Genomic DNA, 115,343 nt, shown 5'->3' with positions numbered 1-115,343 from the left:
TATCGGGCTTACACTCAGCGTCGTCCTGCTCATCAGCCTACTCTCGAAGGCTTTCGCGGCCGGGGGCGCTTATGCAGTCGACGACGGCGCGATCAATGCGCCGGGCGAATGCAACGTCGACGCCTGGCACAGCGCCCACCGACACGACGGCGGCACGCACAATGAGACACTGTCGCCTGCCTGCACCTTCGAGGCCCTGCCCGCCGTGCAATGGGGCGCGGCATTGTCACGGGCCAACCGCGAGACGCAAGTGAGCCCGCAAGTGAAGGCGCAAGTAATGTCACGTCAGGACCTGCGCCTGGAGATAGCCGTGTCCGCCAGCGCCCACGTTGCCCTGGACCGGCGACATGCGTTTGATGGCGCGGACTTCAACGTGCCGTTGACGTGGCAACCGCTGGAGCCCCTGCGACTGAACCTGAATGCCGGCTGGACCCACGCGTATGACGACGGCGAACAAAACCAGCGTCTCACATGGGGCGCCGGCGCCGAATATCGGGTAGCGCACTCGTTGACGCTGATTGTCGAACGCTACGGCCAAAAAGGTGCTGAGCAGGCCTGGCAAGCGGGGCCGCGGTTCCACCTTGGGCCGTTGATCGACATCGATGTGGTGGTTGGGCGCAGCCTGGTCGCTGAACGCGCGCAATGGTTGACCACCGGCGCCACGTTGCGTTTCTAGGCGTCACGCCTTCGCAGGGGTGGCGTCCTCTGGCGGAACCCGATGACCGCGGGGTGGGCACGCCTTATGATGGCGCCATCGCGCCGCCCAGACAGAGAGAAAGCCCGTGAACCGTATCGAACAGATCGCCCTGATGGCGACCTACAACCAGTGGATGAACCGTAAAGTCTACGACGCGGCCGCGAAGCTGACGGACGCCGAACTACGGATGGACCGCCGCGCATTTTTCGGCTCGATCCTCGGCACGCTGAACCACCTGACACTGGGCGACACCGTGTGGCTCAAACGCTTTGCCCAGCACCCCGCCAGCCATGCGGCGCTGGCACCGTTAAGCGGCATTGCCGCGCCCACCGATCTCAAGCAACTGGCCTTCGCCGACCTGCACGAACTGGCCACCCACCGCGCCTGGCTGGATCGACTGATCATCGACTGGGCGCAAAGCCTGCGCGAGCCTGACCTCGACCTGCGCCTGCATTACCACAACATGCGCGGGGTCGCGGCAGACAAGCCGTTCTTTGGCCTGCTGGTGCATTTTTTCAATCATCAGACCCACCACCGGGGCCAGCTGACGACACTGCTGACCCAGGCCGGACACGATGTGGGCGATACCGACCTGCTCGCGCTGATCGACTGAACTCAGCGGGCGCTGAACTCGGCGTAAGCCTGCAACAATCGTGGAAAATCCTCCGGCCCGGGCAATTGTGCAAAGTGCTCGACCGCCGGCGTCGTGGCCCAGGGCAATTTCTCGCCGGTCCAGGTTTCCATGAACGGCGGATAATCCTCGGCATTCTCCAGCATCGTCGCACGCACATTGACGAACTCATCGATGCCATGGGGCCGTGTAAACAGCCAGCTCATGCAGTGGGGGCAAAAGTAATGGCGGTCCACGCCATGCATGCCGCCGATCACCGGGCAACCCTGGGTCACGGTGAACGCGCTGGCGGGAATCAGCGCACTGAGGGAGAACGCGCTGGCGGTCATCTTCTGACAACCGGTGCAATGGCAGGCCATGGTGATCACGGGGGGCTGGCTCACACTGAAGCGCACGCGGTTACAACGGCAACTGCCTTCACGAGGCAGGTTCTCGACGCTCATCACTCACTCCTTTTTATGATTGGACTTGAGGCAGGGTAACGTCGAGCCTTGCTGTTGAGAAGGGCCAGGCCCGTAAACCGAACGCTGCGACCAGCACGGGGTCGTAATTGTAGGTGTCGGGATCAATCGCAGCCCGCCCTCCCCGCGTGCATTGTGGATCTGCAGATGCGCGTATACCCAAGAAGGAGACGCTTACATGGTCATTCACTTCAAGGTCGCCGGGCACTTAGCCTGCGGCCATCACGGCGGCAGCCTCCCCTCCAGCACCGAGCTGAACCGCGTCAAATGCCGAACCTGCCGCAACACCGAGGCCTACAAGGAAGCGCGCCGCACCCAGCGCAACGCCGCCCGCCGAGCTTCGCGCGCAGCCAAGACCCACACCTCCAGCGACTGGCGCAGCGCCTGGGCGCAACACTTGACCGACCTGCCAGGGTTGCAGCGCCTGCCACGCGGCTTCAGTGGTCAGCCCTTCGTGTAGTCCCAAACAGCAGAAGCCCCGGTTGCGCCGGGGCTTGGTTCTGCTGAATCAGTCACTCAGTCATCATTGGACCCCGGCCTGCCACGCGCCTTGCGCACCGACAGCGTGGCCGCATAGGCCAGCGCCTGCTCGCGGGAATCGAAGGACGCCAACCGGTCCTGAGCCGTACACACCCGCCACGGCCCGAAATTGACCTGCACGATGTCATACCCATTCAGATGCAGCTTCTTGAGTGTTGGAGCGCTCATAGTCACCTCGCTTTTCCTGAGATTTCCAAGCGTTGCACGGCCTACCTTACACCCGCATCCAGCGCCGTTGCGGACCGCATGTCGCAGCGGCTTATGCCCAAGGCCGCCACTGCTGAGTCGTCCACTCTGAAGCAGCGTGACGGCGTATTGCCGCACCTGTCATTTATGAGGCGTATTCGCCGGCCCTGGGAATCTTCGGCTTTTGCTCAACAGCCGATGTAGATCACTGATCTATCGAGCTTTTTCATCCCGATGTTTGTGCAAGAAAGGCAACCTCCGACCTTGCGCCCTGGCGCCCGGATCTATATATTCCCAACCCTGCTGCACCGCGCTGCCGCCCGAATGGCGAAACTGGTAGACGCATGGGACTTAAAATCCCCCGCTCGTAAGGGCGTGCCGGTTCGATTCCGGCTTCGGGCACCATAGATATCAAGGGCTTGCATGATGAACTTCATGCGAGCCCTTATCTTTTTTATTCCGCAATTTTCAGACCTGTTCCGCAACTCTCCATTCCCCGGCGTCCTGCCGACCGAACACCAACGCCTATTTTGAAACACTCCTCACATACGCCTGGCACGCCCACAGCGCGATCAATCCTTGATCGCCGTCACCGGTGATGGCGAGAATTCGTTGAGCACTCGGTGACGGATGGTCCGGGCCACGGCGATCCGTCCGTCCAGACCTGCACCACGGACCTCACGCCAAAGGGGGGCGCGCCAAGATATCCCGGTCTTTTCCGGTTGCAGTCATACTTTTCTCCCTACGAAAAAACCCCGCACAACGGCGGAGATTAGAGGTGAACAGCAGCTTGGTTTACGTGGGCGCGCGGTGCAGTACCAAGATGAATATTGGCAATACAGCTATTGCGACAACGAGTTCCCGCACCGTTATTATTTGACAGCCTCTAGATGGGGCACATCGCTATCATCTGCGCCAAATTACGCATAGCAGAAGGAGCGTGTTAATCGTGTTGAGACCCGCCAAAACTACCAATCGCCACGGATGGGTTTGGGTCTACAGAAAAATCAGACACCTTGGATTCTCTCGTTTTACTGCTTTTTACAGGGTCAGCCTCTACGTTCTACGAGGAGATACCGGAACGTTCAGGTTCAAATATGGCTGGCAAAAATTCCGCTTCCGCCGTTAATTACGGATGGCGCCGGGCTTAAAGGTTTACGCCCGACGCATGCCCTCATGCGAACTTAAAATCCCCCGCTCGTAAGGGCGTGACGGTTCGATTCCGGCTTCGGGTACTATGGATATCAAGGGCGTGCATGATGAACTTCGTGCAGCCCCTTTTTTTTTGAGCCGCAATCATCTGTCCGGCTCCGCAATTCCCCATTCCTAAGCGTCTGGCCAACCGAACACTAGGTCTTTCGCCATGCCCTCACTTTGTAGCGCAAGGTTCTGAACTTGCCGCCCAATACATCTATTACAAACAAATACCCCACGACAATCACATTATTCTTCCGTGCATTTTTCTTGCGCCTGACCGCTTCGGCTCGAGAGATAAAACCCACCCCGCCGCACCGGCCCACCTGTTCTTTAGTGAAGTTGAGAGTCATCCTTATTTGACTCACAAACCCTGCGGCCAGGTGGAAAACTTAGTTACGCGAAGTATTAGCATTTACATCATTACGATCAGACCTAAATACCGATAAATAGGCACTTTTATAACTCATCGCACCTTGCTTTAATTGAGGCAGACGCCTTACCCTCCAACCCCGATAAAAAGCGCAACCAGTACTAAGTTATGGCGCGTCTTACCGCGCGAGACGAGTATCAATTTCAATTAGAGAAATACACATGAATCATCAACAGATCTCTGAACAATCTGAAGACGAGGAATATAGTCAAGTCGCCCGCGCAGCGGCAGCCTCGCGATGCACTTGGATGAGCGTCATCGTCAATATCGCGCTGTCGTGCACACAGATTGTCGTAGGCGTGATGTCAAAATCCCAGGGGCTTGTAGCCGATGGTATTCACTCGCTATCAGACTTGATCGCCGATTTCGTAGTGCTGTTCGCCAGCCACAAAAGCAAGGAGGATGCCGACGAAGGTCACCCCTATGGGCATCTGCGTTTCGAGACCGCCGCATCCATGGTATTGGGCATACTGTTGTTGATCGTGGGCGTGGGCATGATCGGTTCTGCAGTGTTCAAGCTTGAAACCCCTGAATCGATTCCAACGGTACACATTGCAGCCTTATGGGTTGCCATCGCAGCGCTGGTGGCCAAGGAGCTGCTGTTTCGCTTTATGCTGCGGGTGGCCAAAAAAGTTAAGTCTAGTCTGTTGGTTGCCAATGCCTGGCACGCAAGGTCCGACGCCGCCTCCTCCTTGGTTGTCGGCATAGGTATTGTGGGCAATCTGGCGGGCTACCCGATTCTTGACCCGATTGCTGCGCTGGTTGTTGGAGGCATGATCGCCAAGATGGGTTGGAGTTTCACTTGGGATTCATTGCACGACCTGATGGACCGATCGGCTGATGAGCAGGAAGTCGAAACTATCCGCAATACGCTTAAAAATACCCCCGGCATTAAAGGTGTACATGATCTACGCACTCGAAAAATGGGGGACATGATCATTGTCGACGCTCATATCGAAGTGGATGCCTCAATTACCGTTGAGGAAGGTCATGCCATTGCAGTTTGCGCAAGGGAAAATGTGATGCAGATTCATCGTGTTTTGAATCTTATGACGCATGTAGATCCCTGGCACCGCCCCGACCTTGATCATTAACCTGGCGCGACGCCGGCAACACGATCCGCCGACAGGGATAGGGCAAAAGCAACTCGCCAAGCATCACAGACATATCACGAATTTTTCACACAACACTTGATTGTCCAAGTACCGAAACAAACTTAAGCCTGCGAAATACTCTCAATTATTTTTATTCATGAGCGCTTTAACCAGAACGCTTAAATATTGAAATAACAGGCCAATAGTATTAATTCAAACCACCATCACTTAATGCTGAGACGCTCGGTTTTGAGATTCGTACTACCCCCAACCCCATGCTTTCTCACGGCACTAAACAAGCGCAAGTTCGCGTCATCGACAGGAGCAGAAACCGAGTGTATCGGCTGGGGTGGCTACCAGGCGCCGGAGTGAATTATTACTTTTTCAACAACAATGCTTTCCAGTCTTTGGGATTTATCAAAATCGCCATAGGCATAAACTAAACACAGCTTCCAAACAAAGCGACGAAGCGCGAATCCATAGGGTCCAAGCAAACCACCCTCCCGCGCCTCGTAGAGCCTTCGGCCATAGCCAATCCGACTGAAGACGTAAATCGTTTGCATCGTTGGGACACTGAAAAAATGAAACTGTTTAAAATGTTGATTGCTGCTTCTTTTGTAATGCTGGGTAGCCAGATGGCGTTTGCCGATGAGCCTGCCGTTGAGCAATACAGCTACAGCTCGCACCTCGACATTGCCAAAGTGATTCACATGGACTCCATCCCTGACAATGTCTGTGCCGTAGTCCCTGTCCAGATGACCTACCTGGACCACCAAGGTCACGTACATGTCATGCAATACAGTGTCATGGCTAACGGTTGCTCCAACAGCTAACAGAGTCCCGACAAAGCCTGCCTGATGACAGGCTTGTTAAAACGCCCCACAGGGGCAAGCTGGGGGAAGTTCCCAGCACTATTTCCCGCCCTCTGCATCGGTGATGCAGACTAACCCCGCCCAGTGCGGGGTTTTTTATGCGCCGACAAAACCAAGCCAAGCCCAAGGAGCGCCAACTGCTGAAGCGGCGCTGCTCGATGAAAAGGCCTGGAACACGTCCAGGCCTTTTTCGAGTCGAACAACACTCGATTGCGTTCTATCAGCCAGATTGATCGGGTGTCACGTCATCCCGAGGTTGAGCCCACTCTAAGTTACGGTCGCCGGCATCCTCCAACGCCATCCGCCTATTCGATACGACGGTATCCAAGTTGTTGACATGGATCGCCTTGTTTCACCTGACTGAACTTACATCGTATTTAGCGGCAAGTGCTTTGACCTGTGCCAAACAAACTAACGGCGAAGTCTCTTCACGGCTGCCGCCTTCGGCAATAATTGCGAATTTCCACGCATCAAGATCCATCATGTGTTGGGCTCTGACGCGTCGGACCTTCTTGTGATCGCTCTTTATATAATGTATCTCGTAATCTGCCTGCATAAGTACCTGGCATTGTCTTTGATTATCACTCTTGCGTTGAATGTGCCGCGACGGAGCCCCTCAGCTTTTGAAGTGACAATCAAGCCAGTGGTCCAGCTCAGAGGCGGAATGGCGTTCGCGCGCGGGCACGTGGGCCAGGCTTTCCGCGACCCGGAGTCTGTTTTCCGGGCTCGTGTCATAGCCTCTGGTTATTAAGAAGATCTCAATATACTCGGAGGGACTAATGACTTTACTGTCGCCCACGAGAACCGCTTTTACATTGGCTTTTTCGTGAAACTGGTTTTTATACGTATATTCCAATTGGCTCACCTTTTTAAGAGGGAATTTATTTCCCTACTTCAAATATGATCCTGTTTTTGCGGATCGACTCCAAAGTCAGCTATTTTATTTTTTAATGGAGAGTGATTTAACAGTCAAAAATGTAACGTTCTTTATATGGCTCTTCAGCGCACAAAAACAGGAGGCCCGCGTGGCGCTGTCGTCGATAGCCGGGGAGTTCGATATACCCAATCAACAACGACCTATTGAGGCACTCTCCAGTATCCGGCACACTCCCGCGACTCTTGGAAAAAGGAATTCACCGATGCCATTCTCATTGGAAGAAAGAACAGCGTTGCTCGCACTCAAGGGGGTAGGCCCCACGGTGATTACCCGGCTTGAACAGATGGGCATTGAATCGCTGGACACACTCAGCCAATCCAACGTGGGGGACATCCTCGCCCAAGCCTCTGCGGCATTGGGCTCGACGTGCTGGAAGAACAGCCCACAAGCGCGCGCGGCCATCACTGCGGCCGTGGCGCTTGCGAGACGCAACCCGCAGCGGTAAACGCGTTCAAGCGCCTCCCCCAGGGGTTGCTTGCTGACTACCTGCGCGGTCTAGCGTGGCTTCATCGCAGACAGCACGATTGATTCAACGAGACGCCGAGCAGCGACAAACTTGTGTTCGCTTGGCGTACTCCACTCGTTGTAGAGCACCGGGCCTTTGTCACTCACCCAGACATCGCCATCTTTCAGAATGCGGAACGCCCAGATTTCTGGCCACGCTTCTCTCCCCTGCTCGTCCAGCGTGTGCTTGCGAAGCACCACGCGACCAAAGGTGCCGCTGCCCTCATTGGCATAGAGCAGATTCGCTCTGATCAGGCCGAAATGACCTTCAAGCTGGAAGTAACCCTCTGGCGGAACGGTAAAGCTCACGCCAAAACGGCTGTGCGTAGATGTGAAGAGTTCAGAAAGACGCGTTCGCAGGCCTTCAGTGTACTTGGCGACTTGCTCGATATCCTGGACGACATGTCCGATACCATTCAGCGACTCTTCAGCATATGCATCAAACAACATGGTCGGGTTTCCTTTATGGCTGGATGAGCGTCGTGTCGGGTTGCCCTCAACCCGTGTGCCAACCTGCACCCAACCAGTTTGGCGGCTCGGTGCCGGTCATCACTTGATCTGCGCTAAAGCATCGGCGAACTGCTGACCACTCGCAACGCCAACCCTTCATACGCGTCCAGGGTAATGGTGAACGCCCCTTCGGCCGTCAGATCGCCCTCGACCCGCTCATTGATGATGTCCACCACCGGCCCCGGCGCGATATTGGGCAGGTGCAGGGTTTCGGTGATCGGCGTGCTGCCGAAGTTCAACGCGGTGATTTGCGTGCCTTTACCGGCCGGCAGTTCGTGGACCATGACCAACAAGCCAGGATGTTCGACGTCCGGCACCAGGATCTGGCGACTGGCCGCGATGTCATAGGCACGGCGCACAGCGAGGATTTTCTGCAACTGGGAGGCGAACGAGTCCGGGTCCTGCAATTGGCGGTTGAGGCTGCCGTACAGGGTTTTCGAACGCGGCATCTGCCCCGCCGAAAGCTCGGCCTGCGGGTTCAGGTCCACCAGGTCGTAGGCGCCGCGGTGTATCCAGCGGGTATCGCCATCAGTCATCAGGTGCGCGACGTCATCCGCCGCCAACGGTAATGCCCCGACCAGGTCCCAGCCGGACAAGGCGAACACGCCGGGCTGCATGGCGTTGTACATCACCAGGAGCAAATGGATCTGGCGAATCTGCTCGATATCGGCCGGCGTGATCGCCGCAAGGTCACGAATGCCGAGGGCCGCCGTGATGATGCTGGCGGTGGTGCAGGACACGCCATTGGTGACGAACTTGAGGTTGTACGGCGCATGTTCGCCGGCCAGGCGCTCGTACATCTGCTCGCGGATATGCTCGCGCAGGATGTTGCCGGGAAATGTCTGACCCTGGTAGAGGAAACTGTCATGGGCATGCAGGGTCCAGAAATGCACGAGTTCCAGGGTCAGTTCGTCATGGTTTTGCAAGGCATGGATCAGCGAGCCGGGGTCGATGCCGAGGTTGTGCATCTGGCGCAGCATCAGGCGCAGGAACTCCGTGTCGCCCATCAGCAACGCATGCTGATAGGCCGGACGCGTGATGAAGTCGTAGGAGAGATCAGCACCGCCGTGGGACATCGACGCGATGTCGTCCAGCGTCAGGTTCAGTTCCTGGAAGCTGAAACCGCCAGCCTTGCGAATCGCGCCGCCGAGCAATTGATTACCGGTGATCGACAGCGGATGGCTTTCCGACCAGGCCGTGCCGTCGAGCTTGCGCTCCACACCGAGGAAACCGTTGGCGTCCAGGCGCAGGATCTTGGCGCCCATCACATCGATCGCGTGCAGCGCATCGCCAATGATCATCTGCTGCGCGGCGAAGGATGGATCGAGCCAGTTAAGCGACGGTTGGCCCTCCTTGAAGTAATGCAGGTAGACCCAGCGCCGCGGCTTGCCATCGACGCCGATGACCACCGGCGTGGTGCTCCAGTCGGTTTCCTTCACGCCAGGCTCGAAGAAAATCACCCGCTGCAACTGGCCGACGATGTAGTGTTTATCGCGCAGCGCGTCCACCTGCAGCGGGATGAGGTTCTGGGCATCGCGCCCGTCGGCGACCTCCGGCAGCAACGGCCAGTCTTCCTCGCGGATTTCCACCATGTGGTAGAGCCCCGGGTAGTCCTCGTAGGCCATCTCGGCCAGGCGGAAATCCGCGCCCTTGCCGGTGTGCGAGGGGATCACATCGTCGATGATCACCGCATTGTGGGCCGCCGCCATGCGTGTCAGCGCCTGCAACTGCGCCTCGGTGCCCAACTGCGGGTCGATGTCGAAGCTGATGCGGTCGAAATTGCCATCGATGGTCGGCGTGTGTTCCGCCCCGGCCAAGCCGCCGGACTTTTTCAGCGGACCATTGTGAATACCCTGGATACCGATCTTCGACAAGGCATGCCACAGCGCCTCATCGCCCAGCGCTTCGAGCACCGTGCCGTTTTCACGGGTGACAATCGACGCCGGGTACGCGGTGAACCACACCGACGACAAGGCCGAAGCGTCACGCGGCCGGGTATGTGCATACGGCTGTTGCCACAGGCGCCCTTGCCCCGAATAGAGCTTGGCGCGCTGGCGCGCCGCGTGCAGCATCGACTGTTGCACCAGCCAGTTCACATGATCGTTGTCAGCCGCCGTCATAAGCCCATTACCTGTCGTCGTGAAAAGGTTACTCGTAAGCATAGGAGCGGCGAGCGGGGCTATTCGTTGCATCGCAATGCCGGCGGTTAGCCCAACTGACGGTACTGCCTCGGGGTAAATCCCGTCGACGCCTTGAACTGGCGGCTGAACGCACTGTGGTCGGTGTAACCGCACTGCAGCGCGACGTCGGTGATCGGCAGGTCGCTGTGCAGCAAGCGATGGGCGTGCTCCAGGCGCACTTTCTGGATCATCTGCCGCGGCGTCAGGTGGAACACGCGCTTGCAGTAGCGCTCCAGCTGCGCCACCGAGATCCCGGCGATACGCGTCAGTTCGCCCAAGGTCACGCGCCGATTGAAGTGCGTGCGAATGTGCGCGTCCACGGCGGCCAGGCGTTGGTAGGCGGGGTGGGTTTCGCTGGCCGATTGCAGGTCGACGGAAATGCCGGCCAGGCCGATGATCTGCCCGACGTGGTTGTACAGCGGCCACTTGTGGGTCAGGCACCAGCCCGGTTCGCGGCTGCCATAGAGATGCAACTCGAGCTGATCCGCCAATACAAACCCCTGCTCCAGCACGCGCCGGTCCTGCTCGGTATAACCCGGCCCCAATTGCGCGGGGAACACCTCGGCGCTGGTTTTGCCGAGCAACGGTTGCAGTTGCTTGAGCCCGCAACGCTGCACCAGGGTGCGGTTGGCGAGCACATAGCGGGCGTCGAGATCCTTGATGAAAATCGCGGCATTGGGGATCACGTCGAGCATCGGCAGCAGTTGCATGACGCCGGCCAATAACTGCTCGATACTCTGCGGGCGATTCGCCTCGCGCCCTTGGCACAGGGCTGCAAACGCACTCTGCAACATCACTCCGCCCCCCTCTTTGCGCCTCGACGTCCAACAGATTGCCCCATGCACGGGATGCTGTCGAGCGTAGAAAACTGTGCTGAATTCGTCATCCAACCCGGCGCAAAACATCAATCGTCGCAGCGCTGACGCGTTCACGATATGGCCACTGCATGCCTATCCCATCGGCCAGGCTCACCCCTGAACGGAGCGTGTCATGAAACGACTGCACGTCATCGACTCTCACACCGGCGGCGAACCGACGCGCCTGGTGATGGACGGATTCCCCGCACTGGCCGGCAACAGCATCGCCGCACAACTCGACAACCTGCGCACCCACCACGACGCATGGCGCCGCGCCTGCCTGCTGGAACCGCGGGGCAACGATGTGCTGGTGGGCGCCTTGTATTGCGCGCCGGTCACACCGGGCGCCACCTGCGGCGTGATCTTCTTCAACAACGCCGGCTACCTCGGCATGTGCGGCCACGGCACGATCGGCCTGGTTGCCTCGCTGCACTATCTGGGGCGCATCGAGCCGGGCGTACACACCGTCGACACGCCCGTCGGGCCGGTGGCGGCCACACTGCATGCAGACGGCGCCGTGACCCTGCGCAACGTGCCCGCCTACCGTTTTCGCCAACGGGTAGCGGTGGAGGTGCCGGGGCATGGCGTGGTCCATGGCGATATCGCCTGGGGCGGCAACTGGTTCTTCCTGGTGTCGGAGCACGGCCAGGCGCTGCAGATGGATAACGTCGACGCCCTGACCGACTACACCTGGGCGATGCTCAAGGCCCTCGAACGCCAAGGCATCTATGGCGAAGACGGCGCACTGATCGACCATATCGAGTTGTTCGCCGATGACGCCCACGCCGACAGCCGCAACTTTGTCATGTGCCCGGGCAAAGCCTACGACCGCTCGCCCTGCGGCACCGGCACCAGCGCCAAGCTCGCCTGCCTGGCCGCCGATGACAAACTCGCGCCGGGTGAAACCTGGGTACAAGCCAGCATCACCGGCAGCCAGTTCGAAGGCCGCTATGAATGGGACGGCGAACGCGTGCGCCCGTACATCACCGGTCGCGCCTACATGACCGCCGACAGCACCCTGCTGATCGATGCGCAGGACCCTTTCGCCTGGGGCATCTGAGCCCTGCATGGTTTGACTGAATATTCCAAGGAGTTAGCCCAATGAGCGACACCATCTTCACCGGCTGCATTCCCGCACTGATGACCCCGTGTACCGCCGCGCGCAAGCCGGATTTCGACGCCCTCGTCGCCAAGGGCCGCGAATTGATCGATATCGGCATGAGCGCCGTGGTCTATTGCGGCTCCATGGGCGATTGGCCGTTGCTCACCGAAGCCCAGCGCCAGGAGGGCGTGGCACGCCTGGCCGCCGCCGGCGTGCCGACCATCGTCGGCACCGGCGCGGTCAACAGCCGTGAAGCGGTGTCCCACGCGGCGCATGCGGCCAAGGTCGGCGCCCAGGGGTTGATGGTGATTCCCCGCGTGCTGTCCCGTGGCGCTTCGGCCACCGCGCAAAAGGCCCACTTCGCCGCGATCCTCGACGCTGCGCCCCACCTGCCGGCGGTGATCTACAACAGCCCCTACTACGGCTTCGCCACCCGCGCCGAGCTGTTCTTCGAGCTGCGCCGCGAGCACCCGAACCTGATCGGCTTCAAGGAGTTCGGCGGCGCCGCCGACCTGCGCTACGCCGCCGAACACATCACCTCCCAGGACGATAACGTGAGTTTGATGGTCGGCGTCGATACCCAGGTGGTACACGGCTTCGTCAACTGCAACGCGACCGGCGCTATCACCGGCGTCGGCAACGCCCTACCTCGGGAAGTGCTGCAACTGGTGGCGCTGAGCAAGCAAGCCGCCAAGGGCGACGCCAAGGCACGTCGCCAGGCCCTTGAGCTGGAGGCCGCGCTGGCGGTGCTGTCATCGTTCGACGAAGGCTGCGATCTGGTGCTGTATTACAAGCACCTGATGGTGCTCAACGGCGACCATGGCTACGCCCTGCACTTCAACGAAAGCGACCAGCTCAGCGCTGCCCAGCGTCGTTATGCCGAAAGCCAGTACGCGCTGTTCCGCCAGTGGTACGCGAACTGGTCGGCGGAACAGAATGTCGCTTGAAACCCCTAGCGCCGACATCGCCGTAGTCGGCGCGGGCATCATCGGCGTCGCCTGCGCCTTGCAGTTGGCACGTCAAGGGCGCCAGGTCGTCGTCATCGACGCGCAGCCCCCCGGCATGGGCGCCTCCTATGGCAACGCCGGCCACCTGGCGAGCGAACAAGTGTTCCCCATCGCCGACCTGTCGATCCTCAAGCGCTTGCCCACGATGCTGATGGACCCCATGGGCCCGCTGCGCCTGGACTGGAAATACCTGCCCCGCGCCCTGCCCTGGTTTGCGCGTTTGCTGCTCAACCTGCGCCCGGCCAGCTACCGGCGCACGGTCGCCGGCATTCGCGCACTGAACGAAGGCAGCCTGGGCGCATGGCAGCGCCTGCTGCAAGGCATCGACCGGCCGGAGCTGCTGCGCGAAGACGGCTCGTTGCTGGTGTTCGAGCGTGCGGATTCGCGAGGGGCCATCGACGCGCTGCAGCAACGGATGGCGCAGCAAGGCGTGCCGGTGGCGTTCTGGTCGGCTGACACCATTCGCAAGGCCGCGCCGCAGTTGAGCGAGCACATCCAGGGCGGGCTGTTCTTTGCGGGCACCGGGCACTTTCTCGATCCCTATCAGGTGGTGTGCGAACTGGTGAACGCCGCCACAGCCAACGGCGTGCAATTCCTCACCCGCCAGGTGCTGGGCGGGCAAGTCGACGCCCAGGGCGTCACGCTGACCACCGATCAAGGCCCATTGGCCGCACGCCAGGTGCTGATCGCGTGCGGAGCCCACTCGGCGAAACTCACCGCCGCCTTGACCGGCAAGCACGTCCCCCTCGACACCGAACGCGGCTACCACCTGATGCTGCCCCACGAACATGAACGCCTGCCCTTCGCCGTCACCTCCCTGGAGCGCAAGTTCATCATGACGCCCATGCGCGGCGGCCTGCGCCTGGCCGGCACCGTGGAATTCGCCGGCCTGGAGCGCCCGGCGAATATGCAACGCGCCTGGCAGCTGCATCGCCTGAGCAAAGGGTTGTTCCGGCAAGACCTCAATGCGCAGGACGCGACACCATGGATGGGCTTCCGGCCCTCCCTGCCGGACTCGCTGCCGATCATCGATCGGGTCGCCGACGGCAAGGTGTTGCTTGCGTTCGGGCATCAGCATCTGGGGTTGACGCAGGCGGCGGTGACCGCGGAGCTCATCGCGCAACTGGCTTCGACGCGGCCGCGACTGTCGGGTTTGCCGGAGTTGGAGGGGTATCGGTTGGCGCGGTTCTGAAACGTATGATGAGAATCAGCACTCCGTGATCATGACTCGTCACACGAAAAATCCAACAACCTCCACGCTACTTGACCAACCTCTTTTCCTTCGACGGCCTGTAGCCGAAATACGAGCTATAACACTTGCTGAAATGACTCGGCGAAACAAACCCGCACGCCACCAGCACCTCCACCTGCGACAACTCAGTGTGTTGCAACAGCCGGCGCGCCTCGGTCACCCGCAGTTCCATGTAATAGCGCTGCGGCGTGGTGCCCAGTTGTTCCTTGAACAGCCGTTCGAGCTGGCGGCGGGAGCGGCCGGCGTAGACGGCGAGTTGGTCGAGCTCCAAGGGTTCTTCGAGGTTGGCGTCCATCAGTTTCACCACCTCGCGTAACGGCGCGCTGACGCAGATGTTTTCCGTCGGTTTGATGCGCCGGTAGCGGGACTCCTCGAAGGCCAGGATATCTTCGATACCTTCGACCAAGGCCTTGTCGTGCAGGCCCTTGATCCAATCCAGCGCCATGTGGAAAGCGCCGGACGGACTCGAGGCGGTCAGGCGGTCGCGGTCGATGACATACGGTTCGCTGGTGACGTGGGCCGCCTTGGACACTTCCGCCAGTGCCGGGCGATGTTCGGGGTGGATGGCGCAGCGGTAGCCCTGCAACAGGCCGGCGCGGCCGAGGAACCAGGCGCCGTTCCATAAGCCGGCCAGGCTGACGCCCTGCTCGGCGGCATTGCGCAGCAGGTGGATGAAGTCGTCGCTGGCCTTGAGTTCGGTGCGAAAGCCGCCGCAGATCACCAACAACTCCAGCGTTTGCAGGGCCGCCACGTCGAGGCGTGCATCCGGGCGGATCACCAGGCCCAGATCGCTGATGACTTCGCCGTCGCCCCAGCCGAACGTGCGCGATGCGAACAACTCGGGGCGCAACAGGTTGGCGGTGACGAAGGTGTCGAGGGTCTGGGTGAAGGCCGGCAGGGAGAAGTGTTCGAGCAGCAGGAAGCCAACGCGGGTGGCCGACGCTGGCTGGCCGGGTGTTTCATTGAGGTAGCGCAGGTTCTTGCCTTTCATGCCACCGCTGAATTGACGTCTTTCCATCGAGGGTCGGCCCTCTCTTATTGTTGAGGCTGTGGGCGCCATCTTAGGGGGAAATGCTGCGGCTGTCTCAGGTGGCGCGCCGTACCCTCAAGACATGGCTCACCTGCTGATCTTGATAAACCCAGCCCTCTCCAACCCCCCGGGCCAAAGCGTTGCGCGCGCATCTGATACGGTTTTTTCTTTACTATCTGCGCCTGTATCGAAATGTCATCGAGGCGGACAATAGGGCCACTCCCGACACCCTTGTCGAGCGCGACAGGAATGTTCCTGCCGCCCCCTTCCCTTCGGAGGCCTTATGACCAAGATGGCAATTTTCCTGTTTGGCTTTTTGGTGCTGACCATTGGCATCGGTCTGCTGGCGACCATCTCGCCCGTTTGACGTCAGCGCAACCCCGACCCTCAACTCAAAAACAGCCTCGGGTACAGCGACAGCACCAGCAAACTGGCCATCGACACATTGGCTCAAGCCTTTCACAAAGCTTTCACAGGTGAACGCCTAGTGTTGTTTCAGCTCCTAGAGAAACACCTTTTAGCCCGCTCTCCCCATCGCGGGCTTTTCTTTGCCCGTGATTTAAGCCGGGCAAAAAAAAGGCAAGCCACGCCTCATCAAGATGAATAGCGTGGCTTGCCCCAATAAGCCGTTACTTAACGCAGGCCGGGACCGCCCGGACCGCCATGGCCACCGCCATGGCCACCGCCCTGACCGTGGCCACCACCACCACCACCACCACCACCCGGCGGCATGAATATCCAGCAGCCCGACAGGGACGATAACAACGCGACAATCAGTGCCGCCTTAGTTAGATTGTTCAACTTCATCACAACACTCTCTAGTCACAGGCTTTAATGCTCGATGAATAAGACCGTTCAAAATGAAGTGCGTCACGCCTATCGTGTAACTTGATGGTATTGAATGTATTGGAAAGGTTACACGTAGTTATCTACCAGATTGCGCAGCGTTGTGCCTTGGAAGGCATAGTTGGAAACATGAAAGTGAGAATCCGCGAGTGGCTCAGCAGGTCTGGTGGAATTAGCGCTACGCTCTGGCGGTGACGAACACCCCGATGCTACTGCCATAAAAGCAACTAAAGCTGTCCGTTTCATTTGAGTTGCAACATCAATCATTTATCCACCCCATCTAAAAAATCACAACCTTCAACAGCGAATAATTCAGTCGTCTTGAGCCGAGCCCTGGGCGAGCGAGTCGACTCTCATCAACTCACAATTTTTGCGATTGCAATGCCTGCGGCGACGGTCGAGCCCACGGACACCGTTAGGGTGATGCGTCCTGCGCGGTGTGCCGTGACTTGCATTTCCATCTTCATCGCCTCCATGGATGCGAGGGTGTCACCCACAGCCACGTTGTCGCCGTCGGCGACGTTCCAGGACTGCAGGGTGCCCGAGATCGGGGCTACAACGGCGGCGGCATCCGTCGAAATGGAAGACACATCAGCCCCCTCGCGCTCAGCAGACGGCGCAGTGGAATGTAGCCCTCGCAGCAGTTCAGCCGGCAACCCGAGCGCAATCCTTCGGCCATCGATCTCCACGGCCGTGCGTACCAGTGCGATATCGGCCAGCGGTTCAGGCCGTACAGCGGCCGCCAGCGTGTCGGCAAAATCTGTCTCGATCCAGCGCGTATGCACGCTGAAAGCATCGGCTGATGTGAAATCGGCGTGCGCCATCACCGCTCGGTGAAACGGGAGCACCGATGGCACCCCTTCGATTCGGAACTCCTTCAGCGCCCGACGCGCGCGGGCTATAGCCTGGGCACGGGTGGCGCCAGTAATGATCAACTTGGCCATCAGCGAATCGAATGTACCTGGGACGGTAGAACCCGACTGCACGCCGGTATCGACGCGCACGCCGGGCCCCGACGGTGCCTCGAACAGATGCACCAACCCCGGCGCGGGTAGAAAGCCGCGCCCCACATCCTCGGCGTTGATGCGAAACTCGAAAGAATGACCGCGCGGCTTCGGCGTCTCGGTGACCGACAGCGGCAAGCCATCGGCGATGCGCAGTTGCTCGACGACGAGGTCGATTCCCGTCGTCTCTTCGGTCACTGGATGCTCGACCTGCAGGCGCGTGTTGACCTCCAGAAACGAGATTGTTCCGGAAGGACTCAACAGAAACTCGACAGTCCCCGCACCGACGTAGCCTGCCTTCGCGCACACATCGCGCGCCGATTGATGGATGCGCTCACGCTGTTCATCACTGAGGAAGGGCGCGGGGGCTTCTTCCACCAGCTTCTGGTTGCGCCGCTGCAACGAGCAATCGCGCGTGCCGAGCACGACGACATGGCCGTGCGTATCGGCGATCACCTGCGCCTCGACATGACGAGGCCGATCGAGGAACTGTTCAACGAAACACTCGCCACGGCCGAAAGCAGTGACCGCTTCACGCACCGCCGACTCGTACAATTCGGCTACTTCGTCGAGCCGCCATGCGACCTTCATGCCGCGGCCGCCACCGCCAAAGGCCGCCTTGATGGCGATCGGCAGGCCGTTCTTCTCGGCAAAGGCCACGACCTCCTGCGCATCGCGCGCGGGCTCCGACGTGCCAGCCACCAACGGCGCACCGACAGCCAGGGCGATCTTGCGCGCCTGCACCTTGTCACCCAGTGCCTCGATGGCTGCCGGCGAAGGGCCGATCCACTTCAGGCCCGCGCCAATCACGGCCCTGGCAAAAGTTGCGCTTTCCGAAAGGAAGCCGTATCCGGGGTGTACCGCGTCGGCGCCACAGCGGTCGGCCACGGCGAGCAGCTTTTCGATGTTCAAGTAGGTGTCGGCCGGGCGCTGGCCGTCAAGGCCGTAGGCCTCATCGGCCATGCGAGCGTGCATCGCGTCGATGTCGGCGTCGGCATACACCGCGACGGATTTCACACCATAATCGGCACAGGCGCGCACGATGCGTACAGCGATCTCGCCGCGGTTGGCGATAAGAACTTTCTTCATGGGGTTTCTCGCAGGTCGGAAGAGAGGGCCGCGGTGAACGCGCGTATGGGGTTGAAGCGCACCTGCGCACCGATGGGGATCTGCCCCGCACGGTCGAGGTGGTAAGGGGCGACAGCGCCGATCACTGGGTAGCCACCGGTCAGCGGGTGGTCGGCAAGGAAGAGCACGGGCTGGCCGCTTGGCGGCACCTGAATCGCGCCCAACACGGTGCCTTCACTGGGCAGTTCGGCGATCTGTGCGCGCATCAACGGCGTTTCACCGGCCAGACGCAGGCCGACGCGGTTCGATTGCGGCGTCACAGTCCACAATTGGCTCGCCAACAATGCAATGGCCTGCAGTGTGAACCAGTCGGTGCGCGGCCCCATCACGACATCGAGCACCACGGTCTGCGTCGTCGTCGGGAGATCGGCACGAGGCGTTTCGGGCGCGCCAACGATGGAGCCATGCGTGACCACAGGTACCGGCAAAATGTCACCGGCTTTGATGGGCGGCGGACCGACCTGCGCGAGCGTGTCTGTCGATCGACTTCCGAGCACGGGCGCGATCGCGAAGCCACCGCGCACCGCCAGGTAGCTGCGGATGCCGGCACGCGGGTCGCCAAGCGATAGACTGTCGCCATCAGAAAGTGCGATGGCTTCATGGCCTGGCACACGATATCGAGCGCCGTTCGCACGCGTGAGTTCGATCGGCGCATCGGCACCGGTGAAGGCCACCACCGTGTCTGCGCGGCTCGTGATTTGGAAGCCACCGTAGACGATCTCGACGCAGGCCATGTCGCTCGCATTGCCGACCAGACGGTTGGCCGCGCGCAGTGCGCCCTTATCCATCGCCCCTGAGGCGGATACGCCCTGCCCGGCCAGACCCTCGCGCCCGAGATCCTGGAACAGCGCCTGCAGGCCGGTGCTACGGACAACAAGCGCCGGACCATTGTGGAGCGGAACCTCGACGGGGCCAGGCGACGGCGCTGGCAAAGCTGAAAGCTGCCGCCCTGAAACATCGACGAAACGTACCTTGAAGCCCGGTTGCAGCAGCGCCGGCACGTCACGGCTTAGGTCCCACATCGGCGTGGCAGTCACGCCGATGATCTGCCACCCCCCCGGACTGGCCTGCGGATAGACGCCGCTGAAAGCGCCGGCCAACCCCACGGCGCCCGCGGGGATGCGCGTGCGTGGCGTAGTGCGACGCGGCACGTTGAGGCTTGGGTGGCCGCCGCTCAGATAGGCGAACCCAGGTGCGAAGCCAGTGAAGGCAACGGTGTAGTCGCAGCCGGTATGGCGGCGAATCACCTCTTCGCGCGAGAGATCAAGCATCTGCGCGACCTCGTCAAGGTCCTCTCCTTCGTAGGAGACCGGAATCTCCACGCGAGTGGTCGCACGCTCGATCTGCGCCGTGAGGTCGCGGCGGCTGATGCGCGTGACGAGTTCATCATGCGTCACCGTGTTAGGCCGGAAGTGAACCATGACCGTGCGCGCGGCCGGCACGAGTTCGACGATGCCATCGATGGGCTCGGCCTGTAGTGATGCAAGCAGCGCCAGCGTCTGCGACAAGTCATCCAGCTCGACCAACAGGGCGTCGAGATTAGCCGGCAGAAATCGCATCACGGTACGACTCCCATGTCGACGAAAGGAGCGACCTTGACGCCCGAACGCTCAAGCAGCGCACGCACTTGCCGCGCCATCTCCACCGCGCCTGGGCTGTCACCATGCACGCAGACCGAATCGGCCTTAAGGCGCACGATGCTGCCGTCAATGGCCGTGACCACACCCTCGGTCGCCAGGCGTAGCATGCGCTCGGCAACATCCCGTGCATCGTGCAGCACGGAGCCCTTCTCGCGACGGGAGACCAGCGAACCGTCCGGCATGTAGGCGCGATCGGCAAAGGCTTCGGCCACAGTGCTCAGCCCGCTTGCCTGCGCCCAGCCGAGTAGCGGCGAGCCGGCCAAACCGACCAGCACCAGCGACGGGTCGATTGCGCGGATGGCGGCAATCACGTCGTGTGCCTGGCGCTTATCGTGCGCGATGGTGTTGTAGAGCGCTCCGTGTGGCTTGACGTATCGTACCGACGTGCCGGCCACCACAGCCAACCCCTTCAGCGCGCCGATCTGGTAGATCACGTCAGCCTGCAGGTCGGCGCTTGCCACGTCCATTTGGCGGCGGCCGAAACCGACGAGGTCGGGATAGGCGACGTGCGCGCCTACTGCCACGCCGCGCTCCGCCGCTTGACGTAGCGTCCGCAGGATACCGGCGGCGTCGCCAGCGTGGAAGCCGCAGGCCACATTGGCACTGCTCACGATGCTGAGCATCGCGTGGTCGTCACCCATGCGCCAGGCGCCCAGGCTTTCACCCAGGTCACTATTGAGGTCTATCTTCATGTTGTTTTCTTTTCTTTAGCGAAACATCAGGAAATACAGGATGAAAACATTGCAAGTCAGCAAGGCCAGCGCCGTGGGCACCTGCGCGCGGATCACCGCGTTTTTGTCGGGCAGTTCGAGTAGGGCCGCCGGTACGATATTAAAGTTGGCTGCCATCGGCGTAAGCAAGGTGCCGCAATAACCCGAGAGCATGCCGATGGCTGCCATAAGGGCCGGGTTACCGTCGTACATGCCGACCAGGACTGGCACCCCGACGCCCCCTGTCATCACGGGGAAGGCGGCGAAACCGTTGCCCATGATGATGGTGAAAAGCGCCATGCCAACCACGTACACCATCACCGCGAAGAAACGTACATCCATGTTGATGTAGCTGGTGGTGATATGCGCCACGGCCTTGCCCACACCGGCGTCGGAGAATACGAGGCCCAGCATGCCGAGCATCTGCGGCAGTACCAGCGCCCAACCGAGCGCATCGGTCAGCCGACGCGATTCGCGGATACCTTGCATCGGCGTTTCGTTCGTCATCTTGCAGACCAGCGCAAGCGCGACCATACAGCCCAGCCCTAGGCTTACCATCGTGGTGTTCTTCGGGTCGAGCAGCGGTATGCCGCCAACCACGAGGTACTTCGCCGACAGCGTGCCGATCATGGTCACGACCGGGATCGCCAGGGCGGGGATGAAAAGCTTGTTGCCCAGCAGATTGGCGCTGGCCGAGTACTCCGCCGCCGAGCGGGCCACGTGACGGCCAATGCCGACACCGCCGAAGGCTGCAATCAGCGCCATCACCACAACACCGACGCCGACCCAGACCGGCGGCAACTGGTCGCCGAGCAAGAAGACGAGCGAATAAAGGCCCCAGAAAAAGGCACTGGAATAGCGCTTTGAGTGCTGGCGATCCATAAGCGTCATCACCGCGGTGATGGCGAGGATGGCACCGACGAGATAGTACAGGTGCGTGATCGTGAGCGTCATGGTCGGGACTCCTTGCCTTCGACTGTGACGGTTGCAGCCGCGGCCGCAGCGCTGCCGGCCATCTCGCGCATCAACCAAGTGTCAAGCCGGCGCAGGCGCCAAGCATGGATGGTGAATGCGCAAACAGCTGTCGGAATCCCCCAGAGCGCGACGCGAATCGGCTCGACTTCGATGCCCGCCTCACGCAAGAACGTGGTCATCAGCACGATCGCGCCGAAAGCCACGAAGATGTCTTCGCCGAAGAACAGGCCGACGTTATCGGTCGCTGCGGCATACGCTCGCAGCTTGTGGCGAACCTTCTCCGGCAGTGCCCCAAAACGGGCTTCGGCAGCACCTTCTGCCATTGGCGCGAGCAGCGGTCGCACCATTTGTGGATGGCCGCCCAGGCTGGTAAGACCGATGGCTGCGGTCATCTGGCGTGCGCCAAGGTAGACAATCAGCAAGCGGCCCGCAGTCGCGGACTTGATGCTGCTGATCCATCGCTGGGCGTGCTGGCGCAAACCATAACGCTCGAGCAAGCCAATCACCGCCAGCGGTAACAGGATGATCAACGGCAGGTTACGTGTCTTGATGAAGCCTGTGCCGATGGCGGCAAGAATCCTGTCGACCGGAAAGTGCGCCGCGAAGGCGGTGACGACGGCCGTGACAATCACGACCAACATGGGATTAAAGCGCAGGACGAAGCCCACGATGATGACGACGACCCCCAGCAAGGGCCACAAGTTGATGTCAGTGGGCACCGGCGTTTCTCCAAGTTGTTTGAGTTATTTTCTTAGATCACTCAACTATCTTCATCCGATTGAATGATCATTTCAACAGAATTGTTCAACAATCCAACATGGATAACAAAAAGCAATATGCATGCCAAAATATGAATTCGTTTCAGCCCTACAGGAAAAAGCGACACTGCGAGTAGGGCAAAACCTGCTAGAATCCAATCGCCCCTGCCACTCAGAAGTCCGCTCGATGCCCCTTCCCGCCTCCCCTTCATTCGTAGCCCAGACGCTAAACGAGCGGATCGCCGAACAGTTGCGTCAGCAAGTCACCCAAGGCGAATTCACACCTGGGCAACGGCTGTCCGAGCAGGTGCTCAGCGAAAACCTTGGCATCTCGCGAAACACCCTGCGCGAAGTGTTCCGGACGCTGGCTAAAGACGGCCTGTTACGACACGAGCCCAACCGTGGGGTATTCGTGGTGGTTCCCAGCATCGCGGCCGTCATCGACATCTACCGCGTGCGACGCCTCATCGAATGCCAGGCGCTGGCAGAGGCTTACCCGCGCCACCCGGCGAAGAAGAACATGCGCGCAGCGGCAGAACAGGCCCAACGAGCACGGGACGCGGGGGACTGGCTGGCAGTGGGCACAGCTAACATGGACTTCCATACGGCCGTCGTTGAACTTGCAGACAGTGAACGCTTGAACGCCATGTTCCGACGCATACTTGCAGAGCTACGGCTGACTTTTGGGCTGTTGCAGGACGCCGAGTTCTTGCATGAGCCCTACGTCGATATGAACTTTCAGATTCTTGAACTTGTTGAACGCAACGAGATGGCCAAAGCTCGCGAAGCAATGCTTGAATACCTCATTCATTCCGAACGCATTGTTTTGGCCGTCTATGCGAGGCGGCCTTCCCAGGAAGGGTGAAAGCTCCGACGTCCACGCAACATCTGCCCCACACAGCCGGTCGACTGGTCGATACAGTTAACCAAGCGGGGCTCCTTCAGAATTTTTTGCCGCCCTAGCGCATGAGCGAAGAACTGCCAGACATAGAGCCCCTGTGGCAGGATGACCTGGTTGCCTTCACCGTCGGCTGCTCGTTTTCCTTCGAACAACCGCTCCTGGATGCCGGCACTGCCCTCAACAACAACGAATGGATGCAATGGACCAACAATGAACACAGCTCAACGGTCGATTCAGCAGTACATAAACGCCAAGGACAGTAACCGCCCGCATCTGCTGCGCCAGGCTTTTATGCCGGATGCACAACTGGAGATGGTGGTACACACGGGGTCTATCTCGTTTCCATCCCACGTTGAAGGCCTCGAGTCCATCGGCGACGTGCTGGTCAGTCGCTTCGGTCAGACATTCGAAAACGTCTATACCTTTTGTCTGGGACACCCACCGGAGCCGGATAGCAAAACGTTCCAATGCCAATGGCTGGTCGCTATGTCCGACAAAAACTCCGGCGAGGTCCGAGTCGGTTGTGGTCAGTATGGATGGCAGTTCAATCCCGAGTCGGGACTTGTCGAGCGGCTCACTATCACCATCGAGCATATGAAAACCCTGCCACCTACCGATCTTCACACCATCATGGAGTGGGTATCCCACCTGGACTATCCATGGTGCCAACCAGAAGCATTAGCGAGCAACGCTCCAGACATAGGCACCCTTGAAGAGGTGATCCAGTATGTAATCCGGTCAGAACAGTGAAGTTGCGGAACACATCTGAAGCGTTGCGGAAGGGATCGTAAATCGCAGGTATAAAAAACCCGTGGACGGTAATCTACGGGGTTTTTAAGAGTGGAGGCCGAGACAGGAATCGAACCAAACACGACGCGGTTGCGCGCCAACCGCGTCTAAGATCTGATGTTTAAGCCGCAGGACTCGTCAACCAGCTACTGCTCAACGTTGCCAGCAACGAAGCATCTGAGATAACGCCCGATGCCTTCGGATCAAATCCGGGATGACTGCCACTGAACCCTGCCATTGCCTGAACCAACTGGTCAACCTGCGCCCCCAGTAGATAGTCCGTATGGCTTCCACCGAGGGCGATCCTGTCCAGCCGGCTGACAGAGTTGTCATACCAGCCCTGCACAGTGATGTCGGTGTCGCTGCCTAGCAGTTGCACGCGCAGATCATTACCCGCCCGCTGAAACCACAGCGACTCACGGGACTCGTTGTCGATGCGCAGGGCACCCCGGGCTTCTCCTATCCCATTGATAAGAGTGTCGTGCCCCCGCCCTCTGGCAATTACATAGTGGTCATAGCCACCACCGCCGATCAGCAAGTCATTGCCCCCTCCTCCTTCAAGTCGGTTGCTACCGGTATCTCCCGACAGGATATCGTCGTGGCTGGAGCCCAGAAGGTTCTCAATACTCGTCAGCCGGTCGATCCCACCGTACCCGTTGCTTGCCGTGCCTTTAGCCAGATCTACGACCACGCCGGTTGGGGCGCCTTCATAACTGGCCGTATCATTACCGGCACCACCGCTCAGCACGTTGTTTCCGCCCTTGCCTGTCAGAACATCATCACCGGCCCCACCATTGAGTACGTTGTCCCGACTGTCACCGCTCAACCGGTCAGCGAAAGCACTGCCGTTGAGGTTTTGCACATGGGTAAAGCCATCAAAATCCCGTGGAGTGAGTGAATCAAGTTGCGCAACTATCCCTTTGGCTGAACCGGAGTAATCCACGGTAGCAACACCCAATAGATTGTCGTACAGGGAGAGAGCATTGAGATTGACCCCGGTTAAGGTCAGTAAAGGCGTGCCTGGCGAGAAAGACAGACGGGCCTGCGCCGAAGCATCTGCATCCAAGTAAGCCGTGCTGGAGGCTGAACTCAGCAGCAATCGGTCGCCTGAGACTCCGGCCTGAAAAGCATTGATGCGGTGCCCGGTTGCTCCCGCCGACTCCGTGAACAAAAACATATCGCGGCCTGCACCGCCGGTCATGCCATGCCCATTCCCGGAGCCTGAAATCAATAAGCTTGCGGACGCACCAGCGACCGCTGAGACCTGACTACCCGACACGAGCTGAACATCAGCGTAACCCAACACCGATCCCAACGCAGTTTTGTAAGTCTGCAGACTGGCACTTGCTTGGGCGTACGCTCCTTGTGCACTCGCCTGAGCAGTTAGCAATGCATTGGCTTTGTCTCTATCGACAGTAGACGCCCATTCGTAACGACTGGTGCTGGTCACCGTTACCCAGTGTGCTGGAGTAAAAGGCGGAAATAGACTCTTGGTAACGTAACGTTGTGTTGTCGTAATGACAGTTGGCGGCAGGATGCTTGCGAGGTTGGCCGCTGTTTGAGCGATCAGTGACGATGAGCCTGCCAAGCCATCGAGTGCATTCTGATAGAGTGAAACCGTGCTGCCGAGCCCGCGCTCAAACGCAACGGCAGCCTCTTTAGCTGACTGCGCAGTAGAGGAGCTCTTCGTGTCATTCGCACTTACAGCTTGCCCCAAAGCAAATTGCCGGGCTTGGGCGGATGACGCTACAGCTTGCCCAACCGTCGTGGTCAACGAAAGTGAGCCGCTGATGGATGCACAGGTTGCAACAGAGGCCGCAACGGTTCCCACGCCACGTTCCAGGTAGGTGTTGCTGGTCGTCGAGGATGCCGGAAATGAAACCTCGAAAATATTCTTTACGTAGAAGGCATCCGCATTCAGTGCGCTGATGCGCTCGTAGCTGACGACTCCTTTAGGACGGCCCGTCATCGGGTTGGTTGAATCGAAATTGATCTGTGTCGTGAGGATGTAGGCCTGTGGGTCCTGGCTATTGTAATAACGGTAGCTGTTCATACTGGGGACCAGGTAAATCAGCGACACCTGACGGCCAAGGCTGCTGGCCTGAGCACTCTTGCTGCCCAACGCCGCAATTGCCGCCGCGGCCTGGTTGGCGGCCGTCGTCGCCAGACCTGCGCCTTGCGTGACCGCGCCCGACTCATAAACCCTACGCGTTTCGAGCGCGACATTTGAAATCGAAGGCACCAGTGGCACGTCCACATGGGCGGTAAAATAAGCGTCCAGCGACGGTGGCTTATTTATCGTCAATGGGTCTACGGGATTAAAACCGGAATTGGCTTGTTTCCAGGATTGTTGAGTGGCAATGGCCAGTTCCACCGCATCGCTGCCAAGCCGCAGACCGTTGGACAGTTCGATAGCCGCGAGCTTACGGTAGTCGGCTGCGAACCAGTCCTGAATTTCGATGCGGTCATGGCTGCCCAACACAGCTACAAGCAGGTTGTTGCCTTCACGTGCCAACCACAAGTCGGCCGCCTTTATACCTGCTTGTAACTTCAGTATCGAACTCGGCCCGGTATTGCCCGAGACACCATTGATCACTTTATCCTGGCCGTCTCCCCGATCGAAGACGTACACATCGTTGCCACCACCGCCTTCAAGCCGATCATTGCCTCGACCACCTGCCAACACATTATTGGCGGTGGTGCCTGTCAATGTGTCGCTCCACGCGGAGCCGATAACGTTATCGATGTTATACAGCGTACTTTCCAGGCTATCGCGTCCTGAGGACAAATTGACGCTCACCCCGGCAGCGACCTGTACATAGCTCGCGACATCGGTACCCGCACCGCCATCGATCCATGCGCCACGCCCAGTCACCAGGAACGTGTCATCACCTGCCCCCCCCCTGAGCACGGAGTTCCAGTCACCACCGATTAGCGTATCGCCATGGCTTGAGGCAATGATCTCGTTGATATGCACCTGGCCGTCGTTCAGGCCATTATTTCGTAAGCTGCGTACCCCCGCTTGGTCATACCCGGCAAAAGACAGCGTCCGTACACCGCTGAAATTGGCGAACAAGTTCAAGTCCGAAGCGTTGGTCCCCAGCAGATCAACGTAATGTTGCCCGTCAGCGGCTAACACACGCAGCCCCTCTTGGGTGCGGACGACAGACGCACTGTCGCCGAGCCCCAGTAGCTGAATTTGGTCGCCCGCGCTGCCGGCCTGAAATCTTTGCAACGTCACTTGCCCGGAAGCCTGGCTGAGCAACACGTTATCGACGCTGGTATTAAGCACGAAGCGTTGGGCGCCGTTACCCGCCAGGATCAGGTTGTAACCTTTGTCGACGGTCACTGTCCCGCCCGCCACACCGGTGTAGGCCTTGGCGTAACCCGCCGATTGCGCGAACGCCCCAAGAGACGTGTCGATACCGACTTTGAGGTCCCTGGACAATTGCAATAAGGCGGCGTAAGCGGTAAAGGTATCCGCAGCAAAACCCGCATCATCGGGGGAGAAAAAAGTATTATTCCCGGGTAAATGGCCGATTGAATTCTTATTCACCGGAACCAGACTGTTCACCTGACCGCGCAAGGCTTCCAACCTGCCGGTGTAAGCCGCCCACGCCTCTGAAGTGGTCAAATACGAGGTCGCTGCGGCGCCCCAAGCGACAGCGGCAGAATGTGCCTTGGTTTGGGCGGTCGAACGCGCCTCAGCGCTCGGCACGGCGTTGGCTATTTGCGCCGCAGTTTGCGCCTGCCCCAGCGCTATCGCCCCCGCATCAACGGCCTGCAGAGTGGCGCGAACAGAGCCGTAGTACGTCGAGCCCTGCTGTAGCAATGCCATCACTTCCTTACCGGCAGTGCTACCTTGTTCGGCACCACTTTCACCTTCATAGAAGGTAATGAGCGTTCGGTCACGCACCCCGAGCAAAGGGTTGGGAAACCCCTGACTGCTGCGATAACGCTGCTTGACTGACCACGCCTGCAACGCGGCCGTGTAACCTGCAAAGTCAGGCGCCGTCGTTGCCAGAGCCGCGTCAGCCCCGCGCGCCTGGCCTGCGGCCATCGCCGCATAACCTTTGGAGGCGTAATCGGCAAATATCAGGGTGCCTGGGTTGATGGGGGCTGCCCCTTGAGCGGCCTCGGTTTTCTCGGCCAACCCAATATCGGCAATATCTCTTCGTGTGCCATTGGTGAACGTAAAACCGGCGGTGGAATCGATTAACCCCCCTCCCACCTGACGGCCGTCATGCGTCGATATCAGATCAATGGATGCGATACCCAGAGAAGTCAATGTTTTCAATTCTTCAGGCGTGGAAATGCCATTCTGATCCGCGTCGACCCATACTTTGACACCGTCAAAGTAATTGCCGCCGGTGAAAGGGTTGATCAACGCGGTATCCCGAGAAAAAACCGTACTCCCGGCAGCGGCGAGCGTCGCGAGCACCGAAAAGCCATTTTGCCCAACCGGCGCCTTGCTTCCCGGTACCGCGAAGGACTCACCAAACCACTCGGTAGCATTGTCGATAGCCCCATTGCCGTTGGTGTCAAACACCAGGATGCCATTGTCCGCCCCGACCCAGCCCACCGCGCTTTTTGCCCCATCGGCGTTATGATCGAACACTGCGTTACTTCGTGACGGTGGCAGCAGTTTGATGCCACTCCCCGTCAGGTCCAGCACCAGCGGCAGGTGGTATCGACCAGAACCCGACACCTCCAATGGTAGGATGGTGACGATGCCAACGTTGTAAGTGCTCCAGCCCTGTTGAGCGATATTCAGTACTTGCTGGATTGCCGCTTGTAAGCCGTTCGACAACCTCAGTGCAAAAGGAATACTGGCGCCCAATGCAGTGGGTGACCAGCGATCAGAATAGGGTTCCTGGGCCAGACGATGCTGCAGAGCCTTCAAGGACAGGGCATTTTCTGCAGCGGCGATCGCACCCTCGGCGGACGTATTCAGGAGCGTGCCGGTCTGTGCCTGCTGGGATGCTACGGTCTGGGACAAGACCAACGCGCCAGTTTGGGTAGACGTCTGGCTGATAAACGCAGCCAGATCGGGCGCGGGGCCCGTGAAGGTTTGACCGTTCTGCTTCCAGGTAGTGTTTACCGGCAGCCCATCGAAACCGTAAGTCTGTTCTACCGCTAATCCACCCTCGGCGTTTTTCCACGCGACGACCACACCTTGAGCCGTCAAGCGATAGGCCGCCGACAAGTCGCCATAGCTGTGTGATACGGAAACATTTTGTTTACCGACCGAAATGATCGAGTCCTTGGGTACTTCCATCAACGAAATACCTGCGACGCTGACTTGAACGCTATCTTTCGTATAAAGCAGCGTGGCCTCACCGACAGAAGATGATGAAAGGGGAACCGTCAAGATCATGTCGCCATTTGGCTCTATCTCTATTTTACGGATATTGTCGAGCGTAGTCTTCGCGTCGGGTAGAGCAGGATCCTTCGTACTGTTCAGCAATTGGGTAACAACATTGTAATACCCAGTTGGAGAGTCGACCTTGTTAATCCAGCTTTGAGCAAGTTCTTTATTCGCCCCAGAGCCGGCCACGGTCGCGAGCGACATAAGCTGGACAGTATTAATAGCCAATAGTAGCTCTTTTTTAATGTCACCAGCAGAATCAAGAACATTTTGCCAATAGCTTTCCCTAGTATTTTCTGTGATATTCGAAAGTACAGAATTCAATGTCCATGCGTCCTTCGACAGGCCATTATCTTCAAATACTTTTGTATGAAAACCCCATGCTTCTTGGTGCGTGACATCAGAAGAAATGGGACTGCCTCCGTTTGTCTCAAGCTTACTATCTAAAGCAGAAAGGTAACCACGGGCCATCTGATTTAAAATGCGTGCCACATCAGCATCAGATACAGGCGCACCTATATTTGAGGCATCACGGCACCTTAAATTTTACTGTTTGATATTTGAGAGAACGAAGGCGTTCATGGCATCTACAACCGCTGGCCAGTCCTTAAGTTTACTCGGAGCAAGTTCAACTTTCGCAAGTGCACCTATTTTTTCAATGACAAAATAGCCTGTGCATTCATAAAATTCCTTTTCAGTTTTATATCGTCGACAGGAAAATACTACGGGCACTTTCTCCGCACTGCGCTTCCAATAGTAGCCATTTACTTCGCCGGGCAAATATTTATTATCTTTCTCCTGAAGAAACAACCCCAACTCCTTCTGATAATTATCCGCACTTTCCACTTTAGATGCAGAGGCCTCCAGCATATTATTTATCAGATAATCAAGATCTCCATGCCTGACAGCAATCTGTTCAAGCGTCAACACCACACCTTGAAATTTTCCGTAGGGGGTCGTCGTATACTCACTCGTTCTCACAGGTAGAAGATATGGCCAAGACAGCGCCATTGATACCGAAGAAAAATTAGCATCACAGCCTTTCTTATTTTCGGTAAAGCCTTTTTCCCATGAGCTTTTCCCTTCATATTCAGCCCAGAATAGGACGTAACTACTCGGTACTTCTATCACAGTGCCCAAAATTTTCCCGCATACCCAACCCGGACGGTTTCCCGAAGACACATTTGGCGCCGCCTCGGTTCTTTTTTGAACTTCAGATAGATAAGTGACTAATGCAACTGCCAACAGTCCCAACAGACCCAGCAACAAGATAGCTGCCACGCCCCTTAAGGCCTGCCAGAAAAAAAAGAAAATTCTGACCATATTTCGGCGCAAAAAAACACGATTTACGCGCATAAAATTTCTTCCAATCCGACCATCCAAATCATGATCAATTACCCCATCGAACGTGAGGGCCTGAACCTATGACGGTTTGAACCGCGTCAGACCGAACCCCATCCATGAAAATAGTCCGCCTAGCGCTCTCTCAAACTCTCCTGAACATGCTGGCGCAAAGGGCTCAGGAAGTAATCCAGCACCCGACGCTGATCCGTCTTGACCTCCGCCGTCACCGACATACCCGGCGATAGCGCAACGCGTTGGCCCTTGATATTCAAATGATCTTCTTTCAATCGAATCCGGCTGCTGTAGACGGGCCCACGCTTCTCATCATCTATGGCATCGCTGGACAGCCCGATCGCTTCCCCTTCGACCGCCCCTGATCTCGCACGTTTTCTTGAAGTCGTTGCCGTCGTGCTGCCAGTAGCGTTCCTTGATGCGGCGGATCATGTCAGGCGTGTCGTAGCCGTCGATCAACTCATCTACTGCCCTGGGCAAGCCCTGATCGCGCTTTACGTGGGTGATTGCCGCCATCTTGCCGACGTTGAAGTACATCCCGATGAACAGCGGCTCACCGGGCTGCACTGTGTCGAAGCACCCGTTGAGCTTGCGGTCGTAGGCCGTGTAGATCGTGCCGGAGGTCAGGTTGACGAACTGCCCCTTGAGGTACGCCATGATCAGCTGTGGTGGATACGACTCCATCAGGGATGCGATGTAGTCATCCGGCAGGTTCAGCTCGTTGTCGTAAGTGCTGGCCTGCACCAGGCCGTACATCTCTTTGAGCGAAGGCTTGTCCCGCAACTGCTTCACGAACTGCAGGAAGACGAACTTGAAGCCTTCCGGTGTCGTGGTTACGTCCACCCCGTTCTTCAGCCCGGGCAGGTTGTAGCGCATCCGGGCAATGATCTTGCGCCAGGCCTGCTGCGCCTTGACGGCGGTCAGCACGTCCAGCTCATCCACCAGCGCTTGGCCGATCTTGAAGCCAACGATGGTCTGCGGCTTCTCCATCGACCGACAAATCACAGTGCCGCGGTACTGCCGGCCGCTGTAGATGTGAACCTCGTGGTTCGCCTGGTTGATCTTGGTCTTCAGTCCCCAGTCGTAGGCCACCTCATCCATGGTCGGATAGAAAATGTCCCGGATCTGCGGGTAAGTCGGTGCGAAGTAGCCAGCATTGACGCCAGGCCACTCCATGAAGTGCTTGCTCAGCGCCGAGCACCCCACCCAGGTCTTGCCTGAGCCGAACCCAGCAACGAACGCACGAAACTTGTGGGGTAGCGTGAGGAACTGAGCCTGCGGAACGTTAAGGCTCGGCATTCGGCTTCCTCGCATCTACCACGTCGACCTGGATACGGGTCGGGATCACCGGTTCGTCACCAGCCTCTTCCTTCCGTGCCCGGTTGACGTAGATGTCACCGGTTTCTTTCGCGGCCTGCTCGAGGATCTGCATGGCCAGACCGATGTTCTTCATCGTCTTGGCCTTCTCCACAAAGCGGTTCATGGCTCGCAGGCGGAACGCGCGGTTGATGGAGTTCATGCCGTCGATCTCGGACTGACTCAGGTCGCGGTAGCCGGTGATTTTCTTGTGCTGGTTATCCATGGGTGATTCCTCATGATTGCGCGCCACGATTTGGCGCATTCGAAAACGTGGCGCGGAATTAATCGACCTTACGAGTGGGCAGTTTGAAGTCAGTCACCCGATCAGCAATCGACCGAATCTTCTCCACACCCAGGAAGCCTACCCAGCCACCTGCGAAGGTAGCCATGCTCTGGGGCAGACCGAAGAAGTCCAGGCCGCTAATGATGGTCAAGGTAAGGCCGCCACAGATCGCGCCTTCCACCAGCATCTGGCGCCGTGTGCCGCCGCCGTAGGTGATGCGCAGGACGGCCATGGCGCAGGACAGCGCAGCCGCATAGAGGATTGGCGAATGCTGGCTCAACCACGCAAGCGCAATCGCCCATGTGTCTGGTTTGTCTGGCATGTTGGACATCTCGGTTCCTCCCCGTCAGGGAGTTATGAATATGACAGGCCATGACCTGCAGATTTGAATCAGCCCCGGCGGCACTCCCAGCTCAGAGCGAAGGGTGTGGCGGGGCCGAAAACGAAAAGGCCCTGATTGATTTCGAGGCCCTGAATATGAAAAAGTTAGCCCGCCAACCGGCATACTGCGTTGTGACATTGGCTCGATCCAGGCAGGTAATTACAAGGATGACGCTATGACGAAAAGAAACATCAAACTTCTATCATTAACCCTATTGGTTTGCGTCGCGACAATCGCAAACGCGGAGTCGCCAGATGCCTCACCCGAGGCCGAAACGCTGTACTTCAAGGCACTCCCTTACCTTGATAAAATTGACGACATTGATAACGAAATTTTCAATATTCGGCATCAACTACCCAATGAGGAAAAGTTTCCCGAAAAGAAAAAAGAAGAACTCATAAATAAACTACGCACTCTAGTGGCGGAGGCCGCCCCCCTACTCAAGCGCTCAGCCGCTGACGGAAATCCAGCTGCACAATACCGGCTCGCTCGGCTCGCTATAGGCATTGAACCCAGAGAGCAAGCTGTAGATCAGGTCTGCTCTTTATTGAAATCTAGCCTAACAAAAGGGTTCGCCCCAGCAGGTATGCAGATGATCAGCTACTGCTTCGACGATGTAAAAACAGCCGAGTTTCGATCATTGATTGACGCCTTACCTGAAAATACAACTTCGCAAAGCAAGTACTATCCGCAGCCAATGCTTATGCCTAGCTGCGACAGGGATAGTGATTCCAGGAGCAAAAATGCAATTGCATCTCTCAATGAAAAAGCTATTCGAGCCGAGCTCTACATGAGTCTATCAACTCAAATTTCAGGGCAGAACCTTAAGCAGGAAAAGATCCGCTATCTTCAAAAAGCAGCTAACTATGGATGCAGACGCGCTATAGAGCGCCTAAAACTGATAGATGACGTTCGGGACGTCAATGTTCTTCCGTAGCGCGCACTACCGGCCTAACAGCGCCCAGTCCTTCCCGAGGGCAGTCCTAGCTACAGGTGACTTTTAGTCAATAAAAACCCCGACGCGATGGCCGGGGTCAGAGTCTAAGTGGTGAGTAATTTCTAGCTGGCTGATATTACTTCAGTCACTACAGTTGCAGGGCTCTCAAGCGCAAGGCGCTGCTGCCGTTTTTCCTCTAACAACTCAACGATCGAGACACGATGTTTTTCGGTATGGGCGAGGAACGCCGACCTTGGAAGCAGAAGACGTACAGGCGCGGGCAGAAGCTCAAAAGCTTTTTCCGCAACAAGCAAAAACGCCTCATCATCCTTGATGCGGTCATGCGTAACTGTAAGCAGGCCATCAACCACCACACGCTCGATCTGCGGCCAATTTTTTTTCCAGATACTCAGTCGCAACGTTTGCCCCCTCTCCAACAGAGTTGAGGACTGCGTCCTTTGCCGAGACCACCGTCTCGCTAACGGCTTCTGATAACGCCTTCGCCTTGTCAGCCAAAAACCCGAACATATTCATCCGCTCCATGAATGCACAATAAAAATTTATCGACACCGATCGAGCGTTCTTTAGAACAAATTTTTAGCACAGAAAACCCGGCGCATGACCGGGTTCAGAGTTTCGTGTGCGTTTTGCGTTACTTGTGCACTATGGAAAAAGTACCCGTTTTATTCATTCATGTCAATATTATTATGCCGCCTATTGATCTTTTTCCGAGTGAATCACCTGCCAAATTGGTTGTTGCGCCTGTACATCCACTTCCTCGATGACCTTTCTCAGGGAAACCCATAGGTCTCGCCAGTCCCGGTTCCAGTTGTTTTGATCTACTGAGACCCCGAAGAACGTCATCATCTCGGCAGCGACACGCGCCGGCCCCCACTCTGCCGCGCCATGCACCTCCCCCTTGTACGATTGCAGGGCCAGGGTAACCAGGTACTGCGCCTTCACACGCTTGGCCGATGTCAGGTCTGGTAGCGCCGCCTTGGCCGTAGCAGCACCGCATTCAGTAGGTGCCGCATATTCATTGCCGGGTGGTACAGGTAGTGCCCAAACTGCTGGACTTGGAACGGAAGCGTGTCGATGGCCCGCAGCACTTTGCCGATGGTGGCCAGGTGAGCGGCGCGGGCCGTGGATCGGCCTACCGGCGTACCGCGCGTCTCGCTGATGCTGATCTTCTGGCGCACAACCTGAATGCGCTCCTCCTTGTCCTCCCCTAGCGCAGCGAACACTGCCTCGTGCCTACGCATGCGTGCGCCCTTCTTGATCGGTGCCGATTGCGCTTTGTCGATTGCTACAGCGCTGACCACGGCCAGAAGTACCTGGCAGACCTTAGCGTTGAGCCGATCACCGAGGATGGTCGCGCCATTGCCGGTCTGCTCACCGGTGCCGTCACCCGGGCAGAGCCGGTACTTCGCCAAAAACTGGAGATCGTGAAGAGCTCGATGCTGGAAATGCGGAGGGCCAGCGAAGAACGGAAGCTCGAAATGCGGATTGAAGCGGCCAACGAATTGGCAGATCGCCGGGCACTGCTCATCAAGCAGGCGCAGGAACTGGAAGAGAAGAGGGCGGCGCAATGACCGACAAGATCAGCGTCAACTGCCAGGCCAAGCTCACCGAGGCCATCACATGCCTGACCACCATGTACCGGAACAAGAAATTTGTGGTGGTCTCCCTGCGCCCGGGCAAGGACCGCACGCTTGAACAGAACCGGCTGTGGTTCGGGATGTACAAGCGAATCGCCGAAATGACCCAGATCGGCGATGCGGCGGACGCCCGACGCTACTGCAAGCTGCACTTTATTACTACAGGGACGCGAACGGCAAAGAGCTTCCGCTGGGAGGCGATCTCGATAAAGCCAGACTCAAATGGGCAGAACTTGAGTCCAAGGCAAAGCCGGCAGACCTGAAGATCATGAAGGGGATTTTTGACAGGTACGAGCGGGACATCATCCCGAAGAAAGCGCCGCGGACGCAGAAAGACAACAAGGCAGAGCTCAAGCACCTGCGCAAAGGGTTCGAGGCAGCGCCCATCGATGCAATCACCCCGTCCATGGTTGCACAGTACCGGGACGCCAGGACGGCGAAGACCAGAGCAAACAGAGAGATCGCCCTGCTCTCCCACGTCTACAATATGGCGCGAGAATGGGGCTTTACGGATCGGGAAAATCCTTGCGCCGGGGTCCGAAAGAATAAAGAGAAGGTCCGCGACTACTACGCCAATGAAATGGTTTGGAGCGCCGTCTATGGAAAAGCCCCACAAGAACTTAGGGACGCGATGGACTTGGCCTATCTGACAGGCCAGCGCCCGGCAGACGTGATCGCAATGAGGCGGGGGGATATCGAAGGGGATTACTTAACCGTGCAGCAGGGAAAAACAGGCAAGCGCCTCAGGATTCAAATGCAGGCAGGCGGCGTGAAGAACACCCTCGGCCTGCTCATTGAGGACATCATGGCCAGGAACAGTCAGCACAACTCGCAGCACTTCATTCTCAGCAGGACCGGGATGCGTGTCTCTCAACAAATGCTCCGCAACCGGTGGGATGACGCCCGAGAAGCCGCTCGCTCCTTGGCCGCCAGTGAGGGACGAGTTGATGACGCGGAGAATATCCAACTGTTTCAGTTCAAGGATATCCGCCCCAAAGCCGCTTCCGAAATCACGGATATCGCCGACGCAAGCCTCCTGCTCGGTCACTCGGAACAAGAGATCACCAAGCGCGTGTACCGGCGCATCGGTGCGGTCGCGCAGCCTTCAAAATGAGCTAGTTTCGGAACTCCACCCCCTAAAGTTTCGGAACTCCAGCACTTTCCAACAGGCAATAAAAAAACCCGTAGACGTTAATCTACGGGGTTTCTAAGAGTGGAGGCCGAGGTCGGAATCGAACCGGCGTAGGCGGATTTGCAATCCGCTGCATAACCATTTTGCTACTCGGCCTCAAACGATCAGTACCCTGGTTGCTGGCACTCACCGCATACAAACTTGAGTGGGCTATGTGAAGCGTGCCTCTACTCTAACTTATTGAATACATTGAAGTTTTTAATGCTTCATTGCGTTCGATGGGCGCCATTATGTACTCATTTGCTTTTGCCTGCAACCCCTTGATTTCAAAAAATATTCTGCCCTGCCATCAAGGGGTTGCGTGCGCGCCCTACTCTTTGATGACCTGCGATTGGTACTGCGGATCGGCCTTGATCTGCGCTTCGCTGAAGGGCAGCGGCCGGAGGTTTTTTTCGGAGAATGCGTGTGTCTGGTCCTTTGCGTATTTCGATGCAGGGTTGCTGGACAGGGAGAATGTCAGTAAGCCTTGGGCGCGGGGGCCGTTGGCGTCGAAGGTGACGATTTGCAGGTAGCTGCTGCCGCTGACCACTTCGCGTTTGCCATCGGCGCGGGGCACGGTTTGCATGGCGTTGTAGATGCCAAGCTGTTGCGGGCCGCCGTGGATCGGGGTCTGGCCGGAGACTTGTAGGTCGCCCCAGCGGCTGTTGGCGGTGAGCCCGAGTTGGCCGGCCTCGACGGTCGAGGCCAGCATGGCTTCGCGCAGGGCCTTGGCGACGGGCGCTCGCTCGATGGCCAGGCCACGTGGGGTGGTGAGGGGTTGGGCCGGGTCGAAGGCGACACGCCAGGCGTCAGGGCTGTGCTGCAGGTGTTGCATCAGGTTGATGAAATGCACCAGGCCCAGGCCGCTGTCGAGGTTGGCGCGCTGGTCCCAGGTTTGCAGGCTGGCGCACAGCGGTTGCAGCGTGGCGGTGTCGGCGCCGAGGTGCTTGGCGCAGAATTCGAGCAAATCGGGCATCACCTGGCTGGCGAGGTAGACCTGGTTGTCCATCACCATGTTTTGCAGGTCGGCAACGCTGATCGGCCGGTTGTCCAGCGACTGCAGGCGTTGCACGGCGAAACGCGCGCGGGGGCCGAGGCCAGTGTTGTCCTGGCTGATCACCGGGGAAAAACCGGTGAGGGGCGCCTTGGGGTTGACCATCCAGGCCGAATCGTTGGAATGCTGCACGTAGTCGGTACGTTCCAGTTGCGGCAACTGGTCGGCCGCGAAGATCCCGGCTTGGGCAGCGCGCGGGTCGACGTCCCAGGCGCAGGCGCTGCGGGCACCGTCGAGCACGATCAATTGCAGGCCGGCCCGTGGGTCACTGCATTGCGCGAGTTTGGCCGCGTTGACGTTGGGCACCACCGACAGGTTCATGAACAGGCTCTGCCCCTGGTCATCCGCAGCCAGGGTATTGACCCACGGGATGCCTTGCAGGGTGTGTACCGCGGCTTGCAGCTCCTTGACGCTGCCGGCGCGATTCATCGCGTACCACTGTTGCAGCACACGGTCGTTGCCCAGGTTGGCATCGCGCAGGCTGAAGGCGTAACGGTTGTCCCAATCAAGCTTGCCAGGCCATTGCACCACCGGGCCGAATTGCGAACGGTAGACGGTATGCGCCTGCTCTTTGAGGCTGCCATCGGCTTGTTTGACCTGCACCGTCAGCGTGGTTTTATCCAGCGGGATGGATTTACCGTCCAGCAGGTAGCGCGTGGCATCCTTGGGATCGAGGGTCAGGCGATACACGGTGAAATGCTTGGACGTGTCGACGGTATGGGTCCAGGCCACATGCTGGTTAAAGCCGATATTCACCAGCGGCAAGCCCGGCAGTGCAGCGCCCATCACATCCAGCTGGCCAGGGATGGTCAGGTGCATCTCATAAAAGCGCATGCCGCCGATCCAGGGGAAATGCGGATTGGCCAGCAGCATGCCACGCCCGTTGAATGAGCGGTCACGGCCCACGGCGACGGCGTTGCTGCCTCGGTCCAGAGTGAAACGCTGTTGATGCGCAGCCGCCAGTTCAAAGGCCTTGGCGTCGCCCAGTCGATGGGCGGTGGTGTTGGGCGGCGTCGCGCCGACAAGGGCTTCGGCGAATTGGCCGACGCCGCCTTCCACCAGCAGCCTGCGCGTCAGTTTGATCACATCCTGCGGCGTGATTGGCCGCACCCACGCCGCCTGGCACTGGGCCGGAGCGCCCTGCTCTGTCAGATAACGGTTGTAACCGGCGACGTACCCTTCGATACGCTGCTGGATCGGTGGGCTCTGCGCCGCCCAGAACCTGGCCACCGCCTCTGGCGTATTCAGCCAGGCAAAGAACACATCGCTGGTAACGTTGTTGCGCTCCTCCAGGGTCGATTGTTCAGGGCCAAAGAACCTGGCGCGCTCTCCGCTCACCGTGACCACCTCGTTGGCCAGCAGGCACAGATTGTCCTGGGCATAGGCGTAACCGATGCCGAAGCCCAGGGCGCGCTCATCACTGGCGCGGATATGGGGCACACCGAAACTGGTGCGTCGGATGTCCGCCGCCGCCTGCACCACCGCCTCGCGCGCGGATGCGGCCAGGCTCACGCCCAGCAACAGCGCCGTCACACACACCCGGGACAACCCGTTACAAATAATCACGCAGACCCCACCGTCAGATTAAACCGCCTCACAGGGCAATCACCCCAACGTAAGAACGCAACAGCCCGCGAATAATTTAGGTACGAATGCGGCCGCGTCATTTTCTGCGCTACGAGGGTGGCCAGTCCAAGTGCCGATGGCCTCCGTTACACATACTGACAACCCGCACCGCCCGCAAGCGGAACACAAGCACCTGCTTTCAACACCCAAACGAGCGCCTTCATACAAAGGCGTTCGTCGGCAAGGACTGCCTCACCGTGTGAAAGAAGGTACTCAGCATGACATCCGTCACCCTAACCTCCGGCTCGTCCCAGCAACCTGTTTACCCGCTGTTGCCCACGGCTTTAGCGACCGACGACATGGCTCCGGTCGCAGACCCGCCTACAGAGCAAGAAGTCGACAGCAATGACAACCGCCAGGCCCTCAAAACCGCATTGGCACACAAGCGCAATCTGCAAACACTCGCCCGCCAACTCAAGCAGGCCGCCCAGTCACTGGCACCGCAAGCCAGCGCCGAAGCAGTGCTGCGCGCACTGCAAGAAACCCTGATGGACGTCGATCCAGACTCGGCGCTTCAGCATCAATCGCCGCAGAAAATCAGCCTTGAGCGTTTCATCACACACCACGGCACGTACATTCCGGCCACGCGTGAAGACCTTTTCGACATGGCCGACGCACTGATCAATCATTCGTTGTCGCACCCATTGGGCAACTTGGGCGGCGGGCTCAGTTGGGCATTGCCGCTGAGCGTGGAACACCAGCGCGTGGTGCGCGACGTCGTTGCCGACAACACCGAGAAACTGCCGGGCCTGCCCCTTTTCGACGCTCGGCGCGGAGCATTGGGGTATCTGCTGGAAGGTAATCCGCTATCCGGTACCGAGCTACAGGACCCGGCCAAGGCACTGGAGAAACTCCTCGATACCCCCAAGGCGCAGGAGCTGGGCCAGGCGATACAGGCCAAGGTCGGCGGCATCGCGACCGATACCAGCGCAAACGACTATGTACTGAGCGCGATCCATTTGGGGCTGGACCCCGAATCCATCGAACGGCCTGGCAGAAATACCGTCGCAGGCTTCAACCTCGCTGCCGAGAGCCACTGGGGCATGTCGCCAGCCAGTGTGATCAGCGCACTGGCCAAACACCTGAGCGACAGCGGCAAGACTTCTCTCGCTAGCGCGGATCTCGGCGCCAGGTTGCTGCTGGCACGGGTGGCGCCGCAATATCTGGTCAAGGATATTCCCGCCACGGTGGTGTACGGCAGCCAGGCATGGGCCAACTTGTGCATCGCCGTGGCTGCGATTGAAGCCCAGGCACCCGGCAAGGCAATGCACATGGATTTTGCCGAAGTCATGCGCCATGCCGACTCAATAGCACCGGCGGGTGAAGCGGCGCAGAAGGCCGCCTTGATCGATTGGGGCGTGGTGAACGGTTTTCTCTACGCCAAAGACGATGCGGCGTACAACAACGCAGAAATCGAGTACACCCGCGAAGCCTTCAATACCCAACACAGCGAATTGAGCGCCGCGTCCAAAGAAGTCGGCGCGACACTGCCCAGCCGCAAACAGATGGCGCTGGATCTGCTGAAAGCCACCTTCGGCGAACGCGATGACTTTGAGGATCGCGTGTTGCACATCAACTATAAATCCAACGACCCCAAGGCCCCGCGCTTCAGCCAAGCCTATTCGATGCTCGACATCACTCAGCAGGGGCTGGAAATCGACGCGCAGAGCTGGCTGGTCAGAGGCGCGCGCGCCGACATCGATCTTGAGGCGTTTGCGCAGTTCACCCGAAGCCCGTCTTTCAATATCCCGCAGGCGTTCGACACGGCATTTACCAACGCGCTGGACACTATCAAACAGGTAAAAAAATACTCACTCGTCAGTGCCATTGACCGCCTGCCGTTGGCCGATCGCACACGCCTCAATTATGGAAAAATCAGTTTTTTCAAGGAAAACGACTACCGCACCAGCTTGATTCCTTTCGCCCAAGACAAGCTCTTCCACACCAGCCCAAAGATTCTCGTACACAGCGAATATCAAAACAGCCATCAGACATACGAATTCGATACCACAACCGGCATCATCTCCAAGGTTGACCAGGGCAGGATCAGCCGGCCCCACCAATACGTGTCGGACGAAGTCAACAAAATCGAAGCGTTTCATCCCAATCGCTCAACCCACAACTACGACGCCGAAGAAAAGGAACCGCAATACCCCACCTTCAACACGTTCCAAAGTCCGCGAACCCACTACATCGCCGACGCACTGATCAAGGCGTTGGGGTTTGATGACCCTGCCGTCAAGCGATACGCCGCAGGCGAAACCCCGGACGAGGCGCGACGCGAATGGGTCAGTTCAACAACGGACGCATTATTGAACCTGATCCCCCTCCGCTCGGCCATCACCCACTTGCGCAACGGTCACTACAAGGACGGCGCGATTGACCTGGCGCTGGATATATTTGGCTTTGTGACGGCCGGGTTGGGCGCTACCGCAAAGCTCGGCAAGGCAGTGACAAACGCGGGTTCAACCCTGGGTGCCTTGGCGCGCGGCGGCAAAATCCTCGGGGTCACCGCACTCAACGCCTTCAATCCGTTGAGTGGCAGCGTTGACCTGGCGGTGGGTGCAGGCAGACTTGTCACGGATGGCATCAGCGCCAGCGCGCAAGGCATCCGCAAGCTGCGCGGCACGGCCAACGGCCAGTCGCTGGTCATCGCCAGCCAACGTTACGAGGCCGCCGCAACAGGCGTTTTACAGGTGGGTACGCAGCAAGTGGAAGGCTCGGCCATACGCCAACACGGTAAATGGTATGCCTTCGATTCAGACGCCATGCGGCCTTATGGGCCCGCACTCGACGCATTCACCCCTACCCATACGCTGATGCCGCCCTCACCCACTGCCCAACACCCGGGGCGATCGGCTCGCGATCATCGCTTCAACCCGCTGAGCCGACCGTCACGTCCGCCACTCAGTCAACCGCCGGCTGGGCTGCCAGTCGAGCCGGTGCGTAAAATCGACCATTTGCCCGACGCCGAGTACGTGAGCAGCATTCGTGGCCGCCCCATCGAGGGCCATTTCACCCCCAGCAGAAAGCAGGCAACCCATGAGAAATTCGCCCAGGAAATGCGCGATTTTTATACGCACATGGCCGCAAACGGGCTGCCCCCCCGCCCCGAGTTTCCAAACATTCCCGCACCAAAGAAAACGAGCGATGTGATTGCCGATGCTTTTCGCACGGCGCCTGGCCTGGTATTCGGCGAATCCCACAGCAGCTTGGCGGCTTTCCGGACTTTGTATGACAACGTCGATGTGTTTGTTCAGAACAAGGTAAAAAAGCTATTCGTCGAAGGCCTGGTGTACGACAAAATCATGCGCTGGAAAGACGATGGCATGGGCCGGATCGGGCTCATATACCGCCCTCCCAACCAACGCCCGACCCTGGGCGAACTGTTGAAGAAATTCGAAGACAACGGGATCGAAATCGTACCGCTTGACCATTTTTACCTGACGCGGCACAACGACGAACGCCACCTGTTCGGCGGCCCCATCAAGACACCTGCGCAGGCCAAACGACGACTCGAAGAGTTCAACTACTACGCCACCCGCACCATCGAGCAACACGCAGGCGAGGACAAGTGGGTTGCCCTGGTAGGGCGCCATCATCTCAATACCACCCAGAATGTTCTGGGCCTCTCCGAATTGACCGGCGCCACCGGCATCGCCGTATATGGAAGAGCCGGACGCGTTAACTACGGCGTTCGCTCGGCAGACCCACGCCCCGGCCCCTCGGGCACCCTCACCCCTGCGGATGACTTGACCGGCGACCTGCAGATTTTCGCCGGCGAAGTGTGGCCGGTGTGACGGGAACAGCAGCCAGAAGACGTCTATCCAGAGCGATTGCAATGTCACAAAGCGGATACCGACAAATTTTCTACATCCGGCACTTCATGATTTGCATCGCTCGTTCGTCTTATTAGGTAACAGCGCCATCATTTTCCTGATCAGGCTCTGATAAGGAGTTTTTGCATGTACAACTCGCAACTGCCCACGGACGGACATTCACCGACCGCCGAGGCCGCTCATGGCAGAGGCGCCCAAGCGTTCGGCAGCGCACCTGAACAGCACGGCAATCAGCGCATCCGCCATTTGCTCAAGTGTTTTGGTTTGCGCACCAGCCTGATCCGGCTGAAGGTCATCGACGCCCTCCTCACCGCCGCCGACAACCAGCGCACCCTTGGGGTACGCGGGGTACACAGCCATTTGCTGGAGCTGGGCATCCCGTTGTCATTTCTCAGCGTGCGCGAGGTACTCAAGCGCCTGTGCAGCGAGGGCGTGATCACCCTCAATGCCGACAAAAGCTACAGCCTCCATGAAGAGGCTGCCAAAGTACTCGAAGGCCGCGCCTGACCCACGCAGTTGAATCAGAAGTTGGGCTTGACCTTGCGCCGCATCACACCGTTGATCACGACCACGGTGACCGCCACCGCAATGGCGATGTACTGGAACGTTTTTTCGCTGATAACCCCGGTGTTCTGCAAGTAGGACAGGCCAAACATCGTCCCCAGTACGACCAGGGAGATCAGAATCGAGTATTTCAAACGTTGCTTTTGCGTCATGACGGGTTCCTGAACCTTGAGAATGTATCCACTTTGTATCGCCGAACATGCCAAATACATACCCGCTGGCGGGGATGGAATCGGGTCGGCAGGGTCTCATGTTACAGGCGATGAAAAACTTTGGCTTGTCCGTCGCCTGATTCAATCTATGAGTACCCTAGAGGATTTTGAAATGTTCCGTCGAATCACACTGCTGATTCCCTTGTTGATCATCCTGAGCATGAGCGGCTGCATCATTTTCCCACACGGTGGTGGCTGGCATGACCACCGTTACTACGGTGGCGGCCCGGGTTACTACCACCGCTGATCACACGTGCGTCTCGCTCTCCCTGCGCAGAGCGAGACCGCTCAAGCCGTCGCTTATCCACCTGCCTTCAAAGGGCGCGTTTGGCCCGCCGATCACCGCCGGCACGAAACATTTTGCACCAAGCTTCTCGCCATCCTGCGGAACACTTTCAGCCAACCCACCACGGAATGGGCAGCCCTGATGCGCAATCAGATGCTCACCTCATTGAATGTGAAGGCCCCGCCGATGCTATTTCCTCTCGTTTATTTCGCAGCCACTCATACCCACACGCCACAACCTGCCCCTCGCGATAAACCCTCGCCTTACGATCCCCCATCCGATCTGACGCCAGACGGCAGCAACCTCAGAAAACACCCGCTGCACACTGACGGCGACGTGACAATCAGTCGACTCATTGACTGGGATACATCGGACCCCGAAAAGCCGGAGATTAAGAGCAGTTGGCTTTTTGTGGAAAGCGGTAACCATTCGGACCGTATCCATGTACGCAGTTGGCCCGGCGACAAGCTGCAAATCCTGATCAACGACAAGCCCTATTTTTTCGACATCAAAGAAAAACAGGGCCCGGAGCAGCACCTCTGGATCGAGACCCAAGGGGGCGATGACACGGTAATAATCGACGATGACGTCAAGCTTCGTGTTGACGTTGAAGGGGGCGATGGCAACGACTACATCCGGGCAGGCGGCGGCCGGAGCAGACTCTATGGCGGGAACGGCAAGGACTTCCTGCAACTGGGCAGTGGTCTCGGCTATGCCGAGGGCAATGACGGCGACGACACCATCCTTGGGGGAAGCGGCCATGCCGTGATGTATGGCAATAAGGGCATGGACCTGCTCATTGCCGGCGACGGTCCCGCCACCAAGCAGAGTTATCTGGACGGTGGCGACAACGAAGATGTACTCGTCTCAGGCAGCGGGCATACGGTTTCACATGGCGGCAATGACGATGACCTTCTTATAGGGCGCGACCGTACCACCTTCTATACAGGGAAAGGCCACGACACCATTTTGAATAATCAGCGCAAGGACCGTATCTACGCCAACGCCAGTGATCATTTCGACCGTACCCAAGGCTCGGCTTTCACCGAGGTCAAACCCAGCAACGCCGGCGAGCAGGCGTTCATCGTGAAAGACGGGCACCTGGAGTTCAAACAACGGGTAACCGACGACCTCGAATTCCTGCGCAGTTCGCCGCTAGGCCAACAGACCCTTGCCAAAATGGATGAACTCGCCGTGCTGAACGGCGGCAAAGTCACCATCGAACGAGGTGACTCGGGCAACACGTCATACGTTTTCTGGAGAACTGATCAGGACGAGCTGACACCTGAGGCATACGAAGCTCTCACCCCATCGGAGCAGGGAATCATCCAAAATGGTGTGGCCGGTTTGGGCGCCAATAGTGCCCACATTTTTTATGACCCCCAGTCTACCCGGGAGCGAGCTGACGGTACCTTTACAGGGTTTCCCGTAACCGGCCTCTTTCACGAGATTGGGCATGCCTACAATGGCGCCACCGGCACGTTCCTGGCGGGTGAGAGTACCCAACGTCGGGAATCAGGCAGAACGGACGTCGTCCCGCATTTAGAACACCAAGTCGTTGGCCTGCCCAGCGATGCAGAACCTTTTGACCTCGATAACGACCCCGCCACGCCACCAAGCACCATTAATCCAAAACCCTTCACTGAGAACGGTCTGCTCGAAGAAATGGGTAAACCGCTTAGGAAAAGTTACCGATTTGATCTCAGTGCTCAGGGGGACGGTCTCTAGTACACCCTTCACACGCCAGCCGGTCAGCCATATCAACAACCTCAGCACCCAGAACGCCACGGCTGCCGAGCAGCAAAGCGCTGTGACCGAGTGGATCAACCGCAGCATGGTCCATATCCGACATATGGTCGAAGAGCGGGTGCAAAGCGGCCATGCCACTGAAACCAATACGCAAAGCCTGCTCAACGCCAATGCCTGGGTGATCGCGCTGATGAGCCGCTTCAAGGTGCAGTGATAAATTTATGAGACACTCCCGTGCAATGCATGGGAGTAGGTCTATCCTGACAGCTCCGGGTGCAGAGTTTCACCACACAGGAGGTGTTCCATGCGCGCTGTCGAGCAGTCGGTCCGCCTGGAGCGGATCAGTCAGGAACGCTTTATCCAAGCGCCTATCGAGGCTGTCTACAACTATGTAACCCAGCCCGATCGCTGGCACGAATGGCACCCGACCTCCCTCAGTGCCGACACCGGCACCACCGGTTCACTCTCCGCCGGCACGCGCTTTACCGAGGTGATCGACCTGCTGGGCGTGCGGGTGCCGATGAGTTACCGCGTGCAGATCGCCCGGCCGCCGGAAGAATTCAAGGCGGTATTCACCTCCCTGGCCGTCGACGGCTCGATTCACTACAGCCTGCACGCCTGCCGTGACGGCACGCTGTTCAAGCGCGTGTTGACCTACGAAACCGAACTGCAACTGGCCGGCTTGCACGAGCGCATGGTGGAGCTGTCCACGGTTGCGCTGGACCAGCTCAAGCAACGCTTGGAAAACCCCGCCTTCGTCGAATAAGCCAACATACCGTCGAGCTTCCGCACGGCCGCGATGCGCCTTAGTCTCGACGGCAAGCCTATCGACCCAACGACCGGACAGCCTGCGAACATCTCCGGCAACATCTTGACAAGGCAAAAGCGTAACCTCTATTGTCTGACAACCTGACTACCAAGGTTTTTTCCATGCTTGAGCTCCAGCGCCCTGACTCACTCGTTGTACGGGTTGTCAGCGCCATCCGCGCCGAAATCGATTCTGGCCAATTGGCGCCCGAGTCGCGTTTGCCCACTGAACAGCAACTGGCTGAACAACTGAACGTCAGCCGCTCGGTGGTGCGCGAAGCCATTGCCCAACTCAAGGCCGATGGTGTGCTGACAGCCAAGCGTGGCCTGGGCTCATTTATCTCGCAAACCCCTGCGGGCACGGTGTTTCGCTTCCCGGAAAAAAACGGTCGTCGTCCGGACCTGGCGCAAATGTTCGAAGTGCGCCTGTGGATCGAAACCCAGGCCGCCTCGATCGCCGCCCAACGCCGTGATGCCGACGACCTGCAGCGCATGCAGAAGGCGCTGCAGGAAATGCACGACCAGCGCGCCGACTTCGAGGCCGCCGCCCTCGCCGATGTCGAGTTTCATCGCGCCATCGCCGAAGCCAGCAAGAATGACTACTTTGTCGCCTTCCACGACTTTCTGCGCAGCCAGTTGGCCAGTGCGCGCAAAACCGCCTGGGAAAACTCGGCGTCGCGTTTTGCCAGTGGCTCGGCCGACGCCACCCAGGAACACCAGGCGCTTTACCAGGCCATCGCCGACGGGGATGCCCAAGCGGCCGCAGCCAATGCCGAAGCGCACCTGCGCGCAGCGGCCAAACGCCTGCAACTTGAGCTGCCTGCCACGAATTGAATGATCCAAGCTTTGTGCAGCGTGCCTCAGGCACGCCATTTTTTTAACAAAAACATTAGTCTGACAACCTGATAAGCAGACTGAAATGTGCAACCCTTAGGTACTCCAAACCATGATTTACGACTTCTGCATCATCGGCGGTGGCATCGTCGGCCTGGCCACTGCGATGGAGCTGCTCAAACGCCAGCCCAACGCCTCACTGGTGATCCTGGAAAAAGAAGCCTCGCTGGCCAAGCACCAGACCGGACATAACAGCGGGGTGATTCACGCCGGCATCTACTACGCCCCCGGCAGCCTCAAGGCCGATCTGTGTAAACGCGGCGCCGAGGCCACCAAACGGTTTTGCCGCGAACACGGGATCAAGTTCGAGGTGTGCGGCAAGTTGCTGGTGGCCTCCACGCCCCTGGAAATGCAGCGCATGGAGGCACTTTATGCGCGCTCGCAGTTGAATGAGCTGAAGGTCGAACGCCTGGACGCCGACCAACTGCGCCAGCGCGAACCCAACATCATCGGTCTGGGCGGCTTGTTTCTCGATGCGACCGGCATTGTCGATTACCGCGAAGTCTGCGAAACCATGGCCCAGGTGATTCGCCGACAAGGCGGTGAGATCTGCCTGGAACGCACCGTCACCGCCATTTCGGAAGACACCGACAAGGTCACCGTCAACACCCGCGGCGAAGCCTGGCAAGCCAGGCACCTGGTGGTCTGCGCCGGCCTGCAGTCGGATCGGCTGGCGACGATGGCCGGGGTCAAGATCGACCACCAGATCATTCCCTTTCGCGGCGAATACTTCCGCCTGCCGGCCTCGAAGAACAACCTCGTCAACCACCTGATCTACCCGATTCCGGACCCGGAACTGCCGTTCCTCGGCGTACACCTGACGCGGATGATCGACGGCAGCATCACGGTCGGCCCCAACGCCGTGCTGGGCCTGGGCCGGGAGAACTACCGCAAGTTCTCGATCAACTGGCGCGACGTGGCGCAGTACGCCAGCTTCCCCGGTTTCTGGAAAACTCTCTGGCAGAACCTGGGTTCGGGCAGCGTCGAGATGAAAAACTCACTGTTCAAGTCCGGCTACCTGGAGCAATGCCGCAAGTACTGCCCGTCGTTGAACCGCGAAGATCTGCTGCCCTACGAAGCAGGCATCCGCGCCCAGGCCGTGATGCGCGACGGCAGCCTGGTCCACGACTTTCTGTTCGCCCAGACGCCCCGCATGCTCCATGTCTGCAACGCGCCCTCACCCGCCGCCACCTCGGCGATTCCCATCGGCGAAATGATCGCCGATCGCATGTTCACACCCGGCTGACACCGCATCCCCGGCCCTTCCCGGGCCATCGCCACAAGCGTCACTTTGACAATAAATATAATGACTCAGAAGGAAGTACAGAATGACGGCAACACCGCATACCGCTGCCCCGGAAACGCCGGCACAAAGCAAAAAACGCCTGCGCAAAGTCGCCGCCGCTACGATCTTCGGATCGATGCTGGAGTGGTACGACTTTTACCTGTACGCCACCATGGCGGCCATCGTGTTCTCGAAGATCTTCTTCGACAACAGCGACCCGAAAACCGCCTCGCTCATGGCCTTTTCCACCTTCGCCATCGGCTTTATTGCCCGCCCCTTCGGCGGCATTCTGTTCGGCTACCTGGGCGACAAGTTCGGCCGCAAACAGGTGCTGGTATTGACCTTCTGCATGATGGGCGTGTGTACCACGCTGATCGGCCTGATCCCCAGCTATGCCTCCATCGGCATCTGGGCGCCGATCATCCTGGTGTTCATCAGGATCATCCAGGGCCTGGGCGCCGGGGCCGAGTTGTCGGGCGCGGCGGTCACTTCCTACGAGCACGCGTCGGAAGGCAAGCGCGGTAGCCAGGGCGCCTGGCCGGCGTTGGGCCTGAACCTGGGCCTGCTCCTGTCGTCATTGACCGTGTACCTGCTGACCATCAATGGCAACGACTTCATGCTGGCAGGCGGCTGGCGTATCCCGTTCATCTGCAGTATCGCGTTGGTGGGCGTCGGCCTGTGGGTGCGCAACAGCATTCCGGAAACCCCGGAGTTCAAGGAGCTGAGCCAGGCACCCAAGGTCGCCAAGCCTTCGCCGCTCAAAGCGCTGTTCAAGAACGATCTCAAGGGGTTGGCGGTGGTGTTCTTCGTAGCCATTGGCTACAACGCCCTGAGCTATATCTTCAAGACGTTTTCCCTGGCCTACCTGACTCAATTCAAAGGCGTCGATGTACACGTCACGTCGCTGTCGGTGACCATTGCCAGCCTTATCGCCATCGTCGCGGTGCCGTGCTTCGGCTGGCTGTGCGACAAATGGAGCAGCAAAAAAGTGCTGGTACTCGGCGGCGTCTGCTCGCTGTTGTTTGCCTACCCGTTCCTGGCCCTGCTCGACACTGGCGACAGCCTGATGATCTACATTGCCATCGGCGTCGGCACCGGCCTGCTCGCTCCCATGATGTTCGCGCCCCAGGGCTCGTTCTTAAGCCGTCAATTCCCGACCCAGACGCGCTCCTCGGGCTTCGGCACCGGCCGCGAAATCGGCACCGCTATCGCCGGCGGCCTGGCACCGCTGGGAGCCTTGTCCCTGGTGGCCGCGTCGCCGACCCACGCCACAGGCGGGGTGGTGATTATCCTCGCGATCGCGGCACTGCTGGTGGTGGTGTTCGCCCTGTGCGACCAGGGCCGTAAACACTCGACCTTCAAGAACTGAGCGAAAAACCTCGGTCGGCTTCAGCGCGGGGGCCAGGTGTTGGCCTGAGCCCTTGCGCATGACCGACGTCAAGGCCGCTCTTCACGTAACCGGGTAACCTAAAAATGTGAGATGAGTATTCACTCCCCCGAAGAAACCCTAGGAGCACCCGTTGAAAACCCGTCACTGCCTCGTCGTCCTCTTCCTGATCACGACGTTGACGTTACTCATGGATATACCGGTCAAGACGTGGCTGACCTCAGCGACCCTCAGTTTGCTGCTCGGCACTTGCGCGCTGGTGTACATGGCGGCGTCCTGCGTACTGGCCAGTCGCTGGTCGGTGGTGGAGAACGTGTTTGGCGGCCTGGATCGCGTCTATGAAGCACACAAGTGGTTGGGCATCTGGGCGCTGGTGTTCGCCACGTATCACTTTGTGTTCAAAGCTAACCTGGATGTGTGGAACAGCGTGCCCATCCTGGAGCTGCCCAAATACTGGACGCGCCTCGTCCGTCAACTGAGCTACGTGGCGCTGGGCCTGATCGTGCTGTTGGCGTTGAACCGCAACATTCCTTACAACGTCTGGCGCTGGTGGCACAAGTTGTCTGGCCCGCTGTTCCTGATCGTGATCCTGCACGGGCTGAGTTTCAAATCGCCGATCACTCTGACCGCGCCATCGGGCGTCTGGTTAACCTTGTGCTGCAGCCTGGGCGTCATCGGAGCCCTCTATAAACTGGTGCTTTACCCCTGGGTTGGGCGTGCCGGCGAATACCGGGTGACGGCCGTCAACCGTGCCAACGGTGCGTTGCATTTGACACTGGCGCCGATTCACAACGGGTTTGACTTCAAGGCCGGGCAATTCGCGTTCCTGGCCATGCAGGTCAAAGGGTTGCGCGAGCCGCACCCCTTCACGATCGCCAGCGCCAACCGTGAGAACGGGCAGATTGCGTTCATGATCAGAGAGTTGGGGGATTACACCAACGCCCTGGCAGACTGCGCCAAGGTCGGCATGCGCGCCGATCTGTATGCGCCTTACGGGCGCTTCAAGCGTGCCGTGCAGGCCGAACGGGAAATCTGGATCGGCGCCGGCGTGGGCATTTCGCCGTTTATTTCCTGGCTGCAAGACCCTGCCGCCAAAGACTTCGACAAAGCCACGCTGGTCTATTGCTTCACGCCCGCGCGCGCCTTCCCACCGGCCGAACAGGTGCAGACCATGGCCCGCTTACGGGGTGCGCAATTCGTCAGTAATGCCGGCGGCCTCGAACGCTTGGCCGACACCCTGCGCCAAGCCGTGGCCGAGACCGCCCCTGACAAAGTGCATATCAGCTTCTGCGGCCCCAAAGGCTTGCTGGTCAAGGTTCGCGAGCTGATGAACGCCCACCGGATTCCACCGGCCAACCTGCACAGCGAACGGTTCGAGTTTCGCTGAAACCACAGGACGCAGGTCAACCCAGCACCTGAAGGGGGTTTGGCGGTGGACGTAAACTGGCATGATAGCGCCCATCCCACAACCTTCTCTGACTTGCGAGACGCCCCATGAAAACCCCATTGCGACTGGCCCTGCTTTCAGCCCTGTTGACCACCGGCCTGGCCCAGGCGGCCGAGCTGATCCCCATCGACGTACACCGCGACGCCAACTGCGGCTGCTGCAAACAATGGATCCGCCATCTGGAAAGCCACGGTTTCAAGGTCAATGATCACGTTGAGACCGATATGAGCGCGGTCAAACAACGCCTCGGCGTCGCGCCGCGCCTGGGCTCGTGCCATACCGCCGTGATCGACGGCAAGTTCGTCGAAGGTCACGTACCCGCCGAGCACGTGTTGGCGCTGCGCAAGCGCGATGATCTGCTCGGTATCGCCGCGCCGGGCATGCCCATGGGTTCGCCCGGCATGGAAATGGACGGCCACGGCGACGCCTACCAAGTCATCGGCCTGACCCGCGACGGTAAAGATGTGGTGGTAGCCGACTACCCGGCACACTGATCGATGCTGACGGGTTACCTGGGGCTGTTTTTTGCAGCATTCGGCGCCGCCACCCTCCTGCCCTTGCAATCGGAAGCCGTGCTGGTGGGCCTGCTGCTCAGCGGGCATTACAGCCTGTGGTGGCTGCTGGGCATTGCGACGCTGGGCAACGTGCTCGGCTCGCTGGTCAATTGGCTGCTGGGGCGCTCGATCGAGCACTTCAAGGCGCGCCGCTGGTTTCCGGTCAACGCCCGGCAACTGGACAAGGCGCGCCGCCACTACGAACGCTGGGGGCATTGGACGTTATTGCTCAGTTGGGTGCCGATCATCGGCGACCCGCTGACCTTGATCGCCGGGGTGATGCGCGAACCGCTGTGGCGCTTTTTGCTGCTGGTGACCCTGGCCAAGGGCGTGCGTTATGGCGTGCTGGCCGCGCTGACCCTGCACTGGGTGTTAATCCCCACTTAATCGCCTGCAAACAGCATCCGAGCTCCCCACTCGGAGCCCCGTCATGCCTCTACTGCGCACCTTTTGCCTTGCCGGCCTGCTCGCCGCCGGCGCAGCGCCCGCATTCGCCGCCACCGAAGGCCCCAGCTACGGGCCTGAACTGCAGGGTTTCCAATACCCTTATCCGGTTCAACAGTTCCGTTTTCAGTCCCAGGGCAAATCCCTGCACATGGGCTACATGGACATCCCGGCCAGCGGCACCGCCAACGGTCGCAGCGTGGTGCTGCTGCACGGCAAGAACTTCTGCGGCGCCACATGGGAGGGTTCGATCAAGGCGCTGAGCGACGCCGGTTACCGCGTGATCGCACCCGACCAGATCGGCTTCTGCACCTCGAGCAAGCCCGACAGCTACCAGTACAGCTTCCAGCAACTGGCGATCAATACCCACCAACTGCTGGAAAAACTCGGCATTCAGAAGGTCACCCTGCTCGGCCACTCCACCGGCGGCATGCTCGCCACCCGATACGCGCTGCTGTACCCAGAGCAAACCGAGCAACTGGCGCTGGTCAACCCGATCGGCCTGGAAGACTGGAAAGCCCTCGGCGTGCCTTATCGCAGCGTCGACCAATGGTACGAACGCGAATTGCAGGTGAGCGCCGACGGCATCCGCAACTACGAGCGCGACACCTACTACGCCGGCCACTGGAAGCCCGAATATGAGCGCTGGGTACAGATGCTCGCCGGCATGAACAAAGGCCCCGGCCACACCCAGGTGGCATGGAACTCGGCGCTGATTTACGACATGATCTTCACCCAGCCGGTGTACTACGAGTTCAAGGACCTGCAGGTGCCCACGCTGTTGCTGATCGGCACCAGCGACACCACCGCCATCGGCAAAGACCTCGCGCCGCCGGCGGTAAAGGCAAAGATCGGGCACTACGCGGTGCTGGGCAAACAGGTAGCCAAGTTGATCCCCCGCGCCACCCTGGTGGAATTCCCCGGCCTGGGCCACGCACCGCAGATGGAAGAACCGGCGCAGTTCCACAAGGCCTTGCTGCAGGGGCTCGACCACCTTTAATCCAACGTTATAAGAGGCGCCCGCGTATGTCGCTACAGATTGCAGTCATTGATGATTGGCAGGACGTCGCCCGTGATGTGGTGGACTGGTCAGCCCTGGCGGCGCTCGGCCAGGTGCATTTTCTGCATGATTACCCGGCGGACACCGCCACAATGGTCGAGCGCCTGAAAGGCTTCGACGTGATCTGCGTGATGCGCGAACGTTCGACCTTCGATAGCCCGTTGCTGCAAGGCCTGCCCAACCTCAAGCTGCTGGTGACCGGTGGCATGCGCAACGCCGCCATCGACCTTGCCGCCGCCAAAGCCCTGGGTATCCAGGTGTGCGGCACCGACAGCTATAAACACGCGGCACCGGAGCTGACGTGGGCGTTGATCATGGCGTCCACGCGCAACCTGCTGGCCGAAGCCAATTCCCTGCGCGCCGGTCACTGGCAGGTGGGCCTGGGCGGCGACCTGCATGGCCAGACCCTGGGGATCCTGGGGCTGGGCAGCATTGGCCAGAAGGTCGCGCAATTTGCCCAGGTGTTCGGGATGCGGGTGATTGCCTGGAGTGAAAACCTTACACCGCAACGCGCGGCGGAATCCGGGGTGACGTGGGTCAGCAAGCGCGACTTGTTCGCACAGGCCGATATTCTCACCATCCACCTGGTCCTCAGCGAGCGTAGCCGTGGGCTGGTGGATGCCGAGGCGCTCGGCTGGATGAAGCCGACGGCACGCCTGGTCAATACGGCACGCGGGCCGATCGTAGACGAACCGGCGCTGCTGGAGGCCTTGAGCAACGGCCGCCTGGCGGGAGCCGCGCTGGATGTGTATGCCGAGGAGCCACTGCCGGTCGATCATCCGTTGCGCCGTTTGCCTAACGTGCTGGCCACTCCCCACGTCGGGTATGTCAGCGAGCAGAATTACCGGCAGTTCTATCAGCAGATGATTGCCGATATCCAGGCTTGGGCCGCGGGCACGCCCATTCGCGTGCTCGGCTGACGCACCAATTCAGCGCACGCGCACTGCTGTGACGAGGCGCCTGCTCCCGAAACGCCCCTGAAGCGGGGCGCCAGCCCACCAACCGGACCGCGCGCCCTCGCTACGCACTGTCCGCGGATCGCCAGGCGCCCACACCGTGTTCCAACGTCGCATATCGTTACAAGTTTTTTTGTCCTACAAAATTTCCACATAAACCCTACAGTCTTTAGGATTTGTCCTAGACTCAAGCTCGATGGGTCCGTTCAAAAACAAAAGCCCCGCAAAAAATCGAAACTTTCAAACTCTGCCGTAGGTCAGGTTTAGGGTAAGGCGTGCATAAGCGGTTCAGACCGAATGCCCGTCCATCCAATCTATTTCAGCTAACCGTGCAACTGGCACAAGCCTTGCCAGTTTGTATAGCGCTTGTGCGTCTGGCCGCAGGAAGCGGTCTTCGGAGCTAGTGGCAGCGGGCCACCAGCCAACCAACATGTGGGAGAGAACTATGATCAGTGCCGCTGCTGTAGAAACTCAGGGAGAGCGTTTTAGTAAATCGGCAGGGGGGCCAACATCGTTGGTCGATCTGCCCAATGCTGTGCGGCCGGTCGTGAGTCATAACCCCAATCGAAAGAAAGTCTTGTTCGTCACTTCCGAATTTGCCGACCTGGTCAAGACCGGCGGCCTAGGCGACGTTTCCGCCGCCCTGCCCCGCGCCATGGGGCACTTGCACGATGTGCGTGTGCTGATCCCCGGTTACCCGCAGGTGATGGAAAGCGACAACCCGATCCATATCATCGGCGAACTGGGTGGCCACGCCGCGCTGCCGCCATGCAAGATCGGGCGCATGGACCTCAAGGATGGCCTGGTTATCTATGTACTGATCTGCCCCGAACTGTACGAGCGCGAAGGCACGCCCTATGGCGCCAACAACGGCCGCGACTGGCCGGACAACCACATCCGCTTCGCGCGCCTGGGCCTGGCCGCTGCCGACATGGCCGCCAACCTCGCCCAGATCCACTGGTGCCCGGACCTGGTGCATGCCCACGACTGGCCCGCCGGCCTGGCCCCCGCCTATATGCACTGGCGTGGGTCACGCACACCGACCCTGTTCACCATCCACAACCTGGCGTACCAGGGCGTGGTCAGCCTGGCCTCCACGCCGGAGCTGGGCATTCCGCCCCATGCGCTGCAACAGGAAGGCATGGAGTTCTACGGCAAGATGTCGTTCCTCAAGGCGGGGATGGCCTACTCCAGCCACATCACCACCGTGAGCGCCACCTACGCCCAGGAAATCACCACCCCGGAATTCGGCTGCGGCCTGGACGGCTTCCTCGCCAGCAAGACCCAGCAAGGCTTGCTCAGCGGCATTCCCAACGGCATCGATGAAAGCTGGGAAGCCTCCACCGACACGCACCTGACCCACAACTTCAATATCGGCGATTGGGAAGGCAAGGCGGTCAACGCCGCCCACGTGCGCAACCTGTTTGGCCTGCATGACTCCACCGGCCCGCTGTTCGCCGTGGTCTCGCGGCTGGTCTATCAAAAAGGCCTGGACCTGACCGAAGCGGTCGCCAGCTTTATCGTCGAGAACGGCGGCCAGATCGCGATCATCGGCCGTGGCGAGCCGGAAGAAGAACAGGCCATGCGCGAACTGGCGCTGCGTTTCCCGGGCCAGGTCGGTGTACGCATCGGCTTCAACGAAACCGACGCCCGTCGCATGTTTGCCGGCAGCGACTTCCTGCTGATGCCGTCGCGCTATGAACCGTGCGGCTTGAGCCAGATGTACGCGCAGCGTTTCGGCTCGCTGCCGGTGGCGCGCAACACCGGCGGCCTGGCGGACACCATCGAAGACGGCGTCACCGGGTTTCTGTTCAACGAGTCCACCGTGGACAGCTACCGCGAAGCCCTGAACCGTGCATTCAAAGTGTTCGCCTACCCAGGCCTGCTCAACGCCATGCGCTGCCGGGCGATGACCCAACCGTTCAACTGGTGCCAGGCGGTCGAACCCTATGCCGAACTGTATGAACAACTGGTGGCCAAGGCGCTGGGGAAATCGACTAAATAATCAAGGGAGGTCTTCATAGATGCCGTTACGGACTCTGGAAACCTGGCCCCACGGCGCAATCATGCTGGACGCGCAACACACGCGTTTCGCCTTGTGGGCGCCAGACGCGTTTTATGTCAGCGTTGAATTGCAAGATGGCCGCTCGGTCGCCATGCTGCCCCAGGCAAATGGCTGGTTCGAAACGGAGATAAAGTGCCCCGCAGGCACGCGCTACCGCTACAACATCGATGGGGAAATGGATGTCCCCGATCCCGCATCCAGGGCCCAGGCCTCGGACGTGCATGACTGGAGCCTGGTGGTCGACCCGCTCGCCTATGAATGGCGACACCACCCATGGCAGGGCCGCCCCTGGCATGAAGCGGTGATCTACGAGCTGCATGTCGGCGCGCTGGGCGGCTTCGCAGCCGTCGAGCAGCACCTGCCACGCCTGGCCGAACTGGGCGTTACCGCGATTGAGTTGATGCCCCTGGCGCAATTTCCCGGCGAGCGCAATTGGGGCTACGACGGCGTGCTGCCCTACGCGCCGCACGCCGCCTACGGCAGCCCCGAACAGCTCAAGCATCTGATCGACAGCGCCCATGAACACGGGCTCGCGGTCTTGCTCGACGTGGTCTACAACCACTTCGGCCCCGATGGCAACTACCTGGGCCAGTACGCCAAAGACTTCTTCCAGCAAGATGTGCATACGCCATGGGGCGCCGGCATCGACTTCGCGCGGCGTGAAGTGCGGGACTTCTTTCTGGACAACGCCCTGATGTGGCTGCTCGACTACCGCTTCGACGGCCTGCGCCTGGACGCGGTACACGCCATCGACAACCCCGGTTTCCTGCGGGAACTGGCGCACCGGGTGCGCCAGCAGGTCGACATCGGCCGTCATGTTTGGCTGGTGCTGGAAAACGAACTGAACCAGGCCAGCCTGCTGAAACACGATTTCGATGCGCAATGGAACGACGACTTCCACAACGTATTGCATGTGCTGCTGACCGGCGAAACCGATGCCTACTACAGCGACTTTGCCCAAGCGCCTACCGCCAAACTCGCACGTTGCCTCAGCGACGGTTTTGTCTACCAGGGCCACACCACGCGCCACGGGCATGCACGCGGCGAACCCAGCAGCGGCTTGCCGCCCACCGCCTTCGTGGCGTTCTTGCAGAACCACGACCAGATCGGCAACCGCGCCCTCGGCGAACGCCTGCACCAACTGTGTTCGCCCCAGGCGCTGAAGGCGGCGACCACCTTGCTACTGATGTCGCCGATGATCCCGTTGCTGTTCATGGGCGATGAAGTCAACGCCAGCGAGCCGTTTCTGTTTTTCACTGACCACCATGGCGAACTGGCTGAAGCGGTACGCGAAGGACGTCGCAATGAATTCGCCGATTTCGCCGCGTTCCACGACCCCGAGCGGCGCGAGCGGATTCCCGATCCCAACGCGCTGCCGACCTTCGAGCAATCGGCGCCGTCATTCGCCGCCAACGAACACACCGAGTTCTATCGCCACCTGCTGCGCCTGCGCCACCAGCATATCGTGCCGCACCTGCCCGGCAGCGTGGCCCTCGGTGCGCAGGTGCTGGCAGACCGCGCCGTCAGTGCGCGTTGGCGCCTGGGCAACGGCAGCCTGTTACAGATCGACCTGAACCTGAGTGCCACGGCCCTGGCTCACCCCGCTGCGCAGCATGTGCTGTTCCAAACGCCAGCGCATGACCACGCGCACCTGGCGCCCTTCAGCGCACGCGTTACCCTATCCCCTGTTGGAGAGCACCCTTGAGCGAAGCGAACCTGGAAATCCTCGCCGGCCGAGCGGGCCTGGCGGTCGATTGGATCGACGCAAACGGCCGCCCGCAACGTGTCAAACCGGACGCCCTGCGCGCCGTCCTCAAAGGCCTGGGCCACCCGGCCGACAGCGATGCCGAGATCGACGCCAGCCTGCGAGACCTGGAGCAAGTGCAACAGGACAAACACCTGCCGCCCTTGCTCACCGTCGACAGTGGCGAAGGCCTGGACCTGGCGCGCTACTTCGCGCCCGACACCGTCTGCCGGGTCAGCCTCGAGGAGGGCGAAGTCCTCGAATTACGCCTCGACGGCAACGCAGTACTGCCCGGCGTGATCGCCCTCGGCTACCACCAAGTGCATATCGCCGACCAGGCCTTCACCCTGGCCGTGGCCCCTCGTCACTGCTACAGCGTCGCCGATGCCGTCGACAGTCAAACCCCACGTGCCTGGGGCCTGAGCGCCCAGTTGTACGCCCTGCGTCGCCTCGGCGACGGCGGGTTCGGCGACACCCTGGCGCTGGAACACCTGGCCCGCTCGGCCGCCGAACGCGGGGCCGACGCCCTGGCGATCAGCCCGATGCACGCGATGTTCAGCGCCGACCCCGAGCGCTACAGCCCGTACTCGCCGTCGAGCCGACTGTTTCTCAATAGCCTGTACGCATCGCCCGGCTGCATCCTGGGTGAGCGCCAGGTGCGCAATGCCATCGAGGCCTGCGGTCTGGCCGACGAGCTGCACACCCTCGAACAACACACCCTGATCGACTGGCCCACCGCAGCCAAGGCCAAACACCGCCTGTTGCGTGCCCTGTACGACGACTTCCGCCACGGTCAACACCCGCAACACGCCGACTTCCTCAGTTTCCGCCAAGCGGGCGGTGAAGCCCTGGAGAACCACTGCCGTTTCGAAGCGGTCCAGGCCGCGCGCGCCGCCGCTGGCGAAGACCTCGACTGGCGCCATTGGCCAGAGCAATGGCGCAGCCCGCAAAGCCCGGCGCTCCTGCGCTTCGCCGAGGAAAACCGCGACGACATCGGCTTCTACGCCTTCGGCCAATGGCTGATCGCGCGCTGCCTGGAACGCGCCCAACAAGCCGCCCGAGGCAGTGGCATGAGCATCGGCCTGATCGCCGACCTGGCCGTCGGCGCCGACGGTGGCGGCAGCCAGGCCTGGAGCCGCCAGGATGAATTGCTCGCCGGCCTGACCGTCGGCGCGCCGCCGGACATTCTCAACCGCGCCGGCCAGGGCTGGGGCATCTCCGCCTTCGCCCCCGAAGGTCTCAAGCGCCATGGCTTCCGTGCGTTTATCGAGATGCTGCGGGCCAATTTCGCCCACGCCGGCGGCTTGCGTATCGACCATGTGATGGGCCTGCAACGCCTGTGGGTGATGCCCATGGATGCCTCGCCCCAGGACGGCGCCTACCTGTATTACCCGGTGGACGATCTGTTGCGTCTGCTGGCGCTGGAATCGCACCGCCACCAGGCCATCGTCCTCGGCGAAGACCTCGGCACCGTGCCCGACGGCCTGCGCGAAAAACTCATCGGCCGCTCGATTCTGGGCATGCGCGTGCTGCTGTTCGAACAGGGTCATGATGGCCAATTCAAGCCGATCCTCGACTGGCCGGACAACGCCCTGGCCACCACCAGCACCCACGACCTGCCAACCCTCAATGGCTGGTGGCACAGCCGCGACATCGACTGGAACGTCCAGCTCGGCCTGATCGATGCGCCCACCACGGAGCAATGGCGCGAACACCGCCTGCGCGAACGCCAGGCACTGCGCCAGGCCTTGAGCCAGGACCCGCAGAACTTCGTCGATGAAGTGCGCAATGAAACCGACCACATGATCGACGCCAGCGTACGCTACCTCGGCCACACCCGCGCGCCGCTGGTGCTGCTGCCGCTGGAAGATGCCTTGGGCCTCGAAGAACAAGCCAACCTGCCCGGCACCGTCGACACCCACCCCAATTGGCGCCGCCGCCTGCCGGGTGAGGCGGCGAGCCTGCTCGACAACGCGGGGGCCGCGCGCCGCCTGGAACTGCTGGCGGTGGCGCGCAATCAAGCCCATGAGCGTGACCGATGAAGGCTCTGCCCCTGCGCGCTACCCAGCGCCTGCAGTTTCATAAAGGGTTCACCCTCGATGACGCGGTGGCTCTGGTGCCGTACTTTGCCCGGCTGGGCATCAGCCATCTGTATGCCTCACCGCTGCTCAGTGCCCGCGCAGGTTCCATGCATGGCTATGACGTGGTCGACCCCACCACCGTCAACCCGGAGCTGGGCGGCGAAGCCGCGTTGCGCCGCCTGGTGGCCGCCCTGCGCGAACACGACATGGGGCTGATCCTCGATATCGTGTCCAACCACATGGCCGTGGGCGGCGCCGACAACCCCTGGTGGCTCGACCTGCTGGAGTGGGGCCGGTTGAGTCCCTACTGCGAATTTTTCGACATTCAATGGCACTCGCCCGACCCGCTGCTCAAGGGCCAATTGCTCATGCCGTTCCTCGGCTGCGACTACGGCGAAGCCCTGCAAGCCGGCACGTTGACCCTGCACTTCGACGCCGCGCACGGCAGTTTTTCCGTCGAGCACTACGAACACCGCTTCCCGATCTGCCCACAAGATTACGCGACGATTCTGGGCGCCGATGAACTGCTCAAGCCCCTCGCCGACCGCTTCAGCACCCTCGCCTACCAGAGCGATGCCTACGCCGAAGCGGCCTGGCTCAAACAAGCCCTGGCCGAACGCGCCACCGACAACGCCGTGCGGCAGGCCATCGAACAGCGGCTGGGCACCTTCGACGCACGCCAGCCCGAAGGGTTCCAGCGCCTGCACGGGCTGTTGGAGCAACAGGCCTATCGCCTGGCCAGTTGGCGCACCGCGGCGGACGATATCAACTGGCGGCGCTTCTTCGATGTCAACGATCTGGGCGGCCTGCGCGTAGAACGCAGCGCCGTGTTCGAAGCCACCCACGGCAAGATCTTCGAGTTGATCAGCCAGGGGCTGGTCGATGGCCTGCGCATCGACCATATCGACGGGCTGGCCGACCCACGCGGGTATTGCCGCAAGCTGCGGCGGCGGGTCGATACGCTGTCGCCCGAGCGTCACCTGCCGATTTTCGTCGAAAAAATCCTCGGCGAAGGCGAAACCCTGCGCGAGGACTGGCAGGTGGACGGCACCACCGGCTACGAATTCATGAACCAGCTGTCGCTGCTGCAACACCGCCCGCAAGGCTTCGCAACGCTGGCCGAGCTGTGGACCCGGCACAGCGAACGGCCGTCGGCCTTTATCGAAGAAGCCTGGCTGGCGCGCCGGCAGATCCTCAACGGCTCCCTCGCCGGCGACTTCGAAAGCGTGGCCCAGGCCTTGCTGCAAGTGGCCCGCGACGACGTGATGAGCCGCGACCTGACCCTCGGCGCGATCCGCCGCGCCCTGCAGGAACTGATCGTGCATTTCCCGGTGTACCGCACCTACATCAGCGCCTGTGGCCGCAGCGAACGCGACGACACGTTTTTCCTGCAAGCCCTGGCGGGCGCGCGCAGCACCTTGAGCGAAGGCGACTGGCCGGTGCTGGACAACCTGGAAAAATGGTTGGGCGGCCAGCCGTGGCGCAATCGCCCGCTCGGCCGCGAGCGCAAGCTGCTCAAGCACGCCTGCGTGCGCTTCCAGCAATTGACCTCGCCGGCCGCCGCCAAAGCCGTGGAAGACACCGCGTTCTATCGCTCGGCGGTGTTGCTGTCGCGCAACGACGTGGGCTTCAGTACCGAACAGTTCAGCGCACCGCTGGCCGATTTTCACGCGGCCAATCAGCAGCGCTTGCAGGCGTTCCCCGATAACCTGCTGGCCACCGCCACCCACGACCACAAACGCGGTGAAGACAGCCGCGCCCGCCTCGCCGTGTTGAGTGAGTGCGCAGGGTGGTATGCCGAACAGGTGACGCATTGGCGCCGCCTCGCCGCGCCGCTGCGCAACGACGCCAGTTGCCCATCGGCAGGCGATGAGTTGATCCTCTATCAGGTACTGCTCGGCAGTTGGCCGCTGGACCTGCACCTGGACGACCGGCCGGCACTCGAAGCCTATCAACAACGCCTCTGGCAATGGCAACAAAAGGCCCTGCGCGAAGCCAAGTTGCAGAGCAGTTGGAGCGCGCCCAACGAGGCTTACGAACAGGGCGTGGAAACGTTTCTCACGCGCCTGCTGCTCAGCGACGCAGGCCGCGCACTGCGCACCGCCATCGGCGCCGCCGCCCAAGCGATTGCCCCCGCTGGCGCGCTCAATGGGCTGGCGCAATCCTTGCTTCGAGTCACAGTGCCGGGTGTGCCGGACCTGTACCAGGGCAATGAGTTCTGGGACTTCAGCCTGGTCGACCCGGACAACCGCCGCCCGGTGGATTTCAACGCACGGCAGCACGCGCTGGCTACCCCACCGGACATCGGCAAGCTGTTGTTCAACTGGCGGGACGGGCGTATCAAACAAGCCTTGATCGCCCAGGTGCTGGCCTTGCGCAAGGCCCATCCTGAACTGTTCCATCGGGGCAGCTACACGCCCCTGGACGTGGTCGGTCGACACGCCGAGCACGTGGTCGCGTTCTGCCGCGAATACCAGGGCAAACGCGCACTGGTGGTGGTGCCGCGCTGGCCCTATCGCCTGCTGGAAAACGGTGTGCATCCCCAGGTCAATGCGCGGGTTTGGGGCGATACCCGAGTGAAATTACCGTTCGCCGCGCCAACCGAAAACTGGAAGGGACTTTTTCATACACGCGCAGTCACACCAGACAAGGAGCTGTTGATCAGCACTGCGCTGGGGGATTTCCCGGTCAACGTCTTTATCGATCCTGATGATCAATCAAGCTGAAATTTTCTGCGAGGAACATTGTGATGAGTACTGAAGACAAACGTGTTCGCGAATTCGCGTATCAGATCTGGGAATCGGAGGGCAAGCCGCAAGGTCAGGATGCGCGCCATTGGGAAATGGCCCGCAAGTTGGCAGAAGCCGAAGCACTGACACCCAGCAAGCCCAAACCCGCCGCCAAACCGAAAACCGCGCCCAAGCCGGCAGCAAAAGCCAAGCCGCCGGCAGCGGCCGCAGGCAAACCGGCCACGCCGGCGGCTAAAAAGCCGGCGGCCACAAAAAAGCCCAAGCCGTAAGCCCTGTGCCGTCATGAACCTCCGGCCGGCAACCCCGGCCGGAGGTCAGCCACTTGCCCGATTGTTAGCTGACCCCTCGTCAGCAGGGCTACGTTCGGCCCGAAAAAAGACCCATGCAGGAGCAACACAATGAGCAAAGCCGATAAAAAACAGGCCCCCCCGGCCCACGAACCATCGCGGATTCGCGAAGGTTTGCCCTTCCCCCTGGGGGCGACCTGGGACGGCCTGGGTGTCAACTTTGCCCTGTTCTCGGCCAACGCCACCAAAGTCGAGTTGTGCCTGTTCGACGACGCCGGCGTGGTCGAGCTGGAACGTATCGAACTTCCCGAATACACCGATGAAATCTTCCACGGCTACTTGCCCGACGCCCACCCCGGGCTGATTTACGGCTACCGTGTGTACGGCGCGTATGACCCGGCCAACGGCCACCGTTTCAACCACCACAAATTGCTGATCGACCCCTACGCCAAACAGCTGGTGGGCGAGCTCAAATGGTCCGAAGCGCTGTTTGGCTACACCATCGGCCACCCCGACGACGACCTCAGTTTCGACAAACGCGACAGTGCGCCCTTCGTGCCCAAGTGCAAGGTCATCGACCCGGCGCACACCTGGGGCGACGACCAACCGGTGCGCGTGCCATGGGACCGCACGATCATTTATGAAACCCACCTGCGCGGCATCAGCATGCGTCACCCCTCGGTCGGCGAGGCCGTGCGCGGCACCTGCGCCGGGCTGATGGAAGACGATCTGCTCAAGCACATCCGCCAGTTGGGTATTTCTTCCGTGGAACTGTTGCCGGTACACGCCTTTGTCAACGACCAGCATTTGCTGGAAAAAGGCATGACCAACTACTGGGGCTACAACAGCATCGCCTTCTTCGCCCCGGACCCGCGCTACCTGGCCAGCGGCAAGATCGCCGAGTTCAAGGAGATGGTCGCGCACCTGCACGAAGCCAAGCTGGAAGTGATTCTCGACGTGGTCTACAACCACACCGCCGAAGGCAACGAGCGCGGCCCGACCCTGTCCATGCGCGGCATCGACAACGCTTCCTACTACCGCCTGATGCCGGACGACAAGCGCTTCTATATCAATGATTCCGGCACCGGCAACACCCTCGACCTGAGCCACCCGTGCGTGCTGCAGATGGTCACTGACTCCCTGCGTTACTGGGCCACCGAGATGCACGTCGACGGTTTCCGCTTCGACCTGGCGACCATCCTCGGCCGTTATCGTGACGGGTTCGACGAGCGCCACAGTTTCCTCGTCGCCTGCCGTCAAGACCCGGTGCTGCGCCAGTTGAAACTCATCGCCGAACCCTGGGACTGCGGCCCCGGCGGCTATCAGGTGGGCAACTTCCCGCCGGGCTGGGTGGAATGGAACGACCGCTTCCGCGACACCGTGCGTGCCTTCTGGAAAGGCGATGACGGCCAGCTGGCGGACTTCGCCGGGCGCATGACCGCATCCGGCGAGATGTTCAACCACCGTGGCCGCCGGCCTTACAGCTCGGTGAACTTCATCACCGCCCACGACGGTTTCACCCTGCATGACCTGGTGTCGTACAACGACAAGCACAACGAAGCCAACGACGAAAACAATCAGGACGGCAGCAACAACAACCTGTCCTGGAACCATGGCGTCGAAGGCCCCACCGACGACCCGGAAATCAACGCCCTGCGCCTGCGCCAGATGCGCAACTTCTTCGCCACCCTGCTGCTCGCCCAAGGTACGCCGATGCTGGTGGCCGGGGATGAGTTCGCGCGCACCCAGCACGGCAACAACAACGCCTACTGCCAGGACAGCGAGATCGGCTGGGTCAACTGGGAGCTCGACGATGACGGCAAGGCGCTGCTCAAGTTCGTCAAGCGCGTGATCAAACTGCGCATGACGTACCCGATCCTGCGCCGTGGCCGCTTCCTGGTGGGCGACTACAACGAAGACATCGGCGTGAAGGACGTCACCTGGCTCGCGCCGGATGGCAACGAGATGAGCACCGAACAGTGGGAAGACAGTCACGGCCGTTGCCTGGGCATGCTGATGGATGGCCGCGCCCAGGAGACCGGGATTCGCCGTCCGGGTGGCGATGCCACGTTGTTGCTGGTGGTCAACGCCCATCACGACTTGGTCAATTTCCGCCTGCCCCCCGTCCCGGAAGGCCAGTTCTGGACCTGCATGCTCGACACCCATGACACGACGATACGCGGGCAGGAACGCTTTGATTTTCACCATGAGTACGCGGTCACCGGACGCTCGCTGCTGCTGTTTGAACTGCAGCACGACGAAGAGGTGTGACATGGGCCTGCATGGATTCCTTCAAGGCTACCAAGGCTATGCGGACACGCAGGCCCTGGGCGCGGCCTTGAAGGCGCTGCAGGCCGAGGGGCTGGACCGCCTGCCGCTCCCCGGCAGCGGCCAGACCCTCGAACGGTTCAGCCGCTTGGCCCAGGTCGCCGGACACGACCTGCGCTTGTGCAAGTTGTTCGAAGGTCACACCGATGCCTTGGCGATCATTGCCGAGCTGCGCAGCCCCTTGCCGCCGGAGGGCAGCCTCTGGGGCATGTGGGCGGCAGAACCGCCGACGGCCAGGGTGCGGGCGCGGCGCAACGGCCATCGTCTGGTGCTGCAGGGGCGTAAAGCCTGGTGTTCGGGGGCGACGGTGGTCAGCCATGGGTTGTTGACCGCCTGGGACGAGGAGGATCGCCAGCAATTGGTCGCAGTGGAGATGGGCCAGCCCGGCATCTGCGTGACCGATGAGGGGTGGCAGGCGGTAGGCATGGCGGCCACCGGCAGCGTCGACGTCCTGTTCGAGGCGGCCAGCGGGATTGCCATCGGCAGGCCCGGCGACTACCTCGCCCGCCCCGGCTTCTGGCAAGGCGCCGTCGGTATCGCAGCGTGCTGGTATGGCGCGGCGCAACGCCTGGCTGAAGTGCTGCGCGAGCAGTGCAACCGGCGTGCGGAACCGCATGCCCTGGCCCACCTCGGCGCGGTCGACAGCGCCTTGAACAGTGCCGCCTGCGTGCTGCGCGCCAGTGCGCGGCAGATCGACCGCGCCCCGCTGGCCGATGCCAGGCAACTGGCCCAACAGGTACGCGCGTCTCTCGAAGACACGGTTGAACAGGTCATGCGCCACGTCGGTCGCGCCGCCGGTGCGGGGCCTTTTTGCAAAGATCCGCACTTTGCCCAACTGATGGCGGACCTGCCGGTGTATGTACGTCAAAGCCATGCCGAGCGTGACCTGGCCGCCCTCGGTGAACAGGTTGCCGCCGAGCCACCTGGGAGGTGGCAGTTATGAAAGCCAATCCGATCGTGGGCCAGGGCACGTCGCTGCATCAGTGGCAGACCTCGTCCCACATGGCCGAACTGGCGCCGATCAGCGTCGAACAGTTAGTACCCGAAGGGCATCGCGCAGTGATCATCGCACCGCACCCGGACGATGAAGTGCTGGGCTGCGGCGGCCTGTTGCAAGGCTTGGCCGCACTGGGTCGGGCGATCCAGTTGATCTCTGTCACCGATGGCAGCGCCAGTCACCCCGGTTCGCGGCGCTGGTCGGTGGAGCGCCTCAGCGTGGTGCGCCCGCAGGAGTCGGCCCAGGCCTTGCACCGCCTCGGCTTGCCGCTGCACCGGTTGAAGTGGCTGCGCGCCGGGTTTACCGACAGCCAGGTCGCCGCCCGCGAAGCGCAGTTGGCCGCGTTCATTGAGCGCCACCTCAAACCCAGGGACGTGGTGTTCACCACCTGGCGCGAAGACGGCCACTGCGACCATGAAGCCGTCGGCCGCGCCAGCGCCAGTGCCGCACTGGCGGTCGGCGCGACCCTGTACGAGTTGCCCGTATGGACCTGGCACTGGGCAACCCCGGAAGACAGCCAGGTACCGTGGCATCGCGCGCGCAAAATCCCGCTGAGTTGCCAAGTCGTCGCGCGCAAGCGCCATGCCATCCACGCGTTCGCCAGCCAATTGGAGGGCGATCCGCAGATCGGCTTGCCGCCGGTGCTGGCACCGTATGTCGTCGAGCGTTTGCTGCAGCCTTTTGAAGTGGTGTTTGTATGAGCGTGGCGACACCGTATTTTGATCGGCTGTTCGCCGACAACGATGACCCCTGGGCCTTCCGTCAACGCTGGTACGAGCGGCGCAAGCGCGCGCTGACCTTGGCGCTGTTGACCCGCCCGCGTTACGCCGCGATTTTTGAGCCCGGCTGCGCCAATGGTGAACTGAGCGTCGAACTGGCGCCGCGTTGTGACCGCCTGGTGTGCTGCGATACCGCGGCCGCGGCAGTGGCCCTGGCCAAGACACGTCTGATGGGATTTCCCCATGCCCAGGTGCAGCAGAGTCGCCTGCCCGCACAGTGGCCTGACGGCCGCTTCGACCTGATCGTCCTGAGCGAGCTGTGTTACTACCTCGACACCGATGACCTCACCCGCCTGATCGACTGCGCCCTCGCCGCGCTGAGCGACGACGGTCAACTGCTGGCCTGTCACTGGCGCGCGCCGATCGACGGCTGCCCGCAAACCGCCGCCCAAGTGCATGCGCTGCTCGAGCAACGGCTGGCCATGCCGTGTGTTGCGCGGCACCACGACAGTGACTTCCTGCTCGACCTCTGGAGCCGCGACGGTACGTCGGTCGCCACCCATGAGGGCCTGCGTTGAGCGGCCTGAGACGGGGCCGTTAAAAAAAATCGAAGTTACAAGATGTGAAAGCAGCGAATCCTTGTCTATGCTGAGGACGCCTTGCCGGCAATCCAGGATTGAAATGCCGAGCAATCGCTGCAGCGGAGCCTGCGGCGACTAAAAAGAGCGTCGTCCCGTCCACGGGCTACGACCCAGCATCAATTGACAAGGACGTGCCCGCCATGAAACCCGCCTCCCTCAGCGAAAGCCGCCGCGGCCCAGCGCAGATCTGGAACAGTGCCCCGCAGTTGGCGCAAATCCCCGCCATTCACCCTCACTCGCTGGTGCCTGCGGGTGCGCGGGTGGTCATCATCGCGCCCCACCCCGGCGATGAAGTGTTGGCCTGTGGCGGTTTGCTGCAACGGCTGAGCACCCTCGAACACCCGATGCTGTTGATTTCCATCACCGACGGCAGCGCCAGCCACCCCGGCTCGAATGTCTGGCCGGCGAGGCGCTTGAGCGTGGTGCGGCCCCAGGAAAGCGTCGAAGCGCTGCGCCGGCTGGGCATGCCGCTGCACAGCCTGAAGTGGATTCGCGGCGGCTTTCGCGATGACGCGCTGGCCGCCAGCGAACACCCCATGAGCCAACTCATCGCCCGATATCTGCAGCCCGGCGATGTGGTCTTCAGCACCTGGCGCAACGACGGCAACGCCGACCACGACGCCGTCGGCCGTGCCAGCGCCAAGGCATGCAGCCTGGTCGGGGCACGTCTGTATGAGCTGCCGATCTGGGCCTGGCATTGGACGGCGCGCGAAGGTTCGATGATCCCCTGGCAGCGTGCGCGCAAGGTCCGCCTCGACACCTGGAGCGTGGCGCGCAAGCTGCATGCGGCCCATGCCTATGCCAGCCAACTGGCCGGAGACCCGGAGATCGGCCTCGCGCCGATGCTCGCCCAGGTGTTGCTGGAGCGGATGCGCGAGCCCTATGAGATCGTGTTCGTCTAGAAATCCACTCGTCTATACCTGTTATTTCTGACAGTGGCGGCCCGTTTGATGTGCGACTAAGGTGCAAAAAACCTGCACTGCTTAAGGCGCAGTCGAGAAAGCCATGCCAACCCTTTGCATTGGCCGATGTTTTCAGAATCGGGTAACCGGTACTCCCTGATCCGTATCGTTCGTTGTTGCCATGGTCCGAACGCACCTGCTTGTCCAGGTGCCGGGAGATGTTCCCTTCGAACGAGGACGGGTCATGCGCGCACCAACATCTTCTTTGTTGTACCTGGGCATCAGCTCAATCATCGCCGTGACGGCGTGGCCACTCCCCTCTTATGGCGCATGCACGATCAACAACAGCGCCGGCGACGACATCTCCACCTGCGACAGTGCCTCGGCACCGGGGTTTACCGACACCGGTGGCAACAACGCCCTGAATATCAGTGGCAGCGGCGCCATCAACGGCAATGTCACCTTTGGTGCGGGTAACGACTTGGTGGACGTGAACGGGCCGACGGCGGCGCTCAACGGTGCGCTGAACCAAGGCGACGGCGCGAATATTTTCCGCCTCAACCTGGGCACCGTCACTGGCTCGGTCGCCCAAGGCGCTGGCGCGGATGTGGTGCAGATCACCGGTGGGCAAGCGGGTGCAATAAGCCAAGGCGGCGGCATCGACAGCTTTGCAATGAGCGGCGGCACCATCGCTTCCCTGGCCCAGGGCGATGGCCTGGACACCTTCAACATGAGCGGCGGGGTCATCACCGGGGCGTTTGAAGATGGCGACCAAGCCACGATGAGAAGCGGCACCATTGGCCGGGTCGATATGAAGCTCGATAACAACGTGTTCGACATGCAAGGCGGCACCATCCTGGGCAATCTGGTCACCGGGTTCGGCAATGACCATATTCTCGTCTCGGGCACCAGTTACATCGGCGGCAACATCAGCACCAGCGGCGGCGATGACTTGATTGAAGTCAGCGGCGGCACGGTCAACGGGCAAATCCTCGCCAGTTTCGGCAAGGACCAGTTGATCTGGCACGATGGCGGCAAGGTCAACGGTTTGATCGTCATGGGCGCCGACGACGACACCGCGTTGCTGAAAAACCTCAACGAAACGTCGCTGTCCTCCAACCCCTTGGTGGATGGTGGCCTGGGTAACGACACGCTCACATTCGACAACACCCAGACCGACGTCCCCGCACGCTATACCGGCTGGGAACAGGTGCTGCTGGATAACGGCTCGGACCTCAAGCTGGGCGGTGCCTTCGTGCTGGGCGACAGCGCAACCGGCAGCGGCATCATGAGCCTCGACGGCTCGAGCAAATTGACCGTCACCAGCGGTTCGATCGACCCCTTTACCCCCGGCCAATCCGTCACCTTGAACAACGGCGGCCTGATCGACATGACCACCGGCAGTACCAGCGCCACCGACATGCTGACAGTGAACGGGAACTACAACGGCAACGCTGGCCGACTCGCCTTGCAAAGCGTCTTGGGCAGCGACGGCTCACCCAGCGATTTGCTGGTGATCGGCACGGGCCAGATCAGCGGCACCACCGCTATCAGCGTGACCAATCTCGCCGGGCCGGGGGCCGAAACCGTGCAGGACGGCATCCAGGTGGTCCGCGCAATCAACGGCGCCAGCGGCGCCGGCACCCAGTTCACCCTGGCAAACCGGGTTTCCGCAGGCGCCTTCGACTACTACCTGTTCAAAGGGGGCGACAACGCGGGCACGGGCGAAAACTACTACCTGCGCTCTTCAGTGCCAGTGGCACCACTGCCGGGCCCGGTGACGCCGCTCCCCGAACCGGTGGTGGGCACCCCTGAACTGCCGACCAATCCGGGCCTCACGCCGATCCCGATCTATCGCCCGGAAGTACCGATCTACGCGGTGTTGTTTCCTGCCGCGCAACAAATCGTACAGGCCATGCTGGGCACCTATCACGAACGCATGGGCGATCAGCGCCAACAACAGCAGACCGGTGCGTTTCCTGCCGGTTGGGGGCGTATGTATGGCAACAGCAGCCGCCAGAGCTTTGCCGGCACGGTGAGCCCGACGCTGGACAGTTCGATGTCCGCCTTCCAGATCGGTACCGACATGTACGCGAGCGCTACCGCCAACGGCGCGGTGCAGCGAGTCGGCTTCTTCGTCGGCCACAGCCGCTTGAAAGGTGACGTGAAAGGCTTCAACGGCGGCTGGCAAGACAACGCCGCTGGCAACACCACCTTGCGCGGTGACAGCCTGGGCGTTTACTGGACACTGATCGGCGCCAACCAGGCCTACCTCGATCTGGTGCTGATGGGCACCCGTTTCGATGGCAATAACGAATCGGACCGTGGGGTGAAGATGAAAACCCGCGGGCATAACGTCGCCGCATCCGTCGAGGTCGGCAGGCCGTTCCAGATGACCGCCGATTGGGTGGTTGAACCGCAGGCTCAATTGATCCTGAGCCGAACCAAACTGGACAGTCAGAACGATGGCATCTCCGACGTGGCCTACAACGCCGACACCAACGTCACCACGCGCCTGGGCATACGCCTGCGCGGCGACTATCAGGTTCGTGGCCTGCCGTTGCAGCCCTACGCGCGGGCCAATATCTGGCACACCGCCGCCGGGCAGAACACGGTCACCTTTAACCGTGTGACAGACATCGACACCGAACAGAAATCCACCACCCTGGGCCTGAGTCTGGGCGCCACGCTGGAGGTGGCCAAGGGCGTCAGCCTGTACAGCGAAGTCGGCTATAACCGCAACCTGGACAGCCAGATGCTCAACGGCCGACAAGGCACCGTGGGCCTGCGAATGGAATTCTGACGGCGATTTTTTTCGCGGTGCCGTCGATTTGAGCGCCAGCCCATTGGCGCCCGCGAGCCCACGCAGCGGCGGATGATTTCGCGCTGGGAGGGTGATCTGTCCCCCCGACAGATGTGAAAAATTTGTTAAGTAATTCTCCCCCAGTCTTTTTTGCGCGGATTCAATCTGCCACACTCACGCGAATAATTATCAATACGTTTATTATTCGCTATGGATGGCGCTCGGGGGAGGCTCAGATTCATGTCCGTTCAACAACCTGTCGCTACGCGTTTTTCACCCAGCCTATTGGCATTGGCCATTTGCCTCAGCGGCACCCAGACAACGCTGGCAGCCGATACCGAAAAGGCAGCGGCACCGCTTGAACTGGGCGCCACCGAGATCAGCGGCCAGGCACTCGGCGAGACCACCGAAGGCACCCAGTCCTACACCACCGGTGCTATGGCCACAGCCACCAAATTGCCGCTGACCATGCGCGAAACCCCGCAGGCCGTGACCGTGATCACCCGCCAGCGCATGGACGACCAGGCCATGACCAGCGTCAACGATGTGGTCAAGAACACCCCCGGCCTGTTCCTCAGCCAGTCCAGCGGACCCGGCCGGCAGACCTACAGCTCGCGTGGCTTCGACATCGACAACATGATGTTCGATGGTCTGCCCAGCGCCTACTCGGGCTACGCCAACAGCGTGCAGCCCAACCTGGCGATGTTCGACCGGATCGAAGTGATCCGCGGCGCGACCGGCCTGGTCACCGGCGCCGGCAACCCTTCGGCGGCGATCAACTTCGTGCGCAAGCGCCCCACCACTACGCCACAGGTGTCGATCACCGGCGCGGCCGGCAGTTGGGATGACTATCGCACGGAGCTCGATGCTTCCAGCGCCTTGAACGACAGCGGCACCCTGCGCGGCCGCGTCGTCGGCTCGTACCGCGACGCCAACAGCTTCCGCGACAACGAAACCAGCGACCACGGCCTGTTCTACGCGATCAGCGAAGCCGACCTCAGCGAAGACACCACCGCCACCCTCGGTTTCTCCCGGCAGGAAGACCAGACCAACTTCTTCTGGGGCGGCCTGCCCATCGGCACCGACGGTCATCACCTGAACCTGCCCCGCTCCACCAACCCCGGCAGCGACTGGGAAAACAAGGAGCTGACAATCAACACTGTATTCGGCGACATCCAGCACCGCTTCGACAATGGCTGGAAACTCAACGTCGCCGGCTCCGCGTCGCAGCTGGACGGCGTGTTCACCGGCAGTTACCAATCGCGCTACCAGACCGAGCTGGCGCGCACCGCCTACCAGTCGCATCAGGACGACAAACAGTACGCCTTCGACACCTTCGCCAGCGGCCCGGTCGACGCCTTCGGCCGCACCCACGAAGTGGTGGTCGGCACCAGCAAACGCATCTACGACGCCACCTCCAAGGAATACAGCCCTTACGACACCAATTACCCGCTCAACGGCGCCAAACCCGACTTCCAGCGCAACGGCAAAACCCACACCCTCACCACCCAGGACGGCGTCTACCTGACCACGCGCCTCAACCTGGCCGACCCGCTCAAGGTGATCCTCGGCGCACGCTTGGACTGGTACGACTATGACGATCGCCAAAGCCAGGACGGCGACTACAAAGTCACCCGCAACCTGACGCGCTACGCCGGGGTGATCTACGACCTCGACGAGCACCACTCGGTCTACGCCAGCTACACCGACATCTTCAACCCGCAAAGCAGCAAGGACCTCTCGGGCAAGGTGCTGGAACCGATCGTGGGCGAAAACTACGAAGTCGGCATCAAGGGCGAATATTTCAACGGTGCGCTCAACGCCAGCCTGGCGGTGTTCCAGATCGACCAGAAAAACCGCGCCACCACCGCCGCCACCCAGGCCGGTTGCCCGGTGCTCACCTGCTACGCAGCAGCCGGCCTGGTGCGCAGCCAGGGCATCGACCTGGAACTGCAAGGCGCCCTCACCGAAAACTGGCAAGTCGGCGGCGGCTTCACCTACACCCGCGCGCATTTCATCAAGGACAGCGACCCGGCCAATGACAACCAGCGCTTCAGCTCCGATACACCGGAACGCCTGTTCAAACTCACCACGTCCTACCGCTTCCAGGGCCCGCTGGAAAAACTGCGCATCGGTGGCAACGTCTACTGGCAGAGCCGCATGTACAACGACATCGCCCTCACCAACGGCAGCTATCGCCTGGAGCAAGGCAGCTACGCGGTGGCGGACGTGATGGCCGGTTACCAAGTGAACCAGCACCTGGACCTGCAAGTGAACGCCAACAACATCTTCGACCGCACCTACTACTCGGCGATCGGCAACAGCACGATCTGGGGCTCCACCGACACCTACGGCAACCCGCGCAGCTTTGGGGTGACGGCGAAGTACAGTTTCTGACGCTGATGAGGCCGCTCGGGTAGCCGTTCTCGATCTTCAGGCAGGCGCAAAAGACGCACGAACGCGGGTTTCATCCGTGCGTTGAGAGTGGCGCGCAAGCCCCATCAGTAGAGCGATGCAAGCCCCTGCGCGCCGCGACGCTCAAACATCGCTGTTTCCGTCTCGCGCGTGGCCAGTTCGCCTTTGTACTCCAACTGGCTGAAAAAAAAGCCGTCGGCATACTCCTGAGGAGGCACCGAGCCTGGTTTGTTGAACAATGGCACCAGGTCAATCGTGGCGGCGAAGTTCTCCTTGGTCAGGCTGTAGCGGCCCAAGTAGTTCCCGGACCACGGCGAATCAGCATCGACCATATCGATAGATGCATCGCGGAACGTAATGGCGGCGGCTTTCAGATCCTTGGATTGATTAAGCAGCAGGGTCAGCCGCTGAGTCTGCGAACTGCTGAGCTGACCGGCTTCATTGAGCACCTTCAACGCGCCATCGGCCTCCACCGTAAAGCCGTATTTCGTGCCGGCCAAATCCGGATAAGTCGCCGCCAGCGTTGACTGGAATGTCTTGAACGTGGCGTTCAGCACGCTTTGCGCGCCTTTGGCGATCTCGATGATCCGAGGAAGCGCTCGTGATGCCGAGCGGCCGACCCACGTATCGATAGCCTCCAGCGACTGCATTGGTTCAGCGTCTGCGCTGGGATGGTAGACAGCCGCCGGGCCGGCGCTGGCCACGGCGTCCTTCGCGAGGTCCGTCAGAGGCTTGGCCACGAGTATCTGGTCGGCAGGCGTAAGGTGGGTATTGGCGGGCGGGATATAGGTAGAACTGAGGGTAAGTACCATTTCATCGGTCCATGATTGAGTGGTTCACAGCGGTTATCGACGTCAAGGGGGCAAACTTTAGGACTTGGATTGTCTTCTCCCCTCAAGCCCCTTTATCCTCGACCCTCCCCGCCAGTACCCGGAACCGCCATGGACCTCACCACCCTCGCCCTCTTCCTACCTGCCTGCTTCGCACTGAACATGGCACCCGGCCCCAACAACCTGCTGTCCGTCAGCAACGCCACGCGCTACGGCTACCGCACTGCCTGCCTCGCCGGCATCGGCCGCCTGCTCGCCTTCGCCGGCATGATCGCCCTCGCCTCCGCCGGGTTGGCGGTGGTGCTGCAAACGTCGGAGTTGTTGTTCTACGCGATCAAGATCGTCGGTGCGGCGTATCTGTTCTATCTGGCGTTGCAACTGTGGCGGGCCGATCCGCAGGCGCAGGACGAATCGATTACGGCCAAGGTAGGAATATGGGAGTTGGCGCGTCAGGAGTTTCTGGTAGCGGCGGGCAACCCGAAAGCCATCCTGATCTTCACCGCCTTCCTCCCACAGTTCGTGGTGCCCGGCCAGCCCATCACCCCGCAGTTCGCCCTGCTCGGCGCACTGTTCCTGGTGCTGGAATGGATCGCCATCAGCCTCTACGCCTATATGGGCCTGCACATGCGCCGCTGGTTCGCCGAGCCACGGGGCAAGCGGTTGTTCAATCGCTGCTGCGCGGGGTTGTTGTCTGCGGCGGCGACGGTGTTGCTGATGGCGCGGCGGGCTTGAATGGCGTTCTCAAGGCGGCGGGATGCGCGCGGTGATGCCTGTCGGCCTCATGGGTTGCTCTTCAAACACCAACACCGCGTTTTCGGGACGAATAAGCAGCAAGCCACGTTCAGGCCCTACTGAGTAGAGGTCTAGCCCCGCGCCTTTGTACCTAAACATCCGTTTACAACAGCAATAGCCAAATGCCACCATTCGCTCATCTACGATTTGCTACAAGGACGTCGCGTGAGCCACAACTTCAAGTTCTTGACCCTGCCCCACCGCTCCGGCGAGGTCGCCAACATCTTTATCCACGGCTACTCAGCCGGCCACGATATAGAAGACCGGTGCGCGCTGAGCAAATGTATCCCGTCATCCCTCCACGAGTGCATCAACATCTTTGCGTTCTGGCCTTCCGGTCATTGGAGCCAGTTCGATAAGTTATCCAGCAGTAGCGTGGCGGCAATGGCTCGGCTGAACATCTTCGCGGGTACCGCGGCAGCAGTAGCCGATCGCGCCGTCCACTTCAACACCAGCCGCAAGCGCGCCACCGCCATGGGCAAGACACTGCTCTCGCAACTTGAGGGCTACCTGCTCAAACATCACCCCTACGTGTCGAAGGTCAATCTGGTCGGGCACTCGCTTGGCGGGCGGGTCGTCGTGAGTGCGCTACTCGATCTGCTCGACAGGCCAACTGATCACGATCTTGAAATTGGCGATGTGTTGTTGATGGCGGCGGCTGCCGAATTGTCGGGAGACGAGGCTCGAGCCATCCGCAAGCGCACAAACTGCAGGCTGTACAATGCTTACTCAAAAGATGACGACGTTCTGCGATTGAATATGGGCGAAAGCAGCGCGGGTCGCCAGCCAATCGGTAACTGCAAAAACGTTCGGATGGAGTCCTTCGGTCATACAGACTATTGGCCGCGTCTGGAGCAAGTGCTCAGGGCATCAGGCTTCCATGGCTACAAAAGTGGCCTGCCGGCGTCGAATCAGCCCCAACTGATCATCAAGAATCCCGATCCGGTCGTGACCGACCACTTTATTTATGACCTGCTCGAACTGACCAGCGATCGAATCCGCAATCAAGTCGCCAAGCACCTGCGTAGCAGCAGTTGGACGACCCTTGAGACCGACCATTCACTGTATCTGCTGACTAAGGAATTCCAACTACTGGGCGGCCACTGCTTGGCCAACCTGGCGCGTAGACGCGGTCTTAAGTATCTACAGATCCTGCTCATGCTGACAGAACACTACGACTTGGTAGACGAGTTGCACGATTGTGCTCGGGTGATTGAGATGGAGGGGTTGCTCATCAGCAAATGCTTCCACTCTTCTTTCGGTGAGGGTCATGTACTCGCGTCAAAACAGGACATTGTCCAGCATTTGGAGGTCATGTCCGAGAAAGCTTACTTTGAGCAGGTCGATGCGTTGGCGGCAAGCCTGACCGTTACGTCTTACTTCTCGACCCCTAGCGCACCTGCCCCCGTGTATCGCAAGGCGCACTCAACGCTGACCAGTAAGAACAAGGAGTTAACGCTGGCATCTGCAACGCGACTGCCCTCCCTCACTCATCTGGTTTCGACCGAGCGCATCAAGGCGGCGGTTACGAACCTGAAAAGTGCAGTCAAGCCCGGCTACTCGGCCTTGATTCCCGCGGTTGCGATTCTCTTCTATGCGCGCTTGAAGCTGAATAACGAAGGGCTGCTCTAACCCTAGCGTGCTCAATGGCTGTGCCTCGCCCTCGACACCTCAAACTGTTATTTGAGTACCGCGAAGTGCAGATCATTAATCACTGAGGGGATTGGGAATGACTGGCAGGGATGCCTTAAAACTAAAGAATGATGGGCGACAGCCGACAACCTGAGCGTGCGAAGGGGGATTTTAGAAGCCCAACCAAGTATCAGACAAGCAAAGTACGCAGGATCGCGATGGGATTTCAAACTGGAAGATCAGAAACTCACGCGACGGACATGGATGCTCAATCGACGCTTTCCGGATCATTCCGGGGTACGGCCTTTAGTGCAGACCCGACAAACATATTCTAAAAACCAACACAACCCACATAAGGCCGCACATGATTATTGTCGTAATAGCGGGAATTATTTTAGCCGTCGTTATGTTCAAGCTATTGCTTCCACTTTTAGGGGAAATGGTAGGCGTGATAATCGGCGGGCTGCTACTTGGCGCAATCGCTTTGTGCGTAGCTTTTCCACCGATCATTATTCTTTTTTTGATCATCGGGTTCATTATTGCCGGCAATAAAAAAACGAAGGACAAGCAATGAGCGTAACGACAGAGAAAGAACTAGCCGACGCGGTAAACCGCAATGAAGACACCATCGTGATTGAAGGCGATCTTGCAAAAAAAACCATTCGGATAAAGGCTACCGGCACGGTTGCATGGGCTGTAGCCATTGGTTCTATATGCATAGTCTTTTATGGCGTCATAGCCACCGTCGGTACGGGTGGTGTTGCCACACCGGTTGCTGGCTTCGCAGCGGTTGCCGGGTCAGGCGGAGCCCTCAGCGTTCTAGGGGCTGCAGCAACTTCGGCGGCTATTTCCATGGCCGTTTCGGTGAGAAGCCTTAGCGTGTTAAAAAAGTTAAGAGGCAACTATAAGATAGTGAGTGAGTCGGACAACAAAGTCACGCTTAAGCGCAGCTAAAACAGTGCTTCGCGGTTGGCCCCGGCATTTCACCCAGAACGACCACTTCCGAGCCAATAAGTTTATTGCTCGGCGGTCGAATACAATTCATGTTCGGTACTTCGCCAGCTGCTGCGCAGCATTCTATTAGCACTCGAATGAGTTTTGATTCGAGTGTTGGTCACTATTTGCTTAATGCAAACAGCATCGCGCGAGTATCCGCAAGGATCAGCTAACGCCAGCACCTACATCCGATGCTGTTCCAGCAGGAAGTCCACGAACAACCGCACCCGCGCCGGCATTGCCGAGCCACCCACGAACACCGCATGAATCGGTTCCTCGTCGCCGGGGTTCCAGGCTTCCAGCAGCGGTATCAGATCGCCACGCTGCAGGTCCTCGCTCACGCTGAATTCGCCGATACGCGCAATGCCGGCACCTACTCGCGCGAGTTGGGCCAGCGCTTCGCCACTGCTGCATTCGATGTTGCCGCTGACCTTCAGGGAAAACGCTTTTCCGTCGCGGATGAATGGCCAGTTGGGTTCGGCACGTCGGAAGTTGAAGCGTAGGCAGTTGTGCCGCAGTAGATCCTCCGGTTCCAGGGGGATGCCGTGGCGCTGCAGATACGCGGGCGATGCCACCACTACCTGGCCGGTGGCGCCGATCCTGCGCGCGGTCAGCGGGCTGTCGGGCAGATAACCAAAGCGTACCGCCACGTCGGCCTGGCCGCCGAGAATGTCGACCACTTCGTCGCCGAGGGTGAGGTCGACGACGATGTTCGGGTAGCGCGCGCTGAATGCCGCCACCAAGGGCACGATCGCCAGCCGCCCATGACCAAGCGCGGCGCTGACGCGCAATCGACCCCTTGGGACGCCCTGGTCGGCGATGGCTTCTTCGACCTCGGCCATGTCGGCCAGGATGCGCCGGGCACCGCGCAGGAACGCCTCGCCCTCGGCGGTGAAGGTGAGCGATCGGGTGGTGCGCAACAGCAGCCGAGTGCCAAGACGCTGTTCAGTACGGGCGATGATCCGACTGACCGCCGAGGGTGTCAGCCCCAATGTCCGCGCGGCGGCCGACAGGCTGCCTTCCTGCGCCACGCTGACGAACACACCCATTTCACCCGATCTGCCGTTGAAGTCCATTTGTGCCCCTTACGCAAAGGTGATTGCCAAAAATGCTATCTACCGCCTGAAAAGGCTGAATCGTAGCATTGGCGGCATAGATAAGGAGCCTTCCATGCGTATCAATCCACCACTTGTCGCACTCGCCATGGGTGCCTTTGGCATCGGCGTTACCGAGTTCGCCCCCATGGGCATGTTGCCGGGCATCGCGGCGGATCTCGGTGTTTCCATTCCCGCCGCAGGTCTGTTGGTCAGCGCTTACGCCCTGGGCGTACTGCTCGGCGCGCCGCTGATGACCCTGACCACCGGCAGGATTCCACGGCGCTATCTGCTGATCGGACTCATGGCGATTTTCACCCTGGGAAATCTGATGTCAGCCCTGGCGACCGATTACTACAGCCTCATGGTCGCCAGGGTGGTGACCTCACTGAACCACGGCGCGTTCTTTGGCGTCGGCGCCATCGTCGCCGCCAGCGTGGTTGCCCCGCAGAAACGTGCCGGAGCGGTTGCGGCCATGTTCATGGGCCTGACCCTGGCGACCATCGGCGGTGTGCCGCTGGCCGCCTGGTTCGGCGAACTGTTCGGCTGGCGCAGCGCATTCTGGGGGATTACCGGCCTCGGTGTGGTGGCCATGGCTGCGTTATGGTTCGCCCTGCCCAACCTGCCGGCGCCGAAAAGCGGCGGTGTACTGGCCGAAATTCGGGTATTGGGCCGTGGCCCGGTGCTGGGGGCGCTGGCCCTCACTGTCGTCGGCTCGGGGGCAATGTTTACCGTCTTCACCTACATCGCGCCGATTCTCAGCAGCGAGACCCACGCGTCCACCGCCTACATCACCGCCATGCTGGTGCTGTTCGGTGTGGGGTTGACGCTGGGCAACATGTGGGGCGGCAAGGCCGCCGACCGCTCGATAGATCGCACCCTAATCGTTTCACTGAGCGTGCTTATTCTCGTCTTGCTCGCGTTCACCGTACTGATGCGTTGGCCGCTGCCGGCCGCCGTTGCCATCCTGATATGGGGTATCGCCAGCTTCGCCCTGGTGCCGCCGCTGCAGATGCGCGTCATGGAAGCGGCCAAGGACGCGCCCAATCTGGCCTCGGCGGTGAACATCGGCGCCTTCAACTTAGGCAACGCGATTGGTGCGGCGCTGGGCGGAGCGGTGATCAATGCCGGGCTGGGTTATCCGGCGATTTCCCTGGCCGGAGCAGCAATGGCGGGGCTGGGGCTGCTGATGGTGTTGGCTTTTGCCTGGCGTTCCAGAACGCTTGCAACTGCGGTGGTGTGACGTGCGCGCTGTCACAGCCCAACGGTTCAGGATGAACCGCTTTCGGTACCGCGCCCTTGCGTAATCGCTGGCCAGATCATCCCCCGGTGCCTTCCGGCAGCTTGGCAATCACCTTGATCTCGAACTGGTAACCATACAGCCATGTGACACCCACGCCGGTCAGCGTCGGGTGTGGCGCCCGGCCCCAGAACTCCGGCACAACCTTCCAGATCGTCTCGAACGTCGACTCGGGATCGACGATGAAGACGGTGACGTCAATCACATCGTCGAAGGTGCAACCGGCAGCGACCAGGATTGCATTCAGGTTGGTGAACGCGCGTCGGACCTGGGCCTCCAGATCGGGTTCGGGCGAGCCGTCCTCGTGGCTGCCGACTTGCCCCGACACAAATAAAAAACCATTGGACTTGATCGCCGGCGAATAGCGATTGCGCTCGTAAAGCGCCTGGCGTCCAGGTGGAAAAACAACATCACGCTGCGTCATAGGTGCCTCCATCAATGGGTCAAAGCCGACCCGGAACTAACGATGCAGAGACTGTATGGACTTGTACCTGGGCGATAAACAGGCAACCCTAGCTAGCACTGTTTGTAAAATCCAAACAATCCAATCGAGAGCGGGGGGTTAGCAATGGACCGTTTTGATGCGATGCAGGCGTTTGCTCGCGTGGTGGAAGCTGGCAGCTTCACCAAAGCGGCCGAAACACTGCACATGAGCAAGACCACCGTGACACAACTGGTACAGCAGTTGGAGGCACGGTTGCGGGTTAAATTGCTTAACCGCACCACGCGCAAAGTCAACGTCACGGCCGACGGTGCAGTCTATTACGAGCGAGTGTTACGACTGCTGGCCGACATGGACGACGCCGAGACCAGCCTGTCCGGCGCCTCGACGCTGCCCAGGGGGCGATTGCGAGTGGATGTGCCAAGCCCCCTGGCCAGCATGATTCTAGTCCCCGCATTGCCCGAGTTTTACCTGCGCTACCCGGACATCCAGATCGACATGGGCGTCAGCGACCGGATCGTGGATATGATCGGTGAGAACATCGATTGCGTGGTGCGCGGCGGCGAGATAAAGGATCAGTCGCTGATGGCCCGGAAGGTTGGCGACCTCCAGCTTGGCGTTTTCGCCGCACCGAGCTACCTGGCCCGCGTCGGTATCCCCGCGCATCCGCGGGAGCTGGAAGATTCGCAACACCGTATCGTCGGCTTCTTGTGGGCGCGCACCGGTAAAGCCCTGCCCTACTCCATGCGCAACCACGCTGAGAGCCTCCAGGTCAAAGGCCGCTATGCGCTGGCAGTCGACGATGGCAACGCCTACCTCGCGGCCGGCCTGGCCGGGCTGGGTGTGCTTTGGCTGCCCAAGTACATGTCCACGACCTACGAAGCACGCGGCGAATTGGTGCCCCTGTTCAAGGACTGGCGTCTCGATCCGATGCCGATCTACGTGGCATTTCCGCCGAACCGGCATATCAGCATCAAGGTGCGCGTGTTCATCGACTGGGTCGCGGAGCTGATGGCGCAGCATGCGCCTGTCAGCGAGCAACGTGATTCGTGACGGTGGCGTTGGGGGCGCGCAGACGTTTTGCTCATCTGCGCGTTCTTCGTCCTTGACGATCGGCTTGAGAGAATCGTGGGTGTTGCTGGCCCCAGCATGCTGATTCTGTATGCGGCCTCTGTCGGCGAGGCCGCTGTACTCGGTTCGCAACACCGCATCCGCCCTTCACCCTGATCTAAACTCCACACACCCATTCACCGTGGAGACCGAACATGAACAACAAAAACACCCTGTGCCTCTGGTACAACGGCACCGCCCTGGACGCTGCGACGTTTTATGCCAAGACCTTCCCGGACAGTGCGGTGAAGGCGTTACACCGCGCGCCGGGGGATTATCCCGCAGGTAAACAGGGCGACATTCTGACCGTCGAGTTCACCGTGCTGGGCATCCCGTGTCTCGGCCTGAATGGCGGTCCGGCATTCCCGCACACCGAGGCGTTTTCCTTTCAGGTGGCTACCGATGACCAGGCCGAGACTGATCGGCTGTGGAACGCCATCATCGACAACGGTGGCCAGGCCAGTGCCTGCGGTTGGTGCAAGGACAAGTGGGGCCTGTCGTGGCAAATCACGCCGCGTGTGTTGTCGGCCGCCGTGACCCATGCCGACCCGGCGACGGCCAAGCGAGCCTTCGAGGCGATGATGACCATGACCAAGATCGACATTGCCGCGATTGAGGCCGCAGTGGCTAATCCCTGACTGACAACGATCGTTTCACCGCCCAGGCACCGTTCAAGTGCCTGGGCCGTGCAACCTGCCGGTAACTACGCAGGGCTTGACACATTTACTCACACCCCCTGAAGATGGAGCCCTCATTCAGGGTGTGTCAGCTCATGCTTGCAACGTCTTTCGTTAACCTTTCCGTCATTGGCTTGATCGCCAAGGCGCAAGGTTGCGTTGCGCGCGCCCTCAAATCGAAGAAACAGTCGCTCATGTGACCGGGGCGCGCTGTCCCGTCAGATGAGCTGACAGGACATTGAGCGCGACGGACACCCTGCCCTTGCACAATTCCTTCTGCCCTTCTGACGGTGACTTAATCGGTCAATCATCAGGAGAGAGTGCATGTCAGCGTTTCAAGGTATCTGGGTTCCCGTGGTCACGCCGTTTCAGGACGGCGCCATCGACTTTATCGGCCTGCGCCGGCTGGTCGAGCATCTGCTGGAAAAGCACGTGGCCGGGATCATGGTCTGCACCACCACGGGCGAAGCCGCGGCGTTGAGCCGCCAGGAACAACTGGCGGTGCTGGATGCGGTGTTGCAGTGGGTGCCGGCGCACCGCGTGGTGATGGGCCTGGCGGGATATAACCAGATTGAACTGTTGCAGTTCCAGGGCGAAATCCTCAAACGCCCGGTGGCCGGTCTGTTGGTGCCGGCGCCCAGCTATATCCGTCCGTCCCAGAGCGGCCTTGAAGCGTTCTTCCGCACGGTGGCCGACGCCTCCGGCGTGCCGATCATTCTCTATGACATTCCCTATCGCACCGGCGCGACCTTCGAACAGGCCACGCTGCTGAACATCGTCGCCCATCCGCGCATCGTCGCGGTCAAGGACTGTGGCGGCAACCTGGGCAATACCCTGGCGCTGCTGGCCAGTGGGGCGGTGGATGTGCTGTGTGGCGAGGACATCCAGATCTTTAACGCGTTGTGCCTTGGCGCCACTGGGGCGATCGCAGCGTCGGCACATTTACACACCGAGCGGTTCGTGGCGCTGTGGCAGCAGGTGCGGGATAACCAGTTGAGCGAGGCGCGGCAGACGTTTTTCCAGTTGCTGCCGTTGATCGATACGTTGTTTATGGAGCCCAACCCGGCACCGGTCAAGGCGGCGCTGGCCTTGCAGGGGCTGATCGGCAGTGAATTGCGCGCACCGATGCAGCGGGCCGGCGATGCCACCGTCAGCCGTCTGCAAGCGTTGCTGTGAAGCCGGTTGATTGAGTGTCCCGCGCCACCTGCAACCGGTGCAACGTGATGTTGCGCACCTGCTGCTTGCTCAGTTCGATATGCCGCTTGAGCAGCTGCTGCGCCTCTTCACCGCGCCGTTGCAGGATAGCGTCGAGTATCTGCGCGTGTTCTTCGTAGGTCGCCGCGATCCGCGAAGCCTGGGTAAAGTCGAGCCGGCGGATGATGCGAATTTTTTCCGTAATGGCGTAGTGCATGCGCGCCATTTCGCGGTTGCCGGTGGCTTCCACCAAGGCGCAGTGAAAGCGCTCGTCCAGCGCGGACACCACCTGGGTGTCCTGCTGGCGTTCGCCCTCCTCCACCTGCCAGATCGCCTGCAACCCTTGCAACAGCGCAGGGCGCGGTTCATCCATCAGGCATAAACGGTTGACCGCCGCCAGTTCCAGAATGATCCGCAGGTCATACAGCTCTTCGAAGTAGGTGAAGTCGAACGGTTTCACCTGCCAGCCACTGCGGAAGTACACCTCCAGGTAACCTTCCTTCTCCAGACGATAGAGCGCCTGACGCACCGGGGTGCGGCTGACGTTCATGCGCTCGGCCACTTCGCCTTCGCTGAAGCGGTCGCCCGGCAGCAGGCGAAAGTCGAAGATATCCGCCTTGAGCTGCGCGTAGATGCGTTCGGCCAGGCTGTCGGGGCGCGCCTTGGGATTTTTCAGGGTTGAGCCCGGCATGCTTAGCCCCGGCTCGCGATAAAGGCGCGCCAGCCGCCGAATTCGGTGATATCGAGCGCATCGGCCAGGGCCCAGGGTTCGCAGATAAAGCCTTTGACGTTGCGCCCGTCGGTCAGGCTCAGGTTGCCGATGCCCAACGGTGCGGGGACTTCAGCGACGAACTCGCCAAAGCGGGCGATGGGCATGTCCCACAGCTCGACGATGATCGAGCGGCCACTGTCCGCCCTGGCCAGCCCCGGCTTGGGCGGCACCGTGCCCGGTAGCGCGTAGAGTCGATAGCTGTCGGCGGTCAGCGTTTGCTCCACCAGCACCGCATTGCGCGTGGTCAGTTGGAAATTCAGCGGCATGCCGCTCAGGTGCGCGCCGACCACCGCCAGGCGCACGCTGCCGGGCGCGGGGGTTGGTGCGGCCGGTGCGGGCAACTCGCGCGCGGTGGCGCCCAGCGGCAGGCCGAGGCCGGCTTGCCAGCGCTTGCCCAAATGGGCCAGGGCCGTGTCGTGCCAGGCCGGCGCCAACAAGGTGATGCCGCTGGGCAAGCCATCTGCGCGCAGGCCGGCGGGCAGCGCCAGCGCGCACAGGTCCGCCAGGTTGGTGAAGTTGGTGTAATAGCCGAATTGCGAGTTGTAGCGCACCGGCTCCAGCGCCATCTCGGCCTGGGTGCGAATCGTCGGCGAGGTCGGCACCAGTAATGCGTCGAAGCCCGCCAGCGTGTCGTTGATGCGCCGGCTCAGGTCGGCGCGCAGGTATTCGGCTTTGTAGGCGTCGCAGGCGCTGTACTCAAGCCCGTTTTCGACGATGCCGCGCACCACCGGGTTGATCGCGTCCGGCTGCTGTTCAAGCATGCTGTGCAGGGCGACCGTGCGTTCGGCGACCCATGGGCCGAAATACAACTGGTCCGCCAGCGCCTTGAACGGGCTGAAATCCACCGGGGTGATCTGCGCACCCAACGCCTTGAAGCGCTCGACGGCCTGCTCGAATACGGCCTGGTTCTGGGTATCGCCGAAGAACTCCAGGGTCACCGGAATGGCGAGTTTGATCGCACGCCCCACCGCCACCGGCGCGGTATGGGGGTTGGCGCGGGAATAGGCGTCACTCGCGTCGTAGCCTTCGGCCACTTGCGCCACGGATTCGGCGTCTTCCACGGTCAGGGCAAACACCGAGATGCAATCCACCGTGCGGCACGCAGGCACCAGGCCGGTATTGGACAGGCGGCCTTTGCTGGGTTTTAACCCGACGATATTGTTGAACCCCGCCGGCACCCGACCGGAGCCGGCGGTGTCGGTGCCCAGGGAGAACGCCACCAAACCCCGGGCGACCACCGAGGCGGAACCGGAGCTGGAACCGCCGCTGACATAAGCCGGATTGAAGCTGTTGGCCACCGCGCCATACGGCGAGCGGGTGCCCACCAGGCCGGTGGCGAACTGATCGAGGTTGGTCTTGCCCATCAGGATCGCACCGGCCGCACGCAGCTTGGCGACGACGCTCGCATCCGACGCCGGGGCGTAGGCAAATTCCGGACACGCCGCCGTGGTCTCCCAACCGGCCGCGTCGATGTTGTCCTTGATCGCAAACGGCACGCCGTACAACGGCAACTGGGTCATATCGCCACCGACCGCCGCCAGCCGCTCGCTCAATTGCGCCAACTGCGCCGTCAGTTGTTCAGGCCGCGCGCGGGCGATCCAGGCGTTGTCGGCGGCGGCGTATTGCGCGGCCAGGGTCAGCACGATGTCCGGGGTGATCGTCCCGTTGCGATAGGCCTCACGCCATTCGCCGAGGGTCCAGCCGATAACGCTCTGCATAAGGGCCTCCATCTTGTATCCAAGTTTGGATTTGTTTCTAGCAAACCCCAGGCCAGCTGCGCACACCCAACGATTTCGCGGGTTCGCGCCCAGGCGGCGCGGCAAGACTGCCCACCGATGGCGCACCGAGCCTTCGCTCATGCGCCAAAAAAAGACAGCCGGCCGACCGCGCAGTTGCGACCCGTGCAATAGCGGCCTATGTTCCAAGCCACGCTTTGCCGTTTGCTGTCCCCCCACCCTACACCCAGGTGACGACATGCCCACGCTTGCCCGCCCCGCCGTGCTTGAACTGATCGGCAACACTCCGCTGGTGCGGATCAGCCGCTTCGACACCGGCCCCTGCACGCTGTTTCTCAAACTCGAATCGCAAAACCCCGGCGGCTCGATCAAGGATCGCATCGGCGTGGCGATGATCGACGCCGCCGAGCGCGACGGCCGCCTGCGCGTCGGCGGCACGATTGTCGAAGCCACCGCCGGCAACACCGGGCTGGGCCTGGCGCTGGTGGGCCGGGCGAAAGGCTACCGGGTGGTGCTGGTGGTGCCCGACAAGATGTCCACCGAAAAGGTGCTGCACCTCAAGGCCATGGGCGCCGAAGTGCATATCACCCGCTCCGATGTCGGCAAAGGCCACCCCGAGTACTATCAGGACGTGGCTGCGCGCCTGGCCAAGGACATCCCGGGCTCGTTCTTCGCCGACCAGTTCAATAACCCGGCCAACCCGCTCGCCCACGAAACCAGCACCGCGCCGGAGCTCTGGGCGCAGACCGAGCATGACCTCGACGCGATTGTGGTCGGCGTCGGTTCGGCCGGCACGCTCACCGGGCTGACGCGCTTCTTCAAGCGGGTGCAGCCGGCGCTGGAGATGGTGCTGGCCGACCCCGTCGGTTCGGTGATGGCCGAATACAGCCGCAGCGGCACCCTGGTCACCCCGGGTTCCTGGGCGGTGGAAGGCATCGGCGAAGACTTCGTCCCCTCGATTGCCGACCTGTCCAGCGTGCGCCACGCCTATTCCATCAGCGATGAAGAGAGCTTCGACCACGCCCGCCAGTTGCTCAAGGCCGAAGGCATTCTCGGCGGCTCGTCCACCGGCACCCTGCTCGCCGCAGCCTTGCGCTATTGCCGCGCACAGACCGCGCCCAAGCGCGTGGTCAGCTTCGTCTGCGACACCGGCACGCGTTACCTGTCGAAGGTCTACAACGACCAATGGATGAGCGACGCGGGCTTGCTGCACTACAAGCACTACGGCGACCTGCGCGACCTGATCGCCCGGCGCTTCGAAGACGGCCGCGTGATCAGCGTCAGCCCCGACGACACCCTGCTCACGGCCTTCCAGCGCATGCGCCTGGCCGATGTCTCGCAATTGCCGGTGCTGGTGAACGGCCAGGCACTGGTGGGTGTGATCGACGAATCCGACATCCTGCTGGGCCTGCACCACGACGCCGCGGACTTTTCCATGATCGTCGCCAGCGCCATGACCGAAACCGTACACACGCTCGACCCCAGCGCCAGCCTCGCCGAGTTGCAGGCGGAGCTGGATCGCGGCCTGGTCGCCATCATCGCCGACGCGTCGGGCTTCCATGGCCTGATCACCCGTGTCGACCTGCTCAATCACCTGCGGAGATCCCTTGCATGAGTCAGCCCGATAAAAGCGCGTTTGCCACCCGTGTGATCCACGCCGGGCAATCGCCCGACCCGACCACCGGCGCGCTGATGCCGCCGATCTACGCCAATTCCACCTACCGGCAAGACAGCCCCGGCGTACACAAGGGCTTCGATTATGGCCGCTCCCACAACCCCACGCGGTTCGCCCTGGAGCGCTGCGTGGCCGACCTGGAAGGCGGCCGCCAGGCGTTTGCCTTTGCCTCGGGGCTGGCGGCGATTTCCACCGTGCTGGAGTTGCTGGATGCCGGCAGCCATGTCGTCTCCGGCAACGACCTGTATGGCGGCACCTTCCGCCTGTTCGACAAGGTGCGCCAACGCAGCGCCGGGCACCGTTTCAGTTTTGTCGATTTGAGCGATGTGCAGGCGTTTGAAGCCGCGTTGCAGGACGACACGCGCATGGTCTGGGTCGAGACGCCCAGCAACCCGCTGCTGAGCCTGACCGACCTCAGCGCCATCGCGCGCATCTGCCGCGCCCGCGGCATCCTCTGCGTGGCCGACAACACCTTCGCCAGCCCGTGGATCCAGCGCCCGCTGGAGCTGGGTTGCGACATCGTGGTGCATTCCACCACCAAATACCTCAATGGCCACTCCGACGTGATCGGCGGCATCGCAATTGTCGGCGACAACCCCGAACTGGCCGAGCGCTTGGGCTTCCTGCAGAACTCGGTCGGCGCCATCACCGGGCCGTTCGACGCCTTCCTGACCCTGCGCGGCGTGAAAACCCTGGCCCTGCGCATGGAGCGCCATTGCAGCAATGCACTGGACCTGGCGAGCTGGCTCGAACACCAACCGCAGGTGGCGCGGGTTCACTACCCGGGCCTGGTCTCACACCCCCAGCACGCCCTGGCACGTCGGCAGATGCGCGGGTTTGGCGGGATGATTTCGGTGGTATTGAACAGCGACCTGGCCGGCGCCAGGCGTTTCCTGGAACACGTCAAACTCTTCGCCCTGGCCGAAAGCCTCGGCGGCGTGGAAAGTCTGATCGAACACCCGGCGATCATGACCCATGCCAGCATCCCGGCAGCGACGCGGGCGCAATTGGGCATTGGCGATGGGTTGGTGCGGTTGTCGGTGGGGATCGAGGACGTGGAGGACTTGCGCGCGGACCTCGCGCAAGCGTTGGCACATATCTAATGTGGGAGGGGGCTTGCCCCCGATAGCGGTGGGCCAGTCTCCTGACTCAGTGACTGACAGATTGCTATCGGGGGCAAGCCCCCTCCCACACTGGATACTGCGTCAGGCTGACATGATGTTGGCCCGCGTGCCGTGCAGTTTTTGCAGACGCCTCGTAGTCTGCCAGTTCCATCTTAATGTGGGAGGGGCGGTGCGACGATTCGACTTGCCCCCGATAGCGGTGGCCAGTCTCCTGATTCAGTGACTGACAGATTGCTATCGGGGGCAAGCCCCCTCCCACACTGGATGCTGCGTCAGGCTGACGTGATGTTGGCCCGCGCGCTATGCAGTTTTTTATAGCTCTCGATCAAGCGCAGATGCCGGTCCAGCCCTTCCAGCTTCATGCTGGTCGGCGTCAATCCATAAAAGCGCACACTGCCGTTGACCGAGCCGATCACCGCATCCATCCGCTCGTTACCGAACATCCGCCGGAAGTTGGCCTCGTAGTCCGCCAATTCCAGGTCTTCATCCAGTTCCATCTCCAGCACCGCGTTCACCGCCTGGTAGAACAGGCCGCGCTCGACGGTGTTGTCGTTGTACTGCAGGAACATTTCCACCGCTTCCTTCGCTTCCTCGTATTGCTGCAGGGCGAGGTAGATCAGCAGCTTCAATTCGAGGATGGTCAGTTGGCCCCAGGCGGTGTTGTCGTCGAACTCGATACCGATCAAGGTGGTGATATCGGTGTAGTCGTCCAGTTCGCTTTCCACCAGGCGTTCGGCCAGGGCCTTGAGTTGCGCGTCATCCAGGCGATGCAGGTTGAGGATGTCGGCGCGGAAAAACAGCGCTTTGTTGGTGTTGTCCCAGATCAGGTCGTCCACCGGATAGATTTCCGAGTAGTCCGGAACCAGGATGCGGCAGGCGGTGGCACCGAGGTGCTCATACACCGCCATGTACGACTCCTTGCCCATGTTCTCGAGAATGCCGAACAGCGTCGCGGCTTCTTCGGCGTTGGAGTTTTCGCCCTGGCCGGAGAAGTCCCACTCGACGAATTCGTAATCCGAGCGGGCACTGAAGAAGCGCCACGAGACCACGCCGCTGGAGTCGATGAAGTGCTCGACGAAGTTGTTCGGCTCGGTCACCGCGTGACCTTCGAACGTCGGCTGCGGCAGATCGTTCAGGCCTTCGAAACTGCGGCCTTGGAGCAATTCAGTCAGGCTACGTTCCAGCGCCACTTCCAGGCTCGGGTGCGCGCCGAACGAGGCAAACACACCGCCGGTACGCGGGTTCATCAAGGTCACGCACATCACCGGGAACTCGCCGCCCAGCGAGGCATCCTTGACCAGCACCGGGAAGCCCTGGGCTTCCAGCCCCTGGATCCCGGCCAGAATACTCGGGTACTTGGCCAGCACGTCAGCCGGCACATCCGGCAGGGCGAATTCACCTTCGATGATTTCACGCTTGACCGCCCGCTCGAAGATCTCCGACAGGCACTGCACCTGGGCTTCGGCCAGGGTGTTGCCGGCGCTCATGCCATTGCTCAGGTACAGGTTTTCGATCAGGTTGGACGGGAAATACACCACCTCGCCGTCCGACTGGCGCACAAACGGCAGTGCCACAATCCCGCGGTCTTCATTGCCCGAGTTGGTGTCGAACAGGTGCGAGCCACGCAACTCGCCGTCGCGGTTGTAGATGTTCAGGCAGTAGGCGTCGAGGATTTCCGCTGGCAGTTCATCCTTGCGCCCAGGCTGGAACCAGCGCTCGTCCGGGTAATGCACGAACGGTGCATTGGCCAGTTCTTCGCCCCAGAACTGATCGTTATAGAAGAAGTTGCAGTTGAGGCGCTCGATGAACTCGCCCAACGCCGAGGCCAGCGCGCTTTCCTTGGTCGCGCCCTTGCCGTTGGTGAAGCACATCGGCGAATGGGCATCGCGGATATGCAGCGACCACACGTTCGGCACGATATTGCGCCACGAGGCGATCTCGATCTTCATGCCCAGGCCCGCCAGGATGCCCGACATGTTGGCGATGGTCTGCTCCAGCGGCAGGTCCTTGCCCACGATGTAGGTGCCCGCCTCGGAAGTGGAATTGGGCATCAACAGGGCCTGGGCGTCGGCGTCGAGGTTTTCCACCTCTTCGATCACGAATTCAGGGCCGGCCTGTACCACTTTCTTCACCGTGCAACGGTCAATAGAGCGCAAGATGCCTTGGCGATCCTTGTCGGAGATATCTGCCGGCAACTCCACCTGGATCTTGAAAATCTGGTTGTAGCGGTTTTCCGGGTCGACAATGTTGTTCTGCGACAACCGGATATTGTCCGTGGGGATATTGCGTGTCTCGCAGTACAACTTCACGAAGTACGCCGCACACAATGCCGACGAAGCCAGGAAGTAATCGAATGGCCCCGGCGCCGACCCGTCGCCTTTATAGCGAATCGGTTGATCGGCGATCACCGTGAAGTCATCGAACTTGGCTTCAAGTCGAAGGTTGTCGAGAAAGTTAACCTTAATTTCCATACGGGATTACCAAAATAGCGAACTTCAAATTGGCCGCCATTATCCGGTATTTGCGTTTGAAGTCTTGTGCTTTCGCGTTTCGGCCGCCGACTGACAGGACTGAATACCTGATTTAGACCGGTGAAATGTTGCTGTTTGAGATTGTCAGACAATCGGTCTTCAACTTATCTGAATACTTGCCGATGTCCTACAGGCAATTCTGGGAGTAGTCGAATGCGCAATAACCAACCCGTGACACAGCGCGAGATTTCCCTCGCGCCTTCGCAGAAGCTCATCTCCGCAACTGATGTTAACGGGATGATCACTTACTGCAACGATGCTTTTGTCGATATCAGTGGTTTTGAACGCGCCGACTTGATCGGCGCCCCGCAGAATATCGTGCGCCATCCCGACGTCCCCTCAGCCGTTTTTTCCCATATGTGGTGCGCGCTCAAGCAAGGCCTGCCGTGGATGGGTATCGTCAAGAATCGCTCGAAAAACGGCGACCATTATTGGGTCAATGCTTACGTTACACCGATCTTCGAAGGCAGCCGCGTGGTGGGCTTCGAGTCGGTACGGGTCAAGCCGAGCGCCGATGAAATCCGACGTGCCCAGGCGCTTTACCGGCGTTTGAGCCAGAACAAATCGGCGGTTTCGCGCCGGGACAGTTGGCTGTCGACGTTATTCGACAGCGTGCCCTACGTCGCCTCCGGGCTTGCCGGCGCCGTGGGCGGGCTGTTCCTCAGTGCGCCGCTGGCCATGGCCGTGGCGGTAGCCGTTGCGGTGCCCGTGAGCATGATCGGCGCGCAGGTGCGTCGGCGTGCAACGTTACGCTTGCTTTCGGGCATCGAGCCGTCGACCTCGGATGCGCTGATTGCGCAGATGTACAGCGATGAACGCGGCCCCCAGGGCCGCCTGGAAACCGCGTTCCTCAGCCAGAACGCCCGGTTGAAGACCTGCCTCACCCGCCTGCAGGACAGTGCCGAGCAGCTCAACGCGCTGGCCGGGCAATCCAACCGACTGGCCACGGCCAGTTCGACCGGCCTTGACCGTCAACGCGTCGAAACCGAGCAGGTCTCGGCCGCCGTCAACCAGATGGCCGCAACCACCCAGGAAGTCGCCAGCCACGTGCAGCGCACCGCGGATGCCACCCAGCAAGCCAACGTGCTGACCGGGCGTGGCCGCGAGGTGGCCCGCGATACCCGCGAAGCCATCGAGCGCCTCTCCGCCGTGGTCGGCGAAACCGGTGTCACCGTGGCGCAGTTGGCCCGCGACAGCGACGAAATCGGCACTGTCGTCGACGTGATCAAAGGCATCGCCGACCAGACCAACCTGCTGGCCCTCAACGCCGCGATCGAGGCGGCGCGTGCCGGGGATATGGGCCGCGGCTTTGCCGTAGTCGCCGACGAAGTCCGCCAATTGGCGCAACGCACGTCGCACTCCACCACCCAGATCCATGACTTGATCACCAAGCTCCAGGCATCGTCCAGCAACGCTGTACAAAGCATGGAACACGGCCAGCGCCAGGCGCAGGAAGGCGTGGCCCGGGTACTTGAGGCCGACCAGGCGCTGGTCGGCATCAGCGAAGCGGTGTCCCACATCACCGAGATGACCACCCAGATCGCCGCCGCCACCGAAGAACAAAGCGCGGTGGCCGAAGAGATCAGTCGCAACATCACCACCATCGCCGAACTGGCCGACCAGACGTCGGTCCAGGCCCATCAATCCGCGGACCTGAGCAAGGAACTGACCCACACCGCGTCCACCCAATACGCACTGGTTGAACGCTTCAACCGCTGACGGCGGATATGCACGCGCCCATTCTCCACATGCCGCAGGCAGCTGGAGGATGGGCGCCTTCGGCCGACCTCGCCTCAACTCACCCCCAACTCCACCACCCCCGCATTCAACCGCACCGGCCATACCCGCAAGCGCTGCTGCGGTGCCTCCAGGCATTGGCCGTCCGCCAGACGGTAATGCTGTTTGTAGATCGGCGCAGCCACCACCAGATCGCCCTTGATACTGCCGACCAGCCCGCGGCCGATCACGTTCGCGCCGGATTCCGGGTCATGGTTGTCGATGGCGTAGAGGGTCTGGTCCGGCGCGTCCGGCAGGTAGAACAGCGCGACTTGCGCGCCGTCGTACCACACCACCACGCCGGAATTGTTCACCAGGTCGCTTTCGCTGCACACGCTTTTCCAGGTGGCAAGGTTACGCAAAGTGTTGGACTGGCTCATCAGGCAAGCTCCTCGATGACGGGAATCAGGTTGAGTTCGGCGGCCATGATCGGCCGGCGCTGGCCGCGTTCGTGGACAAAATGGATGTCCGGATCCGGGCGTTTGTCGTTGACGAAGGTGCGGAAGCGTTTGAGTTTTTCCGGGTCTTTGAGGGCGTTGGCCCATTCGCATTCGTACCGGTCGACCACCAGTTGCATTTGCGCTTCGAGTTCGGCGCCCAGGCCCAGGCTGTCGTCGAGGATCACGTCCTTGAGGAAACCCAGGCCGCCTTCCAGGCTTTCACGCCACACCGAGGTGCGTTGCAATTTGTCGGCCGTGCGGATGTAGAACATCAGGAAGCGGTCGATGTAGCGGATCAGCGTGGCGTCATCCAGGTCGGTCGCGAACAGCTCGGCGTGGCGTGGGCGCATGCCGCCGTTACCGGCGATGTAGAGGTTCCAGCCCTTCTCTGTGGCGATCACACCGACGTCTTTGCTTTGCGCTTCGGCGCATTCGCGGGTGCAGCCGGACACCGCGAACTTGAGCTTGTGCGGCGAACGCAGGCCCTTGTAGCGGTCCTCGATCAGCAGCGCCATTTTCACGCTGTCCTGCACGCCGTAGCGGCACCAGGTACTGCCGACGCACGACTTCACCGTGCGCGTGGATTTGCCGTAGGCGTGCCCGGTTTCAAACCCGGCGTCGATCAGCTCGGCCCAGATGTCCGGCAGCTCATGCAGTTGCGCGCCAAACAGGTCGATACGCTGGCCGCCGGTGATCTTGGTGTAGAGCTGGTATTTCTGCGCGACCACACCGATGGCGATGAGTTTTTCCGCGGTGATTTCGCCGCCCGGAATACGCGGCACCACCGAATAGGTGCCGTTCTTCTGCATATTGGCCATGAACGTGTCGTTGGTGTCCTGCAACGGCACCAGCGAGGCGTCCATGATCGGTTGGTTCCAGCACGACGCCAGGATCGAGCCCACCGCTGGTTTGCATACATCGCAACCGGTGTGGCCACGGCCGTGCTTGGCCAGCAACTCTTCGAAGGTGATCACCCCTTCCACGCGTACCAGCGCATACAACTCCTGACGGGTGTAGGCGAAGTGTTCGCACAGGCTCTTGTCGACGCTGACGCCACGGGCGACCAGTTCATGCTCGAACACCTGCTTGAGCAAACCGGCGCAGCCGCCGCAACCGGTGCAGGCCTTGGTCTGCGCCTTGAGCAGGCCGAGGTCGGCGCAACCGCTGTCGATGGCCGCGCAAATCGAACCTTTGGTGACGTTATGGCAGGAACAGACGGTGGCCGACTCCGGCAACGCGCCAGGGCCGAGGCTCGGTGCGCCGGCGGACGACGGCAAGATCAGGCCGGCCGGTTCGGACGGCAACGCAATGCCGTTCTGCATGTACTGCAGCAAGGTGTCGTAATAGCTGTTGTCGCCGACCAGCACCGCGCCGATCACCTGCTTGCCGCTGGCGTCCACCACCAGGCGCCGGTAGCTGGCGCTAGCCTCGTCGATGAACTGGTAGCTGCGCGCACCGGGTGTGTGTGCATGGGCGTCGCCGATGGACCCCACGTCCACCCCCAGCAGTTTGAGTTTGGTCGACATGTCCGCGCCGACAAAGGGCTCGGCGGTCTGCCCGCACAACAGGGCGGCCACCCCTCGGGCCATCTGGTAACCCGGCGCGACCAGGCCGAACAGACTGCCGTTCCACGACGCACACTCGCCGATCGCGTAGATGTCCGGGTCGCTGCTCAGGCATTCATCGTTGATCACCACCCCGCCGCGCGGGCCGATCTCCAGGCCGGCCTGGCGGGCCAGTGCGTCCTGGGCGCGGATGCCAGCGGAGAACACGATCAGATCAGTTTCCAGAAATTCGTCATTGGCAAAGTTCATGCGATAGCGGTACTGCTCGCCCGCGCTGATCGATTGAGTGGCGCGGGACAAATGCACGCCCACGCCCAGGCGCTCGATCTGCGCCTTGAGCGCCAGCCCGCCGAAGTCATCCAGTTGCACCGGCATCAAGCGCGGCGCGAACTCCACCACATGGGCTTCAAGGCCCAGGCTTTTCAGGGCGTTGGCGGCTTCCAGGCCGAGCAGGCCACCGCCGACCACCACGCCACGCCGCGCATTCGCGGCGGCGCCACGGATGGCATCGAGGTCTTCAAGGGTGCGGTAGACCAGCCGCGAATCGCCTTGCGCGCCGTTGATCGGCGGCACAAACGGGTAAGAGCCGGTTGCCAGGACCAATTTGTCATACGCCACGCTGCCTGTGGCGGTGATCACCTCACGGCGGGCGCGGTCGATTTCCAGTACCGGCGCCCCCAGGTGCAGGGTCACGCCCGGCGTCTGGTACAGCGAAGCGTGCGACAACGCCAGCGACTCGGCATCACGGCCAGTGAAGTATTCGGACAAATGCACGCGGTCATAGGCACGCATCGGCTCTTCGCTGAACACATGCAGGCGATAGTGCTCCAGGGCGCCGCGCTCGATCAGTTGCGCCACACAATGATGGCCGACCATGCCATTGCCGACGACGATCAGGGTTTTCAGCTGTTTCAGACTGGCGAGAGTGGAATTCATATCAAGCACCCGACAAAGCTCATCACGGTTTAAAAAGCAAAAAAAAACGCCTGAAACCTTGCGGTTCCAGGCGTCTTTGCCTGTTCTGATGCGGGGTCGACCCGGACGTCTTCGCCGGTTCTACCGCTGGTGCCCATGACCTGTATGGCCTGTCGATCGTCGTTGACCGAGGTGGGTTGTACAGTGTGCTTGCAGGCTCTGTGCCAACCAGCCGCCATGCCCGTCGCAAAGGCTGCAAACGGTGCTCAACCCTGCCAGACACCGCTGGTTGTGCCTCCAACTGGTGCGCTCCGGCGTCATAAAAGTGCATTTCTGCGCGTGACGGGCCCGCGCTGGGGGCAACCAGGCCCGTCACAGCGGCGTGTGAAAAACCTGGCGCGTGACTTGCTAGGAATACGCATACCAAGCAGTCAACGCAGACTGCCACTCACGACAAAGGCGCCGTGTAATCCCCGTTTCCAACGGAGGGTTGCAGGGCGTTTTTTTATGGGCGGCAGAAATGATCCGAGGGTTACCGATGGCAAACCAAAGTGTACGCAGCGTGTGTCCTTATTGTGGCGTGGGCTGCGGCATCGTCATGCAGGTCGAGCACAACCGCGTGGTCAAGGTGATCGGCGACAAGGCCCACCCCACCAACGCCGGCCGGCTCTGCACCAAAGGCACCACCTGCGGGCAAGCCATCGCCGAGTCCGGCCGCATGGAAAACGCCTACCTGCGCCAGGCGCGGGAGCATGACCCGGTGCGGATCGGCATGGACAAGGCCATCAGCGAGACCGCCGGCCGCTTGCGCGCCATCCTCGACCGCGATGGCCCGGACGCCCTGGCGTTCTACGTGTCCGGGCAGATGTCGCTGGAAGCCCAGTACCTGATCAACAAATTGGCCAAGGGCTTTGTGCGGACCGCGCATATCGAATCCAACTCACGCCTGTGCATGGCCAGCGCCGGCAGCGGTTACAAACTATCCCTCGGTGCCGACGGGCCGCCCGGCTCGTATGAAGACTTCGACCGCGCCGACCTGTTCTTCGTGATCGGCGCCAACATGGCCGACTGTCACCCGATCCTGTTCCTGCGCATGATGGACCGGGTCAAGGCCGGCGCCAGACTGATCGTGGTCGACCCGCGGCGCAGCGCCACGGCCGACAAGGCCAACCTGTTCCTGCCGATCAAGCCGGGCACCGACCTCGCGCTGCTCAACGGTTTGCTGCACCTGCTGGTGAAAAACGGGCACACCGACCCGGCCTTTATCGCCGCGTTCACCGAAGGCTGGGAGGCCATGCCCAGCTTTCTGGAAGACTACCCGCCGCAGCGGGTCGCCGAACTGACCGGACTGGCCGAAGCCGACATCCGCCAAGCCGCCGACTGGATCGGCCAGGCCGCCGAGTGGATGAGCTGCTGGACCATGGGCCTCAACCAAAGCACCCACGGCACCTGGAACACCAACGCGCTGTGCAACCTGCACCTGGCCACCGGCGCGATCTGCCGCCCCGGCAGCGGGCCGTTCTCCCTGACCGGGCAACCCAACGCCATGGGCGGTCGTGAAATGGGCTACATGGGCCCCGGCCTGCCTGGGCAGCGCTCGGTGCTGGTCGACGCCGACCGCGCATTTATCGAAGCACTGTGGGATCTGCCCGCCGACAGCCTGCCGCGCCAGGCCGGCAGTGGCACCGTGGGCATGTTCGAACAAATGGCGGCCGGGCAGATCAAAGCCTGCTGGATCATCTGCACCAATCCGGTGGCCAGCGCGCCCAATCGCCAGACCGTGATCGAAGCGCTGCAAAGCGCCGAACTGGTGATCACCCAGGATGCGTTCCTCGATACCGAGACCAATCGCTACGCCGACATCCTCTTGCCCGGCGCGCTGTGGGCCGAAGCCGAAGGGGTGATGATCAACTCCGAGCGCAACCTGACCCTGATGCAAAAAGCCGTGGAGCCACCCGGCGAGTCGCTGGCCGACTGGCAGATCATCGCCAGGGTCGCGTGCGAAATGGGCTTCGCCGACGCCTTCACGTATGCGTCCGCCGCCGAGGTGTTCGACGAGATCAAGCGCGCCTGGAACCCCGCCACCGGCTACGACATCCGCGGCGCCAGCCATGCGCGCCTGCGCGAACGACCGCTGCAATGGCCGTGCGCGTCGATTGAGGCCGCAGAGCGCAACCCGATCCGCTACTTGAACAACGGCATCAACCAGCCCCTCAAGACCGACGCCGACGGCCGCCAGCCGACGATCGTTTTCGCCACCGAACACGGCAAAGCCCGGTTTTTCCCGCGCCCACACCTGTCCCCGGCGGAAATGCCCGATGAAGCGTTCCCGTTCGTGCTCAACACCGGCCGCCTGCAACACCAGTGGCACACCCTGACCAAGACCGGCAAGGTCGCCACGCTGAACAAACTCAACCCCGGCCCTTTCGTGGAAATCCACCCCGACGACGCTGCCAGCCTGGGCATCAAGCACAAAGACCCGGTCGAGGTGCGCTCACGACGCGGCCGCGCCGTGCTGCCCGCGGTGATCAGTGACCGTGTGCGGGCGGGCAACTGTTTTGCGCCGTTTCACTGGAACGATGTGTTCGGCGACAACCTGGCGATCAACGCCGTGACCCATGACGCGGTCGACCCGATTTCGCTGCAGCCCGAGTTCAAGTTCTGTGCGGTCGCCCTGCAACGGGTCGAGCTGATCGAGCACCAGTTCCTCGATGTATCGGCACCGGCCGCCCACCCCGTTTCCCCCTTAACAGAGGAACTCGCCATGTCGCGCCTCGACGCCTTCGCCGACCTGGTCGGCATCCGCAACCTGCCGTCGCCGTCATTGAGCGACAATGAGCGCACCTACCTCGCCGGTTTTCTCAGTGGCCTGCAATCCAGTGCTGCGCGCCAGGCCAGCGGTGTTCCGACGCTGCCGGCGAATGCGCCCGTGGCCAGGGACGCGCGGCTGTGGCTGGACGGCCTGTTGGGCGGTTTGTTCAGCCGCACCGAGGCCAGCGCCGTGGCACCGGCGCCCGCTGCCGACACCCCGGTCGTCACCTTGCTGTGGGCCTCGCAAACCGGCAACGCCGAAGCCTTGGCCGAGCGCTTTGCCCAACGCCTGCGCGCCGACGGCATCGCGGTGGAGCTGAGCGCAATGGCGGACTTCCCCGCGAGCAAACTGGCGCACACGCAGAACCTCGCGCTGATCAGCAGCACCTTCGGCGACGGCGACCCGCCGGACAACGGCGAAGGTTTCTGGCACAGCCTGACCCTCGCCGAAACCCGCCTGGAGTCGCTGCGCTTCGCGGTACTGGCGTTGGGCGATCCCAACTACGACCAGTTCTGCCAGCACGGCAAACAACTCGACCGGCGCCTGCTCGAATTGGGCGCCACGCGCCTGCTGGAGCGCGTCGACTGCGATACCGAATTCGAAGAGCGCGCCGATGCCTGGTTCACACAGTTCCTACATACCCTCAACCCGGCAACGCCCGTCGCGCTCGCCACGCCGAGCGGCAAATCCAAGCCTCATGCGTCACGGTTGCTGCTCAACCTGCACCTGAACCAGCAAAGCCCGCACAAGGAAACCCGCCAGTTCTCCCTGGACCTGGCGGACTCCGCGCTGACCTACGAAGCCGGCGACGCCCTGGGAGTGATGCCACGCAACTGCCCGGAACTGGTCAGCGAGTTGCTCGAGCTGACGCGCCTGGGTTCCAGTACCTGCGTAAACATCGACAGACTCGGCGACGTGCCGCTGCACCAGGCCCTGACCGAGCACTTTGAAATTGCCCGGCCCAACAGCGAGACCCTGGCCTTCATTGCCGCGCGCAGCGCCAAGCCAGGCCTGAAACACCTGCTCGAACCTGAGCGCAAAGCCGAACTGAAAGACTGGCTGTGGGGCCGGCAACTGGCGGACGTGCTGCACGAATACCCCATCGACTGCTCGGCGGACGAACTGCTCGGCACGCTCAAGCGCCTGCAACCGCGCTTGTATTCGATCGCGTCCAGCGCCAAGGCGCACCCGCGTGAAGTCCACCTCACCGTGGCGGCTGTGCGCTACGGCAAGCGCAAGGGCGTGTCGTCCACCTTCCTCGCCGACCGTGCCGGCAACGGCGAAGTGCCGGTGTTCGTGCAGCCCTCCAAGCACTTCCGGCTTCCCGCCGACGGCGATGTGCCGATCATCATGATCGGTCCCGGCACCGGTGTGGCGCCCTTCCGCGCGTTTTTGCAGGAACGTCGGGCCCTGGGGCATCAGGGCCGCAACTGGCTGTTTTTCGGTGAGCAACATGCGGCGAGCGATTTTTACTACCAGGATGAACTGCAGGGCATGCAGCGCGACGGTTTGCTCAGCCACCTGAGCCTGGCGTTTTCCCGCGACCAGGCGCAGAAGATCTACGTGCAGGATCGCATCCGCGAACACGGCGCCGAGCTGTGGCGCTGGCTGCAGGAAGGTGCGCAGTTGTATATCTGTGGGGATGCCAGCCACATGGCCAAGGATGTCGACCAGGCCCTGCGCCAGGTTGCCCATCGCCACGGCGGGCTGGGCGTCGAGAGCGCCGTCGATTACTGGCGGCGGATGAGTGAGCAGAAGCGTTACTTGCGCGATGTCTACTGAGCCGTGACAGAACGGTCACGCCACTTCAGTGTCGGCGTGACCGATGACATCAGCGCTGAAATCCCGCGTGTAGAACGCCAATATTGCCACCTGGGTGGCGGGAGCGGCTTCGCTCCAGTCAGCCCTCATCCTGCAGTTGCGCCTCAAGCCAGGCCAACAGCGCCGTCACCTCGGGGCGGCTCTCGCCTCCCTGCTGCCGGTACACCGAGAGCGCCTGCGGTAAATGCACACTCTCGACACACGGCCTTACCAGCGCCCCGCTTTCAATCAGCCGGCTCGCGGTGCGCCGCCAGCCCATGGCGATCCCATGCCCTTCGACAGCGGCCTGGAGCATCAGCGGGTAGCTGTCGAACGAGGCGCTGCGCGCGTCGCTGGCCAGCGTCTGACCGAACACCTGCAACCAGCTGTCCCACTCCATCAAATGGGGCGGCTCGGAGCTGTGGTGCAAAAACGTACAGGGCTGCAGCTCGCTGAGGTGCAGCGGTTGCTCCGCACTCAGGTAGGCCGGGCTGCATACCGGGAACACCTCATCGGAGGCAGTGAACATGAGCGGATGCGAACCGCTGGCGCGCCGCGTGCTTTGCAGGGCCACGTCGAAGTGATCGTTGTATTCGGTGAGTGGCCGGGTGGACGTCACCACTTGGATTTCGATGGCCGGGTATTGCTGGTGGAAGCTCGACAGCCGCGGCATCAGCCAATAAAACGCTTCGCACAACTGACAGAGCAGGACCACACGGTTGCGCCGGGGCGACGCGCGTAGCGTGGCGGCGCCCTCGCTGATGCGGTGCAGTGCCTGGCTGACCACCCGCGCCAGTTCATGCCCCTCTTGCGTGAGAAACACCGCGCGATTGCGCCGACAGAACAGCTTCACCCCCAGGTTGCCCTCAAGCCCGCGAATCTGCCGACTGACGGCGGCTTGGGTGATGTGCAGTTCATCGGCGGCCTTGGAGAAACTCTCCAGACGCGCCGCCGCCTCGAAGGGCAGCAAGCTGGCGAGCGGCGGTAAGGTCTTGCCGAGTGTATTCATAATCTGAGGTTATGCATCCAGGACCGAGAACTCGTTTGTAGCACAGCCCCACGGTTATGCACCATGACCCACCACCTCATGGAAAACCCTGATGACTTCCAGTCACACCTCACTGTTCGCCGGTGTCGTCCTTGCGCTCATTGCGACCCTCGGCTGGGCGCTGAACTTCATTGCGCCCTATATCACCGGCGACTACAGCCTTTACGACCTGATGGCCGTGCGGTTTTTGATCGTCGGTGGGCTGGGTGTCGTCGGGGTACTGCTGTGCCGCGGCCAACTGCGGCGGCTTCGGCCAGGCCAGCTCTGGCTCGCCGCAGCGCTGGGCGCATTGGGTTGCCTCGGTTACGGCCTGTGCATTGCCGCTGGCGTGATGTTTGGCGGCCCGGTGCTGACGCCCGCGTTTGTCGGCATGGTGCCGGTGTTGCTCGCATTGATCGGCAACACCCGGCACAAGACCGTTCAGTGGCGGCGCCTGGTGTTGCCCTTGGCGTGCCTCACGCTGGGCCTCGTGCTGTCGAATATCGGCAGCCTCCATCAGCCCTCAGTGGGCAACCGCTCGTGGTTGGCAGGCGTGTTGTTCTCACTGAGCGCGGTCGCCTTATGGTTAGGGTTCAGCGTGATCAACCAAAAACAGCTGGCAAACCTTCCAGCGCAAGTCACCGGCCTCTGGACCGCGCTGATGCTGGTCGGTGCCGGTGGCACGACCCTATGCCTGTTACCGGTCATGTATACCCTTGGCCTGCTCGAACTGCCGAGCCTGGGATTCGGCTTTGCCCATGCCGGGCCGCTGTATGCCTGGAGCCTGACCATCGCGGTGATGTCCACCGTGGTCGGCGCCTGGGCCTGGAATGCCGCGACCCGACGCCTACCCATGGTGCTCAGCGGCCAATTGATTGCGCTTGAATCGCTGTTCGCCACCCTGTTGGGCCTGGGGTTTCACGGGCGCTGGCCGTCGCTGATGGAAACCGCCGGCCTCGCTGCGGTGCTGAGCGGTGTGGTCATGGCCATTCGTATCATCCTGACGGAAGGTGCATCGACGACCCGCACGCGGGGCATCTGGTGCAGGAAGACGCACCGGAAGCCATCGTCGCCGCGCTGATGAAGGTGCTGTTCGGCTGAATTAAACATATTGACATGATTGCCTAAGGCAACAATATAATTGCCAAAGGCAACCATCAGAGCGTACATCATGTCCACTCCCCTGCTTGTGCAGCGCGCCGGTATCGTGCGCGGCTTCAACCGTTTCTATACGCACCAGATCGGCGTGCTGCAGGAACACCTGCTGCAAAGCGACTTCTCCCTCACCGAAATCCGGGTGATGTACGAACTGTCCTCGCGTGGCGACCTGACCAGCGCCGACTTGTGTCAGATGCTCAGTCTCGACGCGGGTTATTTAAGCCGGTTGATCAGCGGGCTAGAGAAGAAGGGCTTGATCCAGAAAGTCCGCTCGATCACCGATGCGCGCGCGGTGCAACTGCACCTCAGCGACCTCGGCCGGTCAGTCCTGGCTCCGCTGGAAGAGAAAACCCAGCAAGAAGTCATTGCCTTATTGAGTGCCTTGCCCGAGCCGCAACAACAGCAATTGACCGCAGCCATGCAGCGCATTCAGACGTTGCTGCAAGGCAGCACGCCGAACTACGTGTTGCGCGACCCACAACCTGGCGATATGGGCCTGGTGGTGCAGCAGCAATCGGCACTGTATGCGCGAGAATACCAATGGAATTGGGAGTTCGAAGCGTTGGTGGCGGAGATTGTCGCCAAGTACCTGCGCGAGTTCGACCCGACCCGTGAGCGCTGCTGGATCGCGGAGAAAGACGGCGCGGTGGTGGGCTCAGTGTTCGTCGTGCGCCATGACGACAGCACCGCTAAGTTGCGCATGCTCTACGTCGACGCGAGTGCGCGGGGCCTGGGCATCGGCCAGCGCCTGGTGGACGAATGCCTGCGCTTTGCCCGACATGCCGGGTACACACGCATGATGCTGTGGACCATGAGCGCCCTCACCGACGCACGCAGGCTCTACCAGAAAGCCGGTTTTGAGCTGGTTGAAGAAGAGCCCACCCTCAGTTTCGGCAAGCCATTGGTCAGCCAGACCTGGGCGCGTGCGTTGTGATGCGGGGCTGGCACGACTCAAGCCCCGCCCGGTTTACAGGTCGGTGATTTCCTTGTGGCGCGGCACGAGCGTCTTCATCACGCTCCAGGCCACCAGGTACGCCAGCGCACAGATCGCGAACATGATCATGTAGCCGGTGTGGATATCGCCGATGGACTTGTAATAATCGAACACCCAGCCGCCGACCTTGGTCATCACCACCCCGCCCAGGCCACCGGCCATGCCGCCAATACCGACCACCGAGGCCACGGTTTTCTGCGGGAACATGTCGGACACGGTAGTGAAGATATTGCACGACCACGCCTGGTGCGCCGACGCTCCCACGCCGATCAGCAACACCGGCACCCAGAAGCTGATGTAGCCCAACGGTTGCGCCAGCAGCACCACCAGCGGGAACAGCGCGATGACCAACATGGCTTTCATGCGGCCGTCGTAGGGCGCATCACCACGGGCCATGAAGTAGCTGGGGAACCAGCCGCCGCCGATGCTGCCGACCATGGTCATGCTGTACAGCACCGCCAGCGGCATGACGATATCGGCGCCTTTCATGCCGTACTGCGCCGACAGGTAAGTCGGCAGCCAGAACAGGAAAAACCACCACACGCCGTCAGTCATGAACTTGCCGAAGGCAAAGGCCCAGGTCTGGCGATAGGTCAGCAGTTTGAACCATGAGACTTTTTGCGACGCCGCGCCTGCAGCCTGCGCGGTGAACGGCTGGACCGTCTGATCGCTGCGGATGTAGGCCAGTTCCTCGGCCGACAGGCGTTTTTGCTGATCGGGCTTTTCATACAGCGCGGCCCACACCGCGACCCAGATGAAGCCGAGCATGCCGATGATCATGAACGCCGCTTCCCAGCCCCACACCCCGGCGATCAGCGGCACACAGATCGGCGCCAGGATCGCGCCGACGTTGGCGCCCGAGTTGAAAATGCCGGTGGCCAGCGAGCGTTCTTTCTTGGGGAAATACTCGGCGGTGGCCTTGATCGCAATCGGGAAGTTGCCCGCCTCGCCGATCGCCAGTACCGCACGGGACAGCATAAAGCCCGCGATCGACACCGGAATCACCGCCAGGCCAATCGCGCCGCTCACGGCCGCGATCCCCTCACCCATCGGCACCGCGAACGCATGCATGATGGCGCCGGTGGACCAGATGCCGATTGCCACGACATAGGCCGCCTTGGTGCCGATCTTGTCGACGAACCGCCCGGCGAACAGCATGGAAATCGCATAGACAAACTGGAACACCGCCGCAATGTTCGCGTAATCGGTGTTGCTCCAGCCAAATTGCGTGGACAACTGTGGCGCCAACAGGCTGAGCACCTGGCGGTCGAGGTAGTTGACGGTGGTGGCGAAGAACAGCATCGCGCAGATGGTCCAGCGATAGTTGCCTACCGCTTGGCCCACGCGATGGGCGTTGATGGGCTCGTTCAAGTTCATGGCATCACTTTTTATTTTTGTTAGATAAGACATATGCAACGTCATATGTCGTCGTACAACTGCGACTTTTATAGCGGGCGCCCTCTGCGCTGTCAATCTGAAAGATTGCCGTTTATCTGGGGGTTATGCGGATACAGCGCTGGCCATGAAAACCCTGGTTATAGGATGACATGCCAAATCGCCAAGTTCGGCGCCTCACCGGGGACATCGTCGAGCACGCCGCATTCCCTGTGTGAGAGGGGGCGCAAAAACACGTTCAGGAAGTGGCTGTCTCGTAAAGGCGAATCTTCCGACATTAATCACCGAGACCAAATCTTTACTCTTCGGGCTTTCGCGCCTAGGAGTAAAAGGAATGGCTTCCAGCGTATTACCGAGCGTTTTCTTCGACCATCGTCGGCACACGCTCACTGTTTGCGATGTTGACGAGTCGCTCGACGTCCTGGCCTTCGAGGGCACAGAAGGCCTGAGCCAACCATTCAACTATGCTGTGGAATTCACCAGCACCGATGGCGACATTGCCGCTGAAAAGATGCTCGGCCAAAACGCCTGCTTCAGTCTGTACGGGGCGCCGCAGCCTCCGCCCTTTCGCGGCCTGAGCGTGCCCTCGAGCGAACCGCTGCGCGTCTTGCACGGCGTGGTTACCGGCTTCAAACGCCTGTCCGGCTCCGTTGATGAAGCCCGCTACGAAATCACTCTGCAACCGCGCCTGGCCCTGCTTGGGCGTGGCCGCCAGTTCCGCATTTATCAACACCAATCTGTCCCGCAGATCGTCGAAAGCATCCTGCGCAGCCGCCACGACTTTGAAGGCCAGGACTTCCTCTTCAAGCTGGTGCGCGAATACCCCAGGCGCGAGCAGGTCATGCAATATGGCGAAAGCGACCTGGCCTTTATCTCGCGCTTATTGGCCGATGTGGGCATCTGGTATCGCTTCACCCACGATGAGCGGTTGAACATCGATGTGGTGGAATTTCACGACGACCAGCGTCATTACACGTTCGATGTCGAGCTGGCCTACCGTCCGCAATCCGGGCTCAGCAGCGGCGGAAAAGACAGCACGTGGGGCCTGCAATCGAGCCACCACGTGGTGGAAAAACGCGTCAACATCCGCACCTACCATCACCGCGTGGCCAACGCTCACCTGAATGGCGAGATCGACCAAACGCGTGGCGCCAGCGGTACCTACGGCGAGGCTTATCACTACGCCGAAGCGTACACGGGGATAGGCGACCGATACGCCCATGACGAAGACCTGCAAAGCGAAAGTGGCTACTTCTATGCTCGCCTGCGTCACGAGCGTTACCTCAACGGCCAGACCCGACTCAGCGGCGTCAGCAGTAGCGCCGCCCTGACGCCCGGCCAGGTCCTGAACATCTCCGGCGGCGCGCCGCAGGCCTTTGCTCCCGGCGCGGTGATCACGCAACTGACCACCCACGCCGCCCGCGATCGCAGTTTTGAAATCAACTTTGAAGCCATTCCCTACTCGGAAACCGTGTGCTTTCGCCCAGCACTGCCGCCAAAACCTCGGATCGCCGGCACCGTCCCGGCCCGCGTCACCAGCCCGCAGGAGCACGACCCCTACGGCCACATCGACATCGAAGGCCGCTACAAGGTCAATTTCCTGTTCGACCGCGACACCTGGAAACCCGGCGAAGAAAGCCTCTGGCTCCGCCTGGCCAGGCCCTACGCCGGCGACACTCACGGCTTACACCTACCGCTGATCCCCGGCACCGAGGTGGCGATCGCCTTTGAACAAGGCGACCCCGACCGGCCCTACATCGCCCATGCCCTGCACGACAGCCAGCATCCTGACCATGTGACCTTGCGCAACTACAAACGCAACGTCTTGCGCACCCCCGCCAATAACAAATTGCGCATGGACGACACGCGGGGGCAAGAACACGTGAAGCTCAGTACTGAGCACAGTGGTAAGAGCCAGCTCAACCTGGGGCATTTGGTTGATGCCAAGCGCCAACCGCGAGGCCAGGGCGCGGAGTTGCGGACCGATGGGCATGCCGCCATTCGTGCCGGCAGTGGGATCTTGATCAGTGCCGACGCGCAACCCAAGGCTCAGGGACACATGCTGGAAATGAGCGCCGCGCTGGGCCGGTTGCAACAGGCGAGTGACCAGTTGGAAGGATTATCGACCGATGCCCAGGCCGCCAACGCAGATCCAGCGGATGTGCAAGCGCAACTGAAATTGATGCGAGACCAGCTCGATCAACTCAAGGCCTCGGTCGTATTGCTCAGCGCCCCCCAAGGCGTTGCCGTCACCAGCGGCCAGCACCTGCAATTGGCCGCTCAGGACAACCTGATGATCAACGCCGGAGCCGAGGCGGATATCAGTGTGGTCAAGCGCCTGTTTATAGGCGTGGGCCAAGGATTGAGCCTGTTTGTACGCGAGTTGGGCATCAAATTGATCGCCAACCAGGGGCCGGTGAGTGTCCAGGCACAGAACGACACACTGGAACTGATGGCCCGGCATGGTCTGGAGATCACCAGCTCCGAAGATGAAATCCGCATCGTTGCGAAAAAGAAAATCACCCTGAATGCCGGCGGCAGCTACATCACCCTCGATGCGAGCAGCATCGAGTCAGGGACCCTGGGCGACTACCTGATCAAATCGGCGTACTTCGAAGCCCTCGGTCCAGCCAGCCAGAAAGCCGCAGATCCGGAGTACCCACAAAGCCTGTTCAAACAAGCGTTGCGGTTCAACGTGCCGCAAACCCCCAATGCCCCTGATCAAGGCTGGGCAGGCATGCCCTACACGCTCTACGCCGATGGTGCAGTGCTCAATCACGGCGTATTGGACAAGTCCGGGCAAGTGTCGATCGACCACGCGGTCGTGACGCAGCAGTACCGAATGGTGTTGGCCAACGGGGTGAGCTACCAGATCCCGGTGCCTACTGACTATCGCAATGCCGAACAAGCACACCTGGCCAATGGCGGCATGCACAACCACCTCTCGCGAGCCGACACCGAGGTGAGCCAACCCACATCGCACACGGATCACCGTGCCCTGTATGCCGCCGTGATCAATGACCAGGAAGGGAAAACTTCATGACTGAACCCGATATCGTCGCCCCCGTCGCCCTGCAACACACACAGCAGGTGACCTGCTCCGCGCCCTGGTACGTGCCGAACACCGAGTACCCTCCTGCGAAAGCCACCTATAAGCCGCTGATCAACGGTGAAGAAGCCTTCGAGGCCGTGCATCTGGCTATCGCCCAAGCCACTAAAACCATCGACATCATCTGCTGGGGGTTTCAACCGTCGATGTACTTTATCCGCGATGGCAGTGCCCCAAGCATTGGCGAACTGCTGATGACCAAAGCCGGGAAAGGGATCGAGGTTCGGGTGCTCGGTTGGGAGATGCCGTTCAATGCTGCGGGCGCAGGGGGCGAGGCCAACCTTCCCGGTAAAGGACCGCTTCGTATCAAGGATCGGGCGATGCAGAGCTCCACCGCTGACCAATATACCGAAGATCGGAAATGGTTTTCCCGATGTGCATTCGCCGATCACTTAGCGCCCGCGATCCGAGTGGCTCGTAATGTGCCGGTGTTTGTCGGCCGCGGTTTCAGCATGTATGAACGGGCTGAAATTGCCTATCAGGCCAAATACAAAAGCCTCGACCCACAGCTCAGCCTCAGCACGTTGGGCGTGCTGGCCAGCACTGCGACCCACCATCAGAAGACCGTCCTGATCGACTATGAACAGACAGACCGCGCCGTTGGTTTTGTCATGGGCCACAACATGCTTGACGAGTACTGGGACACCGACAAGCACTCAGCACTGAACCGCACCGAGGGCAGCAAGCCTGCACCCAATCGCGGGCCGCGTGGCAACACACCACGCCAGGATATTTCCAGCCAGATCAGCGGGCCGATTCTGGAGCACCTGCACCATAACTTCGCCACCGCCTGGCGCAAGGAAACCGGCGAAGACCTGCTCGCATCGCGCAAAGCGATGGCGGTGGCCCCCCAACTGCAATGCGCCCCCGGCGTCACCCGCCAGTTGGCCCAAATCGTGCGTACCCAGGCACAAGACGGCAAGCGCGATATCGAAAAGATCTACCTGAAGGCGGTCAACAACGCGACCCAATTCATCTACATCGAGAACCAGTACTTTCGCTGGCCGCCATTGGCCGAGGCCATCAAAGCGGCGGCCGAAGTCCAAACCGGCGCTGGGCGTGATCCGGGCCTGCATGGAAATTTACACCTGTTTGTAATCACCAATGCCAGCCCAGACGGCGTGGGGCCGGGGAGCTTGAACACCCAGCGCATGCTCGAAAGCCTCGGACGCGGCGATACCATTCCTGAAATCACCAAGTTGCAGCGCATTGAACAGGCCAAAGCCCAAGCCAACGCGCAGACGCCGACCTTGGCTGAACTGCTTGAGCGACAAGCCTTGCTCACGTTGACCAGCCTGACCGACGCACTGGGGGGTGGCGAGATAAGCGATAAGGCCCGTGAAGCCCAACGGGACGCCGCCAGAAACAATGCGTCTCGACAGATAGCTCTCAAAGCCCAGATCGCGGCGATTGAGCAAAGCACGCTTGAACCAGAGTCGCGCCCAGGCCTGAAAATCCACGTGTGCTCACTGGTCGCGCCTGATTCGCCGGCGGGGCAGCAGTGGATGCCGGTGTACATCCATTCCAAGCTGATGATCGTCAATGACGTGTTCACCACCCACGGCTCGGCGAATATCAACACGCGCAGCATGCAGGTGGATAGCGAGCTGAACATTGCGCATGAGTGGATGAGTGTGACGCGGGCGTTGCGGCGCAGGTTGTGGGATCTGCATACGAATGGGAGGGGGGCGCAGGATGATGTCGCGAAAGCATTCGATGCTTGGCAGGAGATCATCGATAAGAACAAGGATCGTCAATCCAAAAATTTGGCACCCATCACTCCGCTCGTCGAGTTTTATTACGGCGAAAAGTCCCTGACGGACCTCGACTAATGCACCGGGCCTTGTTGTTGACAAGCCTGCTGCTGGCCGCCTGCGATAACGGCAGCGTCCCTCCTCACTCATCCAAGGACACTTCTGTGAACCCGCTGACTGAGATCAAAAACAAGCTGGAGTTTACCTGCGTACATGAACAGATCCCTGCGCCGTCCGTCGAAACCGATGAGCTGTTCCAGTACGCTCGTTGGCTACAGAAAAACAACCTGCTGAAGCAGAACAAGACGGCCGATATTGAGATCGAGCGACTGTATCGCATCGCCACTGAGAATGGTCATCACAAAGCCAACATCAACCTGCAAAACGGCGCCATACGCGGCCACTTCGTGCTCAGTGGCGCCGAACACCTGCGCCTGAGCCAGCAACTGATCGACGCGAAGGTGGCGACGGGGTACTACTTTATCGGCCTCTTTCTGAAAAACGGCTCGGCTGGGCTGAAGCAGGATACGGCCATGTCATTGCGTTACTTTCGTAAGGCCGCCGATCAGGGCAGCGCGCAAGCCCAGTACGAAGTGGGGGACATACTGGCGCCAATCAACATTGCTCCGAACATCGCCCGGCAGATGCGCCGATGCTCGGCCGAACAGGGCCATGGTAAGGCCGCCAGGGCGCTAGGAGTTGACCTGTCGACAGATGGACACTATCAGGAGGCCCTTGAGGCATTTCAACTTGGGTTAATTGCAGGTGACAGCACCTCCGCGTCCTTTCTGAGTAAAGGCTTTCTCGGCCCCAAGTCGGATGATCGTTTGTACTACCTCGGCCAGCAGGAGGACCTTGAGCGCGCCGAACGCTATGAAAAAATCTGGCGAATTCTCGCAAACTACTCCTATGCTGCCCCCAAAGTCCCCGAAATCAACGACATCCTCCCCTTACCTCCCGCCAAACTCCCCACCTGGGACGGCAAACTGCAATGGCTAGAAGCACGCCTGGCTAATGTCCTGCCAGAAAAGCCCAGCGAAGCACTGATCCAGCAGTTGGCCAAAGCCAAACTCCTTGAACCTGCAACCGGCAGACCCACGCCCGACTCCCCCGCGTTCATCAAGGCCAGCTACCCCGAACCGACCTGTTCCAGCGGCCAGGCCTGCCCCCAGACTGGCTATTGGCGGGCATTCAGCCTGAGTCGCGATGTTTACGCGCGGTTCAACGATGGCGTGATCCGCCGTTTCGAGAAGAACGAGATCATGCCCACCCTGCAGGTTGAGAGTCACAAGCCACGGCTTTTGCTGCCCGACATCATCACAGTCAATGAGGAAAGCATCGAATGGCGGCTGTTGGGGTGAGGCATCTTTCGCGTCGGCGACAAGACAACCGGCGGCGGTACGGCTCTATCGGTCGCGTCGACATTATTAGGGTGGAAAGATCGTGAAGGACCTTGACTGATGTGCAGACTCCTATTGCTGACAAGCCTGCTGCTGGCTGCCTGCGATAACGGCAGCGCCCCTACTCACCCAACTCAGGACCCTGCCGTGAACCCACTGACCGAGATTAAAGCCAAGCTGGCCTTTACCTGTGTACACGAGCAAATTCCTTCGCCGTCCGCCGAGGCCGATGAGCTGTTCCAATACGCTCGCTGGCTCCAGAAAAACAACCTGCTCAAGCAGGATAAGGCGGTCGATCTGGAGATCGAACGGCTGTACCGTATTGCGTCCGAGAATGGCCATTACAAAGCCAACATCAACCTGCAAAACGGCACCATGCGCGGCCACTTCACGCTCAGTGGCGCCGAACACCTGCGCCTGAGTCAGCAATTGATCGACGTGAACGTGGCAACGGGATATTACTTTATCGGCGTTTTCCTGAAGAACGGTTCTGCCGGACTGAAGCAGGATACGGCTATGTCATTGCGCTATTTTCGCAAGGCGGCCGATCAGGGCAGTGCCCAAGCTCAGTACGCTGTAGGGGATATACTGGCGCCGATTGACATCGCGCCTGATGTTGCCCGGCAGATGCGCCGCTGTGCGGCTGAACAGGGTAATGGCGATGCAGCTATTGCTTTGGGTGTCGATCTTAAAAACGAGAGTCGGTACCAGGAAGCGCTTGAGGTCTTCCAGATGGGCGTTGTAGCTGGTCACGAGAGCGCTGCTGGTAGGTTGGAAGAAGCCTTTCGCGGTCATCCTCCCTCCGATAGGTTGTACTACCTCGGTCAACAGGAAGACCTCGAACGCGCTAAACGCTATGAAAAAATCTGGAGCCTGCTAGCGGACTACTCCTACGCCAACCCCAAAGTCCCCGAAATCAACGACATCCTCCCCTTACCTCCCGCCAAACTCCCCGCCTGGGACGGCAAACTGCAATGGCTGGAAGCACGCCTGGCCAACGTCCCGCCAGAAAAGCCCAGCGAAGCACTGATCCAGCAATTGGCCAAAGCCAAACTTCTTGAACCGACAACCGGCAGACCCACGCCCGCCTCTCCCGCGGCTGTTGGGATGAGGTTCCATGCCTCGAATCAACTAAGGGCACCCGCCCACACTTGAGCCAGGTACCGGGAGAATGGGCGCGCCGCGCCTCAAACGCTCATTTTCTGCGTAAGGCTGCCGATAGCCTGTCATCACCCTGACAAGCGGCGACGCCCTGCGGGAATCAATGCCAAATACCTTCGCCCCGATCATTCGTAACCTTTCCCAACGCACCAGCCTGTCGATGGCGCGCACGTCGTTGTTCCAGTGCGTGGCGCTGCTCGCCTGTGTGTTTGCGGCGGCCAGCTATTCGCTGGTGTACCTCGCCCAGGAACTGAACCGATTCGAAGACAGCGAAAGCGCCTTCTACACGCGCAAGGCGGTGCAGTCCCTGGAAAAATCCCAGCGCCTGACCGTCAAGGATTACGCATTCTGGGGCGATGCCTACAAACACCTGCACGTTTCCGTGGACACGGATTGGGCCTATACCCGCGAAAACGTCGGGCCCACGCTGTTTCATGATTTCGGTTTCCAAGGCGTATTTGTCGTCGACGACCTGGACCGCACGGTATACGCGTTGGTTGAGGGCAAGCTGCAACCGATTGAGCTGACCGAATGGCTCGACCAGCCCGTCGCGGCGCTACTCGAACAAGCGCGCGCAGGCGCCGCGACGGACACACCGGTCACGACGTTCATTAACGTGCGCGGCAACCCCACGCTGGTGGCGGCAGCGGCGATAACGCCCGGCACTGACCCCAGCGTGATCGCCGATGACCGAAAAGCCTCGGTATTGCTCTTCATCAACATCCTAGACAGCGCCAAGCTGACCGAAATCGGCAACGATTTTGGCGTCGATCACCTGCACATCGCCACACCCGATGAAATCGGCGAGACCTTGTTGTTTGCCTTAGGTGAGAACGGTGCCGCCGGCAGCCTGCACTGGCACCCCGAGCGGCCCGGTATGCGTTTGGTGGCTGTCGGTTTGCCGCTGCTGGGCCTGGCGGCGTTGCTGGTGTGCCTGATGACCTGGCTGATTGTGCGCCGCACCACGGCGGACGCCCAGGCCCTCGACAACAGCCACACCTCGCTGCAAGACAGTCAAAACGCGCTGGCCACCAGCGAAGCACGCTTTCGCGATGTGGTGGAAGCCAGTTCGGACTGGGTCTGGGAAATCGACGGCGAGTGGCGTTTCACCTACCTGTCGGAGCGTTTCGAAAGCGTCACCGGCCTGGACCGCCAGGCCTGGATCGGCGCCACGCTGTACGACCTGCTGGACACCGATGCCGGCGCCCTTTCTCAGTGGCTGACCACGCCCGGGCGGCTCGCGGATATCAGCCTGCAGTGTCGCTACGTCGACGCCCGGGGACGGGAGCGCACCACCCGGCTGTCGGCGCGCGAGATGCCCTGCGGCGGGTTTCGCGGCACGGCCACCGACGTCACCGAAGAAGTCGAGGCGCGTCGCCGCATCGAGTTCCTGTCCCAGCACGACGCCCTCACCGGGCTGCCCAATCGCACGCGCCTGCAAGCGTTTCTGGACGGTAAACTCAAAGCCTTGCCCACCCTCACCC

87 protein-coding genes, 2 tRNA genes and 10 pseudogenes (1 of these 99 running past the window's edge) are annotated in these 115,343 nt (G+C 60.8%); 63 read left to right on the top strand and 36 right to left on the bottom strand.

Going from position 1 to position 115,343, the window contains the following annotated elements; translation table 11 throughout:
• Together AC07W0_RS03950 and AC07W0_RS03945 are read left to right on the top strand one after the other, a co-directional pair.
• A protein-coding gene (locus tag AC07W0_RS03950) for a PA4824 family protein (protein WP_102617057.1) crosses the window boundary here: on the top strand, positions 1-676 show its 3' portion. 116 nt of this gene lie to the left of the window's left edge; the window shows 676 of its 792 coding nt (coding positions 117-792); its start codon lies off the left edge, out of view; the stop codon is at positions 674-676.
• Positions 677-782: 106 nt separating this feature from the next.
• Entirely contained in the window at positions 783-1,310 is a 528-nt protein-coding gene (locus AC07W0_RS03945) for a DinB family protein (protein WP_017846335.1), read from the top strand.
• 2 nt (positions 1,311-1,312) lie between these two features.
• Here the strand turns inward: AC07W0_RS03945 and AC07W0_RS03940 are convergent, their stop codons facing one another.
• Positions 1,313-1,771: a GFA family protein gene (locus AC07W0_RS03940; protein WP_102617056.1), complete on the bottom strand. Its 459-nt coding sequence runs from the start codon at positions 1,769-1,771 to the stop codon at positions 1,313-1,315.
• Between the two features lie 196 nt (positions 1,772-1,967).
• On the opposite strand from AC07W0_RS03940, the gene AC07W0_RS03935 reads away from it, so the two are divergent.
• Positions 1,968-2,249 (top strand): hypothetical protein, encoded by a 282-nt coding sequence (locus AC07W0_RS03935; protein WP_017846337.1) that lies wholly within the window; start codon positions 1,968-1,970, stop codon positions 2,247-2,249.
• A 56-nt stretch (positions 2,250-2,305) separates the two neighbouring features.
• Here AC07W0_RS03935 and AC07W0_RS03930 read toward each other — a convergent pair whose 3' ends face one another.
• Positions 2,306-2,497, bottom strand: coding sequence for a DUF2188 domain-containing protein (locus tag AC07W0_RS03930; protein WP_079443901.1), 192 nt, complete (start codon positions 2,495-2,497; stop codon positions 2,306-2,308).
• 336 nt (positions 2,498-2,833) lie between these two features.
• On the opposite strand from AC07W0_RS03930, the gene AC07W0_RS03925 reads away from it, so the two are divergent.
• Positions 2,834-2,920 (top strand) — tRNA-Leu (locus AC07W0_RS03925).
• Positions 2,921-3,040: 120 nt separating this feature from the next.
• Here the strand turns inward: AC07W0_RS03925 and AC07W0_RS03920 are convergent.
• Positions 3,041-3,133, bottom strand: a pseudogene (locus tag AC07W0_RS03920) (lysis protein); the annotation flags it as partial.
• A 1,170-nt stretch (positions 3,134-4,303) separates the two neighbouring features.
• On the opposite strand from AC07W0_RS03920, the gene AC07W0_RS03915 reads away from it, so the two are divergent.
• Positions 4,304-5,236: a cation diffusion facilitator family transporter gene (locus tag AC07W0_RS03915; RefSeq protein WP_017846339.1), complete on the top strand. Its 933-nt coding sequence runs from the start codon at positions 4,304-4,306 to the stop codon at positions 5,234-5,236.
• Positions 5,237-5,832: 596 nt separating this feature from the next.
• Entirely contained in the window at positions 5,833-6,069 is a 237-nt protein-coding gene (locus tag AC07W0_RS03910) for a DUF2790 domain-containing protein (protein ID WP_169884367.1), read from the top strand.
• Between the two features lie 391 nt (positions 6,070-6,460).
• Here AC07W0_RS03910 and AC07W0_RS03905 read toward each other — a convergent pair whose 3' ends face one another.
• Positions 6,461-6,592, bottom strand: a complete 132-nt coding sequence (locus tag AC07W0_RS03905; protein ID WP_256580711.1) for a hypothetical protein — start codon at positions 6,590-6,592, stop codon at positions 6,461-6,463.
• Positions 6,593-7,247: 655 nt separating this feature from the next.
• Here AC07W0_RS03905 and AC07W0_RS03900 point away from each other — a divergent pair.
• Positions 7,248-7,490 (top strand): Pathogenicity locus, encoded by a 243-nt coding sequence (locus AC07W0_RS03900; RefSeq protein ID WP_046383567.1) that lies wholly within the window; start codon positions 7,248-7,250, stop codon positions 7,488-7,490.
• Between the two features lie 50 nt (positions 7,491-7,540).
• Here AC07W0_RS03900 and AC07W0_RS03895 read toward each other — a convergent pair whose 3' ends face one another.
• The 3 genes from AC07W0_RS03895 to AC07W0_RS03885 all read right to left on the bottom strand — a co-directional run bounded on the left by AC07W0_RS03895 (position 7,541) and on the right by AC07W0_RS03885 (position 11,033).
• Positions 7,541-7,999: a hypothetical protein gene (locus AC07W0_RS03895; protein WP_017846344.1), complete on the bottom strand. Its 459-nt coding sequence runs from the start codon at positions 7,997-7,999 to the stop codon at positions 7,541-7,543.
• A gap of 113 nt (positions 8,000-8,112) precedes the next feature.
• Positions 8,113-10,179: a maltose alpha-D-glucosyltransferase gene (gene treS / locus AC07W0_RS03890; protein WP_102617053.1), complete on the bottom strand. Its 2,067-nt coding sequence runs from the start codon at positions 10,177-10,179 to the stop codon at positions 8,113-8,115.
• Positions 10,180-10,265: 86 nt separating this feature from the next.
• A complete protein-coding gene (locus AC07W0_RS03885; RefSeq protein WP_102617052.1) occupies positions 10,266-11,033 on the bottom strand; it encodes an AraC family transcriptional regulator in 768 nt (255 codons plus the stop codon).
• Positions 11,034-11,229: 196 nt separating this feature from the next.
• Here AC07W0_RS03885 and AC07W0_RS03880 point away from each other — a divergent pair, with 196 nt between their 5' ends.
• Genes AC07W0_RS03880 through AC07W0_RS03870 form a run of 3 tightly spaced genes read left to right on the top strand, consistent with a single transcriptional unit; the run spans position 11,230 to position 14,397 of the window.
• The gene (locus AC07W0_RS03880) at positions 11,230-12,156 is read left to right on the top strand and encodes a 4-hydroxyproline epimerase (protein WP_017846347.1); all 927 of its coding nucleotides are present in this window, start codon (positions 11,230-11,232) and stop codon (positions 12,154-12,156) included.
• 41 nt (positions 12,157-12,197) lie between these two features.
• Complete coding sequence (locus AC07W0_RS03875) at positions 12,198-13,145, top strand: dihydrodipicolinate synthase family protein (RefSeq protein WP_017846348.1); 948 nt, start codon at positions 12,198-12,200, stop codon at positions 13,143-13,145.
• Positions 13,135-14,397: an NAD(P)/FAD-dependent oxidoreductase gene (locus tag AC07W0_RS03870; protein ID WP_079443907.1), complete on the top strand. Its 1,263-nt coding sequence runs from the start codon at positions 13,135-13,137 to the stop codon at positions 14,395-14,397. The genes AC07W0_RS03875 and AC07W0_RS03870 overlap by 11 nt, the downstream gene beginning before the upstream one ends.
• Before the next feature lie 67 nt (positions 14,398-14,464).
• Here AC07W0_RS03870 and AC07W0_RS03865 read toward each other — a convergent pair whose 3' ends face one another.
• The 7 genes from AC07W0_RS03865 to AC07W0_RS03835 all read right to left on the bottom strand — a co-directional run bounded on the left by AC07W0_RS03865 (position 14,465) and on the right by AC07W0_RS03835 (position 22,509).
• A complete protein-coding gene (locus AC07W0_RS03865; RefSeq protein WP_079443908.1) occupies positions 14,465-15,448 on the bottom strand; it encodes a GlxA family transcriptional regulator in 984 nt (327 codons plus the stop codon).
• A 672-nt stretch (positions 15,449-16,120) separates the two neighbouring features.
• Positions 16,121-16,294 carry a hypothetical protein gene (locus tag AC07W0_RS03860; RefSeq protein ID WP_173677800.1) on the bottom strand — a complete coding sequence of 58 codons (174 nt, stop codon included), beginning with the start codon at positions 16,292-16,294 and terminating at the stop codon, positions 16,121-16,123.
• A gap of 395 nt (positions 16,295-16,689) precedes the next feature.
• Positions 16,690-18,426 carry an acetyl/propionyl/methylcrotonyl-CoA carboxylase subunit alpha gene (locus tag AC07W0_RS03855; RefSeq protein WP_017846358.1) on the bottom strand — a complete coding sequence of 579 codons (1,737 nt, stop codon included), beginning with the start codon at positions 18,424-18,426 and terminating at the stop codon, positions 16,690-16,692.
• The gene (gene pxpB, locus AC07W0_RS03850; RefSeq protein WP_102617051.1) at positions 18,423-20,024 is read right to left on the bottom strand and encodes a 5-oxoprolinase subunit PxpB; all 1,602 of its coding nucleotides are present in this window, start codon (positions 20,022-20,024) and stop codon (positions 18,423-18,425) included. The genes AC07W0_RS03855 and pxpB overlap by 4 nt, the downstream gene beginning before the upstream one ends.
• On the bottom strand, positions 20,024-20,797 hold the full coding sequence (locus AC07W0_RS03845; protein WP_102617050.1) for a LamB/YcsF family protein: 774 nt from the start codon (positions 20,795-20,797) through the stop codon (positions 20,024-20,026). The genes pxpB and AC07W0_RS03845 overlap by 1 nt, the downstream gene beginning before the upstream one ends.
• Positions 20,798-20,812: 15 nt before the next feature.
• Positions 20,813-21,769, bottom strand: a complete 957-nt coding sequence (locus AC07W0_RS03840) for a DUF979 domain-containing protein (protein WP_017846361.1) — start codon at positions 21,767-21,769, stop codon at positions 20,813-20,815.
• Positions 21,766-22,509 (bottom strand): DUF969 domain-containing protein, encoded by a 744-nt coding sequence (locus AC07W0_RS03835; protein ID WP_102617049.1) that lies wholly within the window; start codon positions 22,507-22,509, stop codon positions 21,766-21,768. Before AC07W0_RS03835 ends, AC07W0_RS03840 begins: the two co-directional genes overlap by 4 nt.
• Positions 22,510-22,735: 226 nt before the next feature.
• Here AC07W0_RS03835 and AC07W0_RS03830 point away from each other — a divergent pair, with 226 nt between their 5' ends.
• The 3 genes from AC07W0_RS03830 (at position 22,736) to AC07W0_RS03820 (ending at position 24,199) form a co-directional block, all read left to right on the top strand.
• A complete protein-coding gene (locus tag AC07W0_RS03830; RefSeq protein WP_017846363.1) occupies positions 22,736-23,413 on the top strand; it encodes a GntR family transcriptional regulator in 678 nt (225 codons plus the stop codon).
• 101 nt (positions 23,414-23,514) lie between these two features.
• Positions 23,515-23,712, top strand: a complete 198-nt coding sequence (locus AC07W0_RS03825) for a hypothetical protein (RefSeq protein ID WP_102617048.1) — start codon at positions 23,515-23,517, stop codon at positions 23,710-23,712.
• On the top strand, positions 23,660-24,199 hold the full coding sequence (locus AC07W0_RS03820; RefSeq protein WP_102617047.1) for a hypothetical protein: 540 nt from the start codon (positions 23,660-23,662) through the stop codon (positions 24,197-24,199). Before AC07W0_RS03825 ends, AC07W0_RS03820 begins: the two co-directional genes overlap by 53 nt.
• 160 nt (positions 24,200-24,359) lie before the next feature.
• On the opposite strand, the gene AC07W0_RS03815 is transcribed toward AC07W0_RS03820, so the two are convergent.
• From AC07W0_RS03815 to AC07W0_RS03785, 7 genes and pseudogenes are all read right to left on the bottom strand, one after another.
• Positions 24,360-30,098, bottom strand: coding sequence for a calcium-binding protein (locus tag AC07W0_RS03815; RefSeq protein ID WP_146013160.1), 5,739 nt, complete (start codon positions 30,096-30,098; stop codon positions 24,360-24,362).
• A 54-nt stretch (positions 30,099-30,152) separates the two neighbouring features.
• Positions 30,153-30,962 (bottom strand): hypothetical protein, encoded by an 810-nt coding sequence (locus tag AC07W0_RS03810; RefSeq protein WP_126585205.1) that lies wholly within the window; start codon positions 30,960-30,962, stop codon positions 30,153-30,155.
• Positions 30,963-31,081: 119 nt separating this feature from the next.
• Positions 31,082-31,324 (bottom strand): annotated as a pseudogene (locus AC07W0_RS03805) (beta-barrel domain-containing protein); the annotation flags it as partial.
• Positions 31,323-32,261: pseudogene (locus tag AC07W0_RS03800) on the bottom strand (terminase large subunit domain-containing protein); the annotation flags it as partial. The pseudogenes AC07W0_RS03800 and AC07W0_RS03805, both read right to left, overlap by 2 nt.
• Positions 32,248-32,469 (bottom strand): annotated as a pseudogene (locus AC07W0_RS03795) (DUF2280 domain-containing protein); the annotation flags it as partial. The pseudogenes AC07W0_RS03795 and AC07W0_RS03800, both read right to left, overlap by 14 nt.
• Positions 32,470-32,544: pseudogene (locus AC07W0_RS03790) on the bottom strand (Acb2/Tad1 domain-containing protein); the annotation flags it as partial.
• A gap of 58 nt (positions 32,545-32,602) precedes the next feature.
• Positions 32,603-32,935 carry a phage holin, lambda family gene (locus tag AC07W0_RS03785; protein ID WP_102617044.1) on the bottom strand — a complete coding sequence of 111 codons (333 nt, stop codon included), beginning with the start codon at positions 32,933-32,935 and terminating at the stop codon, positions 32,603-32,605.
• A gap of 226 nt (positions 32,936-33,161) precedes the next feature.
• On the opposite strand from AC07W0_RS03785, the gene AC07W0_RS03780 reads away from it, so the two are divergent.
• The gene (locus AC07W0_RS03780; RefSeq protein WP_102617043.1) at positions 33,162-33,923 is read left to right on the top strand and encodes a hypothetical protein; all 762 of its coding nucleotides are present in this window, start codon (positions 33,162-33,164) and stop codon (positions 33,921-33,923) included.
• Positions 33,924-34,045: 122 nt separating this feature from the next.
• On the opposite strand, the gene AC07W0_RS03775 is transcribed toward AC07W0_RS03780, so the two are convergent.
• Both AC07W0_RS03775 and AC07W0_RS03770 read right to left on the bottom strand, forming a co-directional pair.
• Positions 34,046-34,342: a hypothetical protein gene (locus AC07W0_RS03775; protein ID WP_146013159.1), complete on the bottom strand. Its 297-nt coding sequence runs from the start codon at positions 34,340-34,342 to the stop codon at positions 34,046-34,048.
• Between the two features lie 295 nt (positions 34,343-34,637).
• Positions 34,638-35,293 (bottom strand): annotated as a pseudogene (locus AC07W0_RS03770) (bacteriophage antitermination protein Q).
• Here AC07W0_RS03770 and AC07W0_RS03765 point away from each other — a divergent pair.
• From AC07W0_RS03765 to AC07W0_RS03755, 3 genes and pseudogenes are all read left to right on the top strand, one after another.
• Positions 35,240-35,515: pseudogene (locus tag AC07W0_RS03765) on the top strand (hypothetical protein); the annotation flags it as partial. The pseudogenes AC07W0_RS03770 and AC07W0_RS03765 overlap by 54 nt on opposite strands.
• Positions 35,512-35,736 (top strand): annotated as a pseudogene (locus AC07W0_RS03760) (hypothetical protein); the annotation flags it as partial. The pseudogenes AC07W0_RS03765 and AC07W0_RS03760, both read left to right, overlap by 4 nt.
• A complete protein-coding gene (locus tag AC07W0_RS03755; protein WP_102617041.1) occupies positions 35,652-36,695 on the top strand; it encodes a tyrosine-type recombinase/integrase in 1,044 nt (347 codons plus the stop codon). The pseudogene AC07W0_RS03760 and the gene AC07W0_RS03755, both read left to right, overlap by 85 nt.
• A gap of 100 nt (positions 36,696-36,795) precedes the next feature.
• Here the strand turns inward: AC07W0_RS03755 and AC07W0_RS03750 are convergent.
• A tRNA-Cys gene (locus AC07W0_RS03750) sits at positions 36,796-36,869 on the bottom strand.
• Positions 36,870-37,083: 214 nt separating this feature from the next.
• Entirely contained in the window at positions 37,084-39,372 is a 2,289-nt protein-coding gene (gene pvdQ / locus AC07W0_RS03745; protein ID WP_102617040.1) for a bifunctional acylase PvdQ, read from the bottom strand.
• Positions 39,373-39,893: 521 nt separating this feature from the next.
• On the opposite strand from pvdQ, the gene AC07W0_RS03740 reads away from it, so the two are divergent.
• Both AC07W0_RS03740 and AC07W0_RS03735 read left to right on the top strand, forming a co-directional pair.
• Positions 39,894-43,232, top strand: a complete 3,339-nt coding sequence (locus AC07W0_RS03740) for a membrane-targeted effector domain-containing toxin (RefSeq protein WP_146013158.1) — start codon at positions 39,894-39,896, stop codon at positions 43,230-43,232.
• A 165-nt stretch (positions 43,233-43,397) separates the two neighbouring features.
• Entirely contained in the window at positions 43,398-43,778 is a 381-nt protein-coding gene (locus AC07W0_RS03735; protein ID WP_017846378.1) for a hypothetical protein, read from the top strand.
• A gap of 14 nt (positions 43,779-43,792) precedes the next feature.
• Here the strand turns inward: AC07W0_RS03735 and AC07W0_RS03730 are convergent, their stop codons facing one another.
• Positions 43,793-43,987 (bottom strand): hypothetical protein, encoded by a 195-nt coding sequence (locus tag AC07W0_RS03730; protein WP_017846379.1) that lies wholly within the window; start codon positions 43,985-43,987, stop codon positions 43,793-43,795.
• Between the two features lie 172 nt (positions 43,988-44,159).
• On the opposite strand from AC07W0_RS03730, the gene AC07W0_RS03725 reads away from it, so the two are divergent.
• The 24 genes and pseudogenes from AC07W0_RS03725 to AC07W0_RS03610 all read left to right on the top strand — a co-directional run bounded on the left by AC07W0_RS03725 (position 44,160) and on the right by AC07W0_RS03610 (position 74,630).
• The gene (locus AC07W0_RS03725) at positions 44,160-44,294 is read left to right on the top strand and encodes a hypothetical protein (protein ID WP_017846380.1); all 135 of its coding nucleotides are present in this window, start codon (positions 44,160-44,162) and stop codon (positions 44,292-44,294) included.
• Positions 44,295-44,300: 6 nt separating this feature from the next.
• On the top strand, positions 44,301-46,061 hold the full coding sequence (locus AC07W0_RS03720) for a M91 family zinc metallopeptidase (protein ID WP_256580710.1): 1,761 nt from the start codon (positions 44,301-44,303) through the stop codon (positions 46,059-46,061).
• A 22-nt stretch (positions 46,062-46,083) separates the two neighbouring features.
• Positions 46,084-46,296: pseudogene (locus AC07W0_RS03715) on the top strand (methyl-accepting chemotaxis protein); the annotation flags it as partial.
• Between the two features lie 90 nt (positions 46,297-46,386).
• The gene (locus AC07W0_RS03710) at positions 46,387-46,848 is read left to right on the top strand and encodes an SRPBCC family protein (protein WP_017846383.1); all 462 of its coding nucleotides are present in this window, start codon (positions 46,387-46,389) and stop codon (positions 46,846-46,848) included.
• Positions 46,849-47,012: 164 nt separating this feature from the next.
• Complete coding sequence (locus tag AC07W0_RS03705; protein WP_017846384.1) at positions 47,013-47,723, top strand: FadR/GntR family transcriptional regulator; 711 nt, start codon at positions 47,013-47,015, stop codon at positions 47,721-47,723.
• A 112-nt stretch (positions 47,724-47,835) separates the two neighbouring features.
• On the top strand, positions 47,836-49,029 hold the full coding sequence (gene lhgO, locus AC07W0_RS03700; RefSeq protein WP_017846385.1) for an L-2-hydroxyglutarate oxidase: 1,194 nt from the start codon (positions 47,836-47,838) through the stop codon (positions 49,027-49,029).
• Positions 49,030-49,111: 82 nt separating this feature from the next.
• Positions 49,112-50,437, top strand: coding sequence for an MFS transporter (locus AC07W0_RS03695; RefSeq protein WP_046383588.1), 1,326 nt, complete (start codon positions 49,112-49,114; stop codon positions 50,435-50,437).
• A 151-nt stretch (positions 50,438-50,588) separates the two neighbouring features.
• Positions 50,589-51,842, top strand: coding sequence for a ferredoxin reductase family protein (locus AC07W0_RS03690; RefSeq protein WP_102617037.1), 1,254 nt, complete (start codon positions 50,589-50,591; stop codon positions 51,840-51,842).
• A gap of 107 nt (positions 51,843-51,949) precedes the next feature.
• On the top strand, positions 51,950-52,396 hold the full coding sequence (locus AC07W0_RS03685) for a DUF411 domain-containing protein (RefSeq protein WP_017846388.1): 447 nt from the start codon (positions 51,950-51,952) through the stop codon (positions 52,394-52,396).
• A gap of 3 nt (positions 52,397-52,399) precedes the next feature.
• Positions 52,400-52,843, top strand: coding sequence for a YqaA family protein (locus AC07W0_RS03680; protein WP_017846389.1), 444 nt, complete (start codon positions 52,400-52,402; stop codon positions 52,841-52,843).
• 43 nt (positions 52,844-52,886) lie between these two features.
• Entirely contained in the window at positions 52,887-53,900 is a 1,014-nt protein-coding gene (locus tag AC07W0_RS03675) for an alpha/beta fold hydrolase (RefSeq protein ID WP_017846390.1), read from the top strand.
• 26 nt (positions 53,901-53,926) lie between these two features.
• The gene (locus AC07W0_RS03670; protein WP_017846391.1) at positions 53,927-54,880 is read left to right on the top strand and encodes a D-2-hydroxyacid dehydrogenase family protein; all 954 of its coding nucleotides are present in this window, start codon (positions 53,927-53,929) and stop codon (positions 54,878-54,880) included.
• Positions 54,881-55,364: 484 nt separating this feature from the next.
• Positions 55,365-56,921 carry a glycogen synthase GlgA gene (gene glgA, locus AC07W0_RS03665; RefSeq protein ID WP_371918431.1) on the top strand — a complete coding sequence of 519 codons (1,557 nt, stop codon included), beginning with the start codon at positions 55,365-55,367 and terminating at the stop codon, positions 56,919-56,921.
• Between the two features lie 19 nt (positions 56,922-56,940).
• A complete protein-coding gene (treZ, locus tag AC07W0_RS03660) occupies positions 56,941-58,686 on the top strand; it encodes a malto-oligosyltrehalose trehalohydrolase (RefSeq protein ID WP_102617036.1) in 1,746 nt (581 codons plus the stop codon).
• The gene (gene malQ, locus AC07W0_RS03655) at positions 58,683-60,767 is read left to right on the top strand and encodes a 4-alpha-glucanotransferase (RefSeq protein ID WP_102617035.1); all 2,085 of its coding nucleotides are present in this window, start codon (positions 58,683-58,685) and stop codon (positions 60,765-60,767) included. The genes treZ and malQ overlap by 4 nt, the downstream gene beginning before the upstream one ends.
• Positions 60,764-63,532 carry a malto-oligosyltrehalose synthase gene (locus AC07W0_RS03650; RefSeq protein WP_102617034.1) on the top strand — a complete coding sequence of 923 codons (2,769 nt, stop codon included), beginning with the start codon at positions 60,764-60,766 and terminating at the stop codon, positions 63,530-63,532. The genes malQ and AC07W0_RS03650 overlap by 4 nt, the downstream gene beginning before the upstream one ends.
• Positions 63,533-63,555: 23 nt before the next feature.
• Positions 63,556-63,825 (top strand): DUF2934 domain-containing protein, encoded by a 270-nt coding sequence (locus tag AC07W0_RS03645; protein ID WP_017846396.1) that lies wholly within the window; start codon positions 63,556-63,558, stop codon positions 63,823-63,825.
• A 129-nt stretch (positions 63,826-63,954) separates the two neighbouring features.
• On the top strand, positions 63,955-66,114 hold the full coding sequence (gene glgX, locus AC07W0_RS03640; RefSeq protein WP_102617033.1) for a glycogen debranching protein GlgX: 2,160 nt from the start codon (positions 63,955-63,957) through the stop codon (positions 66,112-66,114).
• Between the two features lies 1 nt (position 66,115).
• The gene (locus tag AC07W0_RS03635) at positions 66,116-67,114 is read left to right on the top strand and encodes an acyl-CoA dehydrogenase family protein (RefSeq protein WP_102617032.1); all 999 of its coding nucleotides are present in this window, start codon (positions 66,116-66,118) and stop codon (positions 67,112-67,114) included.
• Complete coding sequence (locus AC07W0_RS03630) at positions 67,111-67,869, top strand: PIG-L deacetylase family protein (RefSeq protein WP_102617031.1); 759 nt, start codon at positions 67,111-67,113, stop codon at positions 67,867-67,869. The genes AC07W0_RS03635 and AC07W0_RS03630 overlap by 4 nt, the downstream gene beginning before the upstream one ends.
• The gene (locus AC07W0_RS03625) at positions 67,866-68,465 is read left to right on the top strand and encodes an SAM-dependent methyltransferase (protein ID WP_102617030.1); all 600 of its coding nucleotides are present in this window, start codon (positions 67,866-67,868) and stop codon (positions 68,463-68,465) included. Before AC07W0_RS03630 ends, AC07W0_RS03625 begins: the two co-directional genes overlap by 4 nt.
• A 203-nt stretch (positions 68,466-68,668) precedes the next feature.
• The gene (locus AC07W0_RS03620; protein WP_017846401.1) at positions 68,669-69,430 is read left to right on the top strand and encodes a PIG-L deacetylase family protein; all 762 of its coding nucleotides are present in this window, start codon (positions 68,669-68,671) and stop codon (positions 69,428-69,430) included.
• A 244-nt stretch (positions 69,431-69,674) separates the two neighbouring features.
• Positions 69,675-72,233, top strand: coding sequence for an autotransporter family protein (locus AC07W0_RS03615; protein ID WP_102617029.1), 2,559 nt, complete (start codon positions 69,675-69,677; stop codon positions 72,231-72,233).
• Positions 72,234-72,473: 240 nt separating this feature from the next.
• Positions 72,474-74,630, top strand: coding sequence for a TonB-dependent siderophore receptor (locus AC07W0_RS03610; protein ID WP_102617028.1), 2,157 nt, complete (start codon positions 72,474-72,476; stop codon positions 74,628-74,630).
• Between the two features lie 104 nt (positions 74,631-74,734).
• On the opposite strand, the gene AC07W0_RS03605 is transcribed toward AC07W0_RS03610, so the two are convergent.
• Entirely contained in the window at positions 74,735-75,460 is a 726-nt protein-coding gene (locus AC07W0_RS03605) for a hypothetical protein (RefSeq protein WP_046486054.1), read from the bottom strand.
• Positions 75,461-75,589: 129 nt separating this feature from the next.
• Between AC07W0_RS03605 and AC07W0_RS03600 the strand changes: the two genes are divergently transcribed.
• From AC07W0_RS03600 to AC07W0_RS03585, 4 genes are all read left to right on the top strand, one after another.
• Positions 75,590-76,210 (top strand): LysE family translocator, encoded by a 621-nt coding sequence (locus AC07W0_RS03600; protein WP_046486052.1) that lies wholly within the window; start codon positions 75,590-75,592, stop codon positions 76,208-76,210.
• Positions 76,211-76,435: 225 nt separating this feature from the next.
• Positions 76,436-77,902 carry a DUF726 domain-containing protein gene (locus AC07W0_RS03595; protein ID WP_102617027.1) on the top strand — a complete coding sequence of 489 codons (1,467 nt, stop codon included), beginning with the start codon at positions 76,436-76,438 and terminating at the stop codon, positions 77,900-77,902.
• Between the two features lie 364 nt (positions 77,903-78,266).
• On the top strand, positions 78,267-78,476 hold the full coding sequence (locus tag AC07W0_RS03590; protein WP_102617026.1) for a hypothetical protein: 210 nt from the start codon (positions 78,267-78,269) through the stop codon (positions 78,474-78,476).
• Positions 78,473-78,856 carry a PM1101 family membrane protein gene (locus tag AC07W0_RS03585; protein WP_046486046.1) on the top strand — a complete coding sequence of 128 codons (384 nt, stop codon included), beginning with the start codon at positions 78,473-78,475 and terminating at the stop codon, positions 78,854-78,856. The genes AC07W0_RS03590 and AC07W0_RS03585 overlap by 4 nt, the downstream gene beginning before the upstream one ends.
• Positions 78,857-79,080: 224 nt before the next feature.
• Here the strand turns inward: AC07W0_RS03585 and AC07W0_RS03580 are convergent, their stop codons facing one another.
• On the bottom strand, positions 79,081-79,974 hold the full coding sequence (locus AC07W0_RS03580; protein ID WP_017846409.1) for a LysR family transcriptional regulator: 894 nt from the start codon (positions 79,972-79,974) through the stop codon (positions 79,081-79,083).
• A 94-nt stretch (positions 79,975-80,068) separates the two neighbouring features.
• Here AC07W0_RS03580 and AC07W0_RS03575 point away from each other — a divergent pair, with 94 nt between their 5' ends.
• Positions 80,069-81,235: an MFS transporter gene (locus AC07W0_RS03575; protein ID WP_102617025.1), complete on the top strand. Its 1,167-nt coding sequence runs from the start codon at positions 80,069-80,071 to the stop codon at positions 81,233-81,235.
• A 76-nt stretch (positions 81,236-81,311) separates the two neighbouring features.
• On the opposite strand, the gene AC07W0_RS03570 is transcribed toward AC07W0_RS03575, so the two are convergent.
• Positions 81,312-81,716 carry a RidA family protein gene (locus AC07W0_RS03570; protein WP_017846411.1) on the bottom strand — a complete coding sequence of 135 codons (405 nt, stop codon included), beginning with the start codon at positions 81,714-81,716 and terminating at the stop codon, positions 81,312-81,314.
• A 144-nt stretch (positions 81,717-81,860) separates the two neighbouring features.
• On the opposite strand from AC07W0_RS03570, the gene AC07W0_RS03565 reads away from it, so the two are divergent.
• From AC07W0_RS03565 to dapA, 3 genes are all read left to right on the top strand, one after another.
• On the top strand, positions 81,861-82,787 hold the full coding sequence (locus tag AC07W0_RS03565) for a LysR family transcriptional regulator (protein WP_102617024.1): 927 nt from the start codon (positions 81,861-81,863) through the stop codon (positions 82,785-82,787).
• Positions 82,788-82,999: 212 nt separating this feature from the next.
• Entirely contained in the window at positions 83,000-83,482 is a 483-nt protein-coding gene (locus AC07W0_RS03560) for a VOC family protein (protein ID WP_017846413.1), read from the top strand.
• Between the two features lie 363 nt (positions 83,483-83,845).
• A complete protein-coding gene (gene dapA / locus AC07W0_RS03555) occupies positions 83,846-84,697 on the top strand; it encodes a 4-hydroxy-tetrahydrodipicolinate synthase (RefSeq protein ID WP_102617023.1) in 852 nt (283 codons plus the stop codon).
• On the opposite strand, the gene AC07W0_RS03550 is transcribed toward dapA, so the two are convergent.
• Both AC07W0_RS03550 and atzF read right to left on the bottom strand, forming a co-directional pair.
• Positions 84,672-85,406 (bottom strand): GntR family transcriptional regulator, encoded by a 735-nt coding sequence (locus tag AC07W0_RS03550; protein ID WP_102617022.1) that lies wholly within the window; start codon positions 85,404-85,406, stop codon positions 84,672-84,674. The genes dapA and AC07W0_RS03550 overlap by 26 nt on opposite strands.
• A gap of 2 nt (positions 85,407-85,408) precedes the next feature.
• Complete coding sequence (gene atzF, locus AC07W0_RS03545; protein ID WP_102617021.1) at positions 85,409-87,205, bottom strand: allophanate hydrolase; 1,797 nt, start codon at positions 87,203-87,205, stop codon at positions 85,409-85,411.
• 256 nt (positions 87,206-87,461) lie between these two features.
• Here atzF and AC07W0_RS03540 point away from each other — a divergent pair, with 256 nt between their 5' ends.
• Entirely contained in the window at positions 87,462-88,838 is a 1,377-nt protein-coding gene (locus tag AC07W0_RS03540) for a pyridoxal-phosphate dependent enzyme (protein ID WP_102617020.1), read from the top strand.
• Positions 88,835-90,001 carry a cystathionine gamma-synthase gene (locus AC07W0_RS03535; protein ID WP_046486027.1) on the top strand — a complete coding sequence of 389 codons (1,167 nt, stop codon included), beginning with the start codon at positions 88,835-88,837 and terminating at the stop codon, positions 89,999-90,001. Before AC07W0_RS03540 ends, AC07W0_RS03535 begins: the two co-directional genes overlap by 4 nt.
• A gap of 293 nt (positions 90,002-90,294) precedes the next feature.
• Here AC07W0_RS03535 and AC07W0_RS03530 read toward each other — a convergent pair whose 3' ends face one another.
• Complete coding sequence (locus tag AC07W0_RS03530) at positions 90,295-92,493, bottom strand: OsmC domain/YcaO domain-containing protein (RefSeq protein ID WP_102617019.1); 2,199 nt, start codon at positions 92,491-92,493, stop codon at positions 90,295-90,297.
• Between the two features lie 213 nt (positions 92,494-92,706).
• Here AC07W0_RS03530 and AC07W0_RS03525 point away from each other — a divergent pair.
• Positions 92,707-92,979: pseudogene (locus AC07W0_RS03525) on the top strand (PAS domain-containing protein); the annotation flags it as partial.
• Between the two features lie 252 nt (positions 92,980-93,231).
• Positions 93,232-94,272, top strand: a complete 1,041-nt coding sequence (locus tag AC07W0_RS03520; RefSeq protein ID WP_411567472.1) for a methyl-accepting chemotaxis protein — start codon at positions 93,232-93,234, stop codon at positions 94,270-94,272.
• A 74-nt stretch (positions 94,273-94,346) separates the two neighbouring features.
• Here AC07W0_RS03520 and nirD read toward each other — a convergent pair whose 3' ends face one another.
• Together nirD and nirB are read right to left on the bottom strand one after the other, a co-directional pair.
• A complete protein-coding gene (nirD, locus tag AC07W0_RS03515) occupies positions 94,347-94,709 on the bottom strand; it encodes a nitrite reductase small subunit NirD (protein ID WP_017846422.1) in 363 nt (120 codons plus the stop codon).
• Complete coding sequence (gene nirB / locus AC07W0_RS03510) at positions 94,709-97,270, bottom strand: nitrite reductase large subunit NirB (RefSeq protein WP_102617017.1); 2,562 nt, start codon at positions 97,268-97,270, stop codon at positions 94,709-94,711. Before nirB ends, nirD begins: the two co-directional genes overlap by 1 nt.
• 517 nt (positions 97,271-97,787) lie before the next feature.
• Between nirB and AC07W0_RS03505 the strand changes: the two genes are divergently transcribed.
• The gene (locus AC07W0_RS03505) at positions 97,788-101,843 is read left to right on the top strand and encodes a bifunctional nitrate reductase/sulfite reductase flavoprotein subunit alpha (protein ID WP_102617016.1); all 4,056 of its coding nucleotides are present in this window, start codon (positions 97,788-97,790) and stop codon (positions 101,841-101,843) included.
• A 118-nt stretch (positions 101,844-101,961) separates the two neighbouring features.
• Here AC07W0_RS03505 and AC07W0_RS03500 read toward each other — a convergent pair whose 3' ends face one another.
• Entirely contained in the window at positions 101,962-102,870 is a 909-nt protein-coding gene (locus AC07W0_RS03500) for a LysR substrate-binding domain-containing protein (protein ID WP_102617015.1), read from the bottom strand.
• Between the two features lie 91 nt (positions 102,871-102,961).
• Here AC07W0_RS03500 and AC07W0_RS03495 point away from each other — a divergent pair, with 91 nt between their 5' ends.
• Positions 102,962-103,969 carry a DMT family transporter gene (locus AC07W0_RS03495; protein ID WP_102617014.1) on the top strand — a complete coding sequence of 336 codons (1,008 nt, stop codon included), beginning with the start codon at positions 102,962-102,964 and terminating at the stop codon, positions 103,967-103,969.
• 90 nt (positions 103,970-104,059) lie between these two features.
• On the top strand, positions 104,060-104,980 hold the full coding sequence (locus AC07W0_RS03490) for a bifunctional helix-turn-helix transcriptional regulator/GNAT family N-acetyltransferase (RefSeq protein WP_102617013.1): 921 nt from the start codon (positions 104,060-104,062) through the stop codon (positions 104,978-104,980).
• Between the two features lie 33 nt (positions 104,981-105,013).
• On the opposite strand, the gene AC07W0_RS03485 is transcribed toward AC07W0_RS03490, so the two are convergent.
• Complete coding sequence (locus AC07W0_RS03485) at positions 105,014-106,417, bottom strand: MFS transporter (RefSeq protein ID WP_017846428.1); 1,404 nt, start codon at positions 106,415-106,417, stop codon at positions 105,014-105,016.
• Between the two features lie 352 nt (positions 106,418-106,769).
• On the opposite strand from AC07W0_RS03485, the gene AC07W0_RS03480 reads away from it, so the two are divergent.
• The 5 genes from AC07W0_RS03480 to AC07W0_RS03460 form a co-directional block, all read left to right on the top strand.
• The gene (locus AC07W0_RS03480) at positions 106,770-109,478 is read left to right on the top strand and encodes a type VI secretion system Vgr family protein (protein ID WP_102617012.1); all 2,709 of its coding nucleotides are present in this window, start codon (positions 106,770-106,772) and stop codon (positions 109,476-109,478) included.
• Positions 109,475-111,376, top strand: a complete 1,902-nt coding sequence (locus AC07W0_RS03475) for a phospholipase D-like domain-containing protein (protein ID WP_046491015.1) — start codon at positions 109,475-109,477, stop codon at positions 111,374-111,376. The genes AC07W0_RS03480 and AC07W0_RS03475 overlap by 4 nt, the downstream gene beginning before the upstream one ends.
• A complete protein-coding gene (locus tag AC07W0_RS03470) occupies positions 111,376-112,659 on the top strand; it encodes an SEL1-like repeat protein (RefSeq protein WP_102617011.1) in 1,284 nt (427 codons plus the stop codon). The genes AC07W0_RS03475 and AC07W0_RS03470 overlap by 1 nt, the downstream gene beginning before the upstream one ends.
• 99 nt (positions 112,660-112,758) lie before the next feature.
• The gene (locus AC07W0_RS03465; RefSeq protein ID WP_046491010.1) at positions 112,759-113,853 is read left to right on the top strand and encodes an SEL1-like repeat protein; all 1,095 of its coding nucleotides are present in this window, start codon (positions 112,759-112,761) and stop codon (positions 113,851-113,853) included.
• A gap of 109 nt (positions 113,854-113,962) precedes the next feature.
• Positions 113,963-115,343: CHASE4 domain-containing protein (locus AC07W0_RS03460; RefSeq protein ID WP_146013157.1), on the top strand; the 1,381-nt coding region annotated here is incomplete at its 3' end.

The organism is Pseudomonas sp. GW704-F2 (genome assembly GCF_059423025.1).
Note: the sequence above shows the minus strand (reverse complement) of the source record. Positions and strands in the feature narration are given on the sequence as shown.

What these genes read in the sequence shown, in the direction of transcription:
- AC07W0_RS03540 (WP_102617020.1), top strand. Translation starts at nt 87,462, where the DNA reads ATGCCCACGCTTGCCCGCCCCGCCGTGCTTGAACTGATCGGCAACACT.
- AC07W0_RS03915 (WP_017846339.1), top strand. Translation starts at nt 4,304, where the DNA reads ATGAATCATCAACAGATCTCTGAACAATCTGAAGACGAGGAATATAGT.
- AC07W0_RS03615 (WP_102617029.1), top strand. Translation starts at nt 69,675, where the DNA reads ATGCGCGCACCAACATCTTCTTTGTTGTACCTGGGCATCAGCTCAATC.
- AC07W0_RS03705 (WP_017846384.1), top strand. Translation starts at nt 47,013, where the DNA reads ATGCTTGAGCTCCAGCGCCCTGACTCACTCGTTGTACGGGTTGTCAGC.
- AC07W0_RS03870 (WP_079443907.1), top strand. Translation starts at nt 13,135, where the DNA reads ATGTCGCTTGAAACCCCTAGCGCCGACATCGCCGTAGTCGGCGCGGGC.
- AC07W0_RS03480 (WP_102617012.1), top strand. Translation starts at nt 106,770, where the DNA reads ATGGCTTCCAGCGTATTACCGAGCGTTTTCTTCGACCATCGTCGGCAC.
- AC07W0_RS03685 (WP_017846388.1), top strand. Translation starts at nt 51,950, where the DNA reads ATGAAAACCCCATTGCGACTGGCCCTGCTTTCAGCCCTGTTGACCACC.
- glgX (WP_102617033.1), top strand. Translation starts at nt 63,955, where the DNA reads ATGAGCAAAGCCGATAAAAAACAGGCCCCCCCGGCCCACGAACCATCG.
- AC07W0_RS03495 (WP_102617014.1), top strand. Translation starts at nt 102,962, where the DNA reads ATGACTTCCAGTCACACCTCACTGTTCGCCGGTGTCGTCCTTGCGCTC.
- AC07W0_RS03865 (WP_079443908.1), bottom strand. Translation starts at nt 15,448, where the DNA reads ATGAAAGGCAAGAACCTGCGCTACCTCAATGAAACACCCGGCCAGCCA.
- AC07W0_RS03905 (WP_256580711.1), bottom strand. Translation starts at nt 6,592, where the DNA reads ATGATGGATCTTGATGCGTGGAAATTCGCAATTATTGCCGAAGGCGGC.
- AC07W0_RS03530 (WP_102617019.1), bottom strand. Translation starts at nt 92,493, where the DNA reads ATGGAAATTAAGGTTAACTTTCTCGACAACCTTCGACTTGAAGCCAAG.
- AC07W0_RS03550 (WP_102617022.1), bottom strand. Translation starts at nt 85,406, where the DNA reads ATGCCGGGCTCAACCCTGAAAAATCCCAAGGCGCGCCCCGACAGCCTG.
- AC07W0_RS03650 (WP_102617034.1), top strand. Translation starts at nt 60,764, where the DNA reads ATGAAGGCTCTGCCCCTGCGCGCTACCCAGCGCCTGCAGTTTCATAAA.
- nirB (WP_102617017.1), bottom strand. Translation starts at nt 97,270, where the DNA reads ATGAATTCCACTCTCGCCAGTCTGAAACAGCTGAAAACCCTGATCGTC.
- AC07W0_RS03940 (WP_102617056.1), bottom strand. Translation starts at nt 1,771, where the DNA reads ATGAGCGTCGAGAACCTGCCTCGTGAAGGCAGTTGCCGTTGTAACCGC.
- AC07W0_RS03520 (WP_411567472.1), top strand. Translation starts at nt 93,232, where the DNA reads ATGGCCGTGGCGGTAGCCGTTGCGGTGCCCGTGAGCATGATCGGCGCG.
- AC07W0_RS03505 (WP_102617016.1), top strand. Translation starts at nt 97,788, where the DNA reads ATGGCAAACCAAAGTGTACGCAGCGTGTGTCCTTATTGTGGCGTGGGC.
- AC07W0_RS03535 (WP_046486027.1), top strand. Translation starts at nt 88,835, where the DNA reads ATGAGTCAGCCCGATAAAAGCGCGTTTGCCACCCGTGTGATCCACGCC.
- AC07W0_RS03710 (WP_017846383.1), top strand. Translation starts at nt 46,387, where the DNA reads ATGCGCGCTGTCGAGCAGTCGGTCCGCCTGGAGCGGATCAGTCAGGAA.
- AC07W0_RS03675 (WP_017846390.1), top strand. Translation starts at nt 52,887, where the DNA reads ATGCCTCTACTGCGCACCTTTTGCCTTGCCGGCCTGCTCGCCGCCGGC.
- AC07W0_RS03485 (WP_017846428.1), bottom strand. Translation starts at nt 106,417, where the DNA reads ATGAACTTGAACGAGCCCATCAACGCCCATCGCGTGGGCCAAGCGGTA.
- AC07W0_RS03725 (WP_017846380.1), top strand. Translation starts at nt 44,160, where the DNA reads ATGTTCCGTCGAATCACACTGCTGATTCCCTTGTTGATCATCCTGAGC.
- AC07W0_RS03565 (WP_102617024.1), top strand. Translation starts at nt 81,861, where the DNA reads ATGGACCGTTTTGATGCGATGCAGGCGTTTGCTCGCGTGGTGGAAGCT.
- AC07W0_RS03820 (WP_102617047.1), top strand. Translation starts at nt 23,660, where the DNA reads ATGAACACAGCTCAACGGTCGATTCAGCAGTACATAAACGCCAAGGAC.
- AC07W0_RS03635 (WP_102617032.1), top strand. Translation starts at nt 66,116, where the DNA reads ATGGGCCTGCATGGATTCCTTCAAGGCTACCAAGGCTATGCGGACACG.
- nirD (WP_017846422.1), bottom strand. Translation starts at nt 94,709, where the DNA reads ATGAGCCAGTCCAACACTTTGCGTAACCTTGCCACCTGGAAAAGCGTG.
- AC07W0_RS03880 (WP_017846347.1), top strand. Translation starts at nt 11,230, where the DNA reads ATGAAACGACTGCACGTCATCGACTCTCACACCGGCGGCGAACCGACG.
- AC07W0_RS03910 (WP_169884367.1), top strand. Translation starts at nt 5,833, where the DNA reads ATGTTGATTGCTGCTTCTTTTGTAATGCTGGGTAGCCAGATGGCGTTT.
- AC07W0_RS03590 (WP_102617026.1), top strand. Translation starts at nt 78,267, where the DNA reads ATGATTATTGTCGTAATAGCGGGAATTATTTTAGCCGTCGTTATGTTC.
- AC07W0_RS03785 (WP_102617044.1), bottom strand. Translation starts at nt 32,935, where the DNA reads ATGTCCAACATGCCAGACAAACCAGACACATGGGCGATTGCGCTTGCG.
- lhgO (WP_017846385.1), top strand. Translation starts at nt 47,836, where the DNA reads ATGATTTACGACTTCTGCATCATCGGCGGTGGCATCGTCGGCCTGGCC.
- AC07W0_RS03855 (WP_017846358.1), bottom strand. Translation starts at nt 18,426, where the DNA reads ATGAAGAAAGTTCTTATCGCCAACCGCGGCGAGATCGCTGTACGCATC.
- AC07W0_RS03625 (WP_102617030.1), top strand. Translation starts at nt 67,866, where the DNA reads ATGAGCGTGGCGACACCGTATTTTGATCGGCTGTTCGCCGACAACGAT.
- AC07W0_RS03560 (WP_017846413.1), top strand. Translation starts at nt 83,000, where the DNA reads ATGAACAACAAAAACACCCTGTGCCTCTGGTACAACGGCACCGCCCTG.
- AC07W0_RS03895 (WP_017846344.1), bottom strand. Translation starts at nt 7,999, where the DNA reads ATGTTGTTTGATGCATATGCTGAAGAGTCGCTGAATGGTATCGGACAT.
- AC07W0_RS03845 (WP_102617050.1), bottom strand. Translation starts at nt 20,797, where the DNA reads ATGAAGATAGACCTCAATAGTGACCTGGGTGAAAGCCTGGGCGCCTGG.
- AC07W0_RS03680 (WP_017846389.1), top strand. Translation starts at nt 52,400, where the DNA reads ATGCTGACGGGTTACCTGGGGCTGTTTTTTGCAGCATTCGGCGCCGCC.
- AC07W0_RS03840 (WP_017846361.1), bottom strand. Translation starts at nt 21,769, where the DNA reads ATGACGCTCACGATCACGCACCTGTACTATCTCGTCGGTGCCATCCTC.
- AC07W0_RS03735 (WP_017846378.1), top strand. Translation starts at nt 43,398, where the DNA reads ATGTACAACTCGCAACTGCCCACGGACGGACATTCACCGACCGCCGAG.
- AC07W0_RS03935 (WP_017846337.1), top strand. Translation starts at nt 1,968, where the DNA reads ATGGTCATTCACTTCAAGGTCGCCGGGCACTTAGCCTGCGGCCATCAC.
- AC07W0_RS03620 (WP_017846401.1), top strand. Translation starts at nt 68,669, where the DNA reads ATGAAACCCGCCTCCCTCAGCGAAAGCCGCCGCGGCCCAGCGCAGATC.
- AC07W0_RS03500 (WP_102617015.1), bottom strand. Translation starts at nt 102,870, where the DNA reads ATGAATACACTCGGCAAGACCTTACCGCCGCTCGCCAGCTTGCTGCCC.
- AC07W0_RS03570 (WP_017846411.1), bottom strand. Translation starts at nt 81,716, where the DNA reads ATGACGCAGCGTGATGTTGTTTTTCCACCTGGACGCCAGGCGCTTTAC.
- AC07W0_RS03860 (WP_173677800.1), bottom strand. Translation starts at nt 16,294, where the DNA reads ATGAAGTTGAACAATCTAACTAAGGCGGCACTGATTGTCGCGTTGTTA.
- AC07W0_RS03900 (WP_046383567.1), top strand. Translation starts at nt 7,248, where the DNA reads ATGCCATTCTCATTGGAAGAAAGAACAGCGTTGCTCGCACTCAAGGGG.
- AC07W0_RS03810 (WP_126585205.1), bottom strand. Translation starts at nt 30,962, where the DNA reads ATGCGCGTAAATCGTGTTTTTTTGCGCCGAAATATGGTCAGAATTTTC.
- AC07W0_RS03475 (WP_046491015.1), top strand. Translation starts at nt 109,475, where the DNA reads ATGACTGAACCCGATATCGTCGCCCCCGTCGCCCTGCAACACACACAG.
- treZ (WP_102617036.1), top strand. Translation starts at nt 56,941, where the DNA reads ATGCCGTTACGGACTCTGGAAACCTGGCCCCACGGCGCAATCATGCTG.
- AC07W0_RS03885 (WP_102617052.1), bottom strand. Translation starts at nt 11,033, where the DNA reads ATGTTGCAGAGTGCGTTTGCAGCCCTGTGCCAAGGGCGCGAGGCGAAT.
- AC07W0_RS03630 (WP_102617031.1), top strand. Translation starts at nt 67,111, where the DNA reads ATGAAAGCCAATCCGATCGTGGGCCAGGGCACGTCGCTGCATCAGTGG.
- atzF (WP_102617021.1), bottom strand. Translation starts at nt 87,205, where the DNA reads ATGCAGAGCGTTATCGGCTGGACCCTCGGCGAATGGCGTGAGGCCTAT.
- AC07W0_RS03580 (WP_017846409.1), bottom strand. Translation starts at nt 79,974, where the DNA reads ATGGACTTCAACGGCAGATCGGGTGAAATGGGTGTGTTCGTCAGCGTG.
- AC07W0_RS03930 (WP_079443901.1), bottom strand. Translation starts at nt 2,497, where the DNA reads ATGAGCGCTCCAACACTCAAGAAGCTGCATCTGAATGGGTATGACATC.
- AC07W0_RS03645 (WP_017846396.1), top strand. Translation starts at nt 63,556, where the DNA reads ATGAGTACTGAAGACAAACGTGTTCGCGAATTCGCGTATCAGATCTGG.
- AC07W0_RS03605 (WP_046486054.1), bottom strand. Translation starts at nt 75,460, where the DNA reads ATGGTACTTACCCTCAGTTCTACCTATATCCCGCCCGCCAATACCCAC.
- AC07W0_RS03695 (WP_046383588.1), top strand. Translation starts at nt 49,112, where the DNA reads ATGACGGCAACACCGCATACCGCTGCCCCGGAAACGCCGGCACAAAGC.
- AC07W0_RS03585 (WP_046486046.1), top strand. Translation starts at nt 78,473, where the DNA reads ATGAGCGTAACGACAGAGAAAGAACTAGCCGACGCGGTAAACCGCAAT.
- AC07W0_RS03780 (WP_102617043.1), top strand. Translation starts at nt 33,162, where the DNA reads ATGACGAAAAGAAACATCAAACTTCTATCATTAACCCTATTGGTTTGC.
- AC07W0_RS03825 (WP_102617048.1), top strand. Translation starts at nt 23,515, where the DNA reads ATGAGCGAAGAACTGCCAGACATAGAGCCCCTGTGGCAGGATGACCTG.
- dapA (WP_102617023.1), top strand. Translation starts at nt 83,846, where the DNA reads ATGTCAGCGTTTCAAGGTATCTGGGTTCCCGTGGTCACGCCGTTTCAG.
- AC07W0_RS03830 (WP_017846363.1), top strand. Translation starts at nt 22,736, where the DNA reads ATGCCCCTTCCCGCCTCCCCTTCATTCGTAGCCCAGACGCTAAACGAG.
- AC07W0_RS03575 (WP_102617025.1), top strand. Translation starts at nt 80,069, where the DNA reads ATGCGTATCAATCCACCACTTGTCGCACTCGCCATGGGTGCCTTTGGC.
- AC07W0_RS03610 (WP_102617028.1), top strand. Translation starts at nt 72,474, where the DNA reads ATGTCCGTTCAACAACCTGTCGCTACGCGTTTTTCACCCAGCCTATTG.
- treS (WP_102617053.1), bottom strand. Translation starts at nt 10,179, where the DNA reads ATGACGGCGGCTGACAACGATCATGTGAACTGGCTGGTGCAACAGTCG.
- AC07W0_RS03670 (WP_017846391.1), top strand. Translation starts at nt 53,927, where the DNA reads ATGTCGCTACAGATTGCAGTCATTGATGATTGGCAGGACGTCGCCCGT.
- pxpB (WP_102617051.1), bottom strand. Translation starts at nt 20,024, where the DNA reads ATGCGATTTCTGCCGGCTAATCTCGACGCCCTGTTGGTCGAGCTGGAT.
- AC07W0_RS03730 (WP_017846379.1), bottom strand. Translation starts at nt 43,987, where the DNA reads ATGACGCAAAAGCAACGTTTGAAATACTCGATTCTGATCTCCCTGGTC.
- AC07W0_RS03470 (WP_102617011.1), top strand. Translation starts at nt 111,376, where the DNA reads ATGCACCGGGCCTTGTTGTTGACAAGCCTGCTGCTGGCCGCCTGCGAT.
- AC07W0_RS03465 (WP_046491010.1), top strand. Translation starts at nt 112,759, where the DNA reads ATGTGCAGACTCCTATTGCTGACAAGCCTGCTGCTGGCTGCCTGCGAT.
- AC07W0_RS03490 (WP_102617013.1), top strand. Translation starts at nt 104,060, where the DNA reads ATGTCCACTCCCCTGCTTGTGCAGCGCGCCGGTATCGTGCGCGGCTTC.
- AC07W0_RS03600 (WP_046486052.1), top strand. Translation starts at nt 75,590, where the DNA reads ATGGACCTCACCACCCTCGCCCTCTTCCTACCTGCCTGCTTCGCACTG.
- AC07W0_RS03875 (WP_017846348.1), top strand. Translation starts at nt 12,198, where the DNA reads ATGAGCGACACCATCTTCACCGGCTGCATTCCCGCACTGATGACCCCG.